We start from the raw sequence: 113,787 nt of genomic DNA, 5'->3' as shown, positions 1-113,787 counted from the left end.
ACAGATTTCATGAACCTTCCGGCAAAGCACAGGAAAGCCTCGGGAATGAGAAAGAAAACGGAAGAAAAGCGGCAGGCGATCGTCGACGCCGCATTTGAGGTGTTCAGCGAAACAAGCTTCGAGCAGGCGTCGATGTCCGACATCGCGGCGCGGGCCGGCGCGTCCAAGGCGACGCTGTACGGCTATTTCCAGTCGAAGGAAGAGATGTTCTTCGAAGTGATGCACGAGTGCGCCGCGCACGAAATCAAAGGGGCGTTCGCGCTGCTCAAGACATCGGTGCCGATCCGCGAGGCGCTGACGAGCTTCGGCAAGCACTATCTGATCGCCATCCTCAAGCCGCAGTTGCTCGCGGTACGGCGCCTCGCCATTCATGAAGGCGGCCGCTCGCATGTGGGCGCGCTGTTTTACGAACGCGGACCGAAACTCGGCTGGCAAACGGTGGCGAACTTCCTGCAGCAGTCGTGCGAAGCGGGCCACTTGCGCAAATGCAATGTCACGGTCGCGACGGCGCATCTTCGCGCGCTATTCGAAGCCGAGCTGGCTGAGCTGTGTCTTCTCGGCGTGCCGACGGACACGTCGGCACGCAACATTACGCAAGTGGTGAACCGGGCGCTGGACGTTTTCATGGCTGCCTATGGCGGCAGCACCGAAAAAAGCCGCTAGGCCCCGATCCTCCGAAACCCGGCATCCTGATGGGCTCTTCCTGCCGTTCGGCCGGTAACGGCGGCGAGAAAGTCGCACGATTTCCGGCGTTCAAACTCTGGTACGCTGCGCCCTTCGCAACTGCTTGCATCGAACTCGATGGAAACTCCCTTCAATGATCGTGGCGTGTCGGTCACGCGCAACGCACTCTCGTCCGCCGGTCAGGTTTTTCCGCTGCGCGACATCGTGAGCGTGCAGGTCGTCACCGTGCAGAAGAACAAGGTCTTGCCGCGCGCGATCTCGCTCGTCGGTGTCGTCGGCGCGCTTGCCGGCGGGATTCTGAATTCGCCGGCGGGCATGGTCTGCGGCACGATGCTGATCGTGGTGGGCTGGCTCACGTGGCTGACCCAGGACGTCACGCATCGTCTGATGGTGCAAACCGCCAACGGCGAGCGCGAGGCGCTGTCGAGCACCGATCGCGAGTTCGTCGAGCGCGTCGGCGCGGCCGTGGACGAAGCGAAGGCGGAGGCAGCGCCTAACGCTTGAGTCGTCGTCCAGGGGATGCTTGACCTGGATCAATGTTTGCGCAGGCGCGTCGCCAGCCGCGCGGCTCACCCGCAAACGTCGACACATCTTTGCAATTGAGCTTGGGTGGCCGTGTAGAGTCGCCGCTCCTCTCATCGCGTGTTCCCGCCCCGCAGGCCCCGCAAGCGTCCCGGTTTCCCCGCTTGACACCGCGGCAATCCACTGAGATTGCCGCCCGTGCTGTCTCAGTGCCGTCTACCGGTCAGCTCACGATGCATCGCCTTCGCCAGGGACCCGCATTTTTACAAAGCGTGATCCTATGTCCCTGTCGTCTCCCGATGCCGCACGCCGGCACCCGCTTCATCGTTTCCGTCATCTGGGCGCCGCGGCGCTCGCCGTCACCGGCGCGCTCGTCGCGCTGAGCGGCTGCTCCACGACGTTCCCGGTTCCCACCCCGCCCGCCTCGACTGCCGCGCTGATCAACAACGGCAACGACGGCCTGCTGATTCCGCTGCAAGTGGAACGCGCCGATCAGGGTCACGCACGCCTCGGCCTGCCTGTCCAGATCGACGGCAAGCCGGTGTATCTGGCGCTCGATACCGGCACACAAGGCGTGCGCGTGTTGAAGTCGGTCCTGCCCGGCAGGAGCTATCCGAACGCCGGCCCGGCGAGTTCGCTGCCGCTCACGAACGGCGCGCAGATTTCCGGCGCGGCGGTCAAGGTGCCGTTCAGCATCGCGGGTACGAAGCCGGCGCAGATCGACGCGCAGGCGGTCGACCAGGTGAAGTGCCAGGAAAACGCGCGGCGCTGCGTGGGAATGGACGGCTACACCGCCGAATTCGGCTGGGCGTTCTCGGGCCTGTTCGGCGTCGGCGCGGCTCAAGCGGACGACAACTGCTGCACGCAACCGCTGCGCGCATTGCCCGGCAACATCGGTCAGCGGTACCTGGTGCATGCGAACTTCACCAAGCCGTATCTGGTGCTGAGTCCGTCGAACGCGCTCACGAAGGACTACACGATGGTGCCGATGACGGTCTCGAAAGACGGCACGGCGCAATGGCCGCGAGCCTGCGTGAACGTCGGCGACAGGATGACCTTTTGCGCGCCGCTGGTGTTCGCCACCGCCAGCACGCAGATGATCCGCGTCGAAATGGACAAGGCGCCGAACTGGACCGGTGACGACGAAGTGGGCAAGGTGCTCAATCAGGGCAACTACAACGTGGCGCTCGGCACGGGCAAATGGCTGCATCGCTATCAGGACGCGCAAGTCGAGATCGTCAAGGCAAAGCCGGGCGCCAACCGTATCGTGATCGGCCTGATGGGCATGCAGAACATCGACGTGCTGTTCGATTTCCCGCGCGGGCAGTTGGGCCTGTATGCCGCGAGCGAGACCGAGACGCTCGTGCAGTGACATTCGGTAAACGCTCGGCGATATTCAGCGGGCGATAAAGAACAAAGGCCGTGCGAAAAATCGCACGGCCTTTGTTTTTCATGCGAGCGCGCGGAACATAATCCGCGCAACCCTGCCTTCAAATCACGCCATATCGAGCGGACTCACCCGCCAGATATCGCGCGCATATTCGCCGATCGTGCGGTCCGACGAAAACTGCCCCATGCCCGCGACGTTCTCGATCGCGCTTTCAGTCCACGCGCGTTTGTCGACGAAGCGCGCATCCACTTCGCGCTGAGCCTTGGCGAACGCGGCGAAGTCGGCGAGCACCATGTAGTGATCGCCCCAGTCGACCAGCGTGTGAAAGATGTCCGAAAAGCGCAGCGGATCGTCAGGCGAGAAAAAACCCGTGCGGATCTGGTCGAGTGCCATGCGCAGTTCGGGATTTTCCTCGTAGAGTTGCCGCGGCCGGTAGCCGGTGGCGCGCAGGCTGTCCACTTCGTCGGCGGTGTGGCCGAAGATGAAGATGTTCTCGCGCCCCACGGCATCGCAAATTTCGATGTTCGCGCCGTCCATCGTGCCGATCGTCAATGCGCCGTTGAGCGCCAGCTTCATGTTGCCGGTGCCCGACGCTTCCGTGCCGGCCATCGAAATCTGCTCCGACAGATCGGCCGCCGGAATGATCAGCTCCGCCACGCTCACGCCGTAGTTCGGCACGAACACCACCTTCAGGCGGTCGCCCACCAGCGGGTCGTGATTGATCGTCTGCCCCACGTCGCCGATCAGCTTGATGATCGTCTTCGCCATCCGGTACGCGGACGCCGCCTTGCCCGCGAACATCACCACGCGCGGCACCCAGTCGCGTTCCGGGTTCGCGCGAATCTGGTTGTAGCGCACGATCACGTGCAGCACGTTCAGCAGTTGCCGCTTGTATTCGTGAATGCGCTTGACCTGCAGATCGAACAGCGCGTCGGGATCGAAATGCAGCTTCGTGTGATGCGCGAGCCGCTGCACGAGCCGCAGCTTGTTCTGCCGCTTCGCCTCGCGGAAAGCCTCGACGAACGCGCTGTCGCCGCGCAGCTCGCGCAGTTGTTCGAGGTCGAACAGATTGCTGCGCCAATGCCGGCCGATCTGCTGATCGATCAGCGACGACAGCGACGGACTCGCTTGCGCGAGCCAGCGGCGCGGCGTGATGCCGTTGGTCACGTTGGTGAAGCGGTCCGGATAGATGCGCGCGAAGTCGGCGAAGATGTCGCGCGTCATCAGTTGCGAATGCAGCTTGGAGACGCCGTTCACCTTGTGGCTCGCGACGATCGCCAGATAGGCCATTCGCACGCGCCGCTGCCCATATTCGTCGACGAGCGAAATGCGGCGGATCATCTCGGCATCATGCCCCGACTGCTCGCTCACATGCTTGAGAAAGCCGGCGTTGATCTCGAAGATGATCTCCAGATGTCGCGGCAACAGGCGCGCGAGCATCTCGACGTCCCATGTTTCGAGCGCCTCGGGCATCAGCGTGTGGTTCGTGTACGAGAAGATCTTCGTGACGTGATGCCACGCCTTGTCCCACGGCAGGTGATGAACGTCCACGAGCAAACGCATCAGTTCGGGAATCGCGAGCACCGGGTGCGTATCGTTCAGATGCACCGCGACCTTTTCGGAGAAGCGCCCGAAGGTGCTGTGCGTGCGCTGATAGCGGCGAATCAGATCCTGCATGGTCGCCGAGACGAAAAAATATTCCTGGCGCAGCCGCAGTTCGCGGCCCGCGGGCGTCGAGTCGTCGGGATAGAGCAGGCGCGAGACGTTCTCCGACATGTTCTTCGTGTCGACCGCATTGCGGTAGTCGCCGCGATTGAACGCGCCGAGGTCGAGTTCGTCGGTCGCGCGCGCCGACCACAGGCGCAGCGTGTTGGTCGCGTCCGTCGCATAACCGGGGATGACGGTGTCGTAGGCGGTCGCGTTCACGTGCTCGGTGTCGATCCATTCCACGTGTTCGCCACGCTGCACGGTGCGCCCGCCGAAGTGCACCATGTACTTGATCTCGGGCCGCGGAAACTCCCACGGATTGCCCGCGCGCAGCCAGTAGTCCGGCGCCTCGACCTGCTCGCCGTTGACGATTTCCTGACGGAACATGCCGTACTCGTAACGGATGCCGTAGCCGAAGCCCGGAATGCCGAGCGTCGCCATCGAATCGAGGAAGCAGGCCGCGAGCCGGCCCAGGCCGCCGTTGCCGAGCGCGGCGTCCGGCTCGATATCGGTGAGCGCTTCCATGTCCACGCCGAGACTCGCGAGCGCTTCCTTCATCTGATCGTGGATGCCGAGCGCGAGCAGCGCGTTCGTGAAGGTCCGGCCGATCAGGAATTCCATCGACAGGTAGTAGACGCGTTTCACGTCCTGTTCGTATTGCAGGCGCGTGGTTTTCATCCAGCGCGCGACCAGCCGGTCGCGCACGGCGAGCGCGGCGGCATGCAGCCAGTCATGCGGATGGGCGGTGACGGCGTCCTTGCCGACGCCATACATCATGCGATTGGAAATTGAGCGCCGTAGCGCGTCGACGGTACTGTTGAGCTGGTCGAATTCCAGATCGACGGCTGTCATCGAAGCCTCCGGTAAAAAGACGCGGCATGCGCGGACCGCACAGATGACGGGCGGGAGGCGCGTGCCGGTCAGGCGGGTTAAAAAAGAGAGTAGGACATTTTACGGCTCGCGGACACCGGCAAGCGCGAGCGCGTGTTCACGCACATGCCATGCCCGCCGTCATCCGCCGGCGCGCGGGTTTTGCGCACGCAGGCGGTGCAAGCGGCACGGGCGCAGCACTGCGCACGTGCATCGGCCCGCAAAGCAGGCAAACGATTGCGGGCGGTCAAGGGCGCATGGGGCGCATAGGGCGCATAGGGCGCAACGCAGTTCGATTATTTTCCGCATGGGTGACGCGGGGATGAATGAGCCGATCGCCGCAAGCCGTGCTCGAATCGGGCTGTCATCGTTGAGTGACAGGTTGTGCCAAAGCGGCTTGCGATGGCGCGGCGCGCGCGCCGATTCGCGGACGCGAGGCGGGCCTGGCCGTTAGTTGCAACAGCGCAAGGCGCAACCGCGCGCCGCCCACTTCCTCCACTCCCCATCTCCCCATCTCCCCATCTCCCCATCTCCCAGCACGATTTCCACGACTCTGTAACAATCGCTACATTCGCCGCGCGGCTCGCCTCGAACGCTGCACCTGGGTCATGCGCGCGCCTCTCCACGTAACCCTGCCACCTGCGCGCCGCATCCTCGACCATGCCGCGCATCGGCATGCCTACCCGCCGAGCCACGCCTTGTCAGAGAACAGCGCCACCGCCGTCCCAATCCTTCCGGCAGACGGCCCCATGTCCGCCGCCAACCGCCGCGCGATGGCCGCGATCATGCTCGCGGTCGCGCTCGCCACGCTCGACACCGCGATCGCCAACACCGCCTTGCCCGCCATCGCGGCGGACTTGCACGCCGCGCCCGCGGCGTCGGTGTGGATCATCAACGCGTATCAGCTCGCGATGGTCGCGACGCTGTTGCCGCTCGCGGCGCTCGGCGACATCGTCGGGCATCGGCGGATTTATATCGGCGGCATCGCGCTGTTCACGCTGGCGTCGCTCGTCTGCTCGCTCGCCTCGACGCTGCCGATGCTCACCGCCGCGCGCGTGCTGCAAGGGCTCGGCGCGAGCGCGATCATGAGCGTCAACACCGCGCTGATCCGCTATCTTTATCCGCCGCATCGGCTCGGGCGCGGCCTCGGCACCAACGCGCTGATCGTCGGCGTGTCGTTCGCGGTCGGGCCGACGGTGGCATCGCTGATTCTTTCTGTGGCCGCATGGCCGTGGCTGTTCGCGGTCAACGTGCCGCTCGGCCTACTGGCGTTGGGCTTCGCGTGGCCCGCGTTGCCGCACACGGAACGCGGCACGCACAACTTCGACCCGGTCGCGGCGCTGCTCAACGTCATCACCTTTGCCGCGCTGATCTTCGCGCTCGGCGAGGCGGCCCAGCGCGCGCCGGCGCAAGTCGTGCTGAGCGCGGCGGCGGTCGCCGTGATATTCGGGCTGTTGCTGATCCGGCGTGAAACGGGTCATCCGGCGCCGATGCTGCCCGTCGATCTGTTCAAGCGGCCGGTGTTCGCGTTGTCCGCGCTGACCGCCGTGTGCTCGTTCGCCGCGCAAGGGCTCGCGTTCGTCTCGCTGCCCTTTTACTTCGAGGACGTGCTGCATCGCAGCCAGGTCGAGACTGGTTTCCTGATGACGCCGTGGCCGGTGGTGGTGGCGTTGGCCGCGCCGCTGGCGGGCGGTCTGTCCGACCGCTATCCGCCCGGACTGCTAGGCGCGATCGGCCTCGCGGTGATGTCGGCGGGAATGGCGTCGCTCGCGCTCTTGCCGGTGCATCCGCACGTGCTCGACATCGGCATCCGCATGGCGATCTGCGGCGCGGGCTTCGGCTTCTTTCAATCGCCGAACCTGAAGGCGTTGATGGCGAGCGCGCCGCCCGAGCGCAGCGGCGGCGCCAGCGGAATCGTCGCGACCGCGCGGCTGCTCGGGCAAACCACCGGCGCGGCGCTCGTCGCGTTGAGCTTCGGTATCGCCGGACGGCATGGTCCGACGCTCGCGCTGGCGGCCGGCGCCTTCTTCGCCGGCGCGGCGAGCCTCGCGAGCGGACTGCGGCTGCTGGCGCCGTCGCATCGCGCGGGGGCGCATGTGCAAGCGTCGGCGAAATAAGAAAAAGCGGGCGTACTGCTGTGACAGTGCGCCCGCTTTTGAATGCTCATGCTCTCGTTCGGATAACGGTTCCTCCCGGCGGACTTTTCAGATCCCGGCCTCGAGAAGCATGCGTCTCTTCGCTCACCGCGCCGCGAAATACCCCTTCACCGCGGCGACAAACGTATCGATATCGGCACGCGACACATCCTTGTGCGTGACGAATCGCGACGCGTACAGCATCTGCGTGAGAATGCCGCGCTCCTTCAGCCACGCTTCGAGCGGCGCGCAATGCTGCTGCGGAAACTGCGCGAACACCATGTTGGTCGCGACCGACTGCACCTTGACCGGCTCGATCGCTTCGAGCCCGGCCGCCAGGTGGGCGGCGTTCGCGTGGTCGTCGGCGAGACGCTCGACGTTGTGATCCAGCGCGTACAGGCACGCCGCCGCCAGCACGCCGGCCTGGCGCATGCCGCCGCCCAGCACCTTGCGCCAGCGGTGCGCCACCTCGATCAGCGCGTGGCTGCCGACCAGCACCGAGCCCACCGGCGCGCCGAGCCCCTTCGAGAAACAGATCGAGACCGAATCGAACGGCTCGCACAGCGCCGCGACCGGCTTGCCCGACGCGACCGCCGCGTTGTAGACGCGCGCGCCGTCGAGGTGGGCCGACAGGCCGCGTTGACGCGCGAGTTGCACCGCCTCGGCGACATACCCCTCGGGCAGCACCTTGCCGCCGATGGTGTTCTCCAGCGCCAGCAGGCGCGTGCGCGCGAAGTGGTTGTCGATCGGCTTGATCGCGGCGGCGATCTTGTCGAGCGGGATCGAACCGTCGGCGGCGTTTTCGAGCGGCTGCGGCTGGATGCTGCCGAGGACCGCCGCGCCGCCGCCCTCGTACTTATAGGTGTGCGCCAGTTGCCCGACGATGTATTCGTCGCCGCGCGCGCAGTGCGCCATCAACGCCGCCAGATTGCTTTGCGTGCCGCTCGGGAAGAACAGCCCCGCCTCCTTGCCGGCGCGCTCCGCGACGCTTGCCTGCAGGCGCAGCACGGTGGGGTCGTCGCCCCAGACGTCGTCGCCCACTTCGGCAGCCGACATGGCCGCGAGCATGGCCGGGGTCGGACGGGTTACGGTATCGCTGCGCAAATCGATCATGGTGAATTCCTGTGCGTCTATCTAGGGATGACAGCCGATCGCAGCCGGCGCGCCGGCTGCGAAGCCACACAGTGTATTCAAATTATTTAAGCGACGCAGCGCCTGGACTCACGCTGAAGGGGTGACGCATGGCGCAAGGTTCTCGCGTGCCGCACGCTCATGCCGCCCTCGCCCTCGCCCTCGCCCTGGCCCAGCCGGGCTCGGGCGAGCAGAACCTTGCACTTCGCTTACCCGCCCGACCTCGGCAGCCACGCCAGCGGATCGACGGGTTGGCCGTTCTGGCGGACCTCGAACTGGATCGACGCCACGCCGCGGCCGTCCACCCCGACTTCGCCGATGGTTTGCCCTTGCGCGACCGCGTCGCCTTCCTTGACGAGCAGCGTGCTGTTCTGCCCGTAGGCGGTGATCAGGGAGTCGTCGTGCTTGATGATGATGAGCGGACCGTACGCTTCGATGCCCGTGCCCGCATAGACCACGCGGCCGGTGGCGGCCGCCTTGACCGGATCGCCGGGACGGCCGCCGATCACGATGCCGTTCGATCTGCCGGGCGCGAACGTTTTCAGCACCGGTCCACGCAGCGGCCACAGCAGCACGCCTTGTTGCGGCGCGCCGGAAGCCGTGGGGCCGGCCGGCGCGGCCGGCGCATTCGGACCGGCGACGCCGACAGGCGGCGTCACGACACTGCCGGACGCCATCGGCGGAGACACGCGCAGCACCTGGCCCGGATTGACGATGGCGTTCGCGGCGAGCCCGTTCCACGCGGCGATATCCTGCGGCTTATGCCCATACGCCGAGGCGATGCCCGCCAGCGTATCGCCCGGATTGACGCGATAGAAACCGGCCGGCACCGGGACCGTGTTGAGGGTGGTCGGGCGGGCGGGCGCATTGCCATAGAACGGCGTGCTGTCCCACGGCATGCTCGTACAGCCCGTGAACATCGCGCCGAGCGCGACCACGGTCAGCATTCGGGTCCCCGTCAATCGCCAGTGTCCTGTCATGTGATGTCCTCGACATGTTGATTCAATCGGATTCAATCAGCCCAGCATTTGCCGTGCCGCCCGGCGCGCGGGCGTGGGCGCGGGCGTGAGCGGCAACCCGCCATTATGCCGCCGGCTACGTTTGCAACCGCGGCGACACGGCGTCGCCGCATGGGCGCTCACACGCTGCCCTCCGCCTCCACCACCAGAATGCGCGCCGCGCCGAGCGGATGCGCCACGTGCTCCGTACCCACCGACGCGTAGAACACATCGCCGGTTTCCAGCACGGTCGACTGCTCGACGCCGCCTTCCCGGTAGCGCATCTCCACGCGACCGTCGAGCACGGCGAACACTTCCTCGCCGTCGTTGACGTGCCACTTGTACGGCTGGTCGGTCCAGTGCAGGCGCGTCGTGATGCCGCCCATGTTGGCGATATCGAGCGCGCCCCAGGCGCGCGTCGCGGTGAAGCTCTTGCTGCGAATGATCTTCATGGCAATGGATGCTCGAAAAAATGCAACGCCGTGGTTCATCATGCGGCGGGCATGACGGGTGGCCCGCCCCGCCGCGATCCGGCGTTTCTGCTGGCCCCATTATAAGGTCCAGGGATTGGCGCGCCCGGCCAGGCGGGCTTCATTCCTGTGAGCATTGAATCATCCGGACCCTCGCCTATACTCAGTCAAATATGCAAGACGCCTGCCGGCGAACCACGAATCTCGCGAGGAATTTGAGGATGAACAACGCCACCTTTCTGGCCGTGCAGCTCAACGTCGACGATGTGACGTCATCGCCCGGTTTGGTCGAGTTGCTGAACACGCACCTGGTTTTTGCCGCGGACGTGGCCGAGGCCGCCGACGCGCTGGTGCAGTTGGCGAGCATCGCGAGGTTGTCGAGCGGCGTGCAGGCGAGCGTCGAGATTCCCGCCGTCGCGATCGAGCGGCTGCGCGAGGCGCTCGACAATCTGAGCGGCTACGACGAGTCCTGGCTGCTTGCCCTGGAGCCGAGCGACGCGCTGTTCGAGGACATCGCCCGCCGGCAACGTACGCTGCATTAGGCCCGCGCTCGCGGCTCGCATCCGCGCTGCCCGCGCACGGCCGGCGTCCCGCCGACAACGTCGCCGGTCCGCCAGATTTCGCTCACCGCTCGCACCGCGGAGCAGCCGGCAGTTTCACCGTCGGCGCCATTCGCGGGTTGTAGCGAGTCAACCGGAGGAACCGCCGTGAAAACTTTCCTGAACCGCCGCAGCGTGCTGACAGGCCCATCGCATCTCGTGCAGATCGAGCGGGAAAACACCGCCGCCCGCGTCTCGCCCGACGACAGGGAAGAAGCGGCGCTGGCCGCGGCGGCCGGCGTCACGCCCGGGGCACCGCCGACGCCCACGCCCATGCGTCCGGTGACGACCTTGCGGCAAGTGCAGGTGGTGCCGTCGCAGGTCAGCGCGCGCGGCGTGCAGATCGCCGATACGGCAGACATCGAATGGCTCGCCGAGGAGGAAGCGCTGACGCCGTTCCGGGTTTTCCGCAGCTTCGACTACTCGGTCAGCCTGCTATTCCACGCGAAGGAGCTGACGTACTACGTCGCGCTGTATCAGGACGGCTCGCTGTGGCGCGCGCTCAAGGCCGCCGATCTCGAAGCCGCCGAAACCGCCTTCCTTCATTTCGAGGAACAGGCGACGCGGCTCTCGGAAGGCGAAACGCGCCGCGCGCAACTGGAAGCGCAGAACGAACAGTTGGCGCGCCTGATCGCTCGCTCCGAGGCGCAGGCCGAAAGGCTGCGCAACGATCTTCAGCGACGCGGCGCGCAGGAGCATGCGGTGTCGAACCGGCAGCATCAGGTACACAAGGAAGTGTCGCAACTCGAGGCGCAGCGCGTGGCCGCGCAGGCGCATCTGAACAAGGCGCACCGGCAGATTCACCAGCTCAGCCTGACGAGCAATGAAGCGATTCCGCATCTGCCGAATCGCTGAACCGGCGCTTGAAACCGGTGCTTGAAACCGACTGCGGGACTCGGCGTTGACGAGCGCTGCAAACGACAAAAAGCAAAACGCCGGCCGGCAAAACCGGTCGGCGTTTTTATTAACGCGCACCGCCTGTTGACGGCGGTGTTTCTACAAGTCTCTTCAGCGCGAATCAGTTGCCGAAGTAGACCGAGTTACGGTCGTTGCCGCTCACCGGACGGCCGGCTTGCGAGCTGCCGGCGATCGGCGCGCCGTAGCCGCTGTTGACCGCTTGAGTGGTGCCGTTTTGCGCATCGACACGTGCTTGCGCGGCTTGCAGGTTAGCCGGGTAGTCGATGTGATCGCCCGTGGGGTTGTAGCCGGCCTTTTCGAGTTGCACCAGTTCGGCGCGGACTTGAGCGCGCGTGACCGGCTGATTCGATTGAGCAAACGATGCGACAGGAGCGGCCAGGGCGGCGGCGACGACAACGGCGGAAATGAGCGTCTTCATGATGTAAACCTCCAGAACTTGTTTTGAATCGCTTTGGGCTTGTTATCCCGTAGCGCTTGAGAAGAAGTTTAGGAGGGTCGACATCTAGGGGAAACCCCTTAAACGACGAAACTCAATTTCGATTATTGCAACAGTAGCGGCCGAGTCCGGCAGTTCCGCTATCTGGCCGGCAAGGTTGGGCAACAATCGGCACCCGATCTGAACCGCTCGCGCGGCCCGGCGCGCCCTTATCGCAAGCGCCCGCCGGTCCCCTGCTCGAACCCTCAGTTCCAGTTCGCGTGGAAGCTGCCCGGCTTGTCGGTGCGCTCGAACGTGTGCGCGCCGAAGAAATCGCGCTGTGCCTGCACCAGATTCGCCGGCAGGCGCTCCGAGCGATACGCGTCGAAATACGCCACCGCCGACGCGAAAGCCGGCACCGGCACGCCCGCATTGATCGCGGCCACCACGACCTCGCGCAACGCCGACTGATAGTTCTTCGCGATGTCGCGGAAGTACGGATCGAGCAGCAGGTTGGCGATCGCCTTGTCTTTCGCATAGGCGTCCGTGATCTTCTGCAGGAAGCGGGCGCGGATGATACAGCCGGCGCGGAAAATCTTCGCGATCGTGCCGAAGTCCAGATCCCACTTGTACTCTTGCGACGCCGCGCGCAGTTGCGCGAAACCTTGCGCGTAGGAAATCACCTTGCTGAAATACAGCGCGCGGCGCACCGATTCGACGAACGCGTCGCGCTCGACGCCGAGCGGCTTCGCCGCCGGCCCTTCCAGCAGCTTGCTCGCGGCGACGCGCTGATCTTTCAGCGACGACAGCACGCGCGCGAACACAGCCTCCGTGATCAGCGGCAGCGGTGCGCCGAGGTCGAGCGCATTCTGGCTGGTCCACTTGCCGGTGCCCTTCTGCGCGGCGCGGTCGAGGATCACGTCCACCAGGTCCTTGCCGGTTTCCTCGTCTTTCTTGCTGAAAATCTTCGAGGTGATTTCGATCAGATAGCTGTCGAGCTCGCCCTGATTCCACTCGGTATAGACCTTGCCGAGTTCTTCGTTCGAGAGGCCGACCACCTGCTTGAGCACCGCATAGCTTTCGGCGATCAGTTGCATGTCGCCGTATTCGATGCCGTTGTGCACCATCTTCACGAAGTGGCCCGCGCCGTCCGGTCCCATGTAGGCGACGCACGGCTCGCCGTCCGGCGCCTTGGCGGCGATTTCGGTGAGGATCGGCGCCACCAGATCGTAGGCGTCGCGCTGGCCGCCCGGCATGATCGACGGGCCTTTCAACGCGCCCTCCTCGCCGCCCGACACGCCCGTGCCGATGAAGTGCAGGCCGGCCTTCGCCAGTTCCTGATTGCGGCGGATCGTGTCGGTGAAATGCGTGTTGCCGCCGTCGATCAGAATGTCGCCCTTGTCCAGCAGCGGTTTGAGCTGGGCGATGGTGGCGTCGGTGGGCTCGCCTGCCTTGACCATCAGCAGAATGCGGCGCGGTTTTTCGAGCGACTCCACGAACTCTTCCGGCGTGAAGGCCGGCACCAGTTTCTTGCCCGGATATTCGGCGATGAGTTCGTCGGTTTTCTCGCGGCTACGGTTGTAGACCGACACCGCGTGGCCGCGGCTCTCGATGTTGAGCGCCAGATTGCGGCCCATGACCGCCAGCCCCACCACGCCGATTGCCTGTTTGCCCATGTGAATTCTCCAGAGTCCAAAAAATGTCGTGACGCCGCGCCGGAATGAACATCGGCGGAGCGTCGAGGGTGAAAGCATAAAAGAAATGCCGGCTTGCCGCTTGATGGCGGGCAGCGGACGGAAGTTTTTTTGCCGAGTGCGGTGTTTGTTGCGGTTGGTTGTTGCGGTTCGCCTTTCGCGATTGCTTGCGGAAGCGGGCCATTGCGGCGGTGCTTCTTGCAGCACCCTTGCCGTGCGTCCGCATTGCCGCATGAGTTCGTGCCCGACACGAGCCAGCGCAAGACGCAACGTGCGCATGCCCGCCAACGAACGTATCTCAGCCCCGCACCGCGCCCCGCCGTCTTCTGAACACCAGACTGAAGTTATTGGCCGGCATCGCGATCGGCTCGTCGCACTCGAGTCCCGCCGCGGCGCCCAACGCGATCACCGCTTCCATGTCGCGCACGCCCCACGCGGGGTCGCGGCTGCGCAATTGCCGGTCGAACGCGTCGTTGCTCGGCGAGGTATGCGCGCCGCCGCGCTTGTAAGGGCCGTACAGATACAGCACGCCGCCGTCCACGAGCCGATTGCCCGCGCCCGCAAAGAGCGCCTGCGCCGCGCTCCACGGCGAGATATGAATCATGTTGATGCAGACCACGGCGTCGAGCGCGTCCACGCCCCAATCCGGCTGATGCACGTCGAGCGCGAGCGGCGCGCGCACGTTCGCCAACCCCGCGTGCGCCACCCACGCGGCAATCGACGCCCGTGCTTGCGCATCGAGATCGCTCGGCTGCCAGTCGAGGCCCGGCAAGGCGCCGGCGAAGCAGACCGCGTGCTGCCCCGTGCCGCTCGCGATTTCGAGCACGCGGCCGGTGGCCGGCAGCACCGTGCGCAGCACGGCGAGGATCGGTTCGCGGTTGCGTTCCGCGGAAGGCGAATGTTGCCGCAGCGCCGCTTGGGGATTCGTCATGTTCAGGCTTTGGGTTCAGTACAACGACGTGCGCACTCTTTCGGCGAGTTCGCGGTCGTAAGTGGCGGCGTCGAAATTCGCGCCGCTGACGCGCCGGAGAATTTCACCCGCGCTCGGCAGCCGGGACCGTTCGACATGATGCGCCGGGTCCCATAGTTTCGAGCGCACCAGCGCCTTCGAGCAATGAAAATACACCGCGTCGACGTCGATCAGCAGCACGGTGCGCGGCAGTTTACCTTCGACGGCGAAACTGTTCAGCATGGCCGGATCGTCGGAAATGCGACCGCGGCCATTCACGCGCAAACTTTCGCCGACGCCCGGAATGATGAACAACAGCGCCAGATGCGGATTGACGATGATGTTGCGCAGACTGTCGATACGATTGTTGCCGATGCGATCCGGCAGCGCGAGCGTGCGTTCGTCGACGATACGCACGAAACCCGGCGTGTCGCCGCGCGGCGAACAATCGAGGCCGTCCGGTCCCGCGGTGGCCAGCACGACGAACGGCGCGACCTCGATAAAGGCGCGATAGTCTTCATTGACGTAGGCGATCTCCTTGCGCACGGAGCGTTCATTCGGCTGGCCGTAGCGCGCTTCGAGCTGTTCAATCGTGGTCAACATCTGCGTTCCTTTGATGGCGGTTGTTCTTCGTTCGGACGGCCCGGTCAATCCAGCGCAAGGCGACCGGCCAGCGCGGTCAAGGCATCGGCGCACGGCGCCGCGATTTTCAGCGACAGCAGCGAATCGGCGCGCGTGCGCCCGAGATTGATCGCGACGATCGGCTTGCCCTGCTTCTGCGCCCACACGCAGAAGCGATAGCCCGAGTAGACCATCAGCGAGGAGCCGACCACCAGCAGCGCATCCGCCGCGTCGAGCGCCTGCGAGGCCGCGTCGACCCGCTCGCGCGGCACGCTTTCGCCGAAGAACACCACCGAGGGTTTCAGCAAGCCGCCGCAGTTCGAACACGCCGGAATGCGGAACGCTTCGAGATCGTGCCATTCGAGATGCGCGTCGCCGTCGGCGGCGGTTTCGGCGGTAATGTTCAGGAGCGCGGGATTGTCGGCTTCGAGCGTCTGCTGAATCGACGCGCGCGCGTGCCGCATGCCGCAGTCCAGACACGTTACGCCGTCGATGCCGCCGTGCAGTTCGATCACCTCGCGGCTGCCCGCCCGCTGATGCAGGCCGTCGACGTTCTGCGTGACCAGCGCCCGCACGCGGCCCGCCGCTTCGAGGCGGGCCAGCGCGGTATGCGCGGCATTCGGCTGCGCCTCTGCGACCACCGGCCAGCCGACCATGCTGCGCGCCCAGTAGCGCTGGCGCATGCCGGCCGTGCCGAGAAATTCCTGCAACGTGATCGGCGGCGAGCGCTTCCATTCGCCGTTGTCGTCGCGATAGCCGGGAATGCCGGAGTCGGTGCTGACGCCCGCGCCGGTCAGCACGAACAGACGCGGATAACGCTGCACGAAGTCATGCAGATCGTCGAGCGTATGCGATGCGTTGATGGTTTCGATGTGTGCGGGCTGAAGTTCGCTCATGACGGGACGTGGTAGGACTGCGGCCTTCGCGTGGAACCGGAACGCTGACTAACGGCGCGGCGCGCGCGGCTTGCCCTGTCTTGCTTGCGCCGCTTTGCTTGCCTGCCGTGCTTGCCGCGCCTGCCATTCGGCAAGCGCGGCCTGATAGCGTTCGAGCGCTTCATCGTAGAGATCGAAGACACACGGATTGCAGCCGCTGTGACAACAATCGTCGAGATCGGGCCGCACGGGCGGCACCGGCGGCGGGTCGTCCCTGGATGTGGCTCGGGGCACGGCGAATCGCTTTCCGAAGTGGCGGGAAGCAGTCAGTATAAGTTGATCCGCCGCGCCGCGCTTTCAGCCCGCGGTCGTCAAGACAGCCGTCAGCCCCGGCCCACGAACGGCATCTTGCTCGCCATGATGGTCATGAACTGCACGTTCGCCGACAGCGGCAATTGCGCCATATGCAGCACCGCGTCGGCGACGTGCTGAACGTCCATCAGCGGCTCGACCGCGATTTCGCCGTTCGCCTGCACGATGCCGCGCGCCATCCGCTCGGCCATCTCGGTGGCCGCGTTGCCGATGTCGATCTGCCCGCACACGATGTCGTATTTGCGGCCGTCGAGCGAGACGGCTTTCGTGAGGCCGGTGATCGCGTGCTTGGTGGCCGTGTACGCGATGCTGTTCGGCCGCGGCGCATGCGCCGAGATCGAGCCGTTGTTGATGATGCGCCCGCCGCGCGGGCTCTGTGTCTTCATCAGACCGAACGCCGCGCGCGTGCAGAGAAACACGCCGGTGAGGTTGGTGTCGACCACGGAGCGCCATTCGTCGATATCGAGTTCGTCGATATCGACGGGCGAACCGCTGCGGCCCGCGTTGTTGAACAGCACGTCGAGCCGCCCATGCCGTTCGCGGATCGTATCGAACAGCGCGGCGACGTTCGCGGCGTCGGTCACGTCGCACGCCACGGCCAGCGCCTCGCCGCCGAGCGGCCGTGCTGCCTCGACGACAGCATCGAGCAGCGCCTGACGACGCCCCGCCAGCACGACGCTATAGCCGTGCTCCACCAGCCGCAGCGCGCACGCGCGGCCGATGCCGCTGCCCGCGCCCGTCACCAGTGCGACTTTTTTGCTTCCCGTTCCCGTCACAGCACGTCTCCTTTGCTTGCAGATTCGATTGGCCAACTCGCCGCACGCGAACCTGCCGGCCTCGACGCCCCGGCTTCGTCGAGCGTTCGCTCGACGAGCGGTCAATCCAGCGCGCGGTCGTTCGGGTTCGCGAACAGCGACTTCATATCCGCGGAGAGCGGATAGTTGAGGTTGATGCCCTTGGGCGGAATCGGCTGCGTGAACCACTTCTGGTACATAGCCGCCGCCTCGCCCGAGGTTTGCAGCCGCGCGATCACGCCGTCGGCGAGCTTCTTGAAGCCGGGGTCGTCCTTGCGGAACATGCAGCCATACACCTCGGACATCGGCGAGTTGCCGGTGATCAGGTAGTCGTTCGCGTCCGCCTCCTTGGCCTTAGCACCATACAGCAGCGGATCGTCCATCACAAATGCCACGGCGCGGCCGGTCTTTACATTGAGAAAGGATTCGGCATGATCTTTCGCGCTGATGAGGCGCATGTTCATGCCCTTCTCGTTGTTCATCTGCCGCAGCAGGCGTTCTTCCGACGTGCCCGCCGTGGTCACCACGGTCTTGCCCGCGAGGTCGGGAAAGTCCTTCACGCCCGAGCTTTTCTTCACGATCATCCGCACGCCGTACTGGAAGAAGCTGTTCGAAAACGCCGCCTGGTTGTCGCGCTCCTTCGTGTGCGTGGTCGAACCGCATTCGATGTCGATGGTGCCGTTCTGCACCAGCGGAATCCGGTTCTGCGACGTGATCGGCACTTCCTTCACCTTGAGGTTCGGCAGGTTCAGTTCCTTCTTCACCTCGTCGACGATCTTCAGCGCGATCGCCTGCGAATAGCCGATCACTTGCTGCTGTTCATCGTAGTAAGAAAACGGCACCGACGATTCGCGTACGCCAAGCGAAATCACGCCGGTGTCGCGGATCTTTCTCAGTGTGGCGCTCGGTTCCTCGGCGCGCGCGGTGCCGGCGAAGCTCGTGGCGATGGCGATCGTGGTGAGTGCTGCTGCAAGTTTCATGGCATCTCCTTGGGTTGTGCCGAAGCGGCGTGTGGCGGTTGTGTGGCGGTTATGCGGCGGTTATGCGGCGGTTATGCGGCGGTTATGCGGCGGTTATGCGGCGGTTATGCGGCGGTTGTATGGGTGCAGCCGGATCGTTGCAATCGAAACATGATGCGAGGTATGCCGCGCTCAGCGTGGCCATGCATAAGCGCCGGGTTCGAGCGGCGGCGCGCGGCCCGCGATCGCATCCGCGATCAGGCGCGCACTGCCGCACGCCAGCGTGAAGCCGAGCGCGCCGTGGCCGGTGTTCAGCCACAGGTTGCGATACCGCGTGGGACCGATGAGCGGCTTGCTGTCGGGCGTGGCCGGACGGTGGCCGCACCAGGTCTGCGCGGCGGCGTAGTTGCCGGCGGCGGGGAAAATTTCCTGCGCCTGGCGCTTGAGCAGGTCGAGGCGCCGGTCGCGCCGCGTCACATCCATGCCGGCGATTTCGACCATGCCCGCAATCCGCAAGCGCTCGCCGAGCGGCGCATACACCACCTTGCGATGCAGATCGGTCACGCTCACGCGCGGCGCGTGCCCGGGCGCGACGGGTATCGTCAGGCTGTAGCCGGTGAGCGGATACATCGGCAGACGCATGCCGAGCGCACGCAGCAACGGCGCGCTGCCGTTGCCCAATGCGACCACGAATGCATCGGCGCGAATCTCGCCGCGCGGCGTGCGCACGGCAAGCGCCGCGCCGCGCTCGGTGACGAACGAATGAACCGGCGTCTCGTAGCGAATCGCCACGCCGTATCGCGTGTTCAGCACGCCGGCGAGCGCCACGCTGAACCGATGGCAATCGCCGGCCTCTTCCGAGGGCGTGTGAATACCGCCCGCCAGCAAGGGCCGCGCGTGTTCCAATGCGGGCTCGAGCGCCACGCAAGCGGCGGCGTCGAGGGCGCGCTGTTCGGAACCGGCCGCTTGCAGAAAATCCATCTTGCGGCGCGCCGCGTCGAATGCATTCGCATCGCGATAGACGACGAGCTTGCCGTTACGCACGTAATTGAAATCGATCGACTCGCGCTGCACGAGTTCGTGCAACGCCTCGCGGCTCAACGCACCCAATCGCAGCATTTCCACGGCCGTTTGGCGCGCGCGGCCGCCGCGGCATGCGAGCAGAAACGACAGGCACCAGCGCCATTGCCGAGGATCGAGGCGCGGCACGAAACGCAACGCGGAATCGCCTTGCAACAGCCACGCGGGCAGATGCGGCAACACCGAAGGATCGGCAAGCGGCGCGACATAGCTATAGCTCAACTGGCCGCCGTTCGCGAAGCTCGCTTCGAGCGCGGCGCCGTCGCGGCCTTCCAGAATCGTCACGTCGTGGCCGTCGCGCGCCAATTGATAGGCGCTCGTCAAACCCACCACGCCCGCACCGAGTACACACACGCGCATAGCAACCACACCCTCGAGGAATCCGTTCACCGCGAGTGTGGCGCGACGAAATACGCGCATCAAATGAGCAGATGCACGGCTCCATAACCCAGGGTTAAGACGTCGGCGGGAGGTTCGCGCCGGCTCATGCGGAGTTCACGCGACATGCGCGCGCAACACGTCGAGAAACGCGTTGCCCGCCTGCGAGTCCATGCCGCCGTCGCGCCAGAGCGCGAACACGCCGACCGACAGCGCCGGCGTGACCGGCCGGATCGCAACCGGCTCCGCGCCGCAATGCGCCGTCAGTTCGTCGAGCAGCGCATAGCCGACGCCGCGCGCGGCCAGGGCGCGCGCCACGTACCAGGTTTGCGCCTCGACGGCGGCGACGCTTTCGTCGAGTTCCTGCGCGTCGAGCGCATTGCCGATCAGCTCGCCGAGCGGATCGCTGTTGCCGATGCTGATCCATTCCCGTGCGAGGAACGCCGGCAGGTCGATCGGCCGTTGCGCGTCGGGATCGTCGGGCGGGCACACGCAGACAATCGCCGTGCGCCCCAGCTCGACCGCCGTGATGCCCGGCCGCGCCGGCGGATTCAGCGCGACCGCGAGATCGAGGTCGCGCGTGAGCAGCGCGTTCAGCAACTCCTCGGTGTGCCGCGTCTGCACCTTCAGCGACACGCGCGGATAGCCGCGCCGGAACGCTTGCACCGCCGGCGGAATCAGGCTCAAGCCGAGGCTCGGCAAACAGCCGATACGCAGATGCCCCTCCGGTTGCAACGCGAGGTTGCGCGCCAGATGGCGAATGCCGTCGAGATTCGCTTGCAGCTTCTGCGATTCGGAGAACAGCAGTTCCGCCTCGCGCGTCGGCTGCAACCGGCCATGCACGCGATTGAACAGCGCGAAGCCGAGGCTGCGCTCCGCCTGCGCGAGCGTCTTGCTCACGGCGGGCTGCGACACGCACAACAGTTCCGCCGCTTTCGACAGCGACCCCGTGCGCATGATGGCGTGAAAAATTTCGATGTGGCGCAAACGCATGGACGCATGACCGGCACGGACCGGCGAAATAAGCACAAATGGATAGACATGGACGAGCCGCCGTCGACGTCGAGCGCGAACCCGGCGGCCGTCGCGAAGCATAACGTCTTTCAGCATGCTTTCATTATTTGCCGTTCCTGTCCGCGCCCGTATCGGACGGCGCATCAATGGTATCTTTCGCCGTTGCGCGTCACGCGCGCGATTCAAGGCCTTCCGAGGATGGAAGAAGGAAGACAGGACGCACGCTTCATGAAAGACCTATCGACACCGCCGCCTGCCGGAGCGGCCACGCCGCCGCGCCGCTGGCCGAACACCGGCTATCCCGCGATGCTCACGGCCACCGCCGCATGGCACGTGTTCGTGCTGGCCGGATGGCTGCTTGCGCCTGCCGCGTGGCCGTGGTGGCTGGCCGCGATCTTCGTCAACCACGCGATTTTCACGGTGGCCGGCTTGCTGCCGCGCACCTCGCTGCTGGGCCCGAACTGGACGCGCCTGCCCGCCGCCGCGCGCAACGCGGACGCCATCGCGCTGACCATCGACGACGGCCCCGATCCCGCCGTCACGCCGCAAGTGCTCGATCTGCTCGACACGTTCGGCGTGCGCGCCACGTTCTTCTGCATCGGCGAGAACGCGCGGCGCCATCCCGAACTCACGCGCGAGATCGTCGTGCGCGGCCATGCGCTGGAGAACCATTCGCAGGTTCACGTGCACACGTTTTCGGTGACGTTGCCGGGCGCGCTCACGCGTGAAATCGACGCCGCGCAGCGCACCCTGGAGGAACTGGGCGGCGCGCGGCCGATGTTCTTCCGCGCGCCGGCCGGCTTGCGCAACATCTTTCTCGAACCCGTGTTGCGCAAGCTCGATCTGCGGCTCGCCTCGTGGACGCGGCGCGGCTACGACACGCGCGAGCGCGATCCGCAGGTCGTGACGCGGCGGCTCATCGACGGCCTGGCGCCACGCGACATCCTGCTGCTGCACGACGGCAACGCCGCGCTCACCGTCGAGGGCAAGCCGCTGATTCTCGCGGTGCTGCCGCGTGTGATCGACGCGGCTCGCAAGCAAGGTCTGCGCTTCGTCACATTGCGCGAGGCACGCATCGAGGGTTGATCGCGCCTCGCGCGGGCTTCGACCGCTCGAACCTCGACCGGCGGTTCGAAAAATCGCTGCCGACGCCTCGCTCCCACGCCCTCACCAACGGTAGCCCACTCCGCCGAAAATCACATCCGAGTCGCGGTCGTAACGGGTCAGCACGCGATTCCAGGCGAGCCGTGCCTCCCAGTGATCGGTCAGGCGATACGCGCCCGCGACCGTCACGAGGCCGGAGAACGTGCCGGCCCCCGAGCCCGAGTCCAGGCTGTGCTCGTTCGCGTTGCCGTTGATCGCGTAGTACACGCCGAGGCCGGCCGCCAGCGTGACCTTGTCGTCGAAGAACGCGCGGGTGGCCCACAACTGGCTCGTCATGCCGTCGCGGCGCGTCTCCCGGCTGCTGCCTTCGTGAAGATAGCCGACCGTCACGTCGAGATACTTCGCGAGGCCGCGCCGGTATTCGATCGCGCCGCCCAGCGCGGTCGGCGAATCGCTCGAGTTGATGATGGTTTGACCCAGGTAGACGGCCACTTCGTTATGCGTGACCGGGTGGGCGCTGTCGCTTGCCCTCTCGCGCGGACCGGGCGTGGCCGGCGCATCGAGCTGATAGCCGACGCCCATCATCACGCCGGCCGAGTCCGGCCCGCGCTGCACGTGCACGCGATTCAACTGAAGTTGCGTGATCCACCGGTTCGATGCGTAATACGCGGCGCGCACGCTATACACGACGCCCCAGCCGTGCGTGTCGGCATAATTTCCGCCTTGCTCGGCGGTGGTCGTATCGAAGTAACGGTAGGGGCCGATGCCCGCCTGCAGCACGAATCGCGGGCTGCCCACGGGAATGCGCCCCCATAGCTGGATGGTCTGGCCGTCGCGGTGATGGCCTGGGATGTGGCCTTCGTTGAGCCATGTGAAGCTGGCGGCGAAGTAGCGCCCCAAGCCTTCCTGATAGTTCAGCGCCCAGGTGTAGGTGTTAGTGCTGCCCGCGCGCGAGCCGCCGCCGAACAGCGAGAATTCCTGCGCGAGACCGACCGTGGATACGGACAACAACAGGAAACCGGCAATGGAGCGCGCTGCGTTGAACCCGCGCCTACAGTGAACAGCGCGATTGAGATGTCGCATGCTGCCTGCCTCTGTGGGTAAGCCCCTTATCGCCACAGGCCGTGTATGGCTGCCGGCCTTTGTTATTCGACAACTCACCGGTGTGCCGCCTGAGTGCGGACACCGGCCGGAACCGGCCATCGTTGAACACTGCCTGTCATGCTAGCAGACCTGCCGCGGCAACGTTGCAGGCGCAACGACGGCATCGCACACGGGCAAAATTACCGGAGCCGATTCAAAAGCCAATCGTCCGGCGAATTTCTTCTTTCGTTCACGCCCGCACTTCAGCCGGCGCGAATCCCGCCGTTTACCAATACATACGGAACCTTACGACGCACCGGCCAACCCTCGAAAAAAGGGCTGCGCCATTCGACGTGCGTCGCCCAAGTCAAACGGAGAGAGTATGTTCGTCGCAATCGGCTGGATCCTCGTGCTGGGGTCCGTCCTGGGCAGTTTTCTAGGCGTGGGCGGGCATTTGCCGGCGCTCATTCAGCCGTTCGAATTGCTCTGCATTTTCGGCGCGGCGATCGGTGCGTTCGTCGTGAGCAATCCGACTTCCACGCTGAAGAAAACCCTCAAGGCGATCCCTTCATGCTTCAAGGGCGGCGGCTATACCAAGGCGAAATACCTTGAACTGATCGCGCTGCTCTACGAACTGCTTCAGAAGGCGCGCAAGGAGGGCATGATGTCGCTCGAAGCCGACGTCAACGCCCCGGAAGAAAGCGTGATCTTCCAGAAGTATCCGCAGATTCTCGGCGACCATCATCTGCTCGACTTCATCGTCGACTATCTGCGCATGATGTCCGGCGGCAACGTCAACGTGCTCGAAGTGCAGGACCTGATCGACGAGGAACTGGCCACGCATCACGCGGAAGCGTCGATCGCGGCCAACGCGATCCAGAAAATGGCCGACGGCCTGCCCGCCTTCGGCATCGTCGCCGCGGTCATGGGCGTGGTTCACACGATGGGTTCGGTCGGCGCGCCGCCCGCCGTGCTCGGCGAAATGATCGCCGGCGCTTTGGTCGGCACGTTTCTCGGCATTCTTCTCGCGTATGGCTTCATCGGCCCGCTCGCCGACCTGCTCAATGCGAAGGCCCGCGCAGAAGCCAAACCGTATCAGTGCGTGAAGGCCGTGCTGCTCGCGTCGCTCTCGGGCTACGCGCCGCCGGTGGCCGTCGAATTCGGCCGCAAGGTGCTGTTCACCGCGGACCGTCCGAGCTTCCAGGAACTCGACGACGCCGTGCGCGCCACCAAGACGCCGAAGCCGGCGTCGGCCTCGGCCTGACCGGAGCGCCATGATGAGCGACAGAAAATCGCGCGGCTCGCAGGGCGAGACGCCGGCCCCGGTGATCGTGCGCCGCTCGAAGAAAGGCGGCGACCACGGCGCGCATCACGGCGGCGCATGGAAAATCGCCTACGCCGACTTCGTCACCGCGATGATGGCGTTCTTTCTGCTGATGTGGCTGCTCGGCTCCACGTCGAAGTACGACAAGCAGGGCATCGAGGATTACTTCAACACCCCGCTGTCGGCCATGCTCGGCGGCAACGACAGCACGGCCGCGGCGCGTCCCAGCGTGGTGCAAGGCGGCGGCCGCGACGTCTCCGATACGCGGCCCGGCGACGGCAAGAAAAGCCAGATCGAGCCGCCGGCCACGGCCGCGCCGACCGTGTCGCCCGCCGACGCGGCCCGCCTGCAGCAACTGAAGGCGAAGCTCACCGCGTTGATCGAGCAGAGCCCCACGCTGAAGTCGTTCAAGGACCAGATCCGCATTTCGATCACGAACGAAGGGCTGCGCATCGAGATCGTCGATTCGCAGAACCGGCCGATGTTTCCGTCCGGCAGTTCGAAGCTGCAACCGTACGCGGTGACGATCCTCACGCAGATCGGCGCGGCGCTCAACGACGTGGAGAACCGCGTTTCGATTGCCGGCCATACGGACGCGGTGATGTTCGCCGCGGGCCCGGAAGGCTATTCGAACTGGGAGTTGTCGTCCGAACGCGCGAACGCCGCGCGCCGCGCGCTGGTGGCCGGCGGCATGCATGCGGACAAGGTGCTGCAGGTGCGCGGGCTGGCGGACGTGCTGCCGCTGAATAGCCGCGTCACGGATGAACCGACTAACCGGCGCATCAGCATCCTCGTGCTGAACAAGGCCGCGGAGCTGGCGTTCTTCCACGACGGCGGACGCACCGCGATCGACGACAGCGTGCCGGCGAGTTCAGCCATTCCCACGGTGGCCGGGCGCTTGCAGCCGGTGAGCTTCACCCGCCGCTCGCCGTAGTCTTTTGCCGGCGTCCAGTCGATCGTGGCTCCTCGGGCGCGCTTCTTGCGCCCTGTCCGGTGGACGTAAGCCGCCCTTTTTGCCGGGCGGCCTGCGCGAACCTTGGTGTGGCGGCGTTGCAATTGCGACGAGTTCACACGTAAATATGACAACGGGAGCAAACGTATGGACACCAATTCAGCACAAGGCGCGGTGAAGGAAGCCGCGGGCAAGGTTCAAGGCGCGGCCGGCGAGATGCTCGGCGACACACGCGAGCAGATGGCGGGCAAGGCCCGCGAATTGAGCGGTAAGGCGCAGCAGCTTTGCGCGAATACCACCAGTCTGTTACGCGAAACCACGGCTGAAAGCCCGTTCACCACGCTCGCGGTGGTCGCGCTCGCCGGTTTCGTGGCCGGCGCGCTGTGGTCGCACGGCGGCTCGCGGCGCGACTATTAGTCTCCTGGTCTCGCCGCTATTCGGCGGCTTCGATGAACGCCGGGCGGTCCGCCGTGAGCGATCGCCCGGTCAGCCGTTTTTCCTGCGGCGCGCCGCGCCCATCTCCAGTTCCACCCACGCCGGCGCATGATCGCTCGCATGCGGCTCGCCGCGCACCCAGCGGTCGACGCCCGCATCGCGCAAACGCGGCGCGAGGTCCGCGCTCAGCAGAATGTGGTCGATCCGCAAGCCGGAGTTGGTGTCCCAATGACGGCGGAAATAATCCCAGAAGGTGTAGACGCGCTCGTCGCCGAAATGCGTGCGCAGTGAGTCGGTCCAGCCTTGCGCGAGCAGGCGCCGATAACGCTCGCGGCTTTCGGGTTGCAGCAGCGCGTCCTTCAGCCATGAACGCGGATTGTAGATGTCCTCGTCGGTGGGCACGACGTTGAAGTCGCCGGCCAGCACCACTGGATGGCCGCTCTTGAACAGCTTCGCCGCATGCGCGATCAGATGGTCGAACCATGCGAGCTTGTAGTCGAACTTGGGGCCCGGCTGCGGATTGCCGTTCGGCAGATACAGGCAGCACACCAGCACGCCGCCCACGGCCGCTTCCAGATAGCGGCTGTGCGTGTCCTCCTCGAAACCGGGCAGGCCGCGGCGGCTTTCATGCGGCGCCTCTCCCTTCGACAGAATCGCCACGCCGTTCCATGCGCTCTGTCCTTGCCAGATGGCGCTATAGCCCGCTTCGCGCAGCGGCTCGACGGGAAACGCGCTGTCGAGCGCCTTGAGTTCCTGCAGGCACACGATGTCGGGCGCCTCCCGCTCGAGCCATTGCAATAGCGCCGGCAAGCGCGAACGGATTCCGTTGATGTTGAAAGTCGCAATTCGGAGCTTCGCCACGGCGTGTTCTCCCTGCAAGGCGATCTAGGCTGCCGCCGTATCGCACCACTCCATCGCCCATGACTTCGCGCATGTAATGGCATCGGCTTCGTTCGAAAAGGCGTCGATGTCGCCGGAATCGTGCGAGCGGCAATGCCCGTTATCTTGCGGAACGTGCGTGATGCGGGCTCTCGCGTAGTAGTAGCCGTCTTCCGCATGGCGGGCGCGGCAGTCGATGTGGAAATGCCGGTAGTCGAACTGCATTCGCTCTCCTCTGAACGCGCTTGACGTCGTCAGCGGTAGCATCGCTTGTTCCTGGTCGGGCCTGGTCGTACCTGAGCGGCCCGCGTCACGCGCGCCGAAAGCGCGCGCCGCGGGCCTCGCCCACTCAGTTCGGCACGTTCACCGCGCCATTGGCGACCGTGATCGCATTGGCCGCCGGGGTGGCCGCGATCGCCGGCAAGTTGGCCGTGGTGAGCGGCGGCGCGGCGCCGGGGGTGCCGCCGCGCGGCACCGTGTGAATCACCTGCGACGGCGGCAGCGGCGTGCCGCTCTTCAGATGACTCCACATCAGATTGAGCGCCTGAATGTCGTAGTAGTGCAGCGGCACGAAGCGCGTATCGAAGCCGGCCACGCCGAGAAACGCATCGAAATGCTGGGCGTTCGTCACTTCATAGAACGACAGCTTGCTTGCGCCGCCCTCGGTCAACTGATTGAGCCCGAGGTACGGACGCGATGCGTGGTTGATCGGCACGAGCGCATCGGCGCGACCCTGCACGATGATCGCGGGCTTGCCGTGCAGATTGGCGTTGACGCGCACCGCCTCCACGCTGTTGGTCAACGTGCCGTTGGTCCACAGCGTACGCAGGCAGGCCGCGCCGGCGTAGCTGGCGTCGGCGGTCGCGAGCCGATGATCCGCGGCCCCCGTCGCGCCCGCGTTGAAGACGAGATTGACGCCGTTGGTGGGCGGCACGCCGTTGCCGTTGCCGAATACCGTGAGCATCGGCGAGACCGCCGGCGTCACGCCGGCCGCACCCGTCGAACTGGTGGTGCCTAAGCTGAAGTTGCAGAGGTTGTCCGTGACGCTCGAACGCGCGTACGCGTTCGCATAGGTCACGGCGACGGCCGGCACCGCTTGCGAATCCCACATCGGCGCTTGCAGCACATCGGAGTCGGCCTGATAGCCGTTCTGATGCAGCAGCGCGAGCGCGTTGGTCGCCTGGGTCGCCACGTCGCCGCCGGTGATGATGCCGGCGCTCGCCAGCGACGCGCATCGCGCGGTGCGAATGGCATTGGTGGTGGCCAGCGGCAGCGCGCTCAGATAGGGCGCGCCGGTTGCGGCCGGCGCGAGCGCCGCGCACGGCTGCAAGGTGTTGGCGAGCGTGGTGTAGTCGGCGAGCGGCTTGCCGATCGCCCCGACCGGCGCGCCGCCCTGCGTGACCGACACCGAGGCGGGCAGCCGCAAGTTGATCTGCGGTTCGCCGACCACGACCGCGGTGATCAGGCCGGACGTATCCTGCTCGGCCGCCGCGAGCGACGCGCCGCCGCCGTTGCTCACCGACGCCGCGATAGTCGTGATGCTGCCGCTCGCATAACGCACCGTGTGCGCCGAGCCGTTGAGCGGACCATACGAATCGTTGAGCGCCCAATAGGCGAACTGGATGGCTTGCAGCGTGTTCTTGCCCCAGTCCTGCTCCGGGTTCTGCTGCGAATGCGCATGCTTGAACGCATAGCGATTCGGGAACTGGCTATTGAACGTGGCCAGATCGACATTGCCGAGGTTCGCCGTGAAGAGGCTCGCCTTGCCCGCGGCGCCCGCGTCCGCGAGCGTGCCGTCGATCAAGGTGACGCGGTTGGTCGACAGTTCATGCGCGCCGTTGCCGCCGCCCTTGTCGGTGTAGGCCACCGCGCAGCCGCGCTTGAGGCCCCACTCGCCGGCCGCGGAAATCGCGCCGTATACGCCCCGCGAACCGGATGACGTCGCCGTGACGATGCACGGCTGATCCGCATTGAAGCTCGCCGGTATCTGCACGAGCATGCTGACGTTCTGCTTGCCGCTGCCGTCGTCGGCGAATGCGAGGTATTCCTTGCCGGCGATCTTGCCTTCGCCCAGCGTGTCGTTGCCGTTCAGGTCGACATTGGGTCCCCAGAAGCGTCCATAACCGCCGTTCGCCGTCATGTCGACGAGCGCGCGATAGTTCGACCAGATCGCAAGCCGCCGCAGCTCGGCGGCGCTCGGCTGCGCCGGGTTGGCGATGGCCGGCGCGGTGGCCGACGCGAGGCCGGTCTTGCCGAGGCCCGCTGTCAGCAGATCGTCGGCGTTGCCGTCGTAGGATTGGGTTTTCACCGCGCTCTTGATGAAGCTCGGCAAGACGTTGGCTTGCGGAGGCTTGACGTCGTCGTCACCGCTGTGGCAAGCGGTCAGAACGATAACGGCCGCCACGCCCGTGGCGATCGCCCGCGCCGGTGAGCCGGACTGTAGCGCCGGCGTGACTCTTTTTCGTGAAGTCATCTTTGCTGTCTCCGTGATTTTTTCATACGGTTGAAGACGCAACGGCACCGAACATGCTACCTGCCGTGTGTCGGATCGCGCGCGTCGGATACCGGCGCATCGCCAGCGTGCATGCACCTTTGAATGGAGTCAACTGAACGTCATGTCTTCGAACAGGGAATGTCAGGATTCGGGCGACAAGAACGCCACCCCACGTCGACCCGCGCGACGCCGCTTTCTGCAATCGGCTGCCGCGGCCGCCACGGTCGGTGCGGCGCCGCACCTTCGCGCGCAAGATCAATCGCCGTCCGCACCGCCCGCGCAAGCTCGCGACGCCGTACCGCCGCGCCCGGTCACGTTGACGATCAACGGCCGCGCTTATGCGCTACGACTCGAACCGCGCGTGACCCTGCTCGATGCGCTGCGTGAATACGCGGGCCTGATGGGCACCAAGAAAGGTTGCGACCGCGGGCAGTGCGGCGCTTGCACCGTGCTCGCCGACGGCCGCCGCATCAACTCGTGCCTGACGCTCGCCGTCATGCATGAAGGCCAGAACATCACGACGGTCGAGGGGCTCGCCGCCAACGGCGCGCTGAGTCCGATGCAGCGCGCCTTCATCGAACACGATGCTTTCCAGTGCGGTTACTGCACACCGGGTCAGTTATGTTCCGCGACGGCCCTGCTGAGCGAATTCCGCGACGGCGCGGCCAGCACCGTCACGGCCGATGTGCGCCGCCGCCCAGCTCAATTTTCCGACGACGAGATTCGCGAGCGCATGAGCGGCAATATTTGCCGTTGCGGCGCCTACGCGAACATCGTCGCCGCGGTGCGCGCGGTGCATGAAGGCGGTAGCCAGAGCGGCAGCGCCGCGAGCGATGGCAACGGCACCGGCAACGCCTGACGGAGCGACCAGCATGGATGCAATCTCTTACGAACGCGCCGGCGATATCGCCGGCGCGGTGCGCGCGGTTCAGCAACCCGGCGCGGTGTTCATCGGCGGCGGCACGAATCTGCTCGATCTGATGAAGGGCGGCGTGACGCGGCCCGTGCGGCTCATCGATATCACGCATATTCGCGGACTCGATACGATCACGACGCTCCCCGACGGCGGCATCCGCATCGGCGCGCTCGTGCGCAACAGCGATGCGGCGAATCATGCGCTGGTGCGCGAGCAATACCCGCTGTTGTCGCAAGCATTTCTGGCGGGCGCATCGGCGCAACTGCGCAATATGGCGACGGTCGGCGGGAATCTGCTGCAACGAACCCGCTGCGGCTACTTTTACGACACCGCCTTCACGCAATGCAATAAACGCACGCCCGGCAGCGGGTGCGCCGCGCTCGACGGCCACAATCGCACGCACGCGATTCTCGGCGCGAGTGCGCAATGCATCGCCGTGAACCCGTCGGATATGAGCGTGGCGCTCGCCGCGCTCGATGCGGTGGTGCGTGTGAGCGGCCCGGCAGGCGAGCGGACCATTGCGTTCGCCGATTTTCACCGGCTCCCCGGCGATCGGCCCGAGCTCGACACCACCTTGCAGCCCGGTGAATTGATTACCGCGGTGGATCTGCCGCCACCGCTCTTCAGCGCGCATTCGCATTACCTGAAAGTGCGCGACCGGGCCAGTTATGCGTTCGCGCTCGTCTCGGTCGCCGCCGCCTTGCAGATGGACGGCGAGCGCGTGAAGACCGCGCGTATCGCCTTGGGCGGCGTCGCGCATAAACCGTGGCGCGCGAGCGCCGCCGAACAGATGCTCGACGGCCGGCCCCTCACGCAAGCGACGCTGCGAGACGCCGCCGCCGCCGCGCTGCGCGATGCGCGGCCCCAACACGACAACCGTTTCAAGGTGCAGCTCGCGCAACGCGCGATCGTGCGCGCGGTGAACCAGGCCGCTGGCCGTGCCGGAGGTGTCGCATGAATCTGATCGGACAACCGTTCGACCGCACCGACGGTCTGCTCAAGGTAACCGGCGAGGCGCGCTATGCCGGCGAGTTTCCCGAGGCGCGTCTCGCGCATGCGGTGCTCGTCACCAGCACGATCGCGTGCGGCACGATTGCGTCGATCGACGCGGCCCGCGCGCAGGCGCTGCCCGGCGTGCTGCTCGTGATGACGTATCAGAACGCGCCGCGCCTGCCGAACGGCGGCAAGCCCGCGTTGGCGCCGCCGGCCGGCCGCCGCCTCTCGCTGCTGCAGGACAACGAGGTTCACTACAACAACGAGCCAGTCGCGGTGGTGGTCGCGGACACGCTCGAACAGGCGACCGACGCCGCGCGTCAGTTGCGCATCGCTTACCAGGCGAGCCCGGCGATGCTCGATTTCACGCGGGCCAAGTCGAACAGCCATGCGCCGGACAAGCCGCAAGGCCGGCAGACCGATACGCGGCGCGGCAGCTTCGAGGACGGCATGCGCGGCGCGGCGGTGCACGTCGACGTGACCTACACCACGCCGATCGAGCATCACAATCCGATGGAACCGCACGCGACGATGGCGCGCTGGGACGGCCCGCAACTCACGCTCTACGATTCGACGCAAGGCGTGAGCGGCGCGGCGCAGGCGGTCGCCAAAACGTTCGGCATCGCGCCCGGCGACGTGCGCGTGATCTCGCCGTTCGTCGGCGGCGGGTTCGGTTGCAAGGGCTCGTCGTGGTCGCATGTGTCGTTGTGCGCGATGGCGGCGAAGCAGACGGGACGCCCGGTGCGGCTCGTGCTGCAACGGCCGCAGATGTTCGGCCCGGTCGGCGCGCGTCCGCGAACCGAGCAGCACCTGGTGCTCGCCGCGCGGCGCGACGGCACGCTGACCGCGATGCGCCACGACAGCATCTCGAACACGTCGACGATCGAGGATTGGACCGAGACCTGCTGCATGGTCACGCGCATGCTGTACGCGGTGCCTAATCAGATCACCACGCACCGGCTCGTGCAGTTGAACCTCGGCACGCCGACCTTCATGCGCGCCCCCGGCGAAACGACCGGCTCGTTCGCGCTCGAATCGGCCATGGACGAACTCGCGGCGGCGTTGAACATGGACCCGCTCGCGCTGCGCATGAAGAATCACGCCGACGCCGATCCGCAGGAAAACAAGCCGTGGTCGGGCAAATCCTTGCGCGAGTGTTACCAGATCGGCGCGCAGAAGTTCGGCTGGTCGCGGCGCAGCGGCGCGCCCCGCTCGATGCGTAACGGCAATACGCTGATCGGCATGGGCATGGCGACCGCCACGTATCCGGCCAACCGCAGCGAAGCCGCGGCGATTGCGCGGATTCTGCCGGACGGCACCGCGATGGTCGCCTCCGGCACGCAGGACATCGGCACCGGCACCTACACCGTGATGACCCAGGTGGCCGCCGACGCGCTCGGCTTCGCGCCCGAAAGCATCCGCTTCGCGCTCGGCGATTCGTCGCTGCCTCGCGCGCCGGTGTCGGGCGGCTCGCAATCGGCGGCGAGCGTATCGCCGGCCGTGCGCGACGCCGCGAGCCAGGCGCGCAGCCAGTTGATCGCACTGGCGCTCGCGGATCAGGCCTCGCCCGTGCACGGCCTCGCGCTCGACGACGTCACCGTGGAAAACGGCTGGGTGATGAGCCGCTCACAGCCGGCGAAGCGCGATCCGGCGGCGGCGATCATCGCGCGCTCGGGCGGCAAGCCGATCGAGGCGGCCTCGAGCGTCAAGCCCGGCGACGAGAAGCAGAAGTACTCGTTTCACTCGTTCGGCGCGGTATTCGTCGAGGTTCACGTCGACGCGGATCTCGGCACGATCCGCGTGCCGCGGGTCGTCGCCGTCTACGACGTGGGCCGCGTGCTCAACGAGAAGACCGCGCGCAGCCAGATGCTGGGCGGCATCGTGTGGGGCGTGGGGGCCGCGTTGCAGGAGGAAAGCTCGCTCGATACGCGCACTGGACGCTTCACCAACGCGAATCTCGCGGAGTACCACGTGCCGGTGAACGCGGATATCGGCTCCCTCGACATTACCTTCATTGACCGGCCGGATCCGTATATCAACTCGCTCGGCGTGCGCGGCATCGGTGAGATCGGCATTACGGGCGTGCCGGCGGCGATTGCGAATGCGGTGTTTCACGCGACCGGCGTGCGCGTGCGCGATTTGCCGATCACGCTCGATAAGGTGATGGGGCAGGTGCGGGTTTGAAGGGATGCTTTCGCGCTTGCCTCGTCATGCGTTGCAACGCACAATCGGTTTCATCCTTTCTCCCGGTGCCCGCTCATGGCCTATGCCTCGCTCGCCACTGGCGTGTTGCTCGCCGCCGGTCTCGGCTCGCGCTTCGACCCGGACGGCATGCACAACAAGCTGCTCGCGCGCATGCGCGACGGCACGCCGGTCGCGCATGAAGCCGCGCATCGGCTGCTCGCGGTCGTGCCGCGCGTGGTGGCCGTGGTGCGGCCCGGCTCGGACGCCCTTGCGCGCCTGCTGAACGACGCCGGCTGCGAGGTGGTGTTCGCCCCGGCCGCCGAGCGCGGCATGGGCGCGAGCCTCGCCGCGGGCATCGAGGCGAGCGACGACGCCGAAGGCTGGATCGTCGCGCTCGCCGACATGCCGCGCATCGCCGTGACGACGATCGAAGCGCTCGCGCGTGCGCTGGATGGCGGCGCGTCGCTGGTCGCGCCGTTTTACGAGGGGCAACGCGGGCATCCGGTCGGCTTCGGCGTCGCGCACCGCGATGCGCTGCTGAAGCTCGACGGCGACGCGGGCGCGCGCTCCCTGTTGATGTCGCAGCATGTCACGCGGCTGGACGTCGACGATCCGGGCATCTTGCGCGATGTCGATACGCCGGAAGATTTGCGCAACGTGTAGGCGGCGTGGCCGCGATGCTGGTGCGCAGACGACTGCCGGCAGCCCGGCGCGCCCAGGCATGCGCCTTGCGCTCATCAGATGTTGCGCAAGCCGTCCCGATTCCGCCTAAGCTGAGGTGACATCGCGATTTGCGCCCACGCTTACGCCTCGAATGCGGCCCCGCGCGTTCGACACCACCACACGTCCATGAGCGAAACCAGCCGACGCCTCTTCATCGTCTCGCCCCATTTCGACGACGCCGTCTTCAGTTGCGGCGCGTTGCTCGCCGCGCATCCCGACGCGGCGGTCTGCACGGTGTTCGCCGCGCCGCCCGAGCAGCAGATGCATACCGAATGGGATGAAAAGTCGGGCTTCGCGAACGCGCATCAGGCCATTCACGAACGCACGCTCGAAGACAACCGCGCGCTCGAGCTACTCGACGCGATTCCGTTGCGCATGCCGTTTCGCGACGCCCAGTATTCGGACTCGCCGTCGATCAGCAGGATGGCGGCGGCGCTGGAGGAAACCATCTATCGCTCGACCGCGAACACCTTGCTGATGCCGCTCGGCCTGTATCACGACGACCACGTGCGGGTGTTCGAAGCCTGCTGCGAAATCCTGCCGCGCCTGTCGCATCTGACGTGGTTCGGCTATGAGGAAGCGATTCACCGGCGCACGCCCGGCGTCGTGCAGGCGCGGCTCGCCGATCTCGCGCAGCGCGGCATCGTCGCGACGCCGGCGCATCCGAGCGCGGGGCACACCATCGACGTTCAGCGCCGCGCGCTGCTCAAACGCGAAGCGGTGCTCGCCTACGAAAGCCAGTTGCGTGCGTTCGGCGCGGGCAATTACGACGACGTGTTCGCCACCGAGCGTTACTGGCAGTTGAGCGTGGGCCGCCGCTTGAAAAAGTAGGCGGCGCCATGCACGCCGGATCGCCTACGATTGAAGGAAATGGCCGGCGCGCATTTCATCGCCGGCCACGCCTTCTTTTCCACTCACAGGTGGTGCAATGAGCTACGACATGCATACCAGCCCGATTCCCGATCCCAACGCCGATCCGACCCGCGACCCGGAAGCCGATCCGCTCGTGCCGCCGTCGCCGGGGCATCACACCGATGAGCCGCAGCAGCCCGAGGGACCGCCGGACAAAGACCCGGTATGAGGATTGGCGCCGCGGTGGGCTTGACGCATGAATTGGCGCGAGGCCGAAGCGTGAATCGGCGCCGAGCCGAAAGCGGCCCGGCGCCTGAACCCGAGCCGCCCCCGATCAGCGCATGAGATCGGTAAAGCCCTGCAACAGCCGGTCGATGTCGGCGGCGTGGAGGTTGCCCATCGTCGAGATGCGGAACAGTTCCGCCGACAGCCCGCCCTGCCCCGCATAGATGACGAAGCCGCGCGCCTTGAGCGCGTCGTGCAGTTGCGGATACGACACGCCGGCCGGCAAGCGATACGCGCGCAGCACCACCGACGATTGCTCCGCCGGCAACACGCTGCCGATACCCCGCTCGGCGAGACCCGCGCGCGTCTGCTCGGCGAGCGCGGCATAGCGCGCGTGACGCGCGTGCCAGCCGCCTTCGTCGGCCAGTTCGCGCAACGCCTCGACGAGCGCGTAGTACGCATGCACCGACGGCGTGAACGGCGTGTTGCGCTGATCCTGCAAACGCGCGAGACGCCCGAGGTCCAGGTAGTACGTGCGGCTCGCCGCCTGCGCAAGCGCGGCGCGCCGCACCAGCACGAACGACGCGCCCGGCACGCCGTGCAGGCATTTGTTCGCCGTCGCCGCGACCGCGTCGAGGCTCACGTCCGCGAAATCGATCGCTTCCGCGCCGAAGCTGCTGACGCCGTCCACCAGCAAACGCAGACCGCGTGCGCGGCACAGCGCGGCGAGCGCCGGCAGATCGTTCAGGCGGCCGGTGGTGGTTTCGTGATGGATCACGGCGAGGTGCGTGAACGCCTTGTCGGCGTCGAGCCGTTCGGCGATTTTCGCGAGATCCGGCGCCTGCATCCAGTCGTGCTTCAGCGATTCATGCGCGATGCCGTATTGCGTGGCGATCTGCGCAATGCGTTCGCCGTACACGCCGTTTTCCACCACCAGCAGCTTGCCGTTTTGCGGCACCAGCGCGGCGGTCATGCTCTCGACGGCGGCCGTGCCGGAGCCGGTCATCAGCACGGCCTGCCATTCGCTCGCGTTCAGACCGTACAGATCGACCAGACGCGTGCGGGCTTCTTCCTGCAAGTCGAAAAACTCGCTTTCGCGGTGGCACAGGTCCGTCTGCAGCAGGCTGTTGCGAACGCGTTCGGTGAGCGTCACCGGGCCGGGATTGAGCAGCAGCATTCGCGGACTCCTTAAGCGGCGCCGATGTGGCGCATCAGGCGCGTTTTCACATCGGGCGGGGTGATGGTGGGACGCGGCAGGCCGTCGGGCGTGCCGCGGCGAATCGCGAGACGCGCGAAGCGCGGGCCGTGCGGCGCCGGTGCCGCGTCGAACAACTCGTCGATCACGCTCGGGTCGTCGCTTTCAATCGCCGACGCATAACCGCACGCCGCCGCCACTCCCGCAAACGAAACTTGCGACGATACCGTCGCCTGACCGCCGGTCGAGTCGTGCGCGCCGTTGTCGAGCAGCACGTGCGTGAGATTCGACGGGCCGTACGCGCCGAGCGTCGCGAACGCGCCCATGCGCATGAGCGCCGCGCCGTCGCCGTCGAGCGCGACCACGTGCAGGTCGGGACGCGCGAGCGCGAGGCCCAGCGCGAACGGCGTCACGCAGCCCATCGAGCCGACCATGTACAACTGGTTCGGACGGTCGTCGATCGCATACAGCTCGCGGCCGCAAAAGCCGGTCGACGCCAGCACCACCGTCGATTCGAGCGGCGTATGCGCGATAACCTTCTTCAACGCCTCGTGACGTGAAGCCAATTCGCTCGCGGCCACGTTCCTGAACTGCGAACGCGCCGCCGCCGGCACGCGGCGCGCGCCCGCGCCAGCGTCTTTCAACTCGTACGGCGCCACGCTGCCCTTTTGCATGACGAGCGCGTACGGGCGGCCGGTTTCATTCATATGCGCGATGGCGCGATCGAGCGCCGGGCCGATCGCGTCGGCCTCGGTCGGGAACGTCTCCCAGGGAATCTCCATCGTCTCCAGCATCGCGGGCGTGACCGGGCCCATCAGCGCGTGCTGCGGTTCGTCGGCGACGCCGGGCTGGCCGCGCCACGTGACGATCAGCAATTGCGGCAAACGGAAGGTCCAAGTGAGCGAGGTCAACGGGCTCACCGCGTTGCCGAGCCCGGAGTTCTGCATCATCGTGATGCCGCGCCGGCCGTTGCGTGCGCCGAGCGTGACGCCCGCGATCAGCGCGACCGCGTCGCCCTCGTTCGCCGCCGACACGTAGTGCAGCGATTCGTCCTGCAACACGTAATTGATGAACGGCGTCAGATACGAACACGGCACGCCCGCATACCAGTCGAAGCCGCGTTCGCGCGCCGCCTCGACGAACTGTGCCGCCTCGATCATTGCGCGGCTCCGCCGGTTGCGTCCGCGGCCTTGTTGCCCGCCGTTGCCGCGAACGGCGCTTGCGCATGCGCGAAATCGCCGGCGCGACGGAAGTCTTCCAGGTCGTTCACACCGCGCCAGTGGCCGTGCACGTATTGCACTTCGATCGATTCACCGGCTTCGATCAGCGCGTTCAGCAGCGCGGGCATGTCGAGCGAATCGAAATCCGGACGCGCCTGCAACTGGCCGAGCACCGCTTGCAAACGCTCGCGCCCTTCGCCGCGCACGTTCAGCAAACCCACCCAGCGGCCGTGCGGCGTTTGCGAGGCGATCGCGGACGAAGCCTCCTGCCCGCTCGACACATGACGCAGCGTGACCTTGTTGCCGAACAGGCCGCGGTCGTCGGCCGCCGAGCACCATGCAAAATCGCGCACGCTGGCGTTTTCCGCGTCGGTCAGCGACGAATCCACCACCACGCTGAACGCCGCTTCGCTCTCCACGAGGTCGCGCAGGATATAGCTGCGGAACAGCAGGTCGCCGTAGGAGATCACGGTGTCGCCCGCGAGTTTGTCGCCCTGGACCGCGCAAGCGAGCGACGCCAGTTCGCCGGTTTGCGCATGCCGTTCGTTGACGACCAGCTTGATGCCCGCCGTGTCGATCGCGTCCGCGCGATAACCGCCGACCACCGTGATGTCGTTTACACCCTGCTTCTTGAACGCATCGACGAGCCAGCGCAGCAGCGGTTTGCCGGCGATCGGCAGCATGACCTTCGGACGGTCCTCGGTGACGGCTTCGAGGCCCGCGCCGCGGCTCGCCGCGAGCACCACCGCCGAACCGGCCGCGCGGCCGCTCGTCAGATAGCGGTCTTCGGCTTCCGAGTATTCGTCGGCGTCTTGCAGGCGGAAAATTTCGTTGACGGCGGCAATGCTGTCCTCGACGTTCACGAGCGTCTGGCTCGAATGAATTTCCTTGGCGACGGCCTGCATTGCCGAGGTGGCCGCGCGAATCAGGTGATTCGCCCAGATCACGGTGCTGATGCCGGCTTCGCGGAATACCTCGGTGGGCGTGCTGTAGTACTTGGTCGGCACGATCACGAGCGGACCGCGGCCGGCCCATTCGCGCGCGAACTCCAGGATTTCGTCGGGACGCGAGAGCTTGCTGTGAATCAGGATCGCGTCCGCGCCGGCGCGGCGATAGGCTTCCGCGCGACGCAGCGCTTCGTCCATGCCCCAGCCGGCGATCAACGCCTCGACGCGCGCGACGATCGAAAAGTTTTCGTCCGACTGCGAGTCCTTGCCGGCCTTGATCTTGCCGCAGAACTCGTCCATGTCGGCGAGCGGCTGCGCTTCGCCGTTGATGAAGCTATTGGTCTTGGGAAATTGCTTGTCCTCGATACACACGCCGGCGATGCCGCGCTGTTCGAGTTTGCGCACCAGACGGCGCACGTTGTTGAAGTTGCCGTAGCCGGTGTCGCCGTCGAGCAGAATCGGCAGGTCGCTGGCGTCGGCCATGAATTCGAGGTTGTCGACGACTTGCGTCCAGCTTGCTTCGTTATTGTCGCGTACGCCGAATTGCGCGGAGATGGCGAGGCCGGAGCCCCAGATGGCTTTAAAGCCGGCTTCGCGGACAATGCGCGCGGAGAGGCCGTTGTGCGCCTCCATCATGAATTCGAGTTCGTTGCTGACCAGCATCTGGCGCAGGCGCGCGCTGCGGGAAGCGGAAACGAATGCGGGTTCGCGGGCGTTCATGTTCTGTTCTCTCCTGTGGCGGGCTTATTGGTGCTGTTTTTTGCCCGGCTGTCGGCCGGAAAATGGCGACTATAGCGGAATTTTTATTTATTTGTCTTTTTGATGACAGAGCGCATGTTCCGTTGCGCTTACGTGGAAAACTGTGTCGTTTTTTGCGCCCGTGCGGTGACCCGGACGGTGCCCCGGACTTTGGGTTTTGTTGGCGTTTTGTGGAGACTTGATGCAAGCCGCGCCAGTCCTCCGATTAAGGGTTTGTCCATTCATCCTTTTTTGGCGGGCGAATTATTCGCCCATTTCCAATATCGCATTTAATTCGCGGTTTTCATTAACTTTTCAATGCGCTGGCGCCCGTGACTTGAAACTCGAAAATACCCGGAGCAACCCGCTCCAAGCGGAAAAAACGTATAACCGCCAATGCGTTCAATGCCGTAAAAGCGCCAATTTATTCAGACGAATAAAAACGCGAAACAGCGGGTTTCCCCTCACTGCGGATAGCAGGCCATTACGCCGTAAACAGAGTGAGCGACAAACCATCCGCGGCCAGCGAACACGCGGAGCCGACCTCTGACCGACCACTGTGCGAAAGCAAAACCCATCGCTATGACTCTGAACAAAAAACTCGCTTCCATGATCGCCATCCTCTGGATCGGCCTGATTCTGATCGGCGGCTTCGGCGCATGGCAAAGCCGCGCCTCGATGATCGCGGACCGCCGCGATCAGTTGACCGCGTTGATCGACCAGGCCAACCACATCGTGGCCCGCTACCACACGCTCGCCCAGCAGCACGCGATGTCGGAAGAAGACGCGAAAAAACAGGCGCTCGAAACACTCGCGTCGATGCGCTACGGCAAGGACGGCTACATCTCCATCAACGACTCGCAGCCCGTCATGCTGATGCACCCGTTCAAGAAGGAGATGATCGGCAAGAACCTCGCGCAATTCGCCGATCCGGCGGGCAACCATCTGTTCGTCGACATCGTCAAGGCGGGCAATCACGATGGCGGCGGCTTCGTCGATTACCTGTGGTCGAAGCCGGGCAGCGACCAGCCGGTGGCGAAAACCAGCTACTCGTTGCATTTCACGCCGTGGGACTGGTATCTCGTCACCGGCATGTACATGGACGACGTGCAGCGCGCGTTTTATGCGAATCTGCTGCGCTGGCTTCTCATCACCGTCACGCTCGGCGCGATCGCCACCGCCGCGATGCTGCTGGTGTTGCGCAGCATCCGCCGCTCGCTCGGCGGCGATCTCGAAGTCGCCGTGGAAGCCGCGCAACTGATGGCGCGCGGCAATCTCGCGGCACGCGTGCCGGTCGCGCCGGGCGACACGCAAAGTCTGCTGCATGCGCTGAGCACGATGCAGGCCGGTCTGGTCGACACCGTTTCGCGCGTGCGCCTGGGCACGGAAAACATCAACATCGGCGCGACCGAAATCGCCGCCGGCAACACCGATCTCTCGCAACGCACCGAGGAACAGGCGGCCGCGCTCGTCCAAACCGCGTCGAGCATGGACCAGATGACGGTCAACGTGAAGCAGAACGCGGACAGCGCGCAGCAAGCGTCGCAGCTCGCCGGTCAGGCCGCCGATGTCGCCACGCGCGGCAGCCGCGTGGTCGACGACGTGGTCCGCACGATGGGCGAGATCACCAGCAGCTCGCGGCAGATCGGCGACATCATCGGCGTGATCGACGGCATCGCCTTCCAGACCAACATTCTCGCGCTCAACGCGGCCGTGGAAGCGGCGCGCGCGGGCGAACAGGGGCGCGGCTTCGCCGTGGTCGCCGCCGAAGTGCGCAGCCTCGCGCAGCGCTCGGCCACGGCGGCGAAGGAAATCAAGGCGTTGATCGAGACCTCGACGCATACCGTGGAGGCCGGCGCGTCGCTGGTGTCCAACGCCGGCTCGACGATGGGCGAGATCGTGCAGTCGGTGCGCCGCGTCAACGAAATCCTCGAGGAAATCAGCAACGCGTCGCGCGAGCAGAGCGCGGGCATCGAACAGGTCAATCGCGCCGTCGGCGAAATGGATCAGGTCACCCAGCAGAATGCCGCGCTGGTCGAGCAGGCCGCCGCCGCGGCTCATTCGCTGAAGGATCAGGTGGGCGTGCTGCGCGAGGCGATTTCGAGCTTTGCGCTGCCGGCTTGAGGATAAATTTGGACGCTGACGGAGGTTAGCGGAAGCGCAAAGAAAGAAGGCGCTCGACAGCAGGGAGCGCCTCTTTAACACGCCGCGTCGGAGTTGACGCATTAATCGAACGAACGAGCCGCGCGGATTTTCAAGTCCGCGCGGCTTTTTTCATGCTGCTTGGGCGTGCGCGACGTGCCGCGCATCCACGATCGGCTTGCGGAGGCCTCGCATACAGATTACGTTCTGATTACAATCGGAGCGGCGGCGCCGGTTCGGGCGGCGCTGGCCGATCCGCTGTTCATTGCTGTTTGTCTTTCAAAGATGCAAAGCCCATGACCCAGAAGAAGAAGTCCGAGCACGCACCCTACGCGCCCGTCGCGAAGAACCAGTTGCTGACCGCACGCCTGCCGATGTGGCGCTCGAAGCTCATCGTCCTGCTGGTGTTCGCGGCGTTCGCCTCGCTGGCGGGCCGCGCGTTCTGGGTGCAGGTGATGAACCAGGACTTCTACGTCGATCAAGGGCAAAAGCGCTATCAGCGCACCATCGAACTCGATGCGACACGCGGGCGCATTGTCGACCGCAATGGTTCGATGCTCGCGGTCAGTCTCGCGACCTATGAGATCTGGGCCTCGCCCAAACAGCTCGACGAGGCCGCGCTGCCGCCGCTCTCGAAGCTGCTCGATCTGCCGCTCGCGGAATTGCGCCGGCGTCTGAACGGCGACAAGAGCTTCGTGCTGCTCAAGCGCCAGGTGGATGCCGACACCGCCGGTCATCTGAACAAGCTGGGGCTTGCGGGCATCACGCAGATCGCGGATTCGAAGCGCTTTTATCCCGAAGGCGAGTCGGCGGCGCACGTGGTCGGCTTCACCGATATCGAGGACAACGGCCAGGAAGGCGTCGAACTCGCCGCCAACGAGCAGTTGCTCGGCGTGCCCGGTCATCGCGAGGTGATCCGCGACCGGCTCGGCCGCGTGGTGTCCGAGACCCGGCCGCTGGTGCCCGCGCAAAACGGCGCGACCATCCACCTGACGATCGACCGGCGCATTCAGCAACTCGCCTATGCGCAACTGAAGGAAGCCATTGCCAAACACCACGCCGAAGCCGGCAGCGTGGTCGTGCTCGATGCGCGCAACGGCGAGATCCTGGCGCTCGCGAACTATCCGAGCTTCGATCCGAACGACCGCGCCCGGCTGACCGGGCGGCAACTGCGCAATCGCGCGGTGGTCGACACTTTCGAGCCCGGCTCGACCATCAAGCCGCTGGTCGTCGCGCTGTCGATCGACGAGGGCAAGGTGCGGCCGCAAAGCGTCATCAATACCGCCCCTGGCTGGTACAAGATCGGCCCGGCGGTGATTCACGACACCTCGAACCACGGCATGATGACGGTCGCCGAAGCGGTGCAGAAGTCGAGCAATATCGCGCTCGCCAAGCTCGCGCTGAATCTGCCGGCCGAAAAGATCTGGACCAAATATCAGGAATACGGGCTCGGCTCGCGGCCCGATCTGACTTTTCCGGGCGTGGCGTCCGGCAAGGTGCGGCCGTACAAACGCTGGCGTCCGATCGAACAGGCGACGATGGCCTACGGCTACGGGTTGTCCGCTTCGCTGCTGCAGATGGCGCAGGTCTACACCGCCTATGCCGGCGACGGCACGATGCATCGCGTGAGTCTGGTGCGCGACGGCGCGGGTGCGGTCATGCAATCAGCGCAAACCGGCCATGCGGTCACGACGCCGGCTACCGCGCGCGCGATTCGCTCGATGCTGGAAATGGCCACCGGCGAAGGCGGCACCGGGCGCGCCGCGGCGGTGCCCGGCTACCGGATCGGCGGCAAGACCGGCACGGCGCGCAAGCAGGTGGGCGCGACTTACGCGAAAAACCGCTATCGCGCGCTTTTCGTCGGCATGGCGCCGATGAGCGACCCGCGGCTGATCGTCGCCGTGATGATCGACGACCCGGCGGGCAAGGCGTTCTATGGGGGCACGGTGGCGGGGCCGGTGTTCAGCGGAGTGACGGGCGGCGCGCTGCAGTTGCTCGGGGTGCCGCCGGATGCGCCGGGCGTTTGACAGATTCGTTAGCAATGATTTGACGGGGAAGCACGATACACGCACTGCCAATGCGCCCGACGTAATGTAACCGCCTCGATTTAGATCTCTTAACAACGTTTTATTGCGTGGCGCGGCAGAAGCATTGCTAGACTGGGCCGCGCGCCGGACATCCGGCAATCCGGCGCGCCATTGCGCATCGATCGCCACGCAAGCGGTCGATGCATTCTCCCCCGCCCAGGCAAGCAAAGGAAACGCCATGACGAATCGAATCTTGACGACCGCCGCCGGTGCGCCGGTCGGCGATAACCAGAACTCCGAAACCGCCGGCCCGCGCGGCCCGATCACGCTGCAAGATTTCTGGCTGCTCGAAAAGCTCGCGCACTTCGACCGCGAAGTCATTCCAGAACGCCGTGTTCATGCCAAAGGCTCCGGCGCATTCGGCACGCTCACCGTCACGCACGACATCAGCCGGTACAGCAAAGCGAAGGTGTTCGAAGTCGGCAAGGTCACGCCGACGTTCATGCGCTTTTCCACCGTGGCGGGCGAGCGCGGCGCGGCCGATGCGGAGCGCGACGTGCGCGGTTTCTCGGTGAAGTTCTATACCGAAGAAGGCAATTGGGACATTGTCGGCAATAACACGCCGGTGTTTTTCATTCGCGATCCGCTCAAGTTCCCCGACTTCATTCACACGCAAAAGCGCAATCCGCAAACCAACTTGCGCGACGCCAACATGGTGTGGGATTTCTGGTCGCGCAATCCGGAATCGCTGCATCAAGTCACGATCTTGATGAGCGACCGCGGCATCCCGAAGAACTACCGGCAGATGCACGGCTTCGGTTCGCATACGTTTTCGCTGATCAATGCGCAAAACGAGCGCTTCTATGTGAAGTTCCATTTCAAGTCGAAACAGGGCATCGAAAACTATACGAATGCCGAGGCCGCCGAGCTGATCGGCCGCGATCGGGAAAGCGCGCAGCGCGATCTGTTCGAGCAGATCGACAAGAAGAACTTCCCGCAATGGCGCTTCTGCATTCAGGTGATGACGGAAGCCGACGCGCATGCGCGCGCGGAAAATCCGTTCGACATCACCAAGGTGTGGTCGCACAAGGAGTTTCCGCTGATCGACGTCGGCGTGCTCGAACTGAACAGGAATCCGGACAACTATTTCGCCGATGTCGAGCAGGCCGCGTTCACGCCCGCCAATGTCGTGCCGGGCATCGGCTTCTCGCCGGATCGCCTGTTGCAGGGCCGCCTCTTCTCATATGGCGACACGCAGCGCTATCGGCTCGGCATCAACCATCATCAGATTCCGGTGAATGCGCCGCGCACGGCGAACCTGAATTCCTATCATCGCGACGGCGGCATGCGCACGGACGGCAATCTCGGCAACACGCCGAACTATGAGCCGAATCGGTTCGGGGCATTCCCGCAGGACGCCTCGGTGAACGAGCCGCCGCTCGCCGTGGATGGCGCGATCCAGCGCTATGACCATCGCGAGGACGACGACTACTACAGCCATCCGCGCGCGTTGTACAAGCTGTTCGACGCGCCGCAGCGCGAGCGTTTTTTCCGCAATATCGCCGAAGCGATGGCGGGCGTCGCGCCGGATATCGTCAACCGGCAATTGGCGCTGTTCGACAAGGTCGACCCCGGTTACGCCGAAGGCGTGAAGAAGGAACTCGGCAGGACGAAGCCGGTTTCGGAAACGGCGTTGCCGTAAAACAGTTGGGACGGCTGGGCGCTGGCGCATGCGCTTTTATCCGATCTTAAGTCTGGCTTAATTCTTCCCTGCAACCATGGCGCTCACCATCCCCCTGTTGAGCCGCCAGAGCATCGGCGGCGCTTTTTTTAAGGGGTGTCGCCGACGCGCCGAAAGATGGGCTGCATGCCTGCGAAGAAGGAGTCAAACCATGGTTGAAGATACGGTATTTGCGCATCTGCGCGCCATGCCCGGCAACGAATGGGTGCGCCAGATCCACACGTGCAAGGTCTCGGACCCGCTGCAGCATCCTTGGGGACGTTCGTATCGCCTCGTCGAATGGACGATGAAGCACACGCCCGAATCCAGCCGCCGCGTGGTGCCCGCGGAAAGCACGCCGTTCGAAATCGCCCAGGCCGTGGTATCGCACATACCGGGCCGCCGCTTCTGCCAGCATGGCGACGAATAACGCCTGCTCGCACTTCGCCGCAACTGAAATTTTCATTATCTGGCGCGCGCGTGGCGTTCTAATGCGGAACGCTCACGCGCTATGCCAGCGCGCCGTTTTCCTACCCAACCAATCGCGTTCGCGATAGGCCCGCATCTGGCAATGCTTGACAGTCACGTGGAACGATCACGCCTATGATCGGCGCTTCATTCGCCACGTTTGACGGTCATGCCATGAACTATCCGTACGATCTCCTTACCGCGACCTGCCTGTTCATCATTGCGGTTTCGACCTCGATCATGATCGCGTTGTGCTAACAGCCCGAGGTACTTTTCGCAGGCGCGATGCGCGGGCAAACCGCGCGGGCGGGTCAAGTCAACGCGTTTGCGTGGCCACACGCAGGCCGAGCGAAATGAACAGCACGCCGATGATCTTGTTTTGCCAGCGAGTCAGCCATGTCAGACGCTTGACGAGCCTGCCCAGCGGCCGGATGGTCAACACGATCAGCGTCGTATAAAGCGCGCTCATGCCAACGAAGATAAGTCCAAGCGTCGCGAATTGAAGGAACGAAGAGCCGTGCTCCGGGCGCACGAACTGCGGCAGGAACGCGAGGAAAAAAAGCGCGGTCTTGGGATTCAATACTTCGGCGGGAATCGCCTGAAAGAAGGCTTTGGAAGCGGACACCGACGCGACGGCCGGCCTTTGCGCGTTCGCCTGCTTTTCGCGCAAGGCGCGAATGCCCAGATAGACGAGGTACGCCGCGCCGACGAATTTCACGGCGTTGAACGCAAGCGCCGAGGTCATCAGCAAGGCCGACAGGCCTACCGCCGCTCCCAGCGTATGAACGAAATCGCCCACGGCGACACCGAGGCCGGTGAGAATGCCGGCCTTGCGGCCACCGTGCACGGTACGCGTTAAAACCAGCAGCACGGCTGGACCCGGAATCAGAAAGAGTCCAAGTACGACGGCGATGAAGGTTCCCAAGGTGGAAAGATCGAGCATGTTGTCTCCTTTGACGCGCTGGGTTTCATGGACGGGATGCGCGTTCAGTGAGGGATTGTAGTCGAAGGTGCCGGGTTTCATCGGCGTGCAGCGTAGCGTGGTAGACAGGCGCGCAAAGTGCGCGGGATGCGCCGTTTTCCAAGCCGCCAGTGGATGCGGAGAACGGCGACGCCATCTTACATCCGCGTTTTGCCGGTTCGCCGGCTGCGATCCGTTACCATTGCGCTCACGGAGCCACGTGTGTCCGCAATTTTCCTTCACCGAAGTCCTTGCCTTGCCCACCTATACCTTGCCTGCGGCGCTGACCGCGGAACTCGAAATCCGCAAGAGCCGTTTCATCGCGCACGCGATACCGGTTGCCGACCGCGACGCGGCGATGGCCGAGTTGCGTCGTCTGCGCGACGAGCATCCTGCCGCGACGCATGTGTGCTGGGCGCTGCTGGCGGGCGGCCAGTCCGGCATGTCCGACGACGGCGAGCCGTCCGGCACCGCGGGACGGCCGATTCTCGAAGTGCTGCGGCATCATGATCTGGACGGCGTGCTGGCCGCCGTCGTTCGGTATTACGGCGGCGTGAAGCTCGGCGCCGGTGGCCTGGTGCGGGCGTATACCGATGCGATTGCTTCCGCCTTACTGAATGCGCCGCGGATCGAGAGAATTGCTCAGGTCTCGTTGACTGTCGAGGTCAGCTACGCCGATGAAGCGAAAGTGCGGAGATGGCTCGAAGCCGAGGAATATGCGCTTGTCGATAGCGCGTACGGGATGCTCGTGAGGATGACGATCCGCTTGCCGGTCACCGCGATGGACGACGCCAGGCGAGCGCTCGTGGATATGACGCAGGGAAAAGCCGGGTTCTTCTGAAACGGCTTCGCGGTTTTCAGCGTGCTCGTCTGCCGGCACGCCGCGCGCTGATTAACAAGACGCGCTTGCGCGGCCCGCTGTTACCATGCTGCCCTCCACCGCGATGATTCATTAAAAAGGTGCTCCTCTGACCTCGACCGCCGCTTCTTCCCGCACAGCGCCTGAGTCGCAGCAACGAATCCAGTCGCTGCGGCAGACCTTCAGTCCTTCCTGCCTCGCATTGACACGCACCGTGCTCAAGGGCTGCGGCGCCGTCGCGCTACCCTTGATGCTGTCCGCCTGCTCATGGTCGTGGTTCGGCCTGAATGCCGCGTCCGCGCCTCACCCAGTTGCGCATTCGCAGCCCACGGGACGGCTCATCGTCGCCCCCGCGCGCGACTTTGCCTACCTACCCGCTCGCACCGGACGCGTCTCGCCGAACCGCATCGAAAACACGGCAATGACCAGCATCGTGCTAAAAGGCGACATCAACGAAGCGGTGCGCAACGGCATCGCGAACAGCTTGCAGGTCGCCGGCTTTCATCTGAACGACGACAGGAAGGTGCTGAGCGGCAGCATCGAGAAATTCACCGTGGACGACGCGCGGTCGCCGGCATTCTGGACGTTGAAGATGCGCTATGTGGTGACCGATGCCGCGACTCGTAAGGTCGTGTTCTCAACCTCGAAAACGGTCAGCCGGAAGTCGCCTAAATTCACCAGCAGTCCCATCGCTATCGAGGATACGGTGAAGCTGAGCGTTGACGCGTTGATTAGTGATCCGGGGTTTGTTAAGTCGGTGAATTGAGGCGTCGTTGCATGGATGCAAGTCGGTTTCGCTACAATCATCCAGGAGTGTCGCGAGAGCCTGCCGTTGCGCCGCGCGATGCGTCGAAATGCCTGTTCATCGTGCGAGCCTGTCATGTCCATCACCGCCTGGCTATTTTTTCTGCCCGCCTGCTTCGCGATCAACCTCGCGCCCGGACCGAACAATCTACTGTCGATTAACGTGGCCGCGCGTCACGGTTTCATAACCGCTTTCGTTGGCGGCACTGGCCGGCTTGTTGCGTTCGCATTGATGCTGGTGCTTGCCGCAACGGGACTCGCTGTTGTGCTACATGCATCCGAGTGGTTCTTTCTCGCCATCAAACTGGTTGGCGCCGCTTATCTGATCTGGTTGGCGATTCAACTGTGGCGCAGCGACGCCCCTGCCATCGACTCGACACAGCAGGACGAGGCATCGCTCGGACGGACTGCACGTCGTGAGTTTTTCGTGGCCGCCGGCAATCCGAAGGCGATTCTCGTGTTTACCGCGTTCCTACCGCAATTCGTCGATATCGCGAAGCCGATACTGCCGCAGTTCGCCGTGCTGGGCGCGAGCTTTCTCGTGCTCGAGTGGGTCGCGATCGCGCTGTATTCGTGGGCCGGGATGTATCTTGGGAAATGGCTGGTACGGGTTACGGTTCGTCGGTGGTTTAATCGTTGCTGCGGAGCGTTTCTGGCGGGGGTTGGGGTGAGTTTTTTGTTGGTTCGGCGGGGGTGAGGCGTTGAAGGGGCGCAGGTTTGTCTTAAATCACCGTTACGCGGGATAATAAAGTCCTTGCCAAACAACGCTCCGAACGAATGAACCGGATTAAACGTTACATCGCTACGGCACTCGCCTTCGCTCTTGGCGAGACGCTGGTCTGCGTCATGTTATTGACCGCGCTCGCATGCAAGCTGACCGGAAGCATCAGAAAATCGCAGCCGCCGCGTTAAGCCTCCGTCATTGCTTGCCAAAGACAGTCAACGCCGCGCGTAGCGCCGGTTTTTGGGTATCGGACGCATCCACCAAGCCAAAATTGCGCTCGCGTGCATTTTTGCCATGCGCTGTATCCTGCCATTCGTAGATTGAAATCAGCGGCGTCCTCATCGAATTGCGCTTTAGGAGAAACGACTTGATGTCTGCCGCCTGACCGGCGATACCCCCATTGCGCCCGGAGGAAACGCCCCACTCTGTGATAACCGCCGGTAGTCCATATCGGGAACGCACGTACACGGATGCTTCTCGAATCTGCGATTCGCTCATGCCGTACGCGTGATATGAAACCGCGTCGATGCAATGGCTCGACGGCGATTGAATGCTTTGCAATAGCTTATCGGAGTGGGACCCGGAGGCAGGAACCGTCGCAAAACCGAATCCGATGACAGGAGTCGTGCCGAGAACGGCCCTCAACCCGCTGCACACCGCCTGCATATAAACTGGAAATGTGGAATCGACATCGCCAGTTGGCCAGAACGTGGGCAACTCCGGTTCGTTCCAGAGTTCAACGGCGAGCAGATCGCTACCATTTGCGCCAGCCAGGCTGCCCACTACGTTGATCAGTTGCTTCGCTGAGTCGCGCAGTTGCGCATTGCGCGCCGCCTCATCGTTCGAAGACCTCGCGAGCGGGATCGTCGAACGCACCGTCAGAAGGACGGGTAAATCTGCCGCTTGAGCAGCGTTAAACGCGTCAGTCACCTTCTTTTGGTATTCCGCTGTCTGCATTGAATTCGTCCACACCCCAAAGCGAACGAAGCTAAATCCGGTGGCTTTGATCTGTTTCGCCGTGGTCGGCGTAAACCGCTCGATCTTTACCTGAACGCCAACCTTGGAGGCGCCTTCGTGATCTGAAATCCAGTCTTGCTTCTTCGCCTGCACTTGCATGGCGGCGCTGCACATGCAAAACGCGATCACGCCTACTTTCGATAAACGTTGAAATGAAATCACCTGATAGTCACTCCAAGAGGTTCCCGTCGTCCAAACCAGCGATTCAGCCACGCAAGCACGGGTTTCTCAATCCGACGGTGACACACGTCACTGGCCGCGCACACCACAGCGATCACGATGAAGACCGTCGCCGCGCCGTTCCACGAGTTCAGATTCGTCTGCATCGTCAACACCTTTCGCAGAAAGCCGACGACATAGGGATGCAACAGATAGATCGCGTAGCTGGCAGCCCCAAGGCGAGCAACAAGCCTGCTCCGCGTGCTCCAGCCTCCCGTTTCCATTGCGATCAGGGACGTGATGAACGCGAACGCCGGCACGCCATACACCGCCGTGCGCATAAATCCGCTTGGTGCGCCATACAACATGAAATACGCAGGCATCGCTGCAAGGCTCGCTACAGCGCTGACCAGCCAGAACCACCGCGAAATACGCTCGACTCTCGCCAATTGCACGGTCCAGTACGCGAGGACCCCTAGGCAGAATTCCAGCAGAAATGGTTGCCCGAGGTAGTCGACGATGAGATTCGATGGTTTGACCAGCGCATTGAGCAAGCTATATAAAGCAAGCGCGGCAGCTGCAACCGCCGTAGCGAAGCGCGGACGTACCACGCTGATCGCGACTGCGATGACAAGATAGAAAAGCAGCTCGTATTCGAGCGTCCACCCATTGAGGTTGAGCGGTCCCCAATGACCGTTGTCCTTTACGTAAGGGATGAATAGGAGCGACTTCACTAGGTATATGGCGTCTGCAGTCGTCGTGTTCAACCAGTGCGGCCTGATCGTTGCAATGATGTATACGCCGATAGTCGACAGCCAATAGAGCGGCAGAATGCGGATGAGGCGCTTGCGCAGAAAGTCGCGCCCCTCGCCCGGCGCGACGAGCGACATGATGAAGCCACTGATTACGAAGAATATGTCGACGCCGCATTGTCCGAACGGCAATACACCGAGGTGATAGGCGACGACTACAAGCGCGGCGAGCGCGCGTGCGCCCTGCACGTTGTCATAAACTCGCGGCCGGTCAATTATCGTGCTCATGGGTTAAACGCCTCTTCGGTTGAGCCATATCGCTGTTGAGCTGCCGATGACTGTGGTTGAGAATCGACCGGCGGATAACCCGCCGGCGTTTGGCCATTCGGGGCCCGCGAGCGGACAGCCAGAGCGCTGAGCCGCCATGCACAAAAGAGCGCGACGCTGGAAAGGTGCCGTGTGTAGCTACCCAGATCCGGCTCGAACAGCATCGATACGGCCATGTGCCCGATGACAAGGCTGGCGAGCACATCCATCGCGCGTGTGTCGATGCCCGCCGCGAGGCCGCTCTTGCGGCCGAACACGGCGCCGATTGCGATCCATACGAAGATCAGCATCACGAACTCCTTGGGCTCAGGGGAAAACAGCACGGGAACGTTCAGTCTGAGGATCGCGTAGAAATAGTCTGCGCAGAATGCTGCGAACGAGGTCGGCTCCAGCAGGTTGTAGAAGCCGGTGCGCGCGCCGTAGGGCGAGCCCGCGACCAGATAGTCGACTGCCATATCGCGCGGATGCAACAGTACGTAGTAGGTGGCATCCGGCAGCAGGTACAGCCCCGCCACGCCCGCGAGAACCAGAAACGTCTTTAGTCGCAGCGATGCTGAGCGGAATATCCATGCGCCCGCGGCAACCGCGAGAATCATCACGAAATAGATACGAACCGTTAACGCGTATCCGAGATAAAGCACCGCTGCGGCGAGCGCGACATGCACCACACTCCACCTTCGGGCGATCAGAACCAGCACCACCGATATCAGGACGACGAGCGTGTCCTTGCTGGCCACGAACAGATTGAAGAACACGCATGGCGCGATCAGCACCATATTCATCAGCAGGCCGCCGAGGCGCTTCGAGCTTCCAACCATCAGCCAGATAAATAGCGCACCGATACTCACCACAAAGACATTGGTACCGAGATCACCGAGCGAAGCATAAAACTTCGCAACTGCGTCGAAAGACGTATCTTGATACGTGTTCGAGCCACCGATCTGCGACTGGATCTTATCCGAATCGCGGAACACGAACTCGGGCAAAAACACGCCCGCCTTCGCGTACATCATCAGATACAGCAGGATGGATAGACTGGCGATGAGCCGGATGACACCCACGCTGAGCCGCGGACCGGCGTTAAGTGCCTTACGAAACATAAAACGCTTCCTTATTGCTGTCCACGACGACGGGAGTCTCGCGGGCACGCATGACGATCAGCACCAGTATCGCCACGATCCCCACACTCGCCGTCAGGTGCGCCAATGCCGCGCCGATTGCGCCCAGCCGCGTGACCAGCATCCATTCGAGCGGAATACTTACGACCGCCACAACCGAAATCGCAATGACAACCGGCTTCCCGAGGCGCAGCGCGACCGCGCCACTCCAGAAAACGTCCGCGATGGACCTCAGAACGAACGAGACGAGCAGCGTGAGCAGCATCATGAGTGCCGGGCCGTCAGCGGGTTCGCCAGCGAGCCGAAAGATCGGCTGGCTGGCGAATAGAATCCCAGCGACGGCAAGGATCGAAATGCAGGCGCTCGATCGCGCCGAGGCTCGCAGCACCGTCCAGAAGTCACCGTCGACCGCACTCAGCGCGCGCACCAGCCGTGGTCCCGCCGTCACGACGATCGTCGCGTAGGCGATCGTCTGGATCGAGTTTGCGATCGACCACGCGAAAACATAACGCCCGAGTTTGTCCGCCGTCACGACACCACTCGCGAGAAACCGCTCACCGTATTGCAGACCGGATAGCACGGTCGTCGCGACGAAAAATGGCAAACCGGCGATCCACACCGAGCGGACGCTTCGCGCGCCGTCGGTGGCAGGTGTTTCCCGCTGCAATCCCGCCTCGTGCCCTGCATGCCCTGAACGCCACACGCATCAGCACGCCGCGACCGCGGCGATGACGTTCGTCCCGCACCACAATGTGAAAATCATCTCGACGGAACGGACCCCGCCGGCGAGCAGGCCGACAATCGCCACACCCGCCCATGCGCCGGTACGGATGAAAAGCAGCGCCGACCCCAGCCTCGGGCGATGCAGCGAAAAGACGTACGAGGTCGTCTCAAGCCCCAGATGCTCGGAGAACGCCACGAGCACCACGCCCCAGAGAATGCCAGGCGTGATGCGATGAAATGCACCCAAACCCGCGCTGTCGTACAGAAACGCGACGATGGCGGCAATCACCGCGTACACGACGCAATAGAGCAGGAGCAAACGGCGCGCGTCGCGGATCGCGCCCACCGGGTTCACGCTGCTCAGTCGCCGGTTGATCTCGGTGCTGAATCCCAGACCGAGTAATTTGGACGATACGACCGATACGGCGAGCGCCAGACCATAATCGGCCACGGCTGCGAATCCGAGCGTGCGTGCGACGACGATCGTCAGCACGAATTTCAGCGCCAGCGATGCGATGCGAAGCGTCAGGCGAATGAGCAGGTGCATGACAATACCGCGCTATGCGTTTCTCGCGGTGCGCAGCGCGGCGAGAATGCTGTCCCGTCCGCTGCGGATCCGCTCGAAACCCGACGAGGCGTTCGCCCAGAAAGCGCGAATCGCATCCGGCGCCATGATCGTCGCGGCAACCTTCCCGGCATCGAAGTCGGCCGCGTTGGCCACCCAGTCGTGCAAACCGAGATCAGCATACGCACCGAAACCCTTGCGCTCATAGCTGAGGTGATAGGACGGCACGCCATTCAGCACCGACTCGAGAGCGCCATGCAGGCGCACCGATACCACGACGTCTGGCGTGTCCTTCACGAGCAAGTCTTTCAGCGTCGTCGGTTCGCCGTCGATGCCGATGCTTCGGTAGTATGCAAGGTCGTCGTTGCCGCGGCCCCTACTTTGCACGGCAAAGCTGATCCGGCACGTTTCGCCCAGCTGATGGATCAACGTTCGCGTGGCGCTCTCGTAGCGCCCGCGCTGCTGCGCACTCCAACTCGGCGCCCGCCGTAGCACGAACGCTACATGGCTGACGGCAGGACGGGCCTTCCGTGCGCGCGTCATGATCTGCTCGCTGCGCCGTTCGAAATCGAGCACCGCGAGATCGGGAGCCCGCAGGGTGTTCGCATTGCGCTCGAGAAAGGCCAATGAGCGGTTGTCGCGAACGAACACGGATGAAAACCCGCTGAGCATGCCCGACAGATGCGAGCGCAGCGGTTCCGCTGGCATAGTCGGTCCGATGCTTTGCGGCAGATACACGGTCGGTTTGTCAGCGAGACGTGCCGCGCGCATCTGCAGCAGATGGCCCGCTTCGAGCTTGAGCGCCTCGATGCAGTTGCGCGCGCGCAGGTATCCGCCTCCCACGCCGACGACGAGATCGGCCGACTTCAGAAGCTGCAACAACGCGCGCATCCGGCCGTTGCTGTCAATGGGAAACATAAGACCGGCCGCGCCGGCCCCAAGACGGGTCATGCCACTGTCCGCAAGAACTGGCGCCGGATAGACATCGGGGTACTGGAGGAACGAACCGGGATCGGCCGCGACGATCGATACGCGCGTCCCCTCGCCCAAAGCCTCGTTCAGCAGAGTGACCGAGAGGTCGACGAGCAGTCCATCGCCCGAATTCCTTGAGCTGTAAGCGTGAAGGAGAACCACGTGCGTTTGGGTTGCCATCAATTGCTCTCCTTGAGCAAACGCCTGTAGAGGTCCACCGTGCGGTCGATCATGGCGTTAGCGGAAAAACGCTCAACGGCCCGTTCGCAATTGCGGCCCATGTGTTCGCGCATCATCGGATCTTGGGCGAGCGCGGCTATGGCGTCCGTGAACACCGTCATGTCGTCTGCATTGGGAACCACGAATCCCATCTGTTCCGCGTCAACCAGTTCGGCCGCGCCGGAGACCCGCGTGGCAACGATTGGGACGTGCGCTGCCATTGCCTCGAGGACGACATAAGGGAAGCCTTCATAACGGCTGGATAGTGCGAAGATGTCGAAGGCGGAGAAGTAGCGACGCGCCTCCGGGAACAGCCCCAACACACGCATGTTGCGCGGAATGGCGTCGGCGCTCACACCCGACGCGGCAACGAAGTCCCCCGGCCCCATCACCGCGAAAATGACGTTATCGATTCCACGGTCGAGCAGGCTTTGGGCAACCCGTACCAGCCGGTCGACACCCTTCTGGAAATCCAGCCGCCCCACGAATCCGACAACGACCGCGTTGCTCGGCAAGTCCAACGCCGCGCGGGCTTCGACGGCTGGAAGCAGCATAGGGGTTGGTACGCCGTTGAAGATCGTCTCGATCTTGTCCGCGGGTATGCGCAATACCTGCCGCAAATGTTCCGCTTCATCGAGCGAAACAGCGATAATTCGGTCGCTGCGCATGCGACCGAGAAATCCTTCGACCAGTCCATAGAAACGGCGTTGCGCACGCGGCAGATACGGATTGAGCGTGTAAACGGCATGTGGGGTGTAGACCTGTTTCCACGGGCCTAAGCACAGACGGGCGAGCGCACCCGCCTTTGAGCTGTGACTGTGAACGATGTCTGGCTTGATCTTTTGCAGACATTTGAATAAATGAGCGAAGGCGATCGTATCGGAACTGCTGATCGAGCGGACCATCGGCAGCCGATGAACCGTATCACACTGTGCGAGAACATCGTCCGCCAGAATTACGCCGTCAAAACGAGCTCCGATGGGAATCACCAGGTGAACCTCGAAGCCCCCGCGGGCGCGCAAGCCGCGTACCATATCAGCGATATGGACGGCTACGCCGCCACCCGCCGCTTCGACCACGAGCGCCACACGTAATGCGGGCTCCCGCGAGTTCCGACGATCTCGCAGGGCAGTCCGACTACCGTGGGCGACAACTGATTGCGATCGTTCAGCGGCAACTGCTGTATTGACTCGCATCACCGCCCCAGTCCAAGACGCACCAATATCTGACGCCAGCGAGATACTAGTGCCGGCTGCGCCTCTTCGTACCGGTACTGCACGTACCGATAGGCTCCGGTTTTTCGGCCGTAGCTTCGCCTTCCGGATTTTGGATCGAGGCCGTTAAGAAGTGCACCAGCCACTGAAATACCAGAGTGCGCAAATCGCTTGACCGATTCCGAGAGTTCCGCCACGCGAGTGCGGCCGGCTCGTGCAACGAGCAACACCGTCGCGCAGTGGTCTGCCAATACCATCGCGTCGGTTACGGCCAGAACCGGCGGCGAGTCGACGAGCACTACGTCGTAGTTACGTGCGCTCGCATCGAGAATCTGCCCCACGCGTTCCTGGATGAGCACCTCCGCTGCGCTACCTGGCAGCCCGCCCGTGGCAATAAAGTCCAGATGCGGGACCACGTCGCGATGAATGACCTGATCCAGCGCAAGCTTCCCTGCAACGACGTCCGTAAAGCCACGCTCGCGCTGCCGACCGAAGTATTGATGGAGATGGCCCCTGCGAATATCCCCGTCGATGACCAATACGCGCTTGCCACTTGCGGCCAGCAGCGCTGCGAAATTCGCCGACACGAATGATTTCCCAACGTCGGGCGTAGGGCCGGAAATGAGGACCACGTTATTTTTCGCGTTCAGCATCGCGAACTGAAGTGCCGTTCGCAAGCTTCGAAGACTTTCGACCGCAGGTTCGTGCGGATAGGCTTGCACCAGCAGACGGACGTCCAACGGGTGAGTGTTACGCTCCTTATTGAGTTGCTGTTGATAGCGCGACTCCGGAATCGTTGCATACACGGTCAGGCCGGCGTGGCTCTCGATCTCCTCCGCCTCGGCAATTCCGGCGAACAGGTAGTTGTGAACAAAAGCAAAACCAACACCCAGTAACAGCCCGAGCAACGTGCCGATAGCGATCGTCACCGGGCGGTTAGGAAAGGCGATTTTTTCAGGAACTACCGGTGAATCGACGAGGCGCACGCTTCCTGTCTTGCCCGCCTTGACCAGTTTCAGTTGCTGAACGTTATTCAGCAGCGCCGCGTAGAGATCCGTATTGACTTTTACATCCAGCATCAGACGCACAGCATCCTGCTGAACATCGGGCAAGCGCTCTATCTGCTGGGCGAATACGCTCTCCTGGGCGCGAAGTGTGGCGATCTGCGCGTTGAGCGCAATCACTTCAGGATGTGAACCGGTAAACCGGGAGGAGAGTTCGTCGCGCTTCTGTTGCAGTTCGAGCATGCGCGTCTTTGCATCCGCCGTCTGCTGAAGTGCGATTTTGGCTTCCTCCGTCAAATCGACGGACCCCCGCTTATTACGCAACAGCGTGTAGCGGACCTCGGCATCCTCAAGTTGCTTCTTGAGCACCGGGACTTGCGCATCCAGAAATGCTAGAGATTGCGCAGCGTCGGCCACCTTGCGTTCGATGTTCTGCTTCAGGTAGTAACGGCCGACCGCCTGCATCTGGTCCCGAATCATGACGGGATCAGTTCCCCTCAGGGTTGCAATGAGCACGCCCGACGATTTGATCTTCTCCTTGACGTCAAGACGGCTCTGCATTTCCGTGATTGTGCCAAGGCGAGATTTCCGGGACAGTTCGAACTTGGTGCCTGGTGCCGCATTGAACGACCTCACGAACAGCGTCATCGGCCCATGGCTGGTCTGAATCACCTCGACCCGGCCAACCCGGCCAACAAACGGATTCTCAAGAATCCGACCGGATAGGCTATAGCGGCCCGTAGAAAGCACGGTAAGCGAGAATCGGTCACCCTCCACGCGCGTCGGGACGTCGAACTGAATAATGTCGGCGTGTTCCGCGCCCCACGCCCAGCCACCGATACCAAAAATACCTGGGCGCATTGCCGTGTCACTGACGCGTGCCACAAAATCGCCGATCAGCGGGAAACGGCTCGGGTGCACCGTGATATAGCTATGCAGTTCGTCGACAACGCTGGTCACGACGAGCCGCGAGGCCATGATCTGCTGCTCGGCGGAAGTCGGCGAGTTGTAGTTGAACAACGACGACACGTCGCCCAGCAGGCTCTGGGCAGCAGCCATACCGTTGCCGTCCTCAACCTGAACCGAGATGTCCGCCTGATAGCGTGGCGGAAACAGAAAGGCGAAAGCGGTCGCAAGTGCGGCGCAAGTGAGGCAAATCTTGAGAATGGCACTTCGGTACTCGACCAGTACGTCCAGTACCCCGATGAGATCTAGCTCATCGTCATGTTTTAACGCCTCGTTCTCAGGCGACTGCAACGATTTCATTGTGAACAAAGGTGGGTGTTTTGAGGGAGTGTCAAGGCAAAGTCTTGTCGGTACGCGAAACCGGCATAACGGCTGTACCGGATACGCCCGCGATGCGGAGGGACCAGCCTTCGACGCCGGCCTCGATGAGGCTCAGACTTTCTTCGAATGTCGCCCGGTCCCTGCCGTATGGGTCCGGAATGTCGAATCCTGCCAGGGAATCCCCCGGGGGATTCGAGAAGTCGCCGAGTCGATATACGCGTCCAGACAAAAACGGGAATCGACGCTCGAGGTACTGCCTCTGCCGATGGCTCATGACAAGGACAAGATCGGCGGATGCCGCCATCCACCCCACCAACTGCCGGGCACGGTGCGCACGGATATCGAGACGGTGTTCGCGCATCAGGCTTATGGCATGAGGATCCGCTTCACGGCCGATCAGCGCCGTAATACCGGCGGACTCCACAGTTACGGACTTAAGGCGCCGCGAGAGGAGAGCCGCCGCCATAGGACTGCGGCAGATATTGCCGGCGCATACGGCCAGCACGCGTTCAATCATTTCGCAATAACTCCCGCGGTCAACCCCGTGCTAATCAACGGCATCAACAGACTCAGCACACGATTGAAGCGAACGAGACCGCTGCCATCCACATACACGACGTCTTTCGGTTGCAGATCGAAATCCTTGGCCAGCAGCATCGCGACCGGCGAGCGGCCATCGAGGTGAAATACTTCGGGCGTCCCGCTCAACGAACCACGAACCACGAACATCTGCGCGGCATCGGCAGTCGATGCGTTGACGCTACCGGCCTGCGACAATGCGTCCGCGAGCGTGATGCGTCCGGTTCGACGCGGAATCGCTGATACGGGTTTGTTCACCTCGCCCATCACGTACACATCGTTTTCGTCTCGGGACACGACACGCAGCAAATCACCGTGTTTCAGATAAAGTCGTGACGGGCTCACTCCTTGGGCCAGCAATTGCGTCATGTTGAGGCGATGCGATTGGCCGTCGCGTACCAGCACGAGGTCACTCTGATCAGCGTGTTCATTGAAGCCGCCGGCACGACCGATTGCTTCATAAAGCGTCATGGGCACGTCATTGACAGCCAGCGCGCCGGGGCTATGCACCTCTCCGTCGACATAGATCTGACGCGCACGGTAAGAAGCCATTCGCACAGTGACCTGTGGTTTGACGAAGTACTTCGCGAGCGCCGCGGTCAGGCGCCGTTGTATCTCCTCGGTACGCAGCCCTGCCACATCCAACGTGCCTGCATACGGAAAAGTCAGAGTGCCGTTCTGATCGATAATGAAACCGGCAAGAGGATCACCAGGTCGCGGCGAGGACTGCGTTTGCGAAGTACCGAGCGCGGCTGCGAATTCGGGGTGATCCCAGACAACGATCTGCAGCACATCACCGGGCCCGACGGCATAGGCCTGCGGCGCTTCCGAAAGTAGCTGCGAAAGCTCCAGTTGCTGTTGCTTGCGGGTTTGAGCGAGGCTCGAGATGAGCGCTGCATCAACCTTAGTGATCGCGATGTCAGGCGTGCCTGGCGTCGCATTGGCTTTTTCCTGAATCACGTCTGCGCCGACTGCGCCGGCGGCATTCGAATTGCTCGATGCATCCTGCACTCGAGAGGTTTCCATCCGCATACCCGGCGCCACCGCGCACGCGCTGGTCAGCAGCGTGACGGCCGCCATAAGTGCCCCAAGCCGATACACCGGCCGCGACTGAATTACCGCTAACATCGTGTTCAACCTATTCAAGCGAGCAAGCCGTAGCTTTGCCCTCGCTGCCCGAGTTCGGGCAGACGTCATTCGTGTTTCATTGAGATACACATCGCCGGACGCGTCACCGCACGCCGGAGAAAATGCGCGGACATCAATACGCATTCCGATGCACCAACCCCTTCACCACCGTCGCAAGAACGATGCGCATATCCAACCCGAACGACCAGTTCCGCAGGTAATACAGATCGTGTTCCACACGCCCCTGCATCTTTTCTATCCGGTCGGTTTCTCCGCGAAATCCGTTCACTTGAGCCCACCCGGTGATGCCCGGCTTAATCCTGTAACGATGGATATAGCCGTCGACGATGGACCGGTATTGGTCGTCGTGTTCTATTGCGTGCGGCCTGGGTCCGACCACCGACATTTCGCCACGCAGCACATTCAAGAATTGCGGCAACTCGTCAAGACTCGTACGGCGCAAGAAAGCGCCGACGCGAGTGATGCGCGGATCTCCGCGTGTAGCCTGGCGAACCACCCCGGGCTGCTCCGCATGCGCGCTCATCGAACGGAACTTGTAGATGCGAAAGACACGCCCGTCCGCCCCCTTGCGCCGCTGGGTAAACAGAACCGGTCCTTTCGATGTCGACTTGACGGCCACCGCAATCGCCGACATCAGCGGTAACAATGCAATCAGGACCGCCGCGGCAAACAGCCGATCGAAAATCGCTTTCTGAATCAGGGCGTAGGGAGTCATCGGCGAAGCCATCAAATTGATAGCGGGCGCGCCGATCAGGTCCACGACGTTCCGGTCGAACATCGCAAGGCCGCGTACGTCGGGAATAAAGCGCAAATTGACGAGGTCGCCGCTGAACTCGTCGATGATCCGCAATACGGTGCGCTCTTCGGACATCGGCAGCGCAATCCATACTTCCTCGATCCTTTCGCGGCGCACCCAATCCGCGAATTCACGCAAGTGCGCAAACGACGGCAAGCCCGGAACGTCCGGCTCGCTACCCCGTCGCGTGTTGAACGCCCCGACCGCTCGGAAACCCGCGCCAGGCGACTTCACAATGTTGGCGATCACGCTGTCGCGATGCGCGCCCGCGCCGACCACGGCGACCGTGCGCAAATTGCGCCCGGCGCGCCTCATTCGCTGAAGCACTGCATGCACGAGCAGCCGCGACGCCACCAGACCCGTTGCCGTCATCACGGTCCAACTCACGCACCAGATTCGCGAGATCGATGCTGTGCGATGAAGCAGAAACATCAAGGCAAGGCCGCAGACCTGCACGATGATCCAGCCGAACACAATGTTCAGACTCAGATGCCATTTGGAGCGGCCGCGCCATGAGTCGTAAACACCGAACAACGGCAAGAGCAGAATGCCGAGCGCCATATCGAATGCGACAAACGCACCCTCGACAATCAAGTGCCCCGAGTCCGGCATGAAGAAATGCGACGCCAGAGCCGCGCCCAGCGGGATCAGCATCAATCGAGCAGGCGCGCCAGCACGCCCTCTTTATCGACGAAGTTACGCGTACCGGCTTGACGAATCACGATCGGCATCGTGCTTGGCTCTAGCATCCAGCCAGGCAGCAACGCCGAGAACCGGTTTCGACACGCGGCAAACCTCGCACCGGTACGAGAGACGGCAATTCAGCCAAACGCGCCAAATCAACGTTCTTATTCGCGGCATCACTTGCAGCGTGTTTGTTCACGGTTCCGCCTCAATGGGTCAATTCTTAAAGAAGGCGCATTCTGCTCTGGCTGGCATCGCCGTAGAGTGCGAAATTTCCCAAATGGCCGCCGCTTTAGCCGGTCCAATGGATCGCTTTCCAATCCGCGTCCGATGAATTCGGCATCTCTTGAGAGCGGTTTGCGCCGCCTCCTTTCATAATCAATTGCTAATGCATCGATCGAGAAACTTTAACTATCTGTGATTGCGCCGCGCCCGTATGCTCGATTAGTGGCCCGCCGCCTTGCACCGGTGAAAGGTGGCATCGGGCAAAAGATTTACATAGTCACAGGAGACGGCATCATGAAGATTTGCATCTTCGGAGCGGGAGCGATTGGCGGCATGATGGGCGTGCAGTTGGCACGCGCCGGCGCTGACGTGAGTTTCATCGCGCGCGGCGCGCATCTCGCGGCAATGCGCGAACACGGCGCGCGTCTGATCATGGATGGCGAAACGTTCAGCGCGCCCGTACGCTGCACGTCCGATCCACGCGAACTCGGCGTGCAGGACTTCGTGATCATCACGCTGAAAGCGCACTCGCTGCCCGGCGTGGTCGACGCAATGCAGCCGCTACTGGGCAAGCACACGGCGATCGTCACCGGCGTAAACGGCATTCCGTATTGGTACTTCCATCAGCACGGCGGCAAGTTCGCCGGCACGCGCCTCGCGAGCATCGATCCGGACGGCGCGCAATGGACCAAGCTCGGCCCCGAACGCGCGATCGGCTGTGTGCTGTATCCCGCCGCGGAGATCGTCGAACCCGGCGTGATCAAGCACGTGTACGGCAAGAAATTCCCGATCGGCGAGCCGAGCGGCGAGCGCACGCCGCGCATTCAGCAGTTGCACGAAATCATGCAGGCGGCCGGTTTCGACGCGCCGGTTCGTGACAATATCCGCGACGAAATCTGGCTCAAGTTGTGGGGCAACCTGTGCTTCAATCCGATTAGCGCATTGACTCACGCCACGCTCGATATCCTCACGAGCGACCCCGGCACGCGCGCGGTATCACGCACGATGATGCTCGAGGCCAAGCGCATCGCGGATCAATTCGGCGTGCATTTTCGCGTTGATGTGGAAAAACGCATCGACGGTGCGGGTGCGGTCGGCGCGCATAAAACCTCCACGCTGGTCGATCTGGAGAATCGGAGACCCATGGAAATCGATCCGCTTCTGACGGTGGTGCAGGAGATGGGTCGTCTCGTCGGCGAACCCACGCCGACCATCGACGTGGTGCTGGCGCTTGTCAAACTGCGCGAGAAGATGGCATTGCAGGGCGATTGAAGGCCACCGCTTAGCTCTTGAAGCTGATGAGGAAAAGGATCGGACGCGCAATGCGTCCGATCCTTTTTTGACGCCGCGATACTCCGGTCAATTGATCGATTGCAACTACACCGCCTTCAACCGGGTGAACTTTCAATCGCGACGATCTCGCCAGGGACGAAGCCATTGGCTGCGGTCTGCGCTTCGCGATGCCAAGCCTAAGGCTCATGCAGTACGGCACCGCTTCGCGCCACCGCCGGCCACACGAGTCCGTGAGAACAAGCGGAGGGCGCCGCCTCAACGGCCGCCAAAGGCATCGTGGCCAGCGCCGCGAACTGCGCCCAGGCCGCCGCGGCGTTCGGTCTGAGCGAGCGGTTACGACGATGCACGAGCAGCGTCGCGAGATTCATCTCGGGCAAGAGCGGCCGGCTCACTAGCGATGCGGCCAACGGCGGCCAATGCGCGTCGACGGGTAACACGCCGACGCCAAGCCCGAGTTCGACCATGCGCAATACCGCCGCGACGTGTCCGAATTCCTGCACCGTGCGCCGTTTCAGTCCATTCGCGCTGAAAGCGAGTTCAACCGCCGCGCGCACGCCCGCATCCGCATTCAACGTGACGAGCGCCCATTCCTGCAACGCGCTCCACGCAACGCTCGTCTCGCACGCCAGCGGATGCGTGGGCGGCATGACCGCATGCAGCGGCGTCGTGAAGACCACTTGCGCGTGCAACAAATCACCCGCGAGAGGTTCAGCCGTGGAGACGACGCCGAAATCCGCCTCGCCTTGCTCGACACTCGCGAGCACGCCGCTTTGCGGCTGGTCCTCCACGGATACGATCAGTTCGGGAAAAGCCGCCGTGCAACGCGCGAGTCCCTGCGCGACCCAACTCGACGACAACACCGGATTGCTGGCCAGCGCCACGACGCCGGTATGGCCATCGTAAGCGGCGCGTTCCTCACGCAATGTCAGCTCGATTTCGTCGAGCAGGCGGCCGATTCTTCGCTCGAGACTGGCGCCCGCATTCGTCAGTGCCACCTGACGCGTAGTGCGGTCGAATAGTTTCAGTTCGAGCGAGTCCTCGAGCTCGCGTACACAGCGGCTCACCGCCGATTGCGTCAGATCGAATTGACGCGCGGCGCGCGTGAAACTGCGCTCACGGGCGACGGCGACGAATACCTTGAGCTGCTGCAGCGAGACGTTCATGACTTACCTGCGGCGCGGCGCTTCATGCTATTCCCCGTTTGCTCGGGCCAGTGGCTAAGCCGCGAGGATCTGATGTCGTGCATTCATCGGTGTGACGAACAGCGTCCATGCGTATCGCGGATTCGCCACCAATGCCATGCACACCATGCCGATGACGAGCTGCCACCAACGGTTCGCTCAAAACGCCCTGGCCGTCTTCCGGCGAGTGATGTTGTCCATGTGCCTTGTCTCCGCTATTTATCTGGTTCAGCCGGCCCAGCGTGCCGTGTCCTGTCCACCTTATCGTTACGACCCGAAAGCTTGTTTTTCGGGGAAGAACTTCGGCGCTTAATCGTCGTGGTTGTAAGCTTACTTATCCCGATCGATTAACATCCGCGCTGCAACACAAACCTTCGCCGCTTCGTGCGCCTAGCCACCAACTCCAAGCGTTAACCCGAGTACAGCAGCGGGCCATTCCACTTCGATGTGAGAGCCATGCTAGGGTGATTGCTGAATTACTAATAATTAAAGTTTGTTATTATGTTGATTCACATTTGCTTATACATCGGTCATGACGATGCGCAATGCCACGCTGCGGCAATTGAAGGTTTTCGAAACGGTGGCGCGCCATCTGAGCTTCTCGCGTGCGGCGGAGGAATTGCATCTCACACAGCCCGCCGTCTCCACGCAAGTGCGCCAACTCGAGGAGCACGCGGGGCTGCCGCTGTTCGAACAGCTCGGCAAAAAGATCTACCTGACGCCGGCCGGCACCGAAATGCTCCACTACAGCCGCGCGATCATTCAGCAGTTCCACGAAGTCGACGAAGCCATGGGGCAACTCAAGGGCGTTTCGGGCGGCAAGCTGAATGTCGCGGTGATCAGTGCGGGCGATTACTTCTTTCCGCGCGTGCTGGCCGAATTCACGCGCCGCTACTCCGGCGTCGTGCTCAATCTCGCGGTGCACAATCGCGACGAATTGCTGCATCAGCTCGCGAGCAACCAAACCGACCTCGCGGTAATGGTGCGCCCTCCGCATGAAACGGACGCGACCAACGAGCCGTTCGCGCCTCACCCGTATGTGATCGTGGCCGCGCCCACGCATCCGCTCGCCAACAAACGCAACATCAAGATGAGCCAATTGGCGAGCGAGGCCTTCATCGTGCGCGAGCGCGGCTCGGATACCTGGAATTCGATGGAAGAAGGCTTCGCCGGACGTCTCGCCAATCTCAAGATCGCCATGGAGATCAAAAGCACCGAGACGATCAAGCAGGCCGTGATTGCCGGCATGGGAATCGCATTCCTGTCCGCACATACGATCAGCCTCGAATTGCAATTGGGCCACCTCGTCGTGCTCGACGTCGAGAGCTTTCCTCTGATGTTGAACTGGTACGTCGTGCATCGGAAGAACAAACGCCTGCCGCCGGTCGCGGTCGCCTTCAAACGTTTTCTGATGGAAGAAGGCGCGAACCTGATCGAAAAGATCACGCGAGTGCGGGAACTGAGCGTATATAAACGCTAGGCTATGGGTACCCAATAAAACTTTAACTATTGGAAATTCGTCGGCGCTTTTATGCTGCGAGCTGGTTTGATTACTCGTCAGCCCAGGAGGCCGATCATGACCTACGCTTCGGTTGAGTCTTTCGCCAGCACGCGTACTGGCCGTACTGCCGCCGGCAGTTCCGACGACGCGCATCTGAGCGCCTACAACGCCGCCTTCAGCGATCTCGGTCTGCGCTTTCGCTGGGACCATGCGATGCTCGAGGTGCTCAAGGAATTCAACGGTGAAGCGGCGCGTATCACCGCCTATATCGAGCGCTTTCACGCCCATCTCCATCGCGCGTACGATGCCGACTTTCTTGCGCAACTGATCCTGCAAAGGAAGGCCCATTACTACAGCGAGTTCGCATCGGCGGGCGACTGAGGGCTTTGGCGGGATCGCAATCTCGCCAGGCGCGCCGCCATTGCCGCAAAAAAAGACGCGCCTTCATATTTGACGGCGCATCGCGGAATGACTGCCCGAATCGCGGACACAGCGCCGCTTTTGCCCATCCAGATTCCTGCTGTCATGCCAACCGCGACGGTGCCTGGATGCCGCACGCACCCTGCCCGGCGCGATCTCTCGCCACGCCCAGGCCTGCTCTTCGCCACCGCGCCATTCGATGCGCGCCAGCAGCCCTGACCGTCCCGCGATGAGCCCATCGCGACGGGCAGCGAACGCATGTGCATGCGAGCCGTGATTACTCGCGTGATCGTTTGAGTATTCGCGGCTCGTCATCAGATGCACGCCCATCGCACAAGCCAGCGCGCTCATCGCGAGCAGCGCGGCGAAACCGAACGGCTGCGCCTGCTCGGTGACGAAGCCATAGCCGAGCCATCCGCATAGCAACAGCGCAAACAGATTGACGATGCGGTGACCCGGACGCGCCGCCGCGCTCGCCTGCAACACACCGAGCAGTTTGCAGAATGCGATCGCCGACGCGGCGAAGATCAACGCACCCATGAATACCGCGGCATAAAGTTCGATACGTTCGATACGCTCGGCATTCGCCTGCGCGGCGGAGAACAGATAGCGCGCGAATCCGCCCGTCATGACAGCGAGTCCCGTGGCGATGCCGGCCAACGCGACGAGCAGCGGCCGCCGTGTCAGATCGCGTTTGCGCACGCGCCATGCGCCGAACGCGGCGCCCACTACGGCGGCAGCGACCACACTACAGCCACCGCCAGTGCCCGCCGCGAAAAGCGCCACCTGTACCGCGGCCAATGCGCCAGCGCGCCATGCAGGCTGACGTCGCGATCGCCACGCAAGCGGCAGTTGTCCGAGCACGGCAAGCGCAACACCCAGCAGAATGCCGAGCACAGCGGCAAGCAAACACGACATGTCGAGCCATTCGGCACTGTCGGAAGGTTGCGGCATGTGTGCTCCTCCGTGTTGCGCTTTCATCGCGTCAGGCAGAGGGACCAGAAGCGGGTCCGCCCGTCAGGCGATGCTTGTCGTCGCTAATCGAACGCTTCCCACTAGCTCCGCCCCGCGAGCCGGGGCGGCACGCACCCAGACCTCGGTAGGCCTAGATCGCCCCGACCGCACGTAACGCGCTGATCTGCTCGCGCGAATAGCCGAGCTCGGTCATGACCTCGTCGGTGTGTTCGCCAAGCAGCGGCGAGCGCTGCACTTCGGTCGGGCTATCGGACAGTTTGATGGGATTGCCAACCGTCAAATACTTGCCGCGCGTCGGATGATCCACTTCGACGATCGTGCCCGTTTCGCGCAACGAGGGCTCCTCGGCGATTTCCTTCATCGACAGAATCGGCCCGCACGGAATGTCGTACCGGTTGAGGATTTCCATCGCCTCGAACTTGGTCTTCGTCATGGTCCAGCGCTCGATCTCGGCGAAGATTTCCTTCAGGCGCGGCAGGCGTGCGGCGGGCGTCGCATAGTCGGGATCGGTGGCCCACTCCTCCTTGCCGATCACGTTGCAGATCTTCACCCACACCGGCGCCTGCGTGATGAAATAGATGTATGCGTTCGGGTCGGTCTCCCATCCCTTGCATTTGAGAATCCAGCCCGGCTGGCCGCCGCCCGATGCGTTGCCCGCACGCGGCACCGCTTCACCGAACGTACTGTTCGGATATTGCGGATACTCCTTCATGACCCCGGTGCGCTCGAGCCGCTGCTGGTCGCGCAGCTTCACGCGGCACAGGTTGAGCACGCTGTCCTGCATCGCTGCAAGCACCTTTTGGCCGCGCCCGGTGTGCGTGCGCTGATAGAGCGCGGTGACAATGCCCAGCGCCAGATGCAAACCCGTGCCGCTGTCGCCGATCTGCGCGCCGCTTACGACCGGCGGGCCGTCGTCGAAGCCGGTGGTTGAAGCCGCACCGCCCGCGCATTGCGCGACGTTCTCATAGACCTTGCAATGCTCATAGGGCCCAGGGCCGAAGCCCTTCACCGAAGCGACGATCATGCGCGGATTCAGCTCCTGAATTCGCTCCCACGTGAAGCCCATCCGGTCGAGCGCGCCCGGAGCGAAGTTCTCCACCAGGACGTCGCATGTCTGAATCAGCGCCTCGAGAACCTGCTTGCCTTCCGGGTTCTTCGTATCGACGGTGACCGAGCGCTTGTTGTGATTGAGCATCGTGAAGTACAAGCTGTCCGCGTCGGGAATGTCTCGCAGCTGTTCGCGCGTGATATCGCCGACGCCGGCCCTCTCCACCTTGATCACGTCCGCGCCGAACCATGCGAGCAACTGCGTGCAGGTCGGTCCCGATTGCACGTGCGTGAAATCGAGAATGCGCACGCCGTCGAGTGCTTTGCCCATGTTGTCTCCTGAGTACCGTCCTGTTCTCGCCTGGTCACGAATGCGCTCGCGATATTTGATATATCACATACCAAATTCGAGTTTGCGTCAACCGAGGTTTTATACCGAACGCCTCGGCGGGACAGTCATGCTAGAAGGTAGGGAATGCAACGGATGAAGGCGGGAATCATGGGCCTAGGGCACGGTGGCGACAACCGGGCTGGCTTAGCCGGGCGGCACTGAGGCAGGCGTGTGGGCGGCGAAGGGTGATGAGCCGCGGATGAAGGCCGCAGCCAAACGAAAAAGTCCGCGGTGTTTTGATCACCGCGGACTTTTTATTCGCTAAGCCATTGGAGCGCTCGAGCGCATCAATCCAGAAAGTCGCAATTCGCTTCGACAAACGCAGCGAGATCCAGCGAATGCTGACGCGTGAGCCGCTCGGCCAGTTCGGTATCACGCTGTTCAAGCGCCTCGATAATGCGCAGATGGTCGACGATCGAGCGCGACGCGCGGTCGCTCTGTGAAATGGTCATGCGCCGGATCGCGCGCACGTGGATGAAGATGTTCTTGATCGTGTCGAGAATGATCCGCGACTTCGACAATTCGACGATCGCCTGGTGAAACGCGATATTCGCATCCGAGTATTCGGCGATGTGTTCAGCCGGCGTGGCGTCGCGGAAATGGTCGAACATGTGGCGCAGCCGGGCGATTTCCTCGTCCGTGGCGTGCAGCGTCGCAAGGCGCGCGGCCATGCTTTCGAGCGCGGCCCACATCTGGATCATTTCGACGATTTCGCGCTTGCTCTTGCGCACGATATAAATGCCGCGCCGCGGCACCATGCGCAGAAAACCTTCCTGCTCCAGTAGCGTCATCGCCTCGCGCACCGGCGTGCGGCTCACGCCGAGCGATTCGCTCAGCACGCGCTCGTCGAGACGAATTTCCTCGCGGGACTGGTAGATGTCCGCGTCGGCAATCGCCTGGCGGAGCATCGCATACGCCTGATCGCGCAAGCTCGCGCTTGCGCCGATCGGCTGTAATGACAACGTTAATGGTGTTGACACTGCTTCAGTTTGAAGTTCTGACGACATTCATCGCCTCATGTTGAACATGTGAACGATATCGTGCTGCCGCTACCCCGACGCGCTGTTCGCCCAAACCTACGAATCGGCCATGTTGCGCTGCGAGTTGCGCGACCGGCTGGGGAATCCAGCGAGTCAACAGGACAGTGGCGGCAGACCCTAAGCCTACGAAGGCAGCGGCGAGCAGGGCGAGAGGAACAAGTTCCATTTGTAACTCCGAATGATTGAGTGAAGGAATGACTCAATCATATGCTGCAACGCCGCATAAGTCAATATTCTGTATTCAGTATATCAGTAGTTGTTGTTTTTCAGACGACGTCACCAAGGTAGCACGGGCGCGCTCCGGATGCTTCCCCCGTCGCGGAAATGCGGTAGCGGTCGGTGTAAACGCGCAAAACGCGCGCTATTCGCGCACTCGCGTCCGATTATCGCGCAGTTTCGCCCGAATGCCGATTGTGCGATCCGTCTCGTCTCACTAACCTTCCGGAAATCCTGCAAGGGGCCGGCGACGGCCAGTGCGCCGGGACCTACCACCCGAGCCACCCAGCAGCCAAAGGTTAAAAGGAGACACCGTCATGAGCACCACCATCCAGCCATCCGCAATGGCCGACAACCGCAAGACGCGCAGCCAGGCACGCAAGGCGGCGCTCGGCAGCTTCGTCGGCGCGGTAGTCGACTGGTATGACTTTCTGCTGTACGGCATCGTCGCCGCGCTCGTCTTCAACTCGGAGTTTTTCCCGAAGGTCAGCCCGGCGATGGGCACGCTCGCGGCGTTCGCCACCTTCGGCGTCGGCTTTCTGTTCAGGCCGCTTGGCGGCTTCGTGTTCGGACATTACGGCGACCGCCTCGGACGCAAGCGCATGCTGGTCCTCACGGTGATGATGATGGGCCTCTCGACCGCCGCGATCGGTCTGCTGCCGGCCTTTGCCACCATCGGCTGGTGGGCGCCGGTGCTGCTCGTGACGTTGCGCGCGATCCAGGGCTTCGCGGTCGGCGGTGAATGGGGCGGCGCGGCTTTGATGGCGGTCGAAAGCGCGCCGGAGAAGAAAAAAGCGTTCTACAGCAGCGGCGTGCAGGTCGGCTACGGCGTGGGCCTGGTATTGTCGACCGGGCTCGTCACGCTGATTAGCCGTTCGATGGACAACGCGTCGTTCCTGAGCTGGGGCTGGCGTCTGCCCTTCCTGTTCAGCGTGGTGCTGGTGCTGATCGCACTCTGGATCCGCTCGAGCATGGAGGAGTCGACGGAATTCGTCGAAAAAGTCGGAGAGCATGGCGAGCGCAGCGTGCGCCTGCCGATCGTGGAAGCACTGCTGCGGCATCCGAAGGCGTTCCTGCTGATCATCGCGCTGCGGCTCGCCGAACTGTTCACCATGTACATCGTGACGGCGTTCGCACTGAACTACTCGACGGCCAATCTGCACATGCCGCGCGAGTTCTTTCTCACGATCGGCTTGCTGGTGGGCGGCGTAAGTTGCGTGACGATTCCGTGCTTTGCCTGGCTCGCGGACCGCTTCGGCCGCCGCCGCGTGTACATCGTCGGCGCGCTGGTCGGCATGTTCAGCGCGGTGCCCTTCTTTCTCGCGCTCGAAGCACGCTCCACCGTATGGATCGTGGTCTTCGCGGTAATGCTCGCCAATATCGCGCACGACATGGTGGTGAGCGTTCAGCAGCCGATGTTCACCGAACTGTTCGGCACCGAGTATCGCTATAGCGGCGCGGGGGTGGGCTATCAGGTGGCGAGCGTGGTCGGCGGCGGTTTCACGCCGTTTATCGCGGTGGCGCTGGTCAGCCTTGCCGGCGGCTCGTGGCACCCGGTCGCCGCTTATCTGGCGATCGGCTGCCTGATCTCCGTGCTCGTGGCGGCAAAGATGAAAACCGGGCGCACGATCGCCTGATTCTCCGGCAAACCCTCGTTGACGACGACGGGCCGGCCGTGGCGAAGCTGCCACGGCCGGCCCGTTTTGTTTGGGCGCGGCGTTTCTTTTTCTTACCGCTTCGCCCCAATTCGATCCATCCGGCGACGTTTCGTCAGGTCAATACCTTATGCATTTCCATCTCATATTGCCAAGGCCAACCGCGCGCCCTATCGTTCGACCCTGCAGGTCTCAGCCCGAGTCCGCGCCCGCGATATGAAACAAAAAAACATATATCAGCGGCGCGCAAACCTGCCGGTTTTTAGGCATGGCCCCTAAAGCATTTGCGCTAAACGCCGATAACAAAGCATTTGTCACACCGGAGACCGACCAATGAGCAGCATCACCGAGCCGAGCGGGAATTCAGGCTCCGCATCCTTCTTTTCCAAAGAAGCCACCGTTGCCAAGCCGGGCTTTTCACGCTGGATGGTTCCGCCCGCGGCCCTCGCCGTCCACCTCTGTATCGGCCAGGCGTACGCGTTCTCCGTATTCAACGGCCCGCTGACCAAGGTTATCGGCATCACGCAATCCGCCGCTGACGACTGGTCGCTCACTTCCCTCGGCTGGATCTTTTCGCTGGCGATCGTGTTCCTGGGCTTGTCGGCGGCCTTTGCCGGCAAGTGGCTCGAGCACGTCGGCCCGCGCCGCACGATGTTCACCGCGGCATGCTGCTTCGGCGGCGGCTTTCTGATTTCCGCGCTCGGGGTGTATCTGCATCAGATCGTGCTGCTATATCTCGGCTATGGCGTGATCGGCGGAATCGGACTCGGCCTCGGCTATGTATCGCCGGTCTCGACGCTGATCCGCTGGTTCCCGGACCGCCGCGGCATGGCGACCGGCATGGCGATCATGGGCTTCGGCGGCGGCGCGATGATTGCCGCGCCTTTGTCGGTGGCCCTGATGAACCATTTCCGCAGCGCAACGAGCATCGGCGTGGCCGAGACGTTCATCGTGCTCGGCATTGCGTATTTCATCTCGATGTCGATCGGTGCGCTCGCGATCCGCGTGCCGCCCGCCGACTGGAAGCCGGCCGGCTGGACGCCGCCCGCGGCCCAGCAGAAGAAGATGATTTCGCACAATCACGTGCATATCGATCAGGCGTTGAAGACGCCGCAGTTCTATCTGATCTGGCTCGTGCTGTTCCTGAACGTGACGGCCGGCATCGGCATTCTCGGCCAGGCTTCGGTGATGATCCAGGAGAGCTTCAAGGACACGGTGACGCCGGCCGCGGCAGCCGGTTTCGTCGGTCTACTCTCGCTGTTCAACATGGGCGGCCGTTTCGTGTGGGCCTCCGCTTCCGACTGGATCGGCCGCAAGAACACCTACTTCATCTTCTTCGCGCTCGGCGCCGTGCTGTACTACCTCGTGCCCGGCTTCGCGGCTTCGGGCCAGATCGCCCTCTTCGTGCTCGCCTACTGCGTGATCCTGTCGATGTACGGCGGCGGGTTCTCGACCGTGCCCGCCTATCTCGCGGACATGTTCGGCACCGCGTTCGTCGGCGGCATTCACGGCCGTCTGTTGACCGCATGGGCCGCGGCGGGCGTTGCCGGGCCGGTGCTGGTGAATTACATCCGCGCGTACCAGGTGTCGCAGGGCGTGGCGAAGGCGGACGCCTACACGATGACGATTCACATCATGGTCGTGCTGCTGGTGATCGGCTTCGTCTGCAATCTGCTGGTCAAGCGGGTGGACGACAAGCATCACATGACCGACGCTCAACTCGCCAAAGGCGCCTAAGGAGACCCGCATGTCGACGATTCAAGCCGTGCATCCGACCAACAAGGTCAAGCTCGCCGTCTTCTGGCTGTATGTGACGCTCCCGTTGGCGTGGGGCGTGTTCAATACGCTTTCACAAGCGATGAAGCTGTTCAGGTAAGTGCGGTAGCACCCCGCGCGTCGTGAAAACGCGCGGGGTGCCGGCGGGAGTTTGACTCGCCGCCGGCCCGGCTTGCTGCCGCTGAGTCGCTCACGCTGACTCACTGCCGCTGACTCATTGCCGCTGACTCACTGCGGCGCTGACTCACTGCGGATCACCCGCGCCGGTCAAGGCGCGTCCGACTTCCGCCTCTCTCCTACCACTGATACGCCGCACCGGCGCCGACGGTTGTCGCGGCTGAACTGATGCCCGCGCCGAGTTTCAGCTTCAGACTCTGCGTGACACGCGCCGACAAGCCGACCGCCACCGCCTGATAGCCTTTGTAGCCGGCCGTGCCGACACCGACCGCGAGGTTCTTGTTCGCGTCGACTTCGGGGACCATGCCCAGCGCGATAGCCGACGCCGTTCCCGAATACGCGTTACGCGCCATGTCGCTCATGCTGCCCTGGAACTGCTGCATGTTCACGGCGTCGGTGGGCGCCTGTCCCGCCGCGACGTTGGTGATGCGGCGCTCGTTACCGGCTGAACCTATCGACACCGTGTTCGTCTGATCGGCCACCGAACCTTCGCCGATCGCCACTGCGTTGGGCGCCGATGCTATCGCGCCTCCGCCGATCGCCGCCGAACCGTTGCCGATCGCCTGCGCCGCGTTACCCGAGCTATTGGTGGCGACATAGGCGCTGCCGTTCTGCTGGCTATTCCGCACCGTCTGATCGAGATTGCCGATCCGCTGGTTGGTGCTCCAGAGCTGCGCACCCGTCACCGCATCGCTGCTCGTGGCCGATATATCGCCGTCCTTCAGGTTGGTTAGCTGGACCTTCTGCGCGTCGGCAGCGGTGCCTCCGAGCGTGACCTTGTCATGAGCCGAACTGTCGTACTGCACCGCATTCGCCACCGTCCCGCTGATGCTGCCGACGAAGGTTTGCAGATTCATGATGTCGCTGCTGTTCTGCGTCACGCGGCCGTCCAGGTTGGTGATGGCGCTGCCCACATTGCTCACGACCGCACCGCCCACGCTGTACGACGGCGCCGTCACCGATCCATCCTCATTCACGGTTGCGCCGCCGCCGAGCGCGACAGCCGTACTCGCTGCCTGCGCGTGCAGTTGCGAACCGTTGACCGCATCGTTGCTGCTCGCGCTGACCGCGCCTCGCGCTACGCCGGTGACGACCCGATTGCCTGCCGTGCCGGCCATGTCGATCAGATTGCCGTCGGTCGTCGCGCCGACGTTGATCACGCGCGACAGACTATCTTGCGTGACGATGCCGATGCCGCCGGTCTCCATGTTCTGCCGCAACGTGGTGAGGCTGGTGTCGAGCGAGCCGAGCGCGTCGCCGACGGTGGTTTGCGTGGCGCCCTGAACCTGGTACGTGGGGCCGGTCACCGAACCGTCGGCGTTGATCTGCGCGCCGCCGCCAAGCGCGGTCACCATCGGCTTGAACTGGCCCAGATTGATCGCCGACGTATCCGTGGTGCCCGCCGCAATCCCGATCAACTCCCGGGAGCCGGCAGTGCCGCCGAAGTCGACGCGAGCGCCGTCCGTGTCTTTCGCGACGGTGAGATCGCGCGACTCCTGATCCTGCCGCAAGAGTCCGAGCTCACCGTTCGTGATCTGGTTCGCGATGTGGCTCACATTCCCTTCGATCGTCGTGGTGCGCGCGTCGAGGTGGGTGATATTCGTGGTGTTGTCGGTGACGCGCTGGCCGAGGTTCGTGATGCCATCCGTGTTCCGCGCGACGGCCTCGTTGGTCTCGTACAGTTGCGCGCCGTTGACGGCATCGAGACTGGCTGCGTCGAGCGTGGCGGCGCGCACGTTCGTCACCTGTACCGGCGCAGTGCCGCCCAATGTCACCGAAGCGTGCTCGGCCGAATCGTATCGAACGGCATCGGCTCCAGCCTCCGTGCTGCCCGAGACCACCGCCGCAAGTGCGGCACCCACGTCGCCGTATGTCTTTCCGCCGATGTCGTAGACGGGGCGCGTGACCGTTCCGTCCGCGGCGACGCGGGCGCCGCCGCCCAGCGCCGCAGCCGTGCTCGCGGTGTTCGCCTGAAGCTGCGCGCCGTTCACCGCTTCGCTGCTGGCGTCGTTGACCGCGCCGGCCGCGACGCCGTCCAACACGCGGGTGCCGCTCGCGCCGGCGAAGTCGACGCGGGTTCCGAACATGGCCGCGCCAACCAGAATGTCGCGAGTACTCGGATTGTGCGTGACCAGACCGACGGTGCCGCTATTGATTCGGGTTTCCAGCGACGTCAGGCCCGTGTCGAGCGAGCTGAGCGCGCCGCCCACCGTGGTTTGCGTGCCGGCTTGCACGTGATACGTCGGGCCGGTTACCGAACCGCTGGCACTGACGGTTGCGCCGCCGCCAAGCGATGCGACAGCCGGGCTGAGCTGGCCCAGATTGATCGCGGAGCTTGCGGTCGTACCCGCGGCCACGCCGAGCAGTTCACGCGGCCCCGCGGTGCCCGTGAAGTCGACGCGCTTGCTGGCCGTGTCCTTTGCGACGGTCAGGTCGCGCGAGGTCGGATTTTGCCGCAGCAGGCCAGCGCTACCGTTACTGATGTTGGTGATGTCGGCGGTATTTTGCGCGACTGCCTGATTGGTGCCGTAAAGCTGCGCGCCGGTGACGGCGTCGGAACTATCCGCGTTCAGCGCGGCGTCCGCGACGTTCGTCAGTTTGACGGGCATGCCGGGGTTGCCCAGCGTCGCCACGTCATGGTTCGCGGTGTCGTAGCGCAGCGAATCCGCGCTTTCGACCGCGCTGCCCGATGCGACCGCCGCCAGGGCGGCGCCGACATCGTTGTAGGTCGCGCCGCCGATCGTATAGACCGGCGCGACGACCGCGCCGTTTGCCGGGTCGATGAACGCGCCGCCGCCGAGCGCCCCGGTCACGCCCGAGAGTTGGCCGACGTTGGCGGCATCCGTAGGCAACGTGCCTGCCGCGACATAGGCGATCTGCCGGCCTTGCGCGAGGTTGCCCACGGACACCACGTTGACGCGGTCTGCCACCGCGCCCGTGCCGAGCGCCACCGAACCCGTTGCGGTGGCCGAGGAATAGGAACCCAGCACCACTGAATCCGCCCCGGAAGACGGGATAAATGTTTTGTAGCCGATGGCCACGGCACCGTTTGCGGCGGCGCTAGCGAAGGAACCAATGGACGTCGCATTGATCTTGCTCGAACGGGATGAGTACCCGATCGACACCGAATTATCCGCGTTGGCTGCCACCGACGAATACGCACCGATCACGGTCGCGTTCGCCGACACCGCGAATGCGCCCGAGCCCACCGCCGTGGTCCCGTCCTTGGCGGCGCCGGAACCGGCGCCGACTGTCAGCGCGTTGATGCCGCTCGCCGCCGCGGCGGGCCCGATCGCCATTGCGTTCAGCGAGCTCGTCGTGCTGGTGCTGGTGCCGCCGACCACGTTCGGGCTGACGGCAATATAGTCGGTCACCGGCGCGCTCGCGAGCGGCGCGGGCATGGCAGCCAGGCTCGATGCGACAACCGCCGGCTGGGTGGCCGGCGCAACGATCGGATTGCTGGCGAATACGCTTGCGTTATTGATCGCGGCAGTCAACTCCGCGGGGGTGGCCGCATCGTTGGCGGGCGGCGTGACCCCGTCTCCGGTTTGAGCCGCAAGCGCCTCCGCGGCGCTCGAACAGTACTGCGCCGGCGACTCGCATTCCGCGGCGCCGGCCGGCAGCGAAAACGCCAACGCGCTCAAAAGCCCTCCACCAGCGGCCATCAGTGTCGTGCATGCGGACGCGCCTTTCGCGCCCCTGCTCCTCGTCATTTCAGAAGCCGCGACGTAGGTGCGAGTGGCGCTATTCCATACGGTTTTATAAGTCCGGTTCAACATTCCTCCCAATCTTTTAATCGAAAGTTCATTTACCGAGATTTTTCTTATGCAATCTCAATTCCACGCTATAAAACAAAAGGAACCAAGATCGCATCGCGCTTTCACTCGGCCGATAAAGGCGATGGAGGCAGTCTGCCGTCACGGCGCAATATCGCGAATACGATTAATCCTAAAAGCTAATTTTTAGCTTTAATTAGCACAAACGGCATAATGGATTTAAGACGGAAAATGCCAAACCTCTTAATTCAAACTAAATTAAATTAGGCAAACCCAAGATAAAGCCTAATTTGTCTCAAATGACAACCGCAGAAAACGCCAATTCACGCGCGGCGAAATTCTTTAACGTAAGCGCAGGCGTCACGCGCCACCCTCGAGGGCCGGTCACTAGCGCTCAGGGAGAAGTGGTTCGTGGTGGGAACGGAGTCAGATGGTCAGCCGTTTTCTCGACGGCGAGATGGAAGCAGCGCCCGGACCGGGCGGAGGGCGAGACCAACGCGAGCGGATGTTTTGCCGCCCAGGCGCCATCGAGTATGCGAACAGGTCGTCGACCCGCGCTTTCATGTCAGCGGCTCCACGGTTCGCGAGCGCGGTCCCGATGCCGCCCGCGCCCGCCGACGCCGCCGGTGTTTCAGATCTTTTCGAACACCACGTCCTGCGCGCCTTCCCACAACACCTTGGTGCCGAGTTCGCGCAGCTTGTCCTTGCCCTCGACGATGGTCAGAAAGTGATTGCCCGCGAGTTGCCCCATCTTGCTCGCGAAGCAGCACGATCCGTACGCAATCAAAATCTCGGTTTCGCTGAAGCCGCCCGGATAAAACAGAATGTCGCCAACCGACGGATGGCTCGTGTGATTCTCGAAGCCGACCGCGGCGCCGTCGTTCTCGAGCTTGAAGTCGCCGAGCGGCACCCAGCAGCCTTCGCCGCTCCAGCGCACGTGAATGATCTTCTGACGGTACGGCAGCAGCTTCTGAAAGGCGGCCACGGTTTGCGGCGCGTCGGGATGCGTTTCGGCGATAAACACATAACCGCAGGAAGTGATTCGGAGTCGGGTCATCGCTAGATATCCTGGTGTGGCGGCGTGGCCGTGGAACGGAATGATCGGAAAGACGCCCGTTGGAACCTGCCGCGCCCGCGTGCCATGCGCGTTGGGGCAAGCCCGCTATTCTGTCGTCCGATGCAAGGCTTCGACAGATACAGTTCCCGTCCATGCCGTCAGGCCAGTTGCATCAGGCAGCAAGGCCACGCGCGAAAGACGGCCGTAACCCCGGCACGGCACGGCCATGCCAGGTCCGGCCGCGGCACTGTCACGAAAGTTCGTAGTTTGCAAGCCGCGCAATGCGCAGCACACTGTGCAACGTACGTGGTTCCCAGCAAGGCGGCGCGTTGCACTTTGCGCGCTTTGCGCCTTGCTGGCAAAACATAGCCGGCCACCAGCCGCAGCGCCTGCGGTGGGGTCGTGCGGCCGAGCAGCGTCGCCGGCCCTGGAAAAAGACATTGGCGGGGTCCATGTCCCGCACCCACCGGCGGCTCGCCGCTCAGACATCGCCGCCGGGCAACCGGCCACTTCCAGCCGCGCAATCCGTACTTCAGCCGCGCAGCCGGTAGGCAAGCGGCGTCACGCCGTAGCCACGCTTGAACTGCACGGAGAAATGACTGGCACTCTCGAAACCAACTGCAATCGCAATCTGCAGCACCGTCTGCCCGGTGGCGCGCAAAAGCCTCGCTGCTTGCTCGAGCCTCAAGCGCGTGACGAACTGATGGGGCGTTTCCCCGGTCTCGCGGCGAAACACGCGCGCAAAATGAAAACTGCTTAACCCGGCCTGCGCGGCCAGTTCGCTGATCGCCAGATCGGCGGCCAGATTCGCGCGGATATAGTCGGTCACGCGGCGGATGCGGCGCGGCACCAGCCTGTCGGGCCGCTGTGCAGGCATGGCACCCCGCGCTTGCCGGCCGCGCGAGTAATGCTGCAGAAGATGCGCGGCGAGCGCGTGAACCAGCGCGTCCACATAGAGACGCGAGTCGGCCGGATCGGCCGCGGCGCGGTGCAACGCGTCGATCATCGCGGCGACCAGCGGATCCTTGAACTGCATCGCGTCGCCAAGCGACAGCTCGCGCGAGCCGTCGAGTTCCATCTGATCGGCGACGCTGTCGATCAGGCCACGCTCGATATGCAAATGGACGGTCGACAGCGGCTCATCGCTGGTCGACCGCCAGCGCCACGAGATCGGCGCGGGCGGCACGAACCACACGTCGCCCACGCGCAGCTCGGCGCTCTCCCAGCGCCCGTTCAGGTTGCGCTCGAGATGTTCGGCGCCGCTGCCGAGCGTCATCAGCGTGAGGTCCTGCAAGCCGGGCGCCTCCAGCAGTTCCTGCTCGACCGGTTCGAGATAGGAGCGCAGTACCAGGTGCCGCCACGGGCGCTCCACGCTCGACACCAGTTTCTGGCCCGCCATGTAGCGGTCGTAGGCGAGCGTCGTTGTCAGCTTCGGAATTCGTGCCATCACGTCGTCCATTACGAGGGAGGTGCCGTATGCAGATGAGAAAACCTGTCACAGCCGCATTGCCGGCCTGCTGTCAGCGCAAGATCCCAAAAATGATAGCAAGGAACCGGCTACCGTAATTTTTGGAAATAGCTAATCATTCAGCTTGTCTTCCTTCATGCGTTCTGAACGCCGGAGCTACCGTTTCATGGAACACGAATGCGATACGCTGCCGCACTGGCTGACCGGCTCGCCGCAAGGCGAAGCCGGGCAGGCATCGGCGGCATACAACTCGGCGCTGACCGCGCAACCGGCTTACCCGGCCGGCACGCGGCCACGCGAGAAATCGGCCCACGCGGCTGAAGCATCCAGAACACCCAACCGCACCGCAGGCATGGCGCCCGCGGGTTTTCTCACGCTCTTCACCGAAGAGGAGATCGGCACGCCGTCGCTCGCTCCCTCGCCCGCCGCGCGGCGGGCGCCGGTCATCAGTCCGCTGGTGCGTTTCGGCAGCGCGCAGGACCGCATCGAGTTCGTGCGGCGGCGCATCAAGCAGCTCGGCTTCGAGTCGTTCAGCTATTCGGCCACGCGCACCACCGCGCATCACAAGACGATGTTCGTGCTGACCAGCTACGAGTCGCAGGCATGGCTCACGCGTTATTTCCGCGAGCGTTATTTCGAGCTCGACCCGCGCGTGGCGCTCGCCTCCCCGACCGGCATGCCGCTTCTGTGGAGCACGGCCGACATGCGCGCCGACCTGCCGCGCGCGCAACTGCGCAGCGAGCGGCTCGGCGGCCTGATCGACATGCTGGAGGCGAACGGGCGCAAGAGCGGGATCCTCACGCAGATGCCGCTGCCCGAGCCGGAACTGAGCGCAAGCCTGTGCTTCAACTCGGAAATCGGCAATCCGCGCTGGATGACCGAATCGATCGTTGCCGAAACATTGATGTTCGCGCACACGATTCACGAATTCATCTGGACGCACGCGAGGAGCGTGATCGGCATCGCGCCGGCGCAGCCGCCGCGCGTCGCGCTGAGCGACTTGCAGCATGCGGTGCTGAAGGCGGTCGTACAGGGCCAGCGCGACAAGGAAATCGCCTATTTCCTCGGCTTGTCGCCGCATAACGTCGACTACCATCTGCGGCGTTTGCGGCAACTGTTCAAGGTGCGCAACCGCGTGCAGTTGATCAACGTCGCGCAGGCCTACGTGTCATAGCCGATGGACGTGACGCGAAGTGACGTGGCGGCAAGCGCCGTCACGTCCGCCCGCTCCCACGTCAACTCTTGAGCCGATAACCGGTCTTGAAGATCCACGCGACGATCGCCAGAAACACCGCCAGAAACAGCGCGGTCATGCCGAGACTCACCTCGACGTTCACATCGGCGAGTCCATAGAAGCTCCAGCGAAATCCGCTCACCAGATAAACGATCGGATTGAGCAGCGTCACGGCGCGCCAGAACGGCGGCAGCATATTGACCGCATAGAAACTGCCGCCGAGAAACGTGAGCGGCGTGATGATCAGCAGCGGCACGAGTTGCAGTTTCTCGAAGCTGTCCGCCCAGATGCCGATGATGAACCCGAGCAGACTGAACGTGACCGCGGTGAGCACCAGGAAGAGGATCATCCAGAACGGGTGCTGCACTTGCAGCGGCACGAACAGACCCGCGGTGGCGAGAATGATCAGCCCGAGCAGAATCGACTTGGTGGCCGCCGCGCCCACGTAGCTCACGACGATCTCCAGATACGAGACCGGCGCCGACAACAACTCGTAGATCGTGCCGGTAAAGCGCGGAAAGTAAATCCCGAACGACGCGTTCGAAATGCTTTGCGACAGCAGCGACAACATGATCAAGCCAGGCACGATGAACGCGCCGTAGCTGATGCCGTCCACTTCCTTGATGCGCGAGCCGATCGCCGCGCCGAACACGACGAAGTAAAGCGACGTGGAGATCACCGGCGCGATGATGCTCTGCATCAGCGTGCGCCAGGTGCGCGCCATTTCGAACTTGTAGATCGCGCGAATTGCATGAATGTTCATTGGTTACCCCGGAGCAGACTGACGAAGATGTCTTCGAGCGAGCTTTGCGTCGTATGCAGGTCCTTGAAGCGGATGCGGGCGTCGTCGAGCGCCTTGAGCAGCGCGATGATGTCGGTGCGCCCGCCGTCGCCCTCGTAGGTGTAGATCAGCTCGTTGCCGCCCTTCGCGACATCGAGCCCGTAGCCGGCCAGCGCGGGCGGCAACTCGTGGAGCGGACTCTCGAGTTGCAGCGTGAGCTGCTTCTTGCCGAGCTTGCGCATCAGCTCCGTCTTTTCCTCGACCAGCATGATCTCGCCCGCGTTGATCACGCCGATGCGGTCGGCCATCTCCTCCGCTTCGTCGATGTAGTGCGTGGTGAGGATGATCGTCACGCCGCTCGCGGCAAGCGAGCGCACCAGCTTCCACATGTCGCGCCGCAACTCCACGTCCACGCCGGCGGTGGGTTCGTCGAGGAACAGCACGCGCGGTTCGTGCGAGAGCGCCTTGGCGATCAGCACGCGGCGCTTCATGCCGCCCGACAGCGTGATGATCTTGCTATCGCGCTTTTCCCACAGCGACAGGTCGCGCAACACCTTCTCGATGTGAGCGGGGTTTTTCGGCTTGCCGAACAGGCCGCGGCTGAACGAGACGGTGGCCCAGACGGTTTCGAACGAGTCGGTGGTGAGTTCCTGCGGCACGAGGCCGATCAGCGAACGCGCGCCGCGATAGTCCGCCGCGATGTCGCGGCCGTCCACCGTCACGCGGCCTTCGCTCGCATTCACGATGCCGCAGATGATGCTGATGAGCGTGGTTTTGCCCGCGCCGTTCGGCCCGAGCAAGGCGAAAATTTCCCCTCGGTTGATGGCCAGATTGATGTTCTTCAGTGCATGAAAACCGCTGGCATAGGTTTTCGACAGATTGGTGACCGAGACGATTGGCTGCATGGATTCGATGATGGCAGACACCGTAATTTGATTGGAAACAGCGTCGCGAGCGCGCGACCGCACCCGCAATGTAATGGAAAGTGGCAAAGCGTGCAGCGCGACGTCGCGGCGCGCCCGAAAAGCGCTCTCTGGTGCCGGAACACGTCGCCGCCACGCGCCTGCCCACAGCGGTTCAATGGCTTCCGAAGCACCGTTTCGGGAACGCGCCATGCTCGATTCAAGACACGCTGCCGCGCAGCCCCGGATTCGATTCGAACCCGCGCAAGCGGCGCGTGCGGGGCCGCGCCGCCGCGTTGTCCGCGACGCACCGTTCGGTCCGGGGCACATCGCTTGCGGCAGTTCGTCCATGCGAGCGACATGCGCTTGCGTGGCATCAATCCGACTCCATGGAGGTGAACCATGAAACACATGACCAGGACAATCCTTGCTTCAGCGCTCGTGATGGCGCTGTCGGGCGGCGTGTATGCACAGGCCGGCGGCGGTACGGGCGGGACCGGCAGCGGCGGCTCGGGCGGCGGCACCGGCGTGGGCGCGGGCGGCGGCACGACAGGCGGAGCGGGCGGCACCGCGACCCCTGGCGTCGGCCCCGGCACGATGAAGAGCCCGAGCGATTCGGGCTATGGCTCGCCGGGCGTGACCGGCACCGGCGGCGGCATGGGCACCGGCACGGGCGCCACGCCCAACAACCTGCCGACGGACCGTTCGAACAGCGGCATGCACAAAGGCATGAAGAACGGTACGCGCAGCGGCACCAGCGACGACATGAATCGCGGGACGAGCGGCGCGACGCAAGGCAGCCAGTAACCGCAAGCGACGCTCTATCGAGCCGATCCCGTGCAACCGGGGCGGCGGCGCCTAAAACGGGCGCCGCCGCCCTCTTTCGTCGAGGCGCACACGAACGGTCGGCGCCGGCCACCGCGACGGGTTTTCCTTTTCAACGCCCTTGTGTTTTTTTCAAGCACTACGCGTGAGACGCATCACGGTTCCGCGCACACGAAACTGGCGGCGAGATTCACGTTGCCCTTGCCGGCGTAGCGCGGAAACAGCGGATAGCGGCACAACGGACGCGAGCGTCCATTGGTGGCCGCCGCGATGTCGGTCGCCGTCAAGGTTTCGGGCGCCGCGCCGCGCGTGACCCAATTGTCGAGCGCGCCCAACAGATCCACCGAGGGAATGAACGCGCCGCCGCCGTGCTGAAAACCCGGCACCATGTAGAGCCGCATGAACCCGTTGACCTGGTCGATGCCGAAGCGCTCGACCAATGCGTCGTAGTAGGCAATCGTCTGATTGGGGCTGATGACTTCGTCGGCGAGGCCTTGCAGCGTGATGAGCTTGCCGCCGCGCGCAATGTAGCGGGCGAGGTCGTGGTTCATCGAGCCGATGGTCTGCGACAAGGCGACCAGTTGCTGGCGATACTTGCCCGGAGCTTGCGGATCGAACCTGAGTGAATCGAAGCCCGCGTCCCGCGCGACGAAATAGCGGACGTAGCCGTCGCCCTGCGCGAACAGGTAGCCGTTGGCGAGGAACGTCGGCACCGGCAAACGCGCCGCCTGATGTCCGAGCCCGAGCGTGCCGTTCAAACGCGTGCCCTGAAAAATGTTGTAGCCGCGATAGCCGGTCACGTCCCACGCCAGCCGGTACGGCAGCGAAAGGCCGTCGCGCATCACGAGCAAGGTGGCGAGTTGCGCGTCGGTGAGGCATTCGTCGGTCGCGGGCGCGCGGCCCGCGCAGCGCAACGACGCGATGATCTCCGCTTCATGCGCGCGGCAAGCGGCGACGTCGCTGACGATGGCGTCCGCCGCGCCGTCGAGCCGGTCGCAAGCCGCGATCGTTCGTTGATACACGCGTTCGAGCAGCAACGGTGGAACGAAGCCGCCCGGCGTCGCGTATTCCGCATGGCCGAGCTTCACGCCGAGCAGCCGCACGCCGGAAAAATTGAGCGCGGGTGAATTGGCGATCACCCCGTCGTAGTCGTCGGGAAAGCGCTGCATGACCGTGTAGCCTTCGCGCCCGCCAGTCGAGCCGCCCGCGAAGTACATGCGCTGCGGCGGTTGACCGTACGCGCGCGCGATCAATGCGACCGCCACGTCGTGCGTTTTCTTCAGGTGCGCGTAGCCGAAGTTCGTCACGGCTTCGTCGACGAGGCCGAACACCGCGAGCGACGAATCGCCGACGTGCCCCGAGTCGTCGCCGAACGTCGCATAGCCTTGCGCGAGCGGCGCGCGATCGGGCGAAAACGGCATCACGCCGGTGCCGCTCACCACTACGCCGTTGTAGCCGCCGCCGCCGATTTGCAGCGCGCGGCCGTTCCAGCGGCGCGGCAGATTCAGGTCGAAACGGATATCGGGCGTGTCGGCCTTCAGCGCCTTGATGCGGCCGGTGATGCGGCAAAACTCGCCGCCTTGCTGATTGCCGGGCGCGGTGGCGCCGACCATCACCGCGCTCTCGATCAGCGCGCCGGCGGTCGGCAACGCGATCAGTTCAGCCGGCAGGACCGCGCCCGCGAATCCAGCGCAACGCAGCGCGAGCGGCGCTTCCGTCGGCGCGGCCAGCGCGGGCCGCACGCCCAGGCTCAAGCTCAAGCCCAGGCTCAGCCACGACAGCGCGCCGACGGCCCAGCGGGCCGTGCGCGAATCCCGCCTACCGCGCGCACCGCGCCGACACGCCCTCATCCGCAACCCGCGCCGCTCGCGACCGCGCGCGCATGCTGCCCTTTCCAGCCGCTCCAGCCACGCGCGATCATCAGGAGTGCGCCGATCGCGACCAGATCGCCGCCGAGTCCGATCAGCACGCCGCGAAAACCGTGCAACGCATGCGGCGTGGCCGTATCGACGATCAACGACACCAGCGTGCCCATGACGAAACACACGAGCCCGGTGCGGCCGACCGCCACCACGGCGGGCAGCCGCCGTGCGAGCCGCGCGATGCTGCCCATGCGCACGAACTGCGCGGCAAGCCAGGCAATGACGATGAAGTTGATCACGCGGTAGATGGAGAGGTTCTGTTTAAAGGCGCCGGGCAGCGGTTGCGTCAGCACGAAGAGTTGGATGATAGCGAACGCCAGCACCGCGATCACCGCGACGCGCGTGAACCAGCGCGCGGTGCCGCCCGCGTGAAAGCGCTCGCTGATCGGCTGCACGCGGCACAGGATTCCGAGTACGAACACCAACTGCCACGCAAACGGATTAAAAGCCCACTCGGCCATGTCGTCAATGGCGAAGAGCGCGGCGAGCGGCCGTGCGAGCGCCCAGATCGCCGCGCTCAAGGCCAGCGCCAGGCGCGCGGAGCGGCGCGCGAGCGGCACCGCGAACGGCACGCAGAGCGCGTAGAGCATATACATGGGCAACACGCTCGACAGATACGGCTGACGCCGCAGCAACGCGATATCGAACGCTTCGCGCAGCGGCTGGGCCGCGAACGGCTGCCAATGGGTGAGCTCGACCATCGGCTGATTCAGGCGCAGCAGCGCGAGCACCGCGCCGGAGAGCAGCGTCAATACCGCCGTCAACAGATAGGCGCGATAGATTTCCCAGCAGCGTTTGACGAAGCGCATTCTCGCCGCGCTCTCGCCGCGACCCGCGAGCACCGCCGTATACGCCGCCGCCGATGCATAGCCGCCGAGAAACACGAACACTTCGGCGGAGTCGCACAACGCGTAGGCGTGCAACATCAGATGCGACAGCGTGCTGCCGGGAATGTGATCCAGCACGATCACGAGCAGGACGATGCCGCGGAAGAAATCCACTTCGATCGAACGTCCCGTTCGGGGACTTCCTTCGGGGCGCCCGTGGCGTGTTTCCATTCGGGTTCTCGCTGGATCGCGCGCGCATGCGGCGCGCCGTGAGAGCCGCACATGTCGCTCGCTGTTTGTCATACGAAGCGACCAGAATAGAACGTTTCCGCCGGCGCCGCGCAGCGTCGCGGCGCTCGCTGACAACTCGCCTGACACATCGAACCGCGTGGCGGCGAGTTGAAATTCAACTGTCGGCGTGCGGTAAGAGTGGGGCTTCACGCACCCGGTTTGCGGAAAGATTTGCGGCTTTCGACGTGCAAAACGCCAATGCCGCCGCTAATGGCCGCAAAAAAAAATCCCTGAACCGCCTATGCGATTTTTTTCGCTTTTTTTCATCGTAGGATGAATTCACGCACGCCCGTCGGACATCGCGCATTGCGAGCGATGCCACCCTTCGACGGCGGCCACTCATGTGGACCGGACACGCTGCCGCTGATCCGCGATCAGCCGGCTCGCCGAGCGTCATTGCGACGCCTTCTATTCGCCGCCGCTGACTTTGCCGTCACCGATGCGCGCCGGTCCTTCCACTACCGCCCTGAAGCGCAGCGCCGCGCGCGCCGCCTTCGCTCTGGAAGAAGACCACATGAACAACAGAATTGCCGGCTTCGACGGACTGCGCGCAATCGCGGTCCTGATGGTATTTTTTCAGCACCGCCTGTTCGGCGACATCGGCGAGATCGGCCATCTCGGCGTATGGATCTTCTTTGCGCTGAGCGGTTTTCTGATCATCGGCATCCTCTCCGCACAGCGCGCGCGCATCGAGAAAAACGCCAGCCGGTTCGGCGCCGAGCTCAAGCGTTTCCTGTTCCGCCGCACGCTGCGCATCTTTCCGATTTACTACCTGATGCTGATCGTGATGTGCGTGCTAATGGCGTTCGGCATCGCGAGTCCCGAACTGGCGAGCGGCATGCCGTTTCACTTCGCGTATCTGTCGAACGTCTGGATCGGCTCCGTGCTGCATTACTGGCCGGGGCGTTACTCGCACTTGTGGAGTCTCGCGATCGAGGAGCAGTTCTATCTCGTGTTCGCGCCGCTATTGCTGCTGCTCGCGGCGCGGCGGCATCGCGCGGTATGCCTCGCGATCATCGCCGCCGGACTGCTGTCGCTCTTCGCGATGCGCGCGGCGCACTGGCAGGAAATCACGATCTACACGCAACCGTTGACGAATTTCTGGCTGCTGGCGCTGGGCGGCATCGGCGGCTTGATGATCGCGGGCAACACGAGCCGCTTGCGCGCCTGGCTCGGTCACGGCGCGACGCTGTTCGTGTTGAGTCTGTGCCTCGTGGGTTTCTGCGCGACCGAACCGGCGTGGAGCGAGTTCGACAGTTCATTCGCTTTCACCGCCGTGAGCGCGTTGTACGGCCTCTGCATTGCCGCGCTGGTCTGTTCGATTGCGTGCTGCCGCAACGCGGTGGTGATCGGCCTGCTCGAAACCGGCTGGCTGGTGAGCTTCGGGCGCGTCAGCTACGGTTTTTATCTTTATCACAACCTGATTCCCGACCTGACCCGCAATCATCATGCGGTGGCGTTCTTCGGCGGCGCGGTGCCGATGTGGGCGCATGTCGCGGGCATCATCACGTCGTTTGCGATTTCGCTGGCGATAGCGCTGCTGTCGTGGCGGCTGATCGAAGAGCCGATCCTTCGCCTGAAGACGCGGCGTGCGCCGGCTGACGCGACAAATCCCGCCGCGGCGCAAGCACCTATCGCGCGCGCGGCTCGCAATGAGCCCACGTTGAGGGAGGACGGCGCCGCTTCGGACGCCGTTTGATAAGACCGCCTATGCGGCGAGGGTGGCACAGGCGTTGCTGACGAATAAGGGCATCACATCAACCGGAGATTCGTCATGGCAAACATGCCCCATCCCCCGAACGAACAGGAGCAGAAGCCCGATAACGATCCCGGCGGCCCGCCCACCGAGGTCTCCAAGCCCGTTGGCGACGCATTTCCCACACCGGTCGAGCCGGGCCTCGATCAGCCGTTGCCGGAAAAAAGCGAAACCCCGCCGCACGACGACGAGGCCAAACACAACCCGTTAGGCGAAACCGAAACGCCGCCGGGCGTGCCGCCGCCCGGCCCTTCCGACTTCGCGTGAGTGAGACCCGCGCGCTACAAAATCCGCTTCAGGCGGCGGCCGGCTCGTGGACGATCTTGAGCGAGTTCTTGTGTTCCCGGATAAGCCGATAGACCGTTTCTCCGGGCACCGTTTCCTGTTCGAGCAATTCGTCCGCGATGGCCCGCAGCACCGGTTCGTAAGCGTGCAGCAGACCGTAGCAGAGTTCGTTCAACTCCTTGAGCAGCACGTTCGCGTGCTCGATGGCGCTCTTCATCTGCAGACCCGCGTACTGCGAGGGCAGCGCCGCGAGGCTGAACAGGTCGCCGTCGCTGTTGAAACCGAATTTCGACACCATGTCGAGACTGATGCGCGACGCCTCCTGCAAGTCCGACGCGGCGCCGCTCGATGCCTCGGAGAAGGTGAGGATCTCGGCATTGCGCCCGCCGAGCAACACCTGGATTTCGTTGCGAATCTCGGTCTCGCGGTACAGATGCTTGTCCTGCGCCTTGGTGATGAGCGCCACGCCCAACGCGCCGCCGCGCGGCAGAATCGTGACCTCTTCGAGCACGCCGGTGCCGAGCAGCGCCGCGACGAGACCGTGCCCTGCTTCGTGCACGGCGATGCGCGTGCGTTCATCCTCGCTCAGTGCGCGCTCGGCGCCGCTCACGTCGCCGATGCGCGCGATCTTGATCGCTTCCATGAAGTGCTTCGAGGCGATCTCCGTATCGCCGGCCTTGCGCGCGACGAGCCCCGCCTGATTCACCACCATCGCGACCGTCGCCGGAGACAGGCCCGTGGTGAGGCGAGCCAGTTGATCGTAGTCGATGTCGGCGGATTTCGACTTCAGCTTTTCCGCGTAGAAGCGGAAGATCTTCGCGCGGTCCTCGCGATCGGGCAAACGAACCTGCACGGTGCGATCGAAACGGCCCGGCCGGCGCAATGCTTCATCCAGATTGTCGGGGTGGTTGGTCGCCGCGACGATGATGACGCCTTCGTTCGAAGCAAAGCCGTCCATTTCCGCGAGCAACTGATTGATGATGCGATTGCTCTCGGCCTCCACCGGACCGCCGCCGGTATCCGTGCGCTTGGCGAGACCGTCGGCCTCGTCGATGAAGATCACCGTGGGCGCGTTCTTGCGCGCGAGTTCGAAAAGATTCTTGACCTTCTGAATGCCGACGCCGTAGTACTTCGCGCTGAAGTAGCTGCCCGTGATCGAGATGAAGCTCGCGCCGCATTCGCCCGCGAGCGCCTGCGCGAGCCGCGTCTTGCCGACGCCCGGACCGCCCACCATCAGAATGCCGCACGGCGCGCGCACGCCCATCGACGTGAATTGCTTCGGGTCCGACAGATAGCCGCGAATGTCCGCGAGCGCGGCCTTCGCTTCGCCCGCGCCGATCACGTCGTCGAAACGCAGCGTGGGCGCCTTGCTGAGCAACTGCGCGCCGCCTCGCATCTCGCGGCGCATGAACCACACCATGCCGCCGATCAGCAGCAGCGGCAGCAGCACGCTGATCGCGTCGCGGGTCTGCTCGAACACACGAATCCAGGTGGCGCCGCCGGTGCGGATATCCGCATCGGGAAGCCAGACGAGTTGATACGGCGCGGCCTCGCCGGACTTGGGTTCGTCGAGCAGCAGCGCATGCGAGAACGCCGCATTGTTATCGGTGACGAAGTATTTCGAGCCGTCGCGCCTCGACACCAGGATCGCGTTCGGACTCACGCCGATCGCCGCGACGTTGGCGCCGCGCACATCACGCATCATTTGCGACGCGTCTTTCTCTTCGCGCGTCCACGCCGACGGATCATGGCGCATGTCCTGTGCGACGCCGGTCAGCGCCGGTGCGGCTTGCGCGTTGCGCTGCTGGTGATGCCAGAAGCTGAATGCGAGCAACGCGGCGATCAGCGCCGCACCTACCGCAATCGCGAGTTTGCGTGCGCGTCTTTTCCCAAGCGAGTTCTTTCCCGGCTTCATGAGTCACTTCCAAAAACGGGCTCAAAGCGAGCCCCAATACTTGTAAAAGTCAGAGGAGTAGAGATGTGTGGGGATCGACTGCTGCGACACCCTGCAGCCTGAAGAGCGCCCCAGGCCTGCGCCCTTTTAGCGGCACTCATGCAGGTGAGTATGCCGTGGCGCCGCTCTTTCCAAATCACGGAAAAAGCCCATTTCCACCGTCTATCCGGGGATTTGCGCCCGCCGGAATTTTTAGGGAACGAGCGATCGGTTGAAATACGAGATACGCTGCTCCGGGCACAGTTTAGCAGCCCTCTATTCGCTGTGTACTTTGGATACCTACAATTAGCCGCGCCCTATTTAAAAGCGGTCAGATTTACGGCAAATAGACTCGATTGGAGTCGATCGGGATCGAGGAAAACGGCTGCATGGCCGCGCTCGCGAAGCCGCTTTATTCGAAGGCGTGCGTTCGACGCCCGCACCAATGAGCGACGGGCCTCTTCGGGCCCGTTCGCATCATCGCCGCTTCTCTCCCAGGCTCTTCGTTTTTATTTTCGATGCAGGCCGGCATCGATCTGGTCTCGCGCTGTCAACCTTCGCGTCCACGGTTCGCGACCGGCGCTTCGTTACCCAGTCTCGTCAGAAGTCTGGTGAGACGTTGCCGCTGGCTGCCAATCAGCTCATGCGTCTCTTCGAGCGCGCGGATGCGTTTTTCCCAGTAGTCCTGGCCGAGCGGATACGGTACGCCGGCGCCGCCCTCGCGCGACAGGTACTCGACCATGTTCTCCAGATGCTCCAACTGTATGTCCGCCAGGCTCGCCGGATACCGCCCGCCCGGTTGCCGCTTCGTGCCGTTCATCGTTCCATGCCCCGGTGAATTGCCAGATTGGCCAGGCGTGGACCTCGCCCCCGCGCCGCGGCGAACCAACGCTCTGTGATCGCGCAGTTGCGATTTCACGGGACCGGGCAGTGGATTTCGGCCGCGCCGTCGGCGAAAACGATCTGCATCTAATCGTGTGACATTAACGTAGGTTTTTTGTTAGGCTTTACCATCCGTCTCAAATTCCGGCGACGGCAGCCGAAATACCGCCCGCCGCCGCATCCCCCGCTTGCCGCATCGGACCCATGAACCAGCGCACCTTGCCGCCACATCTGGCCGCGGCCGCCACGGCCGATTCGCGCTCCGTCGTCTCGGTGAACCGTTTCAGCACGCACGAACTCGCGCCCGGCGAGCAATTTCTGGCCTGGCGCCAGCGCGTCGGCCATGTGGTCGACGCCCCGCCGTCGAAAGAGCGGATCGCCGGGGGATTTCGCGGTGAAATCGATTTGTATGCGGTCGGCGGCATCGTGTTTACCGACTGCCGCACCGATCCGATGCTGCTCGAACGCTCGGTGGCCCGCGTCTCCACCGACTCGCGGCGCGATTACGTCTTCCAGCTCTTTCTCGAAGGAGAAATCGGCCACGTCAAGGGCATGCACAGGAAGCGCAGCGCGCCGGGCTCGGTGCAAGGCATCGTCGCGTTCGATCTGAACCAGCCGTTTCGCGTCGAACGCCCCCGGTGCCGCCTGCTGAGCGTGTTCGTACCGGCCGCGATGGTCGACCAGGAATTGCGCGACGGCGCGGCGCTTCACGGCCGCATCGTTCAGCAAGGCTCGCCGCTCACCGGCCTCGCGCTGGATCATCTGGCCGCGCTTGCCAGGGAAATCCCCAGGCTCGATGCGGGCGGCGCGAGCCTGGCCCTGCACGCCGGCGCGCAGTTGCTGACCGCCGTGTTTCGCCAGGAGGCGCGCCTGACGGGCGCGGACCGCGCCGCGCTACAGGCGGCGTTGATGGGCCGCGTGCGCCGCTACGTCGAAGCCAACCTGCACGACGGCGAACTCACGCCCACGCGTGTGGTTCAGGCGTTGCAACTGAAACGCGCGACGATCTATCGCTGGTTCGAGCACGAGGGCGGACTCGGCGCCTATATCCGCAATCGCCGGCTGCGGGAAGCCGCGGACGAACTGGTTCGCTTCCCGCAGTTGCAGGTGGCGGAAATCGCCTATGGGTTGGGTTTTCACAGCGCGTCCGACTTTACGCGCGCGTTCCGGCGCGCCTTCGACATGAGTCCGCAGGACATGCGCGTGCGCGCACTCGCCCTGCAAGCAGGCAACCCGGCGTAGCAATCAGAGCGGCGGCCGGGACGCAGCGCAGGCGGCGCGCGCCTGCGCCGCCGCGCTCTCGGGGAACTGCTTCAGCGCGGCCAGCGCGAGTGCCGTCGCGCCCATCAGATACCACGCCGGAATCATCGGATCGCCCGTCAGGTTGATGAGCCACGTCACGAGGAACGGCGAAAATCCGCCGAACAGCACGACGCCGAGGCTGTAGATCACCGACACGCCGCTGGCGCGCCGATGCGCGGGAAACGCCTCCATCATCAGCACCGAGCTCGCGCCCGCGTTGTTGACCGCCAGCGCCACGTAGGCCGTGATGATGACCAGCGCGGCGAGATCGCTCACGCCGTGAGTCAGCGCCCAGAACACCGGCCAGGCCGCGATGAGCGACGCCGCCAGCGACACGTATTGCAGCGTCTTGCGGCTCGCGAGCCGGTCGGCCGCGCGTGCGACGAGCGGTGTCGCCACGAGAATCGCGACGCCCGACAGGCATGCCGTCAGCAGGCTGACCACCGGCGGCCGATGCAGCGTGCGAACGAGGTAGGCCGGCATATAGAACACGGTGAGGTAGATGCTCACCGAGGGCGCCGCCATCATCAGAATTCCGCAGACGAGCGGGCGCGTGTGCTCGGCGAACATGCGCCGCGGATTCAGCCGTGCGCGGCGCGGCGGCGCGCCGGCCGGCATGCGGCGGCGCAAATACCAGCCCACCGGACCGATCAGCCCGCCCAGCACGAACGGAATGCGCCATCCCCAGTCGTGCATGGCGGCGGGCGACAGCAGCGCGGTGGTGCCGGCGCCGACCAGCGCGGCGGCGAACGCGGCCGCCCCCTGGCTGGCCCCGCGCCAGCTCGCCATGAAGCAGCGGCGCCCATGGCCCGCCGACTCCATCAGCGAAGCCGACGCCGGGCCGATCTCGCCGCCCGCCGCGAGCCCCTGCATCAGGCGCGCGAGCACCATCAGCACGCTCGCGGCGGGGCCGATCGACGCATAGCCGGGCAGGCACGCGATCAGCCATGTGCCGAGCGTCATCAGCGCGAGCGAGACGGTGAGGCCGGCCTTGCGGCCGTGGCTGTCGGCAATGTGGCCGATCAGCAGCGCGCCGAGCGGGCGCATCACGAAGCCCGCGCCGAAGGTGGCGAGCGAGAGCAGCAGCGACGAGCCGGGATCGTCCGACGGAAAGAACAGATTGCCGATGATGACGGCCGAAAAGCTGTAGACGGTGAAGTCGTACGCGACGAAGCCGTTGCCGATCACGATCGCCGTGACGATGCGTCGAAGTTCGGCGCGGGACGGCGTAGCCGTATTGCCGGCGGCAGTGTGCATGAGGGGCGCTCGAAGCGTCTGTCGAAGGGTTCGGGAAGATGACGGAAGAGACCCGGCTTCCGTGCCGGCCTCTCTGCATTAACGGTCTTGAAACACGCGACTTTAGCCGCCCTTGGATCGGCCCGATCCGCAGGCGAAAAACTCGCGCTGCTACACTGCGCACCATCGCAATTCTTCGCCGAGCCCGCTCCAGCCCATGCTTCGATTCGACAACCTCAGCAAGCGCTATGGCGATCGCATCCTCTTCGAAGGACTGCGCTACGACAGCACGTCCGGCTGCGTGGCCCTCGACGACGAATCGGGCAGCGGCAAATCCACCTTGCTCGGCATTATCGCCGGCACCATCGAGCCCGACACGGGCGAAGTCTGGATCGGCGGGCACTCGCTGCGCACCGCGCCGGCCGCGGCGAAATCGTTGCTGACGTATGTGCCGGAAGACTGCATGACGTACCCCGATCAAACCGGTCGCGCGTATCTGAACGAGGTGGCTTCGGCGAGAAACACGACGGTCGGCGGCGATATCCTGGCGCTGGCCGAGCGCTTCGGTCTCACGCCGCATCTCGACAAACGCTTCGAACAGATGTCGTTCGGCACGAGAAAAAAGATGTTCCTCACGGCAGCCGCGCTCGGCGAGACCAGGGTGCTCATCGCGGACGAACCGGTCGGCGGGCTCGACGCCGCCGCGCGCGCCGCGCTGGTCGATCTGTTCAAGATGCTCGCCCGAACGCGCACGGTGTTTTTCTCGAGCTACGACGCAGTGTTCACCCAGGCTTGCGAAGCGAGGAGCGTCGATTTCGCGGGGCTTGGCCAGCGCGGTTAGAAAGCCGGGCCGCCTTCGCGCGCCGTCCCGACATCGACCGTCCTGGCCCCGCGCCACTACCCGAGGTTCTTCAACACCAGCCGCGCTTCCAGCCCGCCGCCCGGACGATTGTGCAACGTCAGCGTCGCATCCATCGCCAGCGCGAGTTGGCGGGCAATCGCAAGGCCGAGCCCGGTGCCGCCCGTGTGCCGGTTACGCGAACCTTCGAGCCGGTAGAACGGTTCGAACACCGCCTCCAGCGATTCAGCCGGTATGCCCGGCCCGCGGTCGAGCACCGACACGGTGACCTGCCCGTTCCCCGCCGCGGCCAGCCCGATCTCGGCCGCGCCGCCGAACTTCAGCGCGTTGTCGACCAGGTTGCCGACGATCCGGCGCAGCGCCTGTGGCCGCGTGACCAGCGCGGTCGAAATGCGGCCGTTCAGCGACACGTCCTGCCCCGCGTCGACGTAATCGCACACGAGGCTGTCGAACAGCGCGTCGGGGTCGATCCGGCAAGGCACCTCGGTCGCGCCGTGCAGCGTGCGCGCGTAGGTCACGCCCTCCTTCACCAGCGTTTCCATCTCCTGCAAATCCTGCTGCAGTCTCGCGCCCTCTGCGCTGTTGTCCATCACGTCGACCCGTAAGCGCATGCGCGTGATCGGCGTTTGCAGATCGTGCGAGATCGCCGCGAGAATCTGCATGCGTTCGGTCATGTAGGTCGCCACCCGGTCCTGCATCGCATTGAACGCCCTGGCCGCGCGCGCTACTTCGTCCGGTCCGTTCTCCGGCAGGCGCTCCGCTTTCAGGTCGGGGCCCAGCGTATCGGCCGCCTGCGCCAGCCGTTCGAGCGGACGCGTGGCGAGCCGCACCGCCAGCCAGCAGCACGCGGCGAGCACCGCCAGTTGCAGCGCCAGCACCAGCGGCAGCCAGCGCGACAAAGGCGCGCCGGACATCGGGTGCATGTCGATGGTGAGCGGCGCGCCGTCGCTCAGCTTCAGGTGCACCTGCAGATGCTCGGCCTCGCCGGGCACGGCGTTGGCCGTCAATGCATAGCGCTTGCCGATGCCTTCGGCGATCGATTCCGCCGCGCGCGCCGACAGCCGCGCATCGGGCGGGCCGCCGCCCACGCCCGGCTCGAGCATGAAGCTGTAACTGCGCCGCGCGAGCCGCGGCAACCAGGCGTCGCGCTCGGCGGGCGGCAAATGATCGAGCAGCGCGACCGAACTGGCGACCTCGCGTTCGATATAGCCCATCATCACATTGGTCATGGTCTGATCGCGCTCGGTCATGGTCAGCCAGAACGACAGCGTCTGCGCAAGCGCAAGGCCGACGAACAGGATCAGCGCGAGCCTCGCGAACAGGCTGCGCGGCCAGCGCAACAGGGAACGCGCGTTCATTGCGGGCCTTCGATATGCGTCACGGCGGCGCTGAACACATAGCCTTCGCTGCGCAGCGTCTTGATGTAGCGCGGCTCGCGCGCCACGTCCCGCAAACGCTGACGCAGCCGGCTCACCAGCAGGTCGATGGAGCGGTCGAAGGCATCGGCCTGGCGGCCTTGCGTGAGATTGAGCAACTGATCGCGCGTGAGCACGCGCTGCGGATGATCGAGGAACACGCGCAGCAGACGGTACTCCGCGCCGCTCAACGCGACCATCGTGTTTTCGGCGTCGAGCAGATGGCGCGCGGTGGTGTCGAGCCGCCAGTCGCCGAAGGCGAGCATCTGCGCCGACTCCGTGACCTCCATGCCGGGCGGCAGCATGCGCGCGCGGCGCAGCACGGCGCGAATCCGCGCCAGCAGTTCGCGCACGGCGAAGGGCTTGGGCAGATAGTCGTCCGCGCCCATTTCGAGGCCGACGATACGGTCGGCCTCCTCGTTGCGCGCCGTGAGCATCAGCACCGGCACCGCGCGGAATTTGCCCGCGCGCAGTTCGCGGCACAGCACGAGGCCGTCCTCGCCTGGCATCATGAGGTCGAGCACGATCAGATCGGGCGCGCCGTGCTCCAGCACGGCGCGCATCTGCCGGCCGTTGGCGGCCAGCGAAACGCGCATGCCGTTCTTCTCCAGATAGCCCGCGAGCAGTTCGCGGATGCCGCGATCGTCGTCGACGATCAGCACGTGGTCGGTGGTTTCCATCGACAGCTCATTGCCTCCTGCGTTTCATCTGCACCCGGCTCGCATTGACCAGTTCGCATTGCACGGGGTGCGCCATTTCCGCCGCGACGCCGCCCGCGAGGAAGGCGAGGATCGCAAGCAGCCGCTTCATGCGTCCTCCACGACGGACAGACTCGCACCGTCGTTGACGCCGGCATCCAGCGTATACGGATCGACGCCTTCAAGGCAACCGATGTTCGCACGCCACAGGTGCGGGTCCTTGCGCGTCTGATGAAACGGATAGATGCCGCAATGCTTGCAGAAGTAATGCCGGGCGACGCGCGTATTGAACTGATACAGCGTGAGCGCGTCCTCACCGCTCAGGATGTTCAGCGCGCCCGCCGCGAACGGCGGCGTCATCAGCGCGCCCTTGCGCCGGCACAGGCTGCAATTGCAGCGGGCGGCAGGCGTGACGGCGGTGCGCACTTCGAATCGGACGGCGCCGCAATGACAGGCTCCCCGCAGCGGTTCGTGGCTTTCGTGACTCATACGGCTCCCCTCGATAAGCGATGACTGCGTTATAGCGGAGCGTCTCGCGCGAATTGTGTCCCAATGTATCCGGCCTGCCGCGCTACACAAAACATTGCACAGGCGGGGTTTCGCCGACACAAGCCGGATACGTGCGGGCGTTTCAATAGCAGCCATGCCACTCCCTTCGACCCTTGCGCACTTTAAGGACTTTGATATGGTCACCACGCTCAAGACATTGACCGCCGCCGCCGTGTTGGCCGCCGCCGCGGCCAGCAGCGGCGCCGCGCTGGCCGACACGCCCGCCACGAGCCTCCCCGCGCCGGAATTCACCGGCATCGACACATGGCTCAACAGCGAGCCGCTGACCTTGCAGCAGTTGCGCGGCAAGGTCGTGCTCGTCGACTTCTGGACTTACACCTGCATCAACTGCATTCACACGCTGCCTTACGTCAAAAGCTGGAATCAGAAATACAAGGATCAGGGCCTCGCGGTGATCGGCGTGCATACGCCCGAGTATCCGTTCGAGCGCAGCACGGATAACGTCAAGACCGCCATCAAGCGCTTCGGCATCACGTACCCGGTCGCGCAGGACAACGAGTACGCGACGTGGAGCGCCTACCACAACCAGTATTGGCCTGCGTTGTACCTGATCGACAAGAAAGGACGGGTGGTCTATACGCACTTCGGCGAAGGCGATTACGCCGAAACCGAGTCGGCGATCAAGGCATTGCTGGCGCAAAAGTGACCGCGCGTGCGCGGTTCGAGCGCGGATTCGTATCGCAACGTATCGGCGGGTTGTACGGACACAGGACCTTGCAATAGTCCGTTTTGCCGACACGAGCCGGATACCTCGGCGCGCTTTAATCAGGCAACCGCGGATAGCAGATGAACGCCACGCGCGGCGCTGCTATCCGGGCGTTTTATTTTCGTTTTTTTGTCAGTCCGTTCAGGGACTGTCGCCCCTCAACTTCACGAAGGCATCGTCATGACGCAAGAAAAAGTGCTGTACACAGGCAAGACCCACACGACCGGCGGCCGGGACGGCGCATCGCGCAGTTCCGACGGCCGTCTCGACATCAAGCTCACGAGTCCGGGCGCGTCGGGCGCCGGCACCAATCCCGAGCAGTTGTTCGCGGCGGGCTGGTCCGCCTGCTTCCTCGGCGCGATCGGATTGGCCGCCGCGCGAATGAAAGTCGCCGTTCCCGCGGACACCGCCGTCGACACCGAAGTGGATCTCGTCGTGGCGGACAACGCCTACTTCCTGCGGGCGCGCTTGAACGTCAGCCTGCCGGGTCTGGACCGCGAGGTCGCGCAAGCGCTCGCGAACACCGCGCATCAAACGTGTCCGTATTCGAGGGCGACGCGCGGCAATATCGACGTGGTCATCAACGTGATCTGAGCGGGACAGTGCGTGCCCCACGCGACGGCGAATCGTGTCGTCGCGGCCGGCTTGCACCTGCTGGCCGGTGCAAGCCGGCTCAGGTGCGGCGTCGCGTGTCCGTCAAGCCAGCGGGGGCACGCGCACCCACCCTTCCATCAGCACCCGCGCGCTACGGCTCATGATGGCCTTGGTGACGGTCCACTCGTCGCCGTTGCGGCTCGCTTGCGCTCCCACCCGCAACGTGCCCGAGGGATGCCCGAAGCGCACCGCCTCACGCGCGCCGCCGCCGGCGGCGAGATTCACGAGCGTGCCCGGAATCGCGGCCGCCGTGCCGATCGCCACCGCGGCCGTGCCCATCATCGCGTGATGCAGCTTGCCCATCGACATCGCCCGCACCAGCAGATCCACATCGCCCGCGCCGATGCGCTTGCCGCTCGACGCCACGTAGTCGGCGGGCTTGGCGACGAAGGCGATTTTCGGCGTGTGCTGACGCGTCGCGATCTCATCGAGATGCTCGATGAGGCCCATGCGCAGCGCGCCGTGCGCGCGGATCGTCTCGAACATTGCCAGCGCTTTTTCGTCGCTGTTGATGGCGTCCTGCATCTCGGTGCCCCGATAGCCGATCGCTGCCGCCTCCACGAAGATGGTGGGAATGCCCGCGTTGATCATCGTCGCCTTCAGCGTGCCGACGCCCGGCACTTCGAGGTCGTCGACCAGATTGCCGGTCGGGAACATCGAGCCGCCCGCGCCTTCTTCTTCCGCGGCCGGGTCCATGAATTCGAGTTGCACCTCGGCGGCGGGAAACGTGACGCCGTCGAGTTCGAAGTCGCCGGTCTCCTGCACCGCGCCGTCGGTCATGGGCACGTGGCCGATGATCGTCTTGCCGATATTCGCCTGCCAGATGCGCACGACCGCCACGCCGTCGCGCGGAACGCGGCTCGGGTCGACGAGGCCCGCGCCGATCGCGAACGGTCCCACGGCGGCCGAGAGATTGCCGCAGTTGCCGCTCCAGTCGACGAACGCCTTGTCGATCGAAACCTGGCCGAACAGGTAATCCACGTCGTGATCGGGCTTGCTGCTTTTGGCGATGATCACCGTCTTGCTGGTGCTCGACGTCGCGCCGCCCATGCCGTCGATCTGCTTGCCGTACGGGTCGGGGCTGCCGATCACGCGCAGCAGCAGCGCGTCGCGCGCCGCGCCCGGCACTTGCGCGGCTTCGGGCAAATCCTGCAGGCGAAAGAACACGCCTTTACTGGTGCCGCCACGCATGTAGGTGGCCGGAATCTTGATCTGAGGCTGGTGGGCCATGTTGATGGTGTCCTGGTTAGCGTCTTGTTGATCAAGCCGCCGCTTTCGACGATTCGAGAAAGTCCTGCGCGAAGCGCTGCAACACGCCGCCGGCTTCGTAAATAGAGACTTCCTCGGCGGTATCGAGCCGGCACGTCACCGGCACATCCACGCGCTCCCCGTTCCTGCGATGAATCACCAGCGTGAGGTCGGCGCGCGGCTTGCGCTCGCCGATCACGTCGAAGGTTTCGGTGCCGTCGATGGCGAGCGTGATGCGGTTCACGCCGGGCTTGAACTCCAGCGGCAACACGCCCATGCCCACCAGATTCGTGCGGTGAATCCGCTCGAAGCCTTCCGCGACGATCGCTTCCGCGCCGGCAAGACGCACGCCCTTGGCCGCCCAGTCGCGCGACGAACCTTGGCCGTAGTCGGCCCCGGCAATCACGATCAGCGGCTGCTTGCGCTCCATGTAGGTTTCGATCGCTTCCCACATGCGCGTGACCTTGCCCTCCGGTTCGATGCGAGCCAGCGAGCCGGCCTTCACCTTGCCGTCTTCCAGCACCATCTCGTTCTTCAGCGTCGGGTTCGCGAAGGTGGCGCGCTGCGCGGTGAGGTGGTCGCCGCGATGCGTCGCGTACGAATTGAAGTCCTCTTCCGGCAAGCCCATTCTGGCGAGGTATTCGCCCGAGGCGCTGTCCGCCAGGATCGCGTTGGACGGCGACAGGTGGTCGGTGGTGATGTTGTCGCCGAGCACCGCGAGCGGGCGCATGCCCTTAAGCGTGCGCTCGCCGGCGAGCGCCCCTTCCCAGTACGGCGGACGGCGAATGTAGGTGCTCATCGGCCGCCAGTCGTAGAGCGGATTCGCTTTCTCGCCGGTGTCGACGGAAACCGCGAACATCGGCTCGTACACCTTGCGGAACTGTTCCGGCTTCACGCTCGACGCGACCACCGCGTCGATCTCCTCATCCGACGGCCAGATGTCCTTCAGCGTGACGGCATGGCCGTCGGCGTCGATACCCAGCACGTCCTTTTCGATGTCGAAGCGGATCGTGCCCGCGATCGCATACGCCACCACCAGCGGCGGCGAAGCCAGAAACGCCTGCTTCGCATACGGATGAATACGGCCGTCGAAGTTACGGTTGCCGGACAGCACGGCGGTCGCATACAGATCGCGCTCGACGATTTCTTTCTGGATCGCCGGGTCCAGCGCGCCCGACATGCCGTTGCACGACGTGCACGCATACGCGACCACGCCGAAGCCGAGTTGCTCCAGTTCCGGCAGCAGCCCCGCTTCTTCCAGATACAGCGTGACCGCCTTCGAGCCCGGCGCGAGCGAGGTCTTCGCCCACGGCTTGCGCGTGAGTCCGCGCCGGTTCGCGTTGCGCGCCAGCAGGCCGGCGGCGATCATGTTGCGCGGGTTGTTGGTATTCGTGCAACTCGTGATCGCGGCGATGATCACCGCGCCGTCCGGCATCAGGCCCGGCTCGTTCTCCACCTTGCCGCTGATGCCGCGCGCGGCGAGTTCGGACACCGGCAAGCGGCGATGCGGATTCGACGGACCGGCCAGCGTGCGCACCACGCTGGAGAGATCGAACTTCAGCACGCGCTCGTACTCGGCGTGCTTCAGGCTATCCGCCCACAGGCCAGTTTCCTTCGCGTAAGTCTCGACCAGCTTGACCAGTTCGTCGTCGCGGCCCGTGAGCTTGAGGTACTTGATGGTCTGCCCGTCGATGTAGAACATCGCGGCGGTGGCGCCGAATTCGGGCGCCATGTTGGCGATGGTCGCGCGGTCGCCCAAGGTCAGCCGCGCCGTGCCTTCGCCGAAGAACTCCAGATACGCGCCGACCACTTTTTCGTTGCGCAGGAATTCGGTCAACGAGAGCACCACGTCGGTCGCCGTGATGCCCTCGCCCGGCTTGCCCGTCAGTTCCACGCCGACGATGTCCGGCAGGCGCATATACGACGCGCGGCCCAGCATCACGCTTTCGGCTTCGAGACCGCCCACGCCGATCGCGATCACGCCGAGCGCATCGACCATCGGCGTGTGCGAATCGGTGCCGACCAGCGTATCGGGGAAGGCCACGCCATCGCTCACCTGCACCACCGGGCTCATGCGCTCCAGATTGATCTGATGCAGGATGCCGTTGCCCGGCGGAATCACGTCGACGTTCCTGAACGCGCGCTTGGTCCAGTTGATGAAATCGAAGCGGTCTTCATTGCGACGGTCTTCTATCGCGCGGTTCTTCTCGAACGCGTCGGGATCGAAGCCGCCGCACTCGACGGCGAGCGAATGATCCACCACGAGTTGCGTGGGCACCACCGGGTTGACCAGCGCCGGATCGCCGCCTTGCGCGGCGATTGCGTCGCGCAGACCGGCGAGGTCGACCAGCGCGGTCTGACCAAGAATGTCATGACACACCACGCGCGCCGGAAACCACGGGAAATCCAGCTCGCGCTTGCGTTCGATGATCTGCTTGAGCGACGCGACGAGCATCACCGGATCGCAGCGGCGCACCAGGTTTTCGGCCAGCACGCGGGACGTGTACGGCAGCATGTCGTAAGCGCCGGGCTGGATCGCGTCGACGGCGGCGCGCGTGTCGAAGAAATCGAGCCGGGTGCCGGGAAGGCGTTTGCGGTTTGCAGTATTCATGGCTTGAGAAAAACAGTATCGATTCGGGGACGGTGGCGGCGGCCGTGCGTCACGATCCGCCACGCCTTTTCAACGCGGCGCTTCGCTGGCGGGTCGGTCGGACAGTAAGTGGAGTGTAGCTCGCGTAGCGTGCAGGTTTGCGGGCGGCTTCGTGAACGCGCTGCAAAAAACAGCCTTGGCTCGGGGTATGGGCGAACCAAGGCTTAACTTCATCGCGTCGCGCTCTTTGGACGCAATGGAGGAGCAAAGCTTGCAGCCTGGCTTTCACGCATTCAACGTTCGCGGCTTACGCGTTTTTCAAACGCCCTTAAACCCGCTTCGCCAACGGCACGAACGGCAAATCGTCCGGTCCGGTGTAATTCGCGCTCGGACGGATGATCTTGTTGTCGATGCGCTGCTCGATGATGTGCGCGCTCCAGCCTGCCGTGCGCGAGATCACGAAGAGCGGCGTGAACATCGCCGTCGGCACGCCCATCATGTGGTACGAAACCGCGCTGAACCAGTCGAGGTTCGGGAACATCTTTTTCGCTTCCCACATCACCGATTCCAGGCGTTCCGCGATGCTGAACAGCTTGGTGTTGCCCGCTTCCTTCGAGAGCTTCCGCGCGACTTCCTTGATCACCTTGTTGCGCGGATCGGAGATCGTGTACACCGGGTGGCCGAAGCCGATCACCACTTCCTTGTTCTCCACGCGACGGCGGATGTCCGCCTCGGCGTCGTCGGGTGTCGGGTAGCGCGACTGGATCTCGAACGCGGCTTCGTTCGCGCCGCCGTGCTTCGGTCCGCGCAGCGCGCCGATCGCGCCGGTGATCGCCGAATAGATGTCCGAGCCCGTGCCCGCGATCACGCGGCCGGTGAAGGTCGACGCGTTGAACTCATGCTCCGCGTACAGGTTCAGCGATACATGCATCGCGTCGACCCACGACTTCGACGGCGCCACGCCGTGCAGCAGATGCAGGAAGTGGCCGCCGATCGAGTCGTCATCCGTTTCGACCTCGATGCGCCTGCCGTTGTGCGAGTAGTGATACCAGTAGAGCAGCATCGAGCCGAGCGAGGCCATCAGTTTGTCGGCGATGTCGCGCGCGCCGGGCAGGTTGTGATCGTCCTTTTCCGGCAGCACGGTGCCGAGCACCGAGACGCCGGTGCGCATCACGTCCATCGGATGCGCGGCGGCGGGAATCCATTCGAGCGCGGCCTTCACGTTCGCGGGCAGGCCGCGCAGCGCCTTGAGCTTCGTCTTGTAGGCGCCCAGTTCGGCCTGGGTCGGCAGTTTTTCGTGGACCAGCAGGTACGCGATCTCCTCGAATTCGCACGCGCCGGCGAGGTCGAGAATGTCGTAGCCCCGATAGTGCAGGTCGTTGCCGGTCTTGCCGACCGTGCACAGCGCCGTATTCCCTGCGGTCACGCCGGACAGCGCCACGGACTTTTTCGGTTTGAACGCGCCCGCGTTCGGCGTGCTGTTGTCTGCTTCGCTCATGAGTTCGTCTCCAGTTGCATGGGGAAATTTTGGATGGAAGTCCAAATTGCAAAGAACGGGCCAGGCGGCGCCGAGCGGGCTAAGTGCCTGATTTCCCAAAAAAGAGCCGCCGACCGCGCGCCGCGCCGAATTTCACAAATGAAATTCCAATTTCAAATCAGAAACCGATGCGCGCATAATGACGGCACCCGCCGCAGCCTCGCCAGGAGCCGTCCGACCTTGAGCACGCCCCATTTCGACTCTCCCCAGCGCCCGCGCATCTGGGCCGTCAGCATCAGCCGCTTGCGCGATCTGTTTTTCGACATCGCCGGCGAATATGTCGAAACTGCGGACCTGCGCATCGTCGCGCAGGGCTTCGAGGATGCCGTGCGCGAAATCGACGCCGCGGGCGCGGGCCGTCCCGATGTCGTGATCGCCGGCGGCTCCAGCGGCGCGTATCTGAAAACGCGCGTCGCGGTTCCCGTCGTGCTGATCAACCCGACCGGCTTCGACGTGATGCATGCGCTTGCGCGAGCCCGCCGCGACGGCGCGCGGGTCGCGCTCGTCACGCACGGCGACACGCCCGACGAAGTGCGCCGCTTCACGGCCGCTTATGAACTCGACGTGACGTTCGCCTCTTATGAGTCGGCGCAGGACGCCGAGAGCGTCGTGCTCGATCTGCGCGATCGCGGCATCGACGTGGTGGTCGGTCCCGGACTCGTGACCGATCTCGCCGCAAGCGCCGGCATGGGCGCGGTGTTTCTCTATTCGCGCGCGTCGGTGCGCGCCGCATTCGATACCGCGCTCGAAGTCGCGCAGGCCACTCGCCGCGAAACGCTTCGCCGCCAACGGCTCGACAACCTGCTGCAACATCTGCGCGACGGCGTGGTCGCGCTCGACGCGCAAGGCCGCGTCGAAGCCATGAATCAACGCCTCGCCGACGTCCTCGGCCTCGACGCGGCAAAGGCGGCGGGCCGCCCGCTACTGGAACTCGCGCCCGACCTGGCGGGCAGCTTGCCGGACTCGGACGGCGACTCGTTCTGCACCGTGCGCGGCGCGAGCTACGTCGTGCATCGCGGACCGCTGGCGAGCAGCGGCGCGGCGGCGGGCACCGTGCTGACGTTTCAGGAATCGCGCGCCGTCGAAAAACTCGACCGCACGCTGCGCTCGCGGCAACGCGTGCAGCAGTTCAGCGCGCGCTACCGGCTCGACGACATCGTCGGCGCATCCGCATCGATCGAACGGGTGCGCTCGCTCGTGCGGCGCTATGCGCGATCGGACGCCACCGTGCTGATTCTCGGCGAGAGCGGCACCGGCAAGGAAATGGTCGCGCAGAGCATGCATCGACTGAGCGCGCGGCGCGACTTCGCGTTCGTCGCGATCAATTGCGGCGCGTTTCCCGAGGCCTTGCTGGAAAGCGAATTGTTCGGCTACGAGGAAGGCGCGTTCACCGGCGCGCGCAAGGGCGGCAAGGCGGGACTGATCGAAGTCGCGCATCGCGGCACGCTGTTTCTCGATGAAATCGGCGAGATGCCGTTGTCGTTGCAAAGCCGGCTGCTGCGCGTGCTGCAGGAACGCGAAGTCGTGCGGCTCGGTTCGACGGAGCCGACGCGCGTCGACATTCGCGTGGTGGCGGCGACGCATCGCGCGTTGACCGAGGGCATCGCGGCGGGCCGTTTTCGCGCGGACCTGTACTACCGGCTCAACATTCTGAGCATCGCGCTGCCGCCGCTGCGCGAGCGGCCCACCGACCTGCTGCCGCTCGCCGCCGAACTGCTGCTGCAAGCCGCGGCGCGTGAACCGAGGCTCGCGGCGCGCCTGCCCGATGCGGAGGCCGCTCGACGCATGCTTGCGGAGCTTGCCGAGCCATTGCGCCGTTACGCATGGCCGGGCAACGTGCGTGAATTGCAGAACGTGATCGAACGGATCGCGGTCGAACTGGCGGACGCGGACGCCGGCACCGACACCCACGCGGCAACGGATGCCGATGCCAAATCCATCCTCACACGCGACATGCTGCGCACCGTCGCGCCAGAAATCTTCGAGCCGCACGCACGCGCGAAAAAAACCGCGCTCACGCTACGCGAGCGCAGCCGCCACGTGGAAGCCGACGAGATCCGCGCCGCGCTCGCCGCGCACGACGGCGATCGCGACGCGGTGTGCGAGGCGCTCGGCATCAGCAAGACGACGTTATGGCGGAAGCTGAACGCGACACAGTAGACATCGCGTCGCCCTGTTTGGTCGCATGGGTCGCATGGGTCGCCTTGGCCCCCGCGCGCGCGATGAACATGCTCGGCGTCATCCCGCAGCACCGCTTGAAATGCCGCCCGAAATGGCTTTGATCGAAGAAGCCGACCTCCGTCGCGACGACCGACCCCGGCACGCCTGCGAGCAACAGCGTCTGCGCGCGCTGAATCCGCAGCCCGCACAGATAGCGATACGGCGATGAACCGTATTGCTGCCGGAACACCGTCGCGAAGCGCGACACGCTCAACGCGGACAGCGCGGCCAGTTGCGCGAGCGTCACCGGTTCGTCGAAATGCGCTTCGATGAACGCCCGCGCGGCATTCAGGCTGATCGACTGTTTCATGACGCCGCGGCCGTCGAACGGGCTGCCGGCTGCTTCGCGAACCGCGCGATGGAAAACACGTCGAGAGGAATCGCGGCGTTGCCGGTGCCGAGCAGTTCGGCCATCGTCTCGCCGACGCCGGGGCCGATCTGAAAGCCCGCGCCGTTGAAGCCGAACGCATAGAAGAGGCCGTCGACCTTGCTGCTCGGACCGATCACCGGTTCGCCGTCGGGCAGATAACTTTCGACGCCGCTCCACACGCGAATCACATTGAGCGGCGCCAATGCGGGCACGAGCCGCCGCATTTGCGCGAGCTGGCGCACGGTGTTGATCGGCAGCACCGACGCGCGGCACGTCAGCGCATCCGCGGGACCGGGCGGCCCGCCGCCCACGATGATGTTGCCGCGCGGAATCTGCCGGAAATAGATGCTCTCTTCCTTGATCGACGTGAACACGCCCATCGACGATTTGAAGACATACGGCACCGGTTCGGTGACGCACATTTGCGGCCCGTGCGTGGTGAGCGGGGCCGCTTCGCCGAACTGCTCGCTCAGACGGCTCGCCCAGGCGCCGGCGCAAATCACGAGCTGCGCGGCCCAATAGACGTCGCCGCGCGCGCTCTGCACGCGAAACCGGCCAGCCTCTTTTTCGACGCGCACGATTTCCGTGTTCTCGACCACGCGCGCGCCGAGCCGTGCGGCGGCCCGGCCGAACGCAGGCGCGGCGAGGCGCGGATTCGCATGACCGTCGAACGGCGAAATGGAGGCGGCCAGCACCTCGCGGCCGAGAAACGGGAAACGCCGGAACAGCGCTTCGCCGTGCAGCACTTCGAGGTCGAGACCGTAGGCGCGCGCGTCGATCGCGTACTGATCGAAGTTCTCGACGTCCTTCTGGTGGTAGCACACGCGCGTATGGCCCACGGGCAGAAACTCGATGTCCTCGCCGAGCAGTTCCGCCGAGCGTTGCCACGTGCGCAGCGCGCGGTTCGCCATCGCCAGTTGCGGCAGCGCGCGCCCCTGGCGGCGAATCCCGCCGAAGTTCACGCCGCTCGCCTGCTGGCCCGTGAGTCCGCGTTCGAGCAGGATCACCGAGCGCTTACGCCGACGCAGGAAGAACGCGGTCGTCGTGCCCATGATGCCGCCGCCGATCACGATCACATCGGCTTCGTTCTGGGTCGCCGCGCTCATTCGCTTATCTCCGCGCTTGCTTCGGTGCTGGCCGCTTCGGTCAAGTCTCCGGTCGAAGCCTCGGTCAACGCTTCGGTCAACGCGACAGGCAGCGGCTTGACAGGCGCCTGCCCGCGCAAGCGCCCCACCGAAGCCAAGGGCACGGACGCCGCCGCCGCGATGATCTCCGCGCCCGCGTGGCCGCAATAGCGTCCCTGGCAGCGTCCCATGCCGACGCGCGAAAACGCCTTCGCGCGATTGGCTTCCTGCGCGCCGGTCGCGCGCACGACGCGGCGCAATTCGCCCGCCGTGATCGCTTCGCAACGGCAGACGATGGTTTCATCCGGCAGCGACGCGGCGAATTTCGCCGGCCACGGAAAGGCCGCGCGCAAGCCCGCGGCAAAGCGCGTGAAGCGCGCGAGTTCGCGACGCAAGCGCTCCATCCCCTCGACGTGCATGCCGTGATCGTGCAGAACCGCGAGCGCCGCGAGGCGTCCCGAACGTTCCGCCGCGTCCGCGCCGCGCACCCTTGCGCCGTCGCCGGCCAGATAGACGCCTTTGACGCTGCCGCGGCCGTCGTCGTCGATTTGCGGGAGCCACTGCTGTGTATCGGCGTCGAACAGGAAGCGGCAACCCGCGAGGTCCGCGAGTTGCGTCTCCGGGCGCAAGTGATAACCGAGCGCCACGGCGTCGCACACAATCTCGAGCCGCTCGCCGCCGGGCAACGCCACCTCGACGCCGCTCACGCCGTCGTGCGGCGAGCCCTTGATTTCGACAGGCTGCACGCCGCGATGAACGGGCACGCGTGCTTGCGTCAGCACGCGCGTCAATGCGATGCCTTTCTTCAAGGCGGCGGGAATCGCCAGCAAACGCGGCAACGCGGCCATGCGCTGCATGAGCGTCGACGTATCGAGCACCGCGGCCACCTGTGCGCCCGCCTTCACGTATTGCGCCGCGACGAGGTACAACAGCGGACCGCTGCCCATCATCACGATGCGCGAGCCGATCGCGCAGCCCTGCGATTTCAGCGCGACTTGCGCGCCGCCGAGGCTATAGGCGCCCGCCTGGTGCCAGCCCTTGACCGGCATCAGCCGATCGGTCGCGCCGCTGCATACGATCAGCGAATCGAACGCGAGCGTGCGATAACGCGTGCCGCTCACCAGATGCACGGCGTTCGGCGAGATATTCCACACGAGCGTTTCCGGCAGATAGTCGATCATGCTTTTCAGCGCATCGAAACTCGCGTGCAGCGAAGCGGCGCGTTCCGCCTCGGTGCCGTAAAGCGTGTCGTAGCTGCGCGAAAACCCTTCCGGCTGCCGCCGATAGATCTGTCCGCCATCGCGCCGCCCTTCGTCGATGACCGTGGGCCGCAGCCCCGCCTCCACCAGCGCCTGCGCGGCGCGCACGCCCGCCGGCCCGCTCCCGATCACGACTACGCGCGGGGCCATACGCCCTCCCCGGCTTCGGCGAGTTTCGTCACGATCGACATGCCGGGCGCCGCCGGCGTGCTGCACGCGCGCACGCGCTCGCCCGCCGCCGTCCATACCCAACAGTCCTGGCACGCGCCCATCAAGCAGAAACCGGCGCGGCGGCCGTCGCCGAATTCGGAATCGCGCAACGTGTTCATGCCGGTCAGCAGCGCGACCATCAGCGTGTCGCCCTCGGCGGCTTCGCGCACGACGCCGTCCACCGTGATCGCAAAGGTCTTGCGGCCCTGCTCCGCAAGCCGTACGAATCGTCCGTTCATGCCGGAATGGCCTCCAGGGTCTGCAGGCGATTCAGCTCGGATGTCGAATGATGGCAAAGGATTTCCGCGCCCGAAGGCAGCTTCTTGAGCGAAGGCGGCGTCATGTTGCACATGCCGTCGATGCGCACCGGGCAGCGCGCGCGGAACGCGCACAACTCGGGAATCCCGGCGCTTTCGCCGAGCGGCGGCAACGCAGCGGCGTTGATCTCGCGGCGCGCGTCGAGCCAGCCGGGTTTCAACGCGGGCACCGAGTCCACCAGCAAGCCCGTGTACGGGTGATACGGCGGCGCGGCGAGCACGTCGCGCTGCCCGGCTTCCACGCGATGCCCGGCATACAGCACGATCACTTCGTCGCAGATCGCGCGCACGGTGGAAATGTCGTGGCTGATGAACATGTACGACACGCCCAGTTCGCGCCGCAATTCGGCCAGCAGATCGAGGATCGCCGCGCCGACCACCGTGTCGAGCGCGGACGTCACTTCGTCGCAGAGAATCAACGCGGGATCGGCGGCGAGCGCGCGCGCCAGGTTCACGCGCTGCTTCTGGCCGCCGGAAAGTCCGGCCGGCGTGCGCGTGGCGATCGAGGCCGGCAGCTTGACCAGATCGAGCAGCGCCAGCATGCGCTTCTTCGCCGCCGAGCCGCGCAGATGATGATAGAACGCGAGCGGCCGCGCGAGGATATCGGCGATCGAATGGCTCGGGTTCAGCGCGGTATCGGCGTTCTGAAACACGATCTGGATCTGCCGGTATTGCTCCGGCGTGCGGCGCGAAAGTTGCGCGGGCAACGCCTCGCCGTTGAACAGCACCTCGCCGCGCGCCCGGTCCACCAGCCCCGCCACCACGCGCGCGAGCGTCGTCTTGCCGGAACCCGATTCGCCGATCACGCCGAGCGTGCTGCCGCGCGCGATCGACAGGCTGACGTCGTCGAGCACGCGCACGGCCGGCGCGCCGAAGCGGTCGAGGCGGCCATAGCCGGCCGCGAGTCCGCGAATCTCGAGCAGCGGCGGCACGTGTTTTCCGGACTGCGGCGGCGTTTCCAACGCGGCTTCCGGGCGGCGCGTGGCCGCCAGCAACTGGCGCGTGTAGGCGTCGACGGGCGCGTCGAGCACTTGCGCGACCGCGCCGTTTTCCTTCACCGCGCCGCCGTTCAACACGACGATGCGGTCGGCCATCTGCGCAACCACAGCCAGGTCGTGCGACACGTACACCGCCGTCGTGCCGAGTTCGCGGATCACCTTCTTGAAGGCCGCGAGCACTTCGATCTGCGTGGTGACGTCGAGCGCGGTGGTCGGTTCGTCGAATACGACGACGGCCGGATCGGTGATCAGCGCCATCGCGGCCATCAAGCGCTGCAACTGCCCGCCCGACACCTGATGCGGATAGCGCTCGCCGATCGTTTCCGGCGCGGGCAACGCAAGCGAGCGGAACAGGCCGATCGCCTTGGCGCGCGCGGCGTCTTTCGTCATCAACTGATGCAGCAGCGCCGGCTCGGTGATCTGATCCATGATCGTGCGCGCGGGATTGAAACCCGCCGACGCGCTCTGCGCCACATAGGCCACCGTGCGCGCTCGCAACGCGCGGCGGCCCTTCGCGTCGAGCGACAGCACATCCACGTCGCCGATGCGCACCGACCCGCCGCTAATGGCGCAGCCCGCGCGCGCATAGCCGAGCAGCGACAACGCGATGGTCGTCTTGCCCGAACCCGACTCGCCGATCAGCGCGAGCACCTCGCCCTTCCTCACCGAAAAATCGACGCCCTTGACGATCTCCGTCACGGCTGCCGGCGCGGCGCCCGCGACCACGCGCAGGCCCTTCACTTCGATCATGTCCCGTTCAGCCATCACGCGCCTCCGTGGCTGCGGCCGCGACGCCGCAAATTGTCGATCAGCAGGTTCATGCCGATGGTCAGCGTCGCGATGGCGACGGCCGGCATCAGCACCGCGGGCGCGCCCTCCGACAACCCGCCGATGTTCTCGCGCACGAGCGAGCCCCAGTCGGCATTCGGCGGCTGCACGCCGAGGCCGAGAAAACTCAGCCCGCTCAGCAGCAGCACGATGAACACGAAACGCAGGCCGAAATCGGCGAGCATCGGATGAATCATGTTCGGCAGCACCTCGACCCGCGCGATATAGAAGATGCCCTCGCCGCGCGCGCGGGCCACCTGCACGTATTCGAGGCTCATCACGTTCATCGCGAGCGAGCGCGAAATGCGGAACGCGCCGGGGATATACGCCGCGGCGGCCACGGTCGTCAGCATCGTGATCGACGAACCGAACGCGGCGATCACGACGAGCGCGAGCACCTTGCTCGGAATCGAAATGATCGCGTCGAACAGACGGCTCAGAATCTCGTCGACCCAGCGCCCGGACACCGCGGCGAGCAGGCCGAAGAACGTGCCGATCAAACTCGCGAGCAGCGCCGCCGCCAGCGCGAGGCCGACCGTGTAGCGCGCGCCGTAGAGAATGCGGCTCAGCATGTCGCGGCCGAGATAGTCGGTGCCGAGCGGATGAGCCGCGCCATAGCTGCCGAAAATTTCCGTCGAGGTGAGCGCGCCGCCTTTGTACGGTGCGATGAGCGGACCGACGAACGCGATCAGCAGCCAGAACGCCACCAGCAGCAGGCCGATCAGTCCGAGCGCCGAGAAGCGGTGCACGAGGCGTTTCAACACACCGGTTTTCGGCGCGGGGGTCGGCTCGCCCGGCGGCGCCGAATCAGCCACGAGTTCATCGCGGCTCACGTCGTACAGTTCCGTGCCGGCGTGGGGAACATGGGGGTTGGTGGGTTGGCTCATCATCGGCGCAGCCTCGGGTTGGAGACGATTTGACACAGGTCGGCGATCAGCACGAGCGCGAGATACGCCGCGCAGAACACCATTACGCAGCCTTGCACGAGCGGCATGTCGCGGTTCGTCACGGCATCCACCATCAGGCTCGCGAGACCGGGATAGTTGAAGATCGACTCGACGATCACCACGCCGCCGAACAGATACGACAGGCTCAGCGCCACCGCGTTGGCAATCGGGCCGATGGTGTTCGGCAACACGTGCCGCCACACCACGCGCACGGGCGAGGCGCCCTTGAGTATCGCCATCTCGACATACGAGGAATTGAGTTGATCGAGCACCGCGGCGCGCGTCATGCGCGCCATCTGCGCGACGATCACGCAGCACAGCGTCATCACGGGCATCGCGTAGATGCGCAGCAGCGCGCCGAACGAATGCACTTCCGACAGATACGACAGCGCGGGCAGCCAGCGCAGCTTGACGGCGAAGATCAGCACCGCGATGGTGGCGACCAGGAATTCCGGCACCGCCACGGTGGAAAGCGTGAGCACGTTGAGCGTGCGGTCGAGCAGCGAGCCGCGGAACATCGCCGACGAAATGCCGATCAGCAACGCGATCGGCACCGAGACGAGCGACGTGAGACCGGCCAGCACCAGCGAGTTCGGCAGGCGCGTGGCGATCAATTCGCTGACCGGCAGATTGTTTGACATCGAAGTGCCAAAGTTGCCGGTGACAATGTGCATGAGCCATTCGACGTAGCGTTGCAGCGCCGGCTGGTCGAGGCCGAATTGATGCCGCAATGCCGCGACGGCTTCGGGGGTGGCCGCCTGGCCGAGCGCCTGCTGCGCGGCATCGCCGGGAAGCAGGCCGGTGATGGCGAACACCACCGCCGAAACCAGCAGCAGCGTCAGCAGCGCGAGGCCGAGGCGCGCGGCGATGAGTCGTTGCGCGTGTGCTTTCATCGAGAGTCGCCTTTAGGTTGAAGCCGCACGCCGCGAAAACCAGAACGCGCGGCGTGCGTATGACCGACCCTGGCTTTCCGGTTCGTCAGACCGGCGGGCCGAACTTGCAGCGATACGAAAATACGAAAGCGCTCAGGCGTCGAGCCAGACGTTTTCCGCGAACATGAAGCCCATCAAACCGGCCAGCGGAATCGAGCCGAGGCCCTTGAGCTTCGTCGTATAAGCATCGAGCGAACTCTGGAACAGCGGAATGCCGATGCCGCCCGTTTCATGCACCAGCACCTGCATGTCGCCGTAGATCTTCTTGCGCTTGTCGTCGTCCGGCTCGCCGCGCGCCGCGACCAGCATCTGGTCGAACTTCGGGCTCTTCCAGTTCGCCTCGTTCCACGGCGCGTCGGACTTGAAGAACTGCGTGAACAGCACGTCGGCGCTCGGCCGCGCATTCACCGAACCGTACACGAGCGGATGCTTCATCCAGTGGTTCGACCAGAAGCCGTCCGCCGGCACGCGCGACACTTGCAGGTTGAGCCCCGCTTGCGGCGCGACCTGCTGAAGCAGCATCGCCATTTCCACCGAGCCTTCGGCTGCCGGCGACGCGAAAATCTGGATCGGCGCGCTGCCGACCTTCGCCTTCTGGAAGTGGAACTTCGCCTTGTCCAGATCGACGGTGCGCTGCGGCAGACCGGCCAGGTAATACTTGTTGGTCGGATCGATCGGCTGATCGTTGCCGATCGCGCCATAGCCCTGGAAGATCGCGCGGCGAATCTGCTCGCGGTCCATCAGGTACATCATGCCTCGCCGGAAATCGTCGTTGCCGGTAATGCCGCCTTCGTCGCGAACGATCAGGTCGGTGTACTGGCC

101 protein-coding genes and 2 pseudogenes (1 of these 103 cut by a window edge) are annotated in these 113,787 nt (G+C 64.3%); 39 read left to right on the top strand and 64 right to left on the bottom strand.

Features of this window, described 5'->3' with window-relative positions; translation table 11 throughout:
* Positions 1–45: 45 nt before the first annotated feature.
* The 3 genes from ACTJLC_RS09465 to ACTJLC_RS09455 all read left to right on the top strand — a co-directional run bounded on the left by ACTJLC_RS09465 (position 46) and on the right by ACTJLC_RS09455 (position 2,578).
* Positions 46–663 carry a TetR/AcrR family transcriptional regulator gene (locus ACTJLC_RS09465; protein ID WP_073427280.1) on the top strand — a complete coding sequence of 206 codons (618 nt, stop codon included), beginning with the start codon at positions 46–48 and terminating at the stop codon, positions 661–663.
* Positions 664–801: 138 nt separating this feature from the next.
* A complete protein-coding gene (locus ACTJLC_RS09460; protein ID WP_073427279.1) occupies positions 802–1,188 on the top strand; it encodes a DUF6232 family protein in 387 nt (128 codons plus the stop codon).
* A 298-nt stretch (positions 1,189–1,486) separates the two neighbouring features.
* Positions 1,487–2,578 (top strand): hypothetical protein, encoded by a 1,092-nt coding sequence (locus ACTJLC_RS09455; RefSeq protein ID WP_073427278.1) that lies wholly within the window; start codon positions 1,487–1,489, stop codon positions 2,576–2,578.
* 123 nt (positions 2,579–2,701) lie between these two features.
* Here ACTJLC_RS09455 and ACTJLC_RS09450 read toward each other — a convergent pair whose 3' ends face one another.
* A complete protein-coding gene (locus tag ACTJLC_RS09450; RefSeq protein ID WP_073427277.1) occupies positions 2,702–5,155 on the bottom strand; it encodes a glycogen/starch/alpha-glucan phosphorylase in 2,454 nt (817 codons plus the stop codon).
* A 767-nt stretch (positions 5,156–5,922) separates the two neighbouring features.
* On the opposite strand from ACTJLC_RS09450, the gene ACTJLC_RS09445 reads away from it, so the two are divergent.
* Positions 5,923–7,290 carry an MFS transporter gene (locus ACTJLC_RS09445; RefSeq protein ID WP_083081273.1) on the top strand — a complete coding sequence of 456 codons (1,368 nt, stop codon included), beginning with the start codon at positions 5,923–5,925 and terminating at the stop codon, positions 7,288–7,290.
* A gap of 123 nt (positions 7,291–7,413) precedes the next feature.
* Here ACTJLC_RS09445 and ltaE read toward each other — a convergent pair whose 3' ends face one another.
* The 3 genes from ltaE to ACTJLC_RS09430 form a co-directional block, all read right to left on the bottom strand.
* Positions 7,414–8,421, bottom strand: a complete 1,008-nt coding sequence (gene ltaE / locus ACTJLC_RS09440; protein ID WP_154872584.1) for a low-specificity L-threonine aldolase — start codon at positions 8,419–8,421, stop codon at positions 7,414–7,416.
* A gap of 227 nt (positions 8,422–8,648) precedes the next feature.
* Positions 8,649–9,419 carry a peptidoglycan DD-metalloendopeptidase family protein gene (locus ACTJLC_RS09435; protein WP_154872583.1) on the bottom strand — a complete coding sequence of 257 codons (771 nt, stop codon included), beginning with the start codon at positions 9,417–9,419 and terminating at the stop codon, positions 8,649–8,651.
* 158 nt (positions 9,420–9,577) lie between these two features.
* The gene (locus tag ACTJLC_RS09430) at positions 9,578–9,889 is read right to left on the bottom strand and encodes a cupin domain-containing protein (RefSeq protein WP_073427273.1); all 312 of its coding nucleotides are present in this window, start codon (positions 9,887–9,889) and stop codon (positions 9,578–9,580) included.
* Positions 9,890–10,128: 239 nt separating this feature from the next.
* Here ACTJLC_RS09430 and ACTJLC_RS09425 point away from each other — a divergent pair, with 239 nt between their 5' ends.
* A complete protein-coding gene (locus ACTJLC_RS09425; protein WP_073427272.1) occupies positions 10,129–10,449 on the top strand; it encodes a hypothetical protein in 321 nt (106 codons plus the stop codon).
* Between the two features lie 165 nt (positions 10,450–10,614).
* Positions 10,615–11,361 (top strand): DUF2968 domain-containing protein, encoded by a 747-nt coding sequence (locus ACTJLC_RS09420; RefSeq protein WP_154872582.1) that lies wholly within the window; start codon positions 10,615–10,617, stop codon positions 11,359–11,361.
* Positions 11,362–11,524: 163 nt separating this feature from the next.
* Here ACTJLC_RS09420 and ACTJLC_RS09415 read toward each other — a convergent pair whose 3' ends face one another.
* The 10 genes from ACTJLC_RS09415 to ACTJLC_RS09370 form a co-directional block, all read right to left on the bottom strand.
* Entirely contained in the window at positions 11,525–11,842 is a 318-nt protein-coding gene (locus ACTJLC_RS09415; RefSeq protein WP_073427270.1) for a DUF4148 domain-containing protein, read from the bottom strand.
* A gap of 263 nt (positions 11,843–12,105) precedes the next feature.
* Positions 12,106–13,515 carry an NADP-dependent phosphogluconate dehydrogenase gene (gene gndA, locus ACTJLC_RS09410; RefSeq protein WP_154872581.1) on the bottom strand — a complete coding sequence of 470 codons (1,410 nt, stop codon included), beginning with the start codon at positions 13,513–13,515 and terminating at the stop codon, positions 12,106–12,108.
* 316 nt (positions 13,516–13,831) lie between these two features.
* On the bottom strand, positions 13,832–14,464 hold the full coding sequence (locus ACTJLC_RS09405) for a DUF938 domain-containing protein (protein ID WP_310313870.1): 633 nt from the start codon (positions 14,462–14,464) through the stop codon (positions 13,832–13,834).
* A 15-nt stretch (positions 14,465–14,479) separates the two neighbouring features.
* Positions 14,480–15,085, bottom strand: a complete 606-nt coding sequence (locus tag ACTJLC_RS09400) for a pyridoxamine 5'-phosphate oxidase family protein (protein WP_073427267.1) — start codon at positions 15,083–15,085, stop codon at positions 14,480–14,482.
* Positions 15,086–15,129: 44 nt separating this feature from the next.
* The gene (locus ACTJLC_RS09395) at positions 15,130–15,999 is read right to left on the bottom strand and encodes an NAD-dependent protein deacetylase (protein ID WP_440843706.1); all 870 of its coding nucleotides are present in this window, start codon (positions 15,997–15,999) and stop codon (positions 15,130–15,132) included.
* 48 nt (positions 16,000–16,047) lie between these two features.
* Positions 16,048–16,272, bottom strand: a complete 225-nt coding sequence (locus ACTJLC_RS09390; protein WP_310313865.1) for an oxidoreductase-like domain-containing protein — start codon at positions 16,270–16,272, stop codon at positions 16,048–16,050.
* Between the two features lie 89 nt (positions 16,273–16,361).
* The gene (locus ACTJLC_RS09385; protein ID WP_310313863.1) at positions 16,362–17,126 is read right to left on the bottom strand and encodes an SDR family oxidoreductase; all 765 of its coding nucleotides are present in this window, start codon (positions 17,124–17,126) and stop codon (positions 16,362–16,364) included.
* A 101-nt stretch (positions 17,127–17,227) separates the two neighbouring features.
* Positions 17,228–18,124 (bottom strand): glutamate/aspartate ABC transporter substrate-binding protein, encoded by an 897-nt coding sequence (locus tag ACTJLC_RS09380; RefSeq protein WP_310313858.1) that lies wholly within the window; start codon positions 18,122–18,124, stop codon positions 17,228–17,230.
* Positions 18,125–18,295: 171 nt separating this feature from the next.
* Positions 18,296–19,603, bottom strand: coding sequence for a D-amino acid dehydrogenase (locus ACTJLC_RS09375; protein WP_310313856.1), 1,308 nt, complete (start codon positions 19,601–19,603; stop codon positions 18,296–18,298).
* A 75-nt stretch (positions 19,604–19,678) separates the two neighbouring features.
* Positions 19,679–20,554, bottom strand: coding sequence for a LysR family transcriptional regulator (locus ACTJLC_RS09370; protein WP_310118140.1), 876 nt, complete (start codon positions 20,552–20,554; stop codon positions 19,679–19,681).
* Between the two features lie 249 nt (positions 20,555–20,803).
* On the opposite strand from ACTJLC_RS09370, the gene ACTJLC_RS09365 reads away from it, so the two are divergent.
* Positions 20,804–21,661, top strand: a complete 858-nt coding sequence (locus tag ACTJLC_RS09365) for a polysaccharide deacetylase family protein (protein ID WP_310313853.1) — start codon at positions 20,804–20,806, stop codon at positions 21,659–21,661.
* A gap of 81 nt (positions 21,662–21,742) precedes the next feature.
* On the opposite strand, the gene ACTJLC_RS09360 is transcribed toward ACTJLC_RS09365, so the two are convergent.
* Positions 21,743–22,762, bottom strand: a complete 1,020-nt coding sequence (locus ACTJLC_RS09360; RefSeq protein WP_310313850.1) for a hypothetical protein — start codon at positions 22,760–22,762, stop codon at positions 21,743–21,745.
* A 382-nt stretch (positions 22,763–23,144) separates the two neighbouring features.
* Here ACTJLC_RS09360 and motA point away from each other — a divergent pair, with 382 nt between their 5' ends.
* The 3 genes from motA (at position 23,145) to ACTJLC_RS09345 (ending at position 25,455) form a co-directional block, all read left to right on the top strand.
* The gene (motA, locus tag ACTJLC_RS09355; protein ID WP_073427260.1) at positions 23,145–24,026 is read left to right on the top strand and encodes a flagellar motor stator protein MotA; all 882 of its coding nucleotides are present in this window, start codon (positions 23,145–23,147) and stop codon (positions 24,024–24,026) included.
* A gap of 13 nt (positions 24,027–24,039) precedes the next feature.
* Complete coding sequence (gene motB, locus ACTJLC_RS09350; protein ID WP_310128332.1) at positions 24,040–25,020, top strand: flagellar motor protein MotB; 981 nt, start codon at positions 24,040–24,042, stop codon at positions 25,018–25,020.
* Between the two features lie 165 nt (positions 25,021–25,185).
* Complete coding sequence (locus tag ACTJLC_RS09345) at positions 25,186–25,455, top strand: CsbD family protein (protein WP_073427258.1); 270 nt, start codon at positions 25,186–25,188, stop codon at positions 25,453–25,455.
* Positions 25,456–25,524: 69 nt separating this feature from the next.
* Here ACTJLC_RS09345 and ACTJLC_RS09340 read toward each other — a convergent pair whose 3' ends face one another.
* From ACTJLC_RS09340 to ACTJLC_RS09330, 3 genes are all read right to left on the bottom strand, one after another.
* Positions 25,525–26,334, bottom strand: coding sequence for an exodeoxyribonuclease III (locus ACTJLC_RS09340; RefSeq protein ID WP_310118145.1), 810 nt, complete (start codon positions 26,332–26,334; stop codon positions 25,525–25,527).
* 24 nt (positions 26,335–26,358) lie between these two features.
* Entirely contained in the window at positions 26,359–26,577 is a 219-nt protein-coding gene (locus ACTJLC_RS09335) for a hypothetical protein (protein WP_310313846.1), read from the bottom strand.
* Between the two features lie 124 nt (positions 26,578–26,701).
* Complete coding sequence (locus tag ACTJLC_RS09330) at positions 26,702–28,825, bottom strand: D-(-)-3-hydroxybutyrate oligomer hydrolase (protein WP_073427256.1); 2,124 nt, start codon at positions 28,823–28,825, stop codon at positions 26,702–26,704.
* Between the two features lie 142 nt (positions 28,826–28,967).
* Between ACTJLC_RS09330 and ACTJLC_RS09325 the strand changes: the two genes are divergently transcribed.
* From ACTJLC_RS09325 to ACTJLC_RS09300, 6 genes are all read left to right on the top strand, one after another.
* Positions 28,968–29,705, top strand: coding sequence for a 2Fe-2S iron-sulfur cluster-binding protein (locus ACTJLC_RS09325; RefSeq protein WP_310313840.1), 738 nt, complete (start codon positions 28,968–28,970; stop codon positions 29,703–29,705).
* Between the two features lie 13 nt (positions 29,706–29,718).
* Positions 29,719–30,720, top strand: a complete 1,002-nt coding sequence (locus ACTJLC_RS09320; protein WP_310118151.1) for an FAD binding domain-containing protein — start codon at positions 29,719–29,721, stop codon at positions 30,718–30,720.
* Positions 30,717–32,939: a xanthine dehydrogenase family protein molybdopterin-binding subunit gene (locus tag ACTJLC_RS09315; protein WP_073427253.1), complete on the top strand. Its 2,223-nt coding sequence runs from the start codon at positions 30,717–30,719 to the stop codon at positions 32,937–32,939. Before ACTJLC_RS09320 ends, ACTJLC_RS09315 begins: the two co-directional genes overlap by 4 nt.
* A gap of 75 nt (positions 32,940–33,014) precedes the next feature.
* Positions 33,015–33,602: a nucleotidyltransferase family protein gene (locus tag ACTJLC_RS09310; protein WP_073427252.1), complete on the top strand. Its 588-nt coding sequence runs from the start codon at positions 33,015–33,017 to the stop codon at positions 33,600–33,602.
* 186 nt (positions 33,603–33,788) lie between these two features.
* Positions 33,789–34,493 (top strand): PIG-L family deacetylase, encoded by a 705-nt coding sequence (locus tag ACTJLC_RS09305; protein WP_073427251.1) that lies wholly within the window; start codon positions 33,789–33,791, stop codon positions 34,491–34,493.
* A gap of 97 nt (positions 34,494–34,590) precedes the next feature.
* Positions 34,591–34,743 (top strand): hypothetical protein, encoded by a 153-nt coding sequence (locus ACTJLC_RS09300; RefSeq protein WP_167363266.1) that lies wholly within the window; start codon positions 34,591–34,593, stop codon positions 34,741–34,743.
* Between the two features lie 105 nt (positions 34,744–34,848).
* Here ACTJLC_RS09300 and ACTJLC_RS09295 read toward each other — a convergent pair whose 3' ends face one another.
* The 3 genes from ACTJLC_RS09295 to aepX are packed head-to-tail and all read right to left on the bottom strand — an operon-like array spanning position 34,849 to position 38,821.
* Positions 34,849–35,916, bottom strand: a complete 1,068-nt coding sequence (locus ACTJLC_RS09295; protein WP_073427250.1) for a 2-aminoethylphosphonate aminotransferase — start codon at positions 35,914–35,916, stop codon at positions 34,849–34,851.
* Positions 35,917–35,927: 11 nt separating this feature from the next.
* On the bottom strand, positions 35,928–37,094 hold the full coding sequence (gene aepY / locus ACTJLC_RS09290; protein ID WP_073427249.1) for a phosphonopyruvate decarboxylase: 1,167 nt from the start codon (positions 37,092–37,094) through the stop codon (positions 35,928–35,930).
* Positions 37,091–38,821 carry a phosphoenolpyruvate mutase gene (aepX, locus tag ACTJLC_RS09285; RefSeq protein ID WP_083081290.1) on the bottom strand — a complete coding sequence of 577 codons (1,731 nt, stop codon included), beginning with the start codon at positions 38,819–38,821 and terminating at the stop codon, positions 37,091–37,093. The genes aepY and aepX overlap by 4 nt, the downstream gene beginning before the upstream one ends.
* Before the next feature lie 600 nt (positions 38,822–39,421).
* On the opposite strand from aepX, the gene ACTJLC_RS09280 reads away from it, so the two are divergent.
* From ACTJLC_RS09280 to ACTJLC_RS09260, 5 genes are all read left to right on the top strand, one after another.
* On the top strand, positions 39,422–40,963 hold the full coding sequence (locus tag ACTJLC_RS09280) for a methyl-accepting chemotaxis protein (RefSeq protein ID WP_114164250.1): 1,542 nt from the start codon (positions 39,422–39,424) through the stop codon (positions 40,961–40,963).
* Between the two features lie 314 nt (positions 40,964–41,277).
* Complete coding sequence (locus ACTJLC_RS09275; RefSeq protein WP_073427246.1) at positions 41,278–43,008, top strand: peptidoglycan D,D-transpeptidase FtsI family protein; 1,731 nt, start codon at positions 41,278–41,280, stop codon at positions 43,006–43,008.
* A gap of 238 nt (positions 43,009–43,246) precedes the next feature.
* Positions 43,247–44,710, top strand: a complete 1,464-nt coding sequence (locus ACTJLC_RS09270) for a catalase (protein WP_073427245.1) — start codon at positions 43,247–43,249, stop codon at positions 44,708–44,710.
* Between the two features lie 190 nt (positions 44,711–44,900).
* On the top strand, positions 44,901–45,158 hold the full coding sequence (locus tag ACTJLC_RS09265; RefSeq protein ID WP_073427244.1) for a DUF2866 domain-containing protein: 258 nt from the start codon (positions 44,901–44,903) through the stop codon (positions 45,156–45,158).
* 173 nt (positions 45,159–45,331) lie between these two features.
* Positions 45,332–45,454: a hypothetical protein gene (locus ACTJLC_RS09260; RefSeq protein WP_268802016.1), complete on the top strand. Its 123-nt coding sequence runs from the start codon at positions 45,332–45,334 to the stop codon at positions 45,452–45,454.
* Between the two features lie 58 nt (positions 45,455–45,512).
* Here the strand turns inward: ACTJLC_RS09260 and ACTJLC_RS09255 are convergent, their stop codons facing one another.
* Complete coding sequence (locus ACTJLC_RS09255) at positions 45,513–46,139, bottom strand: LysE family translocator (protein ID WP_073432968.1); 627 nt, start codon at positions 46,137–46,139, stop codon at positions 45,513–45,515.
* A gap of 238 nt (positions 46,140–46,377) precedes the next feature.
* Here ACTJLC_RS09255 and ACTJLC_RS09250 point away from each other — a divergent pair, with 238 nt between their 5' ends.
* From ACTJLC_RS09250 to ACTJLC_RS09240, 3 genes are all read left to right on the top strand, one after another.
* Entirely contained in the window at positions 46,378–46,998 is a 621-nt protein-coding gene (locus ACTJLC_RS09250) for an IMPACT family protein (RefSeq protein ID WP_374709812.1), read from the top strand.
* Between the two features lie 232 nt (positions 46,999–47,230).
* The gene (locus ACTJLC_RS09245) at positions 47,231–47,782 is read left to right on the top strand and encodes a hypothetical protein (protein ID WP_073432966.1); all 552 of its coding nucleotides are present in this window, start codon (positions 47,231–47,233) and stop codon (positions 47,780–47,782) included.
* 114 nt (positions 47,783–47,896) lie between these two features.
* The gene (locus ACTJLC_RS09240; protein WP_083081302.1) at positions 47,897–48,517 is read left to right on the top strand and encodes a LysE family translocator; all 621 of its coding nucleotides are present in this window, start codon (positions 47,897–47,899) and stop codon (positions 48,515–48,517) included.
* 222 nt (positions 48,518–48,739) lie between these two features.
* On the opposite strand, the gene ACTJLC_RS09235 is transcribed toward ACTJLC_RS09240, so the two are convergent.
* The 11 genes and pseudogenes from ACTJLC_RS09235 to ACTJLC_RS09185 all read right to left on the bottom strand — a co-directional run bounded on the left by ACTJLC_RS09235 (position 48,740) and on the right by ACTJLC_RS09185 (position 61,156).
* Positions 48,740–49,723: a cellulase family glycosylhydrolase gene (locus tag ACTJLC_RS09235; protein WP_152035383.1), complete on the bottom strand. Its 984-nt coding sequence runs from the start codon at positions 49,721–49,723 to the stop codon at positions 48,740–48,742.
* Positions 49,720–50,760, bottom strand: coding sequence for an acyltransferase family protein (locus ACTJLC_RS09230; protein WP_073428496.1), 1,041 nt, complete (start codon positions 50,758–50,760; stop codon positions 49,720–49,722). The genes ACTJLC_RS09235 and ACTJLC_RS09230 overlap by 4 nt, the downstream gene beginning before the upstream one ends.
* Positions 50,757–51,899 carry a hypothetical protein gene (locus ACTJLC_RS09225; RefSeq protein ID WP_440843692.1) on the bottom strand — a complete coding sequence of 381 codons (1,143 nt, stop codon included), beginning with the start codon at positions 51,897–51,899 and terminating at the stop codon, positions 50,757–50,759. Before ACTJLC_RS09225 ends, ACTJLC_RS09230 begins: the two co-directional genes overlap by 4 nt.
* Positions 51,889–52,584: a lipopolysaccharide biosynthesis protein gene (locus tag ACTJLC_RS09220; RefSeq protein WP_440843690.1), complete on the bottom strand. Its 696-nt coding sequence runs from the start codon at positions 52,582–52,584 to the stop codon at positions 51,889–51,891. Before ACTJLC_RS09220 ends, ACTJLC_RS09225 begins: the two co-directional genes overlap by 11 nt.
* A gap of 39 nt (positions 52,585–52,623) precedes the next feature.
* A complete protein-coding gene (locus ACTJLC_RS09215; protein WP_440843688.1) occupies positions 52,624–53,133 on the bottom strand; it encodes a hypothetical protein in 510 nt (169 codons plus the stop codon).
* A gap of 66 nt (positions 53,134–53,199) precedes the next feature.
* Positions 53,200–54,357 (bottom strand): polysaccharide pyruvyl transferase family protein, encoded by a 1,158-nt coding sequence (locus ACTJLC_RS09210; protein WP_440843686.1) that lies wholly within the window; start codon positions 54,355–54,357, stop codon positions 53,200–53,202.
* Positions 54,357–55,484: a glycosyltransferase gene (locus ACTJLC_RS09205; protein ID WP_186814032.1), complete on the bottom strand. Its 1,128-nt coding sequence runs from the start codon at positions 55,482–55,484 to the stop codon at positions 54,357–54,359. Before ACTJLC_RS09205 ends, ACTJLC_RS09210 begins: the two co-directional genes overlap by 1 nt.
* Positions 55,485–55,591: 107 nt before the next feature.
* Positions 55,592–57,880 (bottom strand): polysaccharide biosynthesis tyrosine autokinase, encoded by a 2,289-nt coding sequence (locus tag ACTJLC_RS09200; RefSeq protein ID WP_310313821.1) that lies wholly within the window; start codon positions 57,878–57,880, stop codon positions 55,592–55,594.
* 31 nt (positions 57,881–57,911) lie between these two features.
* Complete coding sequence (locus ACTJLC_RS09195; protein WP_073428501.1) at positions 57,912–58,418, bottom strand: low molecular weight protein-tyrosine-phosphatase; 507 nt, start codon at positions 58,416–58,418, stop codon at positions 57,912–57,914.
* Positions 58,415–59,560: a polysaccharide biosynthesis/export family protein gene (locus tag ACTJLC_RS09190; RefSeq protein WP_114164244.1), complete on the bottom strand. Its 1,146-nt coding sequence runs from the start codon at positions 59,558–59,560 to the stop codon at positions 58,415–58,417. Before ACTJLC_RS09190 ends, ACTJLC_RS09195 begins: the two co-directional genes overlap by 4 nt.
* Before the next feature lie 181 nt (positions 59,561–59,741).
* Positions 59,742–61,156 (bottom strand): annotated as a pseudogene (locus ACTJLC_RS09185) (undecaprenyl-phosphate glucose phosphotransferase).
* A 472-nt stretch (positions 61,157–61,628) separates the two neighbouring features.
* Between ACTJLC_RS09185 and ACTJLC_RS09180 the strand changes: the two are divergent.
* On the top strand, positions 61,629–62,606 hold the full coding sequence (locus ACTJLC_RS09180; RefSeq protein WP_083081318.1) for a 2-dehydropantoate 2-reductase: 978 nt from the start codon (positions 61,629–61,631) through the stop codon (positions 62,604–62,606).
* Between the two features lie 197 nt (positions 62,607–62,803).
* Here ACTJLC_RS09180 and ACTJLC_RS09175 read toward each other — a convergent pair whose 3' ends face one another.
* Together ACTJLC_RS09175 and ACTJLC_RS09170 are read right to left on the bottom strand one after the other, a co-directional pair.
* Complete coding sequence (locus tag ACTJLC_RS09175; protein WP_083081320.1) at positions 62,804–63,790, bottom strand: LysR family transcriptional regulator; 987 nt, start codon at positions 63,788–63,790, stop codon at positions 62,804–62,806.
* 72 nt (positions 63,791–63,862) lie between these two features.
* Positions 63,863–64,009: pseudogene (locus ACTJLC_RS09170) on the bottom strand (oxalate/formate MFS antiporter); the annotation flags it as partial.
* A gap of 331 nt (positions 64,010–64,340) precedes the next feature.
* Here ACTJLC_RS09170 and ACTJLC_RS09165 point away from each other — a divergent pair.
* A complete protein-coding gene (locus ACTJLC_RS09165) occupies positions 64,341–65,288 on the top strand; it encodes a LysR family transcriptional regulator (RefSeq protein ID WP_073428505.1) in 948 nt (315 codons plus the stop codon).
* Between the two features lie 96 nt (positions 65,289–65,384).
* Positions 65,385–65,690, top strand: coding sequence for a hypothetical protein (locus ACTJLC_RS09160; protein ID WP_073428506.1), 306 nt, complete (start codon positions 65,385–65,387; stop codon positions 65,688–65,690).
* 63 nt (positions 65,691–65,753) lie between these two features.
* Here ACTJLC_RS09160 and ACTJLC_RS09155 read toward each other — a convergent pair whose 3' ends face one another.
* The 4 genes from ACTJLC_RS09155 to ACTJLC_RS09140 form a co-directional block, all read right to left on the bottom strand.
* Positions 65,754–66,683, bottom strand: a complete 930-nt coding sequence (locus ACTJLC_RS09155) for an NAD(P)(+) transhydrogenase (Re/Si-specific) subunit beta (protein WP_310313813.1) — start codon at positions 66,681–66,683, stop codon at positions 65,754–65,756.
* 151 nt (positions 66,684–66,834) lie between these two features.
* On the bottom strand, positions 66,835–68,082 hold the full coding sequence (gene frc / locus ACTJLC_RS09150; RefSeq protein WP_073428508.1) for a formyl-CoA transferase: 1,248 nt from the start codon (positions 68,080–68,082) through the stop codon (positions 66,835–66,837).
* Positions 68,083–68,429: 347 nt separating this feature from the next.
* Positions 68,430–69,149, bottom strand: a complete 720-nt coding sequence (locus ACTJLC_RS09145) for a GntR family transcriptional regulator (RefSeq protein WP_073428509.1) — start codon at positions 69,147–69,149, stop codon at positions 68,430–68,432.
* Positions 69,127–69,348 carry a hypothetical protein gene (locus ACTJLC_RS09140; protein WP_073428510.1) on the bottom strand — a complete coding sequence of 74 codons (222 nt, stop codon included), beginning with the start codon at positions 69,346–69,348 and terminating at the stop codon, positions 69,127–69,129. Before ACTJLC_RS09140 ends, ACTJLC_RS09145 begins: the two co-directional genes overlap by 23 nt.
* Positions 69,349–69,715: 367 nt before the next feature.
* Between ACTJLC_RS09140 and shiA the strand changes: the two genes are divergently transcribed.
* The 3 genes from shiA (at position 69,716) to ACTJLC_RS09125 (ending at position 72,929) form a co-directional block, all read left to right on the top strand.
* A complete protein-coding gene (gene shiA / locus ACTJLC_RS09135; protein WP_073428511.1) occupies positions 69,716–71,035 on the top strand; it encodes a shikimate transporter in 1,320 nt (439 codons plus the stop codon).
* 351 nt (positions 71,036–71,386) lie between these two features.
* Entirely contained in the window at positions 71,387–72,790 is a 1,404-nt protein-coding gene (locus ACTJLC_RS09130) for an L-lactate MFS transporter (RefSeq protein WP_073428512.1), read from the top strand.
* A 10-nt stretch (positions 72,791–72,800) separates the two neighbouring features.
* The gene (locus ACTJLC_RS09125; RefSeq protein ID WP_073428513.1) at positions 72,801–72,929 is read left to right on the top strand and encodes an MFS transporter small subunit; all 129 of its coding nucleotides are present in this window, start codon (positions 72,801–72,803) and stop codon (positions 72,927–72,929) included.
* A 196-nt stretch (positions 72,930–73,125) separates the two neighbouring features.
* On the opposite strand, the gene ACTJLC_RS09120 is transcribed toward ACTJLC_RS09125, so the two are convergent.
* The 3 genes from ACTJLC_RS09120 to ACTJLC_RS09110 form a co-directional block, all read right to left on the bottom strand.
* On the bottom strand, positions 73,126–76,785 hold the full coding sequence (locus ACTJLC_RS09120) for a YadA-like family protein (RefSeq protein WP_440843679.1): 3,660 nt from the start codon (positions 76,783–76,785) through the stop codon (positions 73,126–73,128).
* Positions 76,786–77,413: 628 nt separating this feature from the next.
* Positions 77,414–77,839: a DUF3830 family protein gene (locus ACTJLC_RS09115; protein WP_083081329.1), complete on the bottom strand. Its 426-nt coding sequence runs from the start codon at positions 77,837–77,839 to the stop codon at positions 77,414–77,416.
* A 532-nt stretch (positions 77,840–78,371) separates the two neighbouring features.
* Positions 78,372–79,286: a helix-turn-helix domain-containing protein gene (locus tag ACTJLC_RS09110; RefSeq protein ID WP_114164704.1), complete on the bottom strand. Its 915-nt coding sequence runs from the start codon at positions 79,284–79,286 to the stop codon at positions 78,372–78,374.
* A gap of 187 nt (positions 79,287–79,473) precedes the next feature.
* On the opposite strand from ACTJLC_RS09110, the gene ACTJLC_RS09105 reads away from it, so the two are divergent.
* Complete coding sequence (locus ACTJLC_RS09105; protein ID WP_083081331.1) at positions 79,474–80,481, top strand: helix-turn-helix transcriptional regulator; 1,008 nt, start codon at positions 79,474–79,476, stop codon at positions 80,479–80,481.
* Between the two features lie 61 nt (positions 80,482–80,542).
* On the opposite strand, the gene ACTJLC_RS09100 is transcribed toward ACTJLC_RS09105, so the two are convergent.
* Together ACTJLC_RS09100 and ACTJLC_RS09095 are read right to left on the bottom strand one after the other, a co-directional pair.
* Positions 80,543–81,304, bottom strand: a complete 762-nt coding sequence (locus tag ACTJLC_RS09100) for an ABC transporter permease (protein ID WP_073428516.1) — start codon at positions 81,302–81,304, stop codon at positions 80,543–80,545.
* Positions 81,301–82,227, bottom strand: a complete 927-nt coding sequence (locus tag ACTJLC_RS09095) for an ABC transporter ATP-binding protein (RefSeq protein ID WP_114164240.1) — start codon at positions 82,225–82,227, stop codon at positions 81,301–81,303. The genes ACTJLC_RS09100 and ACTJLC_RS09095 overlap by 4 nt, the downstream gene beginning before the upstream one ends.
* 399 nt (positions 82,228–82,626) lie before the next feature.
* On the opposite strand from ACTJLC_RS09095, the gene ACTJLC_RS09090 reads away from it, so the two are divergent.
* Positions 82,627–83,031 (top strand): hypothetical protein, encoded by a 405-nt coding sequence (locus tag ACTJLC_RS09090; protein ID WP_310313806.1) that lies wholly within the window; start codon positions 82,627–82,629, stop codon positions 83,029–83,031.
* Between the two features lie 173 nt (positions 83,032–83,204).
* On the opposite strand, the gene ACTJLC_RS09085 is transcribed toward ACTJLC_RS09090, so the two are convergent.
* Positions 83,205–84,899, bottom strand: a complete 1,695-nt coding sequence (locus tag ACTJLC_RS09085) for a tannase/feruloyl esterase family alpha/beta hydrolase (RefSeq protein ID WP_310313803.1) — start codon at positions 84,897–84,899, stop codon at positions 83,205–83,207.
* Positions 84,896–86,029: an OpgC domain-containing protein gene (locus ACTJLC_RS09080; protein WP_310313801.1), complete on the bottom strand. Its 1,134-nt coding sequence runs from the start codon at positions 86,027–86,029 to the stop codon at positions 84,896–84,898. Before ACTJLC_RS09080 ends, ACTJLC_RS09085 begins: the two co-directional genes overlap by 4 nt.
* 574 nt (positions 86,030–86,603) lie before the next feature.
* Between ACTJLC_RS09080 and ACTJLC_RS09075 the strand changes: the two genes are divergently transcribed.
* Both ACTJLC_RS09075 and ACTJLC_RS09070 read left to right on the top strand, forming a co-directional pair.
* Positions 86,604–87,788, top strand: a complete 1,185-nt coding sequence (locus ACTJLC_RS09075) for an acyltransferase family protein (RefSeq protein ID WP_310313798.1) — start codon at positions 86,604–86,606, stop codon at positions 87,786–87,788.
* A gap of 75 nt (positions 87,789–87,863) precedes the next feature.
* The gene (locus ACTJLC_RS09070; RefSeq protein ID WP_310313795.1) at positions 87,864–88,112 is read left to right on the top strand and encodes a hypothetical protein; all 249 of its coding nucleotides are present in this window, start codon (positions 87,864–87,866) and stop codon (positions 88,110–88,112) included.
* A gap of 28 nt (positions 88,113–88,140) precedes the next feature.
* On the opposite strand, the gene ACTJLC_RS09065 is transcribed toward ACTJLC_RS09070, so the two are convergent.
* Positions 88,141–90,045 (bottom strand): ATP-dependent metallopeptidase FtsH/Yme1/Tma family protein, encoded by a 1,905-nt coding sequence (locus tag ACTJLC_RS09065; protein WP_073428522.1) that lies wholly within the window; start codon positions 90,043–90,045, stop codon positions 88,141–88,143.
* 568 nt (positions 90,046–90,613) lie between these two features.
* Positions 90,614–90,883 carry a hypothetical protein gene (locus ACTJLC_RS09060; RefSeq protein WP_114164237.1) on the bottom strand — a complete coding sequence of 90 codons (270 nt, stop codon included), beginning with the start codon at positions 90,881–90,883 and terminating at the stop codon, positions 90,614–90,616.
* A gap of 266 nt (positions 90,884–91,149) precedes the next feature.
* Here ACTJLC_RS09060 and ACTJLC_RS09055 point away from each other — a divergent pair, with 266 nt between their 5' ends.
* Complete coding sequence (locus tag ACTJLC_RS09055) at positions 91,150–92,187, top strand: helix-turn-helix transcriptional regulator (RefSeq protein ID WP_310313789.1); 1,038 nt, start codon at positions 91,150–91,152, stop codon at positions 92,185–92,187.
* 3 nt (positions 92,188–92,190) lie between these two features.
* Here ACTJLC_RS09055 and ACTJLC_RS09050 read toward each other — a convergent pair whose 3' ends face one another.
* Positions 92,191–93,504, bottom strand: coding sequence for an MFS transporter (locus ACTJLC_RS09050; RefSeq protein WP_310313786.1), 1,314 nt, complete (start codon positions 93,502–93,504; stop codon positions 92,191–92,193).
* A 196-nt stretch (positions 93,505–93,700) separates the two neighbouring features.
* On the opposite strand from ACTJLC_RS09050, the gene ACTJLC_RS09045 reads away from it, so the two are divergent.
* Positions 93,701–94,324 carry an ABC transporter ATP-binding protein gene (locus ACTJLC_RS09045; protein ID WP_310313783.1) on the top strand — a complete coding sequence of 208 codons (624 nt, stop codon included), beginning with the start codon at positions 93,701–93,703 and terminating at the stop codon, positions 94,322–94,324.
* A 56-nt stretch (positions 94,325–94,380) separates the two neighbouring features.
* Here the strand turns inward: ACTJLC_RS09045 and ACTJLC_RS09040 are convergent, their stop codons facing one another.
* The 4 genes from ACTJLC_RS09040 to ACTJLC_RS09025 are packed head-to-tail and all read right to left on the bottom strand — an operon-like array spanning position 94,381 to position 96,944.
* Positions 94,381–95,700 carry a sensor histidine kinase gene (locus ACTJLC_RS09040; protein WP_310128414.1) on the bottom strand — a complete coding sequence of 440 codons (1,320 nt, stop codon included), beginning with the start codon at positions 95,698–95,700 and terminating at the stop codon, positions 94,381–94,383.
* Positions 95,697–96,437 (bottom strand): response regulator, encoded by a 741-nt coding sequence (locus tag ACTJLC_RS09035; protein ID WP_073428527.1) that lies wholly within the window; start codon positions 96,435–96,437, stop codon positions 95,697–95,699. Before ACTJLC_RS09035 ends, ACTJLC_RS09040 begins: the two co-directional genes overlap by 4 nt.
* Before the next feature lie 7 nt (positions 96,438–96,444).
* Positions 96,445–96,567 carry a hypothetical protein gene (locus ACTJLC_RS09030; RefSeq protein ID WP_268801990.1) on the bottom strand — a complete coding sequence of 41 codons (123 nt, stop codon included), beginning with the start codon at positions 96,565–96,567 and terminating at the stop codon, positions 96,445–96,447.
* Positions 96,564–96,944: a GFA family protein gene (locus ACTJLC_RS09025; protein WP_310128416.1), complete on the bottom strand. Its 381-nt coding sequence runs from the start codon at positions 96,942–96,944 to the stop codon at positions 96,564–96,566. Before ACTJLC_RS09025 ends, ACTJLC_RS09030 begins: the two co-directional genes overlap by 4 nt.
* Before the next feature lie 196 nt (positions 96,945–97,140).
* Here ACTJLC_RS09025 and ACTJLC_RS09020 point away from each other — a divergent pair, with 196 nt between their 5' ends.
* Together ACTJLC_RS09020 and ACTJLC_RS09015 are read left to right on the top strand one after the other, a co-directional pair.
* Positions 97,141–97,671, top strand: coding sequence for a thioredoxin family protein (locus ACTJLC_RS09020; protein ID WP_310313781.1), 531 nt, complete (start codon positions 97,141–97,143; stop codon positions 97,669–97,671).
* Positions 97,672–97,911: 240 nt separating this feature from the next.
* Complete coding sequence (locus ACTJLC_RS09015) at positions 97,912–98,325, top strand: organic hydroperoxide resistance protein (RefSeq protein WP_310313778.1); 414 nt, start codon at positions 97,912–97,914, stop codon at positions 98,323–98,325.
* 102 nt (positions 98,326–98,427) lie between these two features.
* Here ACTJLC_RS09015 and prpF read toward each other — a convergent pair whose 3' ends face one another.
* The 3 genes from prpF to prpC all read right to left on the bottom strand — a co-directional run bounded on the left by prpF (position 98,428) and on the right by prpC (position 103,721).
* Entirely contained in the window at positions 98,428–99,615 is a 1,188-nt protein-coding gene (prpF, locus tag ACTJLC_RS09010; RefSeq protein ID WP_310313775.1) for a 2-methylaconitate cis-trans isomerase PrpF, read from the bottom strand.
* Between the two features lie 31 nt (positions 99,616–99,646).
* Positions 99,647–102,244 carry a Fe/S-dependent 2-methylisocitrate dehydratase AcnD gene (gene acnD, locus ACTJLC_RS09005; protein ID WP_310313772.1) on the bottom strand — a complete coding sequence of 866 codons (2,598 nt, stop codon included), beginning with the start codon at positions 102,242–102,244 and terminating at the stop codon, positions 99,647–99,649.
* Between the two features lie 307 nt (positions 102,245–102,551).
* Positions 102,552–103,721, bottom strand: coding sequence for a bifunctional 2-methylcitrate synthase/citrate synthase (gene prpC, locus ACTJLC_RS09000; RefSeq protein ID WP_310313769.1), 1,170 nt, complete (start codon positions 103,719–103,721; stop codon positions 102,552–102,554).
* A 219-nt stretch (positions 103,722–103,940) separates the two neighbouring features.
* Here prpC and prpR point away from each other — a divergent pair, with 219 nt between their 5' ends.
* On the top strand, positions 103,941–105,920 hold the full coding sequence (gene prpR / locus ACTJLC_RS08995; RefSeq protein ID WP_154873115.1) for a propionate catabolism operon regulatory protein PrpR: 1,980 nt from the start codon (positions 103,941–103,943) through the stop codon (positions 105,918–105,920).
* Here the strand turns inward: prpR and ACTJLC_RS08990 are convergent.
* The 8 genes from ACTJLC_RS08990 to ACTJLC_RS08955 all read right to left on the bottom strand — a co-directional run.
* Positions 105,877–106,290 carry a helix-turn-helix domain-containing protein gene (locus tag ACTJLC_RS08990; RefSeq protein ID WP_310118246.1) on the bottom strand — a complete coding sequence of 138 codons (414 nt, stop codon included), beginning with the start codon at positions 106,288–106,290 and terminating at the stop codon, positions 105,877–105,879. The genes prpR and ACTJLC_RS08990 overlap by 44 nt on opposite strands.
* Positions 106,287–107,456, bottom strand: a complete 1,170-nt coding sequence (locus ACTJLC_RS08985; protein ID WP_310313767.1) for an NAD(P)/FAD-dependent oxidoreductase — start codon at positions 107,454–107,456, stop codon at positions 106,287–106,289. Before ACTJLC_RS08985 ends, ACTJLC_RS08990 begins: the two co-directional genes overlap by 4 nt.
* Positions 107,453–108,883: an NAD(P)/FAD-dependent oxidoreductase gene (locus tag ACTJLC_RS08980; protein ID WP_310313764.1), complete on the bottom strand. Its 1,431-nt coding sequence runs from the start codon at positions 108,881–108,883 to the stop codon at positions 107,453–107,455. Before ACTJLC_RS08980 ends, ACTJLC_RS08985 begins: the two co-directional genes overlap by 4 nt.
* Entirely contained in the window at positions 108,868–109,182 is a 315-nt protein-coding gene (locus ACTJLC_RS08975; RefSeq protein ID WP_073428538.1) for a (2Fe-2S)-binding protein, read from the bottom strand. Before ACTJLC_RS08975 ends, ACTJLC_RS08980 begins: the two co-directional genes overlap by 16 nt.
* Entirely contained in the window at positions 109,179–111,023 is a 1,845-nt protein-coding gene (locus ACTJLC_RS08970; RefSeq protein ID WP_440843665.1) for an ABC transporter ATP-binding protein, read from the bottom strand. Before ACTJLC_RS08970 ends, ACTJLC_RS08975 begins: the two co-directional genes overlap by 4 nt.
* Positions 111,023–111,976 carry an ABC transporter permease gene (locus ACTJLC_RS08965; RefSeq protein ID WP_310128437.1) on the bottom strand — a complete coding sequence of 318 codons (954 nt, stop codon included), beginning with the start codon at positions 111,974–111,976 and terminating at the stop codon, positions 111,023–111,025. Before ACTJLC_RS08965 ends, ACTJLC_RS08970 begins: the two co-directional genes overlap by 1 nt.
* On the bottom strand, positions 111,973–112,926 hold the full coding sequence (locus tag ACTJLC_RS08960) for an ABC transporter permease (RefSeq protein WP_073428541.1): 954 nt from the start codon (positions 112,924–112,926) through the stop codon (positions 111,973–111,975). Before ACTJLC_RS08960 ends, ACTJLC_RS08965 begins: the two co-directional genes overlap by 4 nt.
* 132 nt (positions 112,927–113,058) lie before the next feature.
* A protein-coding gene (locus ACTJLC_RS08955; RefSeq protein WP_310128439.1) for an ABC transporter substrate-binding protein crosses the window boundary here: on the bottom strand, positions 113,059–113,787 show its 3' portion. The gene runs 888 nt beyond the window's last position; only the last 729 of its 1,617 coding nucleotides appear in the window; the start codon falls outside the window, past its right edge — the gene reads right to left on this strand; the stop codon is at positions 113,059–113,061.

It is taken from the genome of Paraburkholderia sp. 22099 (genome assembly GCF_052045835.1).
In the GTDB taxonomy this organism is placed as follows: domain Bacteria; phylum Pseudomonadota; class Gammaproteobacteria; order Burkholderiales; family Burkholderiaceae; genus Paraburkholderia; species Paraburkholderia terricola.
This window is presented reverse-complemented; position numbering and strand designations above follow the sequence as displayed.

What these genes read in the sequence shown, in the direction of transcription:
- ACTJLC_RS09295 (WP_073427250.1), bottom strand. Translation starts at nt 35,916, where the DNA reads ATGCTGCTGCTCAATCCCGGCCCGGTGACGCTCACCGAACGCGTTCGC.
- ACTJLC_RS09165 (WP_073428505.1), top strand. Translation starts at nt 64,341, where the DNA reads ATGACGATGCGCAATGCCACGCTGCGGCAATTGAAGGTTTTCGAAACG.
- ACTJLC_RS09260 (WP_268802016.1), top strand. Translation starts at nt 45,332, where the DNA reads ATGATCGGCGCTTCATTCGCCACGTTTGACGGTCATGCCATGAACTAT.
- ACTJLC_RS08990 (WP_310118246.1), bottom strand. Translation starts at nt 106,290, where the DNA reads ATGAAACAGTCGATCAGCCTGAATGCCGCGCGGGCGTTCATCGAAGCG.
- ACTJLC_RS09330 (WP_073427256.1), bottom strand. Translation starts at nt 28,825, where the DNA reads ATGACTTCACGAAAAAGAGTCACGCCGGCGCTACAGTCCGGCTCACCG.
- ACTJLC_RS09075 (WP_310313798.1), top strand. Translation starts at nt 86,604, where the DNA reads ATGAACAACAGAATTGCCGGCTTCGACGGACTGCGCGCAATCGCGGTC.
- ACTJLC_RS09200 (WP_310313821.1), bottom strand. Translation starts at nt 57,880, where the DNA reads ATGAAATCGTTGCAGTCGCCTGAGAACGAGGCGTTAAAACATGACGAT.
- ACTJLC_RS09105 (WP_083081331.1), top strand. Translation starts at nt 79,474, where the DNA reads ATGGAACACGAATGCGATACGCTGCCGCACTGGCTGACCGGCTCGCCG.
- ACTJLC_RS09085 (WP_310313803.1), bottom strand. Translation starts at nt 84,899, where the DNA reads ATGAGGGCGTGTCGGCGCGGTGCGCGCGGTAGGCGGGATTCGCGCACG.
- ACTJLC_RS09110 (WP_114164704.1), bottom strand. Translation starts at nt 79,286, where the DNA reads ATGGCACGAATTCCGAAGCTGACAACGACGCTCGCCTACGACCGCTAC.
- ACTJLC_RS09140 (WP_073428510.1), bottom strand. Translation starts at nt 69,348, where the DNA reads ATGGAACTTGTTCCTCTCGCCCTGCTCGCCGCTGCCTTCGTAGGCTTA.
- ACTJLC_RS09360 (WP_310313850.1), bottom strand. Translation starts at nt 22,762, where the DNA reads ATGCGACATCTCAATCGCGCTGTTCACTGTAGGCGCGGGTTCAACGCA.
- ACTJLC_RS09270 (WP_073427245.1), top strand. Translation starts at nt 43,247, where the DNA reads ATGACGAATCGAATCTTGACGACCGCCGCCGGTGCGCCGGTCGGCGAT.
- ACTJLC_RS09465 (WP_073427280.1), top strand. Translation starts at nt 46, where the DNA reads ATGAGAAAGAAAACGGAAGAAAAGCGGCAGGCGATCGTCGACGCCGCA.
- ACTJLC_RS08980 (WP_310313764.1), bottom strand. Translation starts at nt 108,883, where the DNA reads ATGGCCCCGCGCGTAGTCGTGATCGGGAGCGGGCCGGCGGGCGTGCGC.
- gndA (WP_154872581.1), bottom strand. Translation starts at nt 13,515, where the DNA reads ATGGGCAAACAGGCAATCGGCGTGGTGGGGCTGGCGGTCATGGGCCGC.
- ACTJLC_RS09415 (WP_073427270.1), bottom strand. Translation starts at nt 11,842, where the DNA reads ATGAAGACGCTCATTTCCGCCGTTGTCGTCGCCGCCGCCCTGGCCGCT.
- ACTJLC_RS09160 (WP_073428506.1), top strand. Translation starts at nt 65,385, where the DNA reads ATGACCTACGCTTCGGTTGAGTCTTTCGCCAGCACGCGTACTGGCCGT.
- ACTJLC_RS09125 (WP_073428513.1), top strand. Translation starts at nt 72,801, where the DNA reads ATGTCGACGATTCAAGCCGTGCATCCGACCAACAAGGTCAAGCTCGCC.
- ACTJLC_RS09430 (WP_073427273.1), bottom strand. Translation starts at nt 9,889, where the DNA reads ATGAAGATCATTCGCAGCAAGAGCTTCACCGCGACGCGCGCCTGGGGC.
- aepX (WP_083081290.1), bottom strand. Translation starts at nt 38,821, where the DNA reads ATGAACGCCCGCGAACCCGCATTCGTTTCCGCTTCCCGCAGCGCGCGC.
- ACTJLC_RS08975 (WP_073428538.1), bottom strand. Translation starts at nt 109,182, where the DNA reads ATGAACGGACGATTCGTACGGCTTGCGGAGCAGGGCCGCAAGACCTTT.
- ACTJLC_RS09035 (WP_073428527.1), bottom strand. Translation starts at nt 96,437, where the DNA reads ATGGAAACCACCGACCACGTGCTGATCGTCGACGACGATCGCGGCATC.
- ACTJLC_RS09040 (WP_310128414.1), bottom strand. Translation starts at nt 95,700, where the DNA reads ATGAACGCGCGTTCCCTGTTGCGCTGGCCGCGCAGCCTGTTCGCGAGG.
- ACTJLC_RS09300 (WP_167363266.1), top strand. Translation starts at nt 34,591, where the DNA reads ATGAGCTACGACATGCATACCAGCCCGATTCCCGATCCCAACGCCGAT.
- ACTJLC_RS09455 (WP_073427278.1), top strand. Translation starts at nt 1,487, where the DNA reads ATGTCCCTGTCGTCTCCCGATGCCGCACGCCGGCACCCGCTTCATCGT.
- ACTJLC_RS09145 (WP_073428509.1), bottom strand. Translation starts at nt 69,149, where the DNA reads ATGTCGTCAGAACTTCAAACTGAAGCAGTGTCAACACCATTAACGTTG.
- ACTJLC_RS09460 (WP_073427279.1), top strand. Translation starts at nt 802, where the DNA reads ATGGAAACTCCCTTCAATGATCGTGGCGTGTCGGTCACGCGCAACGCA.
- ACTJLC_RS08970 (WP_440843665.1), bottom strand. Translation starts at nt 111,023, where the DNA reads ATGGCTGAACGGGACATGATCGAAGTGAAGGGCCTGCGCGTGGTCGCG.
- ACTJLC_RS09320 (WP_310118151.1), top strand. Translation starts at nt 29,719, where the DNA reads ATGGATGCAATCTCTTACGAACGCGCCGGCGATATCGCCGGCGCGGTG.
- ACTJLC_RS09400 (WP_073427267.1), bottom strand. Translation starts at nt 15,085, where the DNA reads ATGTTGACCACGATTGAACAGCTCGAAGCGCGCTACGGCCAGCCGAAT.
- ACTJLC_RS09130 (WP_073428512.1), top strand. Translation starts at nt 71,387, where the DNA reads ATGAGCAGCATCACCGAGCCGAGCGGGAATTCAGGCTCCGCATCCTTC.
- ACTJLC_RS09080 (WP_310313801.1), bottom strand. Translation starts at nt 86,029, where the DNA reads ATGGAAACACGCCACGGGCGCCCCGAAGGAAGTCCCCGAACGGGACGT.
- ACTJLC_RS09020 (WP_310313781.1), top strand. Translation starts at nt 97,141, where the DNA reads ATGGTCACCACGCTCAAGACATTGACCGCCGCCGCCGTGTTGGCCGCC.
- motB (WP_310128332.1), top strand. Translation starts at nt 24,040, where the DNA reads ATGAGCGACAGAAAATCGCGCGGCTCGCAGGGCGAGACGCCGGCCCCG.
- ACTJLC_RS08985 (WP_310313767.1), bottom strand. Translation starts at nt 107,456, where the DNA reads ATGAGCGCGGCGACCCAGAACGAAGCCGATGTGATCGTGATCGGCGGC.
- ACTJLC_RS09230 (WP_073428496.1), bottom strand. Translation starts at nt 50,760, where the DNA reads ATGAGCACGATAATTGACCGGCCGCGAGTTTATGACAACGTGCAGGGC.
- ACTJLC_RS09175 (WP_083081320.1), bottom strand. Translation starts at nt 63,790, where the DNA reads ATGAACGTCTCGCTGCAGCAGCTCAAGGTATTCGTCGCCGTCGCCCGT.
- ACTJLC_RS09265 (WP_073427244.1), top strand. Translation starts at nt 44,901, where the DNA reads ATGGTTGAAGATACGGTATTTGCGCATCTGCGCGCCATGCCCGGCAAC.
- motA (WP_073427260.1), top strand. Translation starts at nt 23,145, where the DNA reads ATGTTCGTCGCAATCGGCTGGATCCTCGTGCTGGGGTCCGTCCTGGGC.
- ACTJLC_RS09315 (WP_073427253.1), top strand. Translation starts at nt 30,717, where the DNA reads ATGAATCTGATCGGACAACCGTTCGACCGCACCGACGGTCTGCTCAAG.
- ACTJLC_RS09275 (WP_073427246.1), top strand. Translation starts at nt 41,278, where the DNA reads ATGACCCAGAAGAAGAAGTCCGAGCACGCACCCTACGCGCCCGTCGCG.
- acnD (WP_310313772.1), bottom strand. Translation starts at nt 102,244, where the DNA reads ATGAATACTGCAAACCGCAAACGCCTTCCCGGCACCCGGCTCGATTTC.
- ACTJLC_RS09280 (WP_114164250.1), top strand. Translation starts at nt 39,422, where the DNA reads ATGACTCTGAACAAAAAACTCGCTTCCATGATCGCCATCCTCTGGATC.
- ACTJLC_RS09405 (WP_310313870.1), bottom strand. Translation starts at nt 14,464, where the DNA reads ATGACGAATCCCCAAGCGGCGCTGCGGCAACATTCGCCTTCCGCGGAA.
- ACTJLC_RS09445 (WP_083081273.1), top strand. Translation starts at nt 5,923, where the DNA reads ATGTCCGCCGCCAACCGCCGCGCGATGGCCGCGATCATGCTCGCGGTC.
- ACTJLC_RS09065 (WP_073428522.1), bottom strand. Translation starts at nt 90,045, where the DNA reads ATGAAGCCGGGAAAGAACTCGCTTGGGAAAAGACGCGCACGCAAACTC.
- ACTJLC_RS09365 (WP_310313853.1), top strand. Translation starts at nt 20,804, where the DNA reads ATGAAAGACCTATCGACACCGCCGCCTGCCGGAGCGGCCACGCCGCCG.
- ACTJLC_RS09030 (WP_268801990.1), bottom strand. Translation starts at nt 96,567, where the DNA reads ATGAAGCGGCTGCTTGCGATCCTCGCCTTCCTCGCGGGCGGCGTCGCG.
- ACTJLC_RS09225 (WP_440843692.1), bottom strand. Translation starts at nt 51,899, where the DNA reads ATGTTTCGTAAGGCACTTAACGCCGGTCCGCGGCTCAGCGTGGGTGTC.
- ACTJLC_RS09335 (WP_310313846.1), bottom strand. Translation starts at nt 26,577, where the DNA reads ATGCAGTTCGACTACCGGCATTTCCACATCGACTGCCGCGCCCGCCAT.
- ACTJLC_RS09255 (WP_073432968.1), bottom strand. Translation starts at nt 46,139, where the DNA reads ATGCTCGATCTTTCCACCTTGGGAACCTTCATCGCCGTCGTACTTGGA.
- ACTJLC_RS09060 (WP_114164237.1), bottom strand. Translation starts at nt 90,883, where the DNA reads ATGAACGGCACGAAGCGGCAACCGGGCGGGCGGTATCCGGCGAGCCTG.
- prpF (WP_310313775.1), bottom strand. Translation starts at nt 99,615, where the DNA reads ATGGCCCACCAGCCTCAGATCAAGATTCCGGCCACCTACATGCGTGGC.
- ACTJLC_RS09425 (WP_073427272.1), top strand. Translation starts at nt 10,129, where the DNA reads ATGAACAACGCCACCTTTCTGGCCGTGCAGCTCAACGTCGACGATGTG.
- ACTJLC_RS09045 (WP_310313783.1), top strand. Translation starts at nt 93,701, where the DNA reads ATGCTTCGATTCGACAACCTCAGCAAGCGCTATGGCGATCGCATCCTC.
- ACTJLC_RS09155 (WP_310313813.1), bottom strand. Translation starts at nt 66,683, where the DNA reads ATGCCGCAACCTTCCGACAGTGCCGAATGGCTCGACATGTCGTGTTTG.
- ACTJLC_RS09370 (WP_310118140.1), bottom strand. Translation starts at nt 20,554, where the DNA reads ATGCGTTTGCGCCACATCGAAATTTTTCACGCCATCATGCGCACGGGG.
- ACTJLC_RS08960 (WP_073428541.1), bottom strand. Translation starts at nt 112,926, where the DNA reads ATGAAAGCACACGCGCAACGACTCATCGCCGCGCGCCTCGGCCTCGCG.
- ACTJLC_RS09435 (WP_154872583.1), bottom strand. Translation starts at nt 9,419, where the DNA reads ATGACAGGACACTGGCGATTGACGGGGACCCGAATGCTGACCGTGGTC.
- ACTJLC_RS09015 (WP_310313778.1), top strand. Translation starts at nt 97,912, where the DNA reads ATGACGCAAGAAAAAGTGCTGTACACAGGCAAGACCCACACGACCGGC.
- ACTJLC_RS09210 (WP_440843686.1), bottom strand. Translation starts at nt 54,357, where the DNA reads ATGGCAACCCAAACGCACGTGGTTCTCCTTCACGCTTACAGCTCAAGG.
- ACTJLC_RS09190 (WP_114164244.1), bottom strand. Translation starts at nt 59,560, where the DNA reads ATGGCGGCCGTCACGCTGCTGACCAGCGCGTGCGCGGTGGCGCCGGGT.
- ACTJLC_RS09120 (WP_440843679.1), bottom strand. Translation starts at nt 76,785, where the DNA reads ATGTTGAACCGGACTTATAAAACCGTATGGAATAGCGCCACTCGCACC.
- ACTJLC_RS09325 (WP_310313840.1), top strand. Translation starts at nt 28,968, where the DNA reads ATGTCTTCGAACAGGGAATGTCAGGATTCGGGCGACAAGAACGCCACC.
- ltaE (WP_154872584.1), bottom strand. Translation starts at nt 8,421, where the DNA reads ATGATCGATTTGCGCAGCGATACCGTAACCCGTCCGACCCCGGCCATG.
- ACTJLC_RS09195 (WP_073428501.1), bottom strand. Translation starts at nt 58,418, where the DNA reads ATGATTGAACGCGTGCTGGCCGTATGCGCCGGCAATATCTGCCGCAGT.
- ACTJLC_RS09050 (WP_310313786.1), bottom strand. Translation starts at nt 93,504, where the DNA reads ATGCACACTGCCGCCGGCAATACGGCTACGCCGTCCCGCGCCGAACTT.
- ACTJLC_RS09240 (WP_083081302.1), top strand. Translation starts at nt 47,897, where the DNA reads ATGTCCATCACCGCCTGGCTATTTTTTCTGCCCGCCTGCTTCGCGATC.
- ACTJLC_RS09310 (WP_073427252.1), top strand. Translation starts at nt 33,015, where the DNA reads ATGGCCTATGCCTCGCTCGCCACTGGCGTGTTGCTCGCCGCCGGTCTC.
- ACTJLC_RS09380 (WP_310313858.1), bottom strand. Translation starts at nt 18,124, where the DNA reads ATGAAACTTGCAGCAGCACTCACCACGATCGCCATCGCCACGAGCTTC.
- ACTJLC_RS09305 (WP_073427251.1), top strand. Translation starts at nt 33,789, where the DNA reads ATGAGCGAAACCAGCCGACGCCTCTTCATCGTCTCGCCCCATTTCGAC.
- ACTJLC_RS09450 (WP_073427277.1), bottom strand. Translation starts at nt 5,155, where the DNA reads ATGACAGCCGTCGATCTGGAATTCGACCAGCTCAACAGTACCGTCGAC.
- frc (WP_073428508.1), bottom strand. Translation starts at nt 68,082, where the DNA reads ATGGGCAAAGCACTCGACGGCGTGCGCATTCTCGATTTCACGCACGTG.
- prpC (WP_310313769.1), bottom strand. Translation starts at nt 103,721, where the DNA reads ATGAGCGAAGCAGACAACAGCACGCCGAACGCGGGCGCGTTCAAACCG.
- ACTJLC_RS09095 (WP_114164240.1), bottom strand. Translation starts at nt 82,227, where the DNA reads ATGCAGCCAATCGTCTCGGTCACCAATCTGTCGAAAACCTATGCCAGC.
- aepY (WP_073427249.1), bottom strand. Translation starts at nt 37,094, where the DNA reads ATGATCGAGGCGGCACAGTTCGTCGAGGCGGCGCGCGAACGCGGCTTC.
- ACTJLC_RS09115 (WP_083081329.1), bottom strand. Translation starts at nt 77,839, where the DNA reads ATGACCCGACTCCGAATCACTTCCTGCGGTTATGTGTTTATCGCCGAA.
- ACTJLC_RS09070 (WP_310313795.1), top strand. Translation starts at nt 87,864, where the DNA reads ATGGCAAACATGCCCCATCCCCCGAACGAACAGGAGCAGAAGCCCGAT.
- ACTJLC_RS09025 (WP_310128416.1), bottom strand. Translation starts at nt 96,944, where the DNA reads ATGAGTCACGAAAGCCACGAACCGCTGCGGGGAGCCTGTCATTGCGGC.
- ACTJLC_RS09395 (WP_440843706.1), bottom strand. Translation starts at nt 15,999, where the DNA reads ATGAGCGAACTTCAGCCCGCACACATCGAAACCATCAACGCATCGCAT.
- ACTJLC_RS09100 (WP_073428516.1), bottom strand. Translation starts at nt 81,304, where the DNA reads ATGAACATTCATGCAATTCGCGCGATCTACAAGTTCGAAATGGCGCGC.
- shiA (WP_073428511.1), top strand. Translation starts at nt 69,716, where the DNA reads ATGAGCACCACCATCCAGCCATCCGCAATGGCCGACAACCGCAAGACG.
- ACTJLC_RS09055 (WP_310313789.1), top strand. Translation starts at nt 91,150, where the DNA reads ATGAACCAGCGCACCTTGCCGCCACATCTGGCCGCGGCCGCCACGGCC.
- ACTJLC_RS09375 (WP_310313856.1), bottom strand. Translation starts at nt 19,603, where the DNA reads ATGCGCGTATTTCGTCGCGCCACACTCGCGGTGAACGGATTCCTCGAG.
- ACTJLC_RS09345 (WP_073427258.1), top strand. Translation starts at nt 25,186, where the DNA reads ATGGACACCAATTCAGCACAAGGCGCGGTGAAGGAAGCCGCGGGCAAG.
- ACTJLC_RS08965 (WP_310128437.1), bottom strand. Translation starts at nt 111,976, where the DNA reads ATGATGAGCCAACCCACCAACCCCCATGTTCCCCACGCCGGCACGGAA.
- ACTJLC_RS09180 (WP_083081318.1), top strand. Translation starts at nt 61,629, where the DNA reads ATGAAGATTTGCATCTTCGGAGCGGGAGCGATTGGCGGCATGATGGGC.
- ACTJLC_RS09090 (WP_310313806.1), top strand. Translation starts at nt 82,627, where the DNA reads ATGAAACACATGACCAGGACAATCCTTGCTTCAGCGCTCGTGATGGCG.